This is a genomic window from Gordonia sp. 852002-50816_SCH5313054-c, from assembly GCF_001665925.1.
Classification (GTDB): Bacteria; Actinomycetota; Actinomycetes; order Mycobacteriales; family Mycobacteriaceae; genus Gordonia; species Gordonia jacobaea.
Window position 1 is genome coordinate 1 of the sequence record NZ_LZTE01000034.1, and the last position, 115,343, is coordinate 115,343.

Genomic DNA, 115,343 nt, shown 5'->3' on the forward strand with positions numbered 1-115,343 from the left:
CATGCCCGCCACCCAGGCCGAACGTGCTCAACACTTTTCACCACACCGCAAAAGCCGATCGGTGGATCGAGGCTAAGTGCGGAGTGTGTAAGAGCGCTCAGGATCGAGCGGTCTTCGTTACCCGCGGCTAGTTGATCAAGACTTCAGGAGTCGCATCGCCGCTGGTAAGCCGCAAGAACTCCAACTGGGCAAGCTCGGCGTCGTCGAGTGTCCGCAGTCGGATCTCCGACGTCGTGCTCGCTGTCGGCAGCGCGAAGATGCGGGTCTGCCGGTCCCAGCGGAACGAAGCCCTCCGGTCGTCGACGCGGATCCACGTGCCGGCGTCGTCGAGAACCTCGATCAGCCACCCCAGCTCGCCCGCCGAGTGCGGGGTGACGGTGTAGTGGTCGACGAGGGTCGGGGCGTCGAATGCCCAGCCGACCGCGTGGCCAGCCGGCAGGAGTAGAGGCGTCGTCGACGAATCGTCGTCGAAGACGGCGGTTGAGTCTGCTGGACCGCGGGCGCACGTCGGAGCGGCCTGCGGGCTCGTCAGGTCGCGGGGTGGTTGGGGAGCCGCGCCCTCTGGGGTTGTCGACGCCGGAACCGTCCCCGCGGCCCACGTCGTGGGCGCCGGGCCGAGCGCGATGGTGATGTGTGCACCCCGCATCAGTCGTTCCCGAGACACGGTGATGTGACTCCACGGCTGCCCGTCGATGGTCACCGACTCGATGTAGCGATTCGTCGACGACGCCGCGGGAGCGTCGACGGTGAGTGTGGCGCCGTTGTCCAACGTCCACCTGATCCAGGGGAACGTCGGCGCGGTGATCACGTATTCGCCCGAGCCGATCGACAGCGGATAGAGCCCCGTGACCGCCCAGAGGTACCACGCCGACATCTCGCCGTTGTCCTCGTCGCCCGGATATCCCTGCCCGATCTCCGATCCGAGAAACAGTCGCTGCGTGGCATCGCGAATCAGCGCCTGCGTCTTCGCGTGGGCGAAGCTGCCCGGCGTGGACGCGTGGGCGTACATGAACGGAATGTGGTGTGCGGGTTGGTTGGAGAGTGCGAGCATGCCCATGCGGGTGTCGCGAGCCTCTCGCATCTCGTGGATCACAACGGGATACGACCCGCGCATGTCGGCGCTGCCGGTCTCGGGAGTCGCGCAGAACTCGTCGAGCTTCTTCTCGAGTGCGGCTCGTCCTCCGTGCAGCGTCGCAAGTCCCTCGCCGTCGTGGGGTGCGGTGAATGCTGTTCCCCAGGCGTTGGTTTCGGTGTAGTCGATGCCCCATCTACGCGGGTCGAAGTCGCGGAGCGGGCGGAAGTCCCCACTGCGATCTCGCCCCCGGAAGAAGCCGGTCTCGGCGTCGAAGACGGTGGCGTACGACGCGGCTCGTGCGTCGAACCACAGCGCGTTGGTGCGGAACTCCTCACTCCGAGGATGAGATGGGAAGCGTTGTGCGAGTATGCGTGAGAAGGTTGCTATGGCTGCGTCGTTGATCGCGGCGTCGACCGTCCAGCTCATTCCCTCGGCCGTGTCGGTGTCGGTGAATCCCTGGAACAGTGAGCGCGACATACCCTTTCGGCCCACGCGGGGATTCGACGACGGGGTGGTCGCGTTGCGTAGGCAGGCGTCGTAGGCATTCTCTAGATCGAGTCCCGGCAGGTCGGCGAGCGCGGCGTCGGCGAATACCGCGTCGCTGCTCGTGCCGGTCATGATGTCGGCGGGCCCCGGCGCCGACCATCTGCTCGTCCAACCACTCCGTCGAAAGTGTTCGACGAAGCCGTCAACCAATTCGCCTGTCTCCGTTGGCCACACGAGGGTACGTAGTGGCCAGCTCGCACGATAGGAGTCCCAGAAGCCGTCGGTCACGCTGAGCTTGCCGTCGACAACGGGACGCGCCGTCCGCGTCGGTGCGTCGTCGACGGGCGGAACGAACGGGTCTGCATATGCCCACCGCGGACGCTCGGGGGTCCCGACGTTCTCATGGGCGATGGTGGGGTAGAGGTGAACTCGATGGAGACTGGAATATGCGGTGACGAGCTGGTCATCGCTCGCACCACGGATGTCGAGCCGACCGAGGACAGCGTCCCAAGCGGCGCGGCTTCGTGACCAGATCGCATCGAAACCGCCTCCCGCAAGCCAGATGTCGTAGTCGAGGTTGCGGGCTGCCTGATCGACACCGATGAACGACGTCCCGATGGCGAGCACCGCGCTTCGACGCTGCGCGACGTCGAGCGTGACCGCTCCGAGCACCGCGCTGCGTTCGTGGCGACCGGGTGCGTGGCGTGTTGCCGTGACGGGAACATCGACGCGTGCGGCGAAGTACATGCGTGGCACATCGACCAAACCGCCTGGGCCATCGACGAATCCGGTGATCACACCCCGTGAGGCGTCGGACAACACCAGCGATCCGCGCCCGTCGAGCTGATCGAAGATCAGTGACCCGACGTCGGAGGGAAAGCCAATCCGCAGCCACACCGACCAGGTGCCCGCGGTGAGTTCGGCGTCGACACCGCCGGCGGCAGAGCCGCCGCCGAGCGGCACGGCGTAGCGGTCCGGACGATCAGATTCGTGGTGGTGTGAGAACTCGAGCGCACGTTCGCCGCGATCGAGCGAGGGCTGGGAAAGTGCACTGGGAAAGAATTGGAGCACACCACGATCACCCATCCAGGGACTCGGGATGTGCGAGGTCGCGAAAGCGTTGAGGTGCGAACGATTCTCGGCGTCGTTGGCCTCGTGGTACGAGTACGGCCACCCTCGATTGCCCGCGTCGGTCATCGGCAGACCGAACACCGATCCGTGTGGGGGAGCGACCAGCGGTGCGCAGTTGCCGCGTGAGAAGCGGTCGCTGGAGTGCGTTCCGCGTGTGGTGCGTACGTGGTGAATACGCTCCGGGGGAGGCGCGCTGCACGGACGCAGGCACATCTCGTCGACAAAGCCCCTGAGCCGACGTTGCTTGTGACTCTTGGTGATTCGCGGGGGTGGAGCCAACCGGAGCGCCACCCCGACGATCCTCAGCCCCGCGCATCCGGTGAGTCGCACTCGTTTCAGAGTCCATTGATCCACCGCGATAGTCCGAGAAAGGTACTGACTGCGCGGATCGAGTTCGACGCCGTGCTGGTCGAGCACCGTCCTCTCGGAGAGTGTGTGGCCGTCGTCGAAGTGGAGATCGAGGGCTGCTGCCGTCGCAGCGTACGAGTCCCGCACGTCGTGCTCGTCAGGGTCGAAGACAGCATGGATGGCGTAGGTCAGCTCGTCGTCTTCTCCGACGACGCGCCCGACGAGATCGCAGCCGTCGAGCCCGGCAACCACCTCGGATTCGAGGCGCACAGTGAGGTCGTAGACCCACGGTTGCAGCGACGTCAGACCGACCAGCGGCCGTGCGTTGACAGGATGCGACGGACCAGGGCCGCGCCGTAGCGAGGTGGTCGGATTCTGCCTGCGCGCACCGAACCGCACAAGCGTTACCCTACGTGCACGACCACCTGCGGTTGCTGTGAGTCACCAAACCCGAGACCGACAGCAACCGCCGCCAATTGCGTTCGGCTATCAGCCAGCAGCCGGAATCGTGAAGGGCAGGCCGGGCACCGGTGTGATGGCGGGCTTCTTCGATGTGGTCGACGGTGTCGCGGTGCGACGTCGATCCTCACCGGCGGGCACGCGCGCTGACGTGGTCGGTGCGGCGGGCGCGAGCGCCTTCTCGTCGGCCGCCTTCTCGGTGCGCACGCCGTCCTTGGCGTCGCGCAACTTCTTGTTCTGCTCGGCTCCGAGACCGGCTCCTGTGGTGTCGTCCTCGCGCAGGCACATCGACCGGATCACGTTGTGGTAGTTGACGAGTCCGTACGTGATGGCTGCCGAACCGGCCGCGTTGAGCAGGCGGACCGGGGTGATCGGAAGACCCGTGATACCTGCAGCCCCAAGGCCCGCAGATTCCACCAGTCCGCCTGCCGTGCTGAACAAGTACAGCGACAGGTAGAGCGAGTAATACGCGGCGGTCATTCCCTTGGTCACGGTGAGGTCTGCGAGCGGTACCGTCGCCGCGAGGTTGTCGCCCTGGCCGATGTTGTGTCCGAGGCCCAACGCGATATCGAGGGGTGCGCCGCCGACGTAAGGGATGATCGTGCCGATGTAGGACGCGATCGATTCGGCCGTGTTGAAGTCCGCGGGATCGGCGGGGATCAGGTTGTGCGGAATCGGGGTCGAGCGCATCGTCGAAAGAATGCGTTTGGTCTCGTTACGAATGTTGCGCTTCTGCGCCTCGGTGGTGACCATCGTCTGCGCGTAGTCAGAGGTGCGAGTCACGATGCGCGACAACGGAAGTGAACCGACCGGAGCGCACGTCTTGTTGTCTGCGAGTGCGAGTTGATCGGCGATGTCCTGCACGATGGCCGGGATCGGGATGTTGTAACGCACGGTCTCGCTGGGCCGACCGGCGTCGTCCTTCTGCTCCTTCGTGACCCGCGCGACGCACTGGTTGATCATCGAGCTGGCGATCGCCTGGTAGGTGTACTGGGCACCGAGCGCGCTGGCGGAGACGCCGATCTGCAGGATGCTCCTCCAGGTGATGAAATCCGAGAGTGCCGACAGCTGGGTTCCCTCAAACGGACTGCCCTGGATCGGCGCGATCTGCGACAGCACCCGCGCCGGGGCCACGACGGTCGTGAACAAATACAGCCATGCCGTCTCCACGGCCTGCATCAGCGTAATGCGGCTGACCGGGATCGCATCGTTCTGCTTTCCGTCGCGAACCTTCAAGAGCTGCACCACGATCCACTGGGAGATCGGGGTGCGGTACTTGGTGGCCGGGTCGTCGGAGTCGGCGCCGAGGGCCAGTGGGTTGTCGGAGATCGCCAGCGTCGACACGTTCATCTGGTCCATGTCGCGATGTGCCTGTGCACGTGCGGCGTAGGCGTTCTGCTTCAGCTGAGGCGGAAGTGACGGGAGGATCGACTCGAAGAGCGAGTCGTAGACCACTGCAAGGGAGGTGAATTCAGCACTGACACAACTGGTTTCCTTGCCCAGGTTCTCCTTGGGCGTTGCCAGCAGTGATCGCTTCGACTTGCCGATCCGGTCGAGTCGCTCGTCGTAGGTCTCGGCGGGACGCGTTGTCGGCTTCGTCTTGATCTGTGCCGCTTGCGTTGCGACCTGCTGCTGATGCGCGGCCTGCGTTGCCACCACGGCGGCTGTGCCATTACCGGTAGCGCCGGCGGCAAACACCGAACACAACGTCGTGACTGCGGTGACGCGGACGAGCCATTTCGTCCCGGTTCTCGATCGTCCTACTGCCGCTGGGTGGTCCCGACCCCCGCCACGCACCATGAAGCACTCTCTTCTCATGTGTCACCGAAATGGTGTCCGCCGCCTGCTCACTCATCCACCGACGGTGCTAGCACATCGGCTCATTTCGTGAGGTTAGCATAACCTTAATGAATCTCTAAGGTCACTATCAGGTCTCGGCTGACACTCGGAAGGCTAGGGCACTTTACGGACTGCGTACAGACTTCTCGGCGAATTGATGTGAGTGTCGTCTGCCACGGTGGGAGCTGTGTGGTCTGCTGGACATTGCCCCACGAAGTATTGAAAGGTCGGTGACGCATGTCTGACGCCACGCCTGGGCGCCTTCCTCTCCACGACGCGTCGGTCGTCGACTCGATTGGAGCGGATTTGGGTGCGGCGCAGTACAACTCCGACGGAGTCGCCGCGCTTCTCGGTGACGAGGCCAACGCAGCCCTCGGCGGGGGAGTGTGGTGGCCTGCGCTGCGAGCTACCTCGTCAGCGCCCACCGAACACCGACCTCTCGCGACGCTGATCCGACTCTTCCTCCTCGGCTCCGACGAGCCGCGTGAGGCCGCTGAGCAGGCGTTTGCGTCGACGCCGCTGGATGCGCTCGCAGCGAACGGCGTCGTCGAGTTCGTCGACGACGAGCGCGTGCGGGCTGTCCTCGACATCCGACCGCACGCCGACGACGTCCGCGACTACCTCGTCGTCTCTGACCAAGACGCCGCGATGCGCTCGGGTCCGGTTGGGCACGATCACGTGCTCGGTATCGGCGGAGCGTCGATCTCGTTGGCGCGGGCGATCATTCGTGATCCGCTCGAGTCGGCATTGGACCTCGGTACCGGGTGCGGAATCCAGGCGCTGCACCTCGGAACGCACGTCGACCGGATCGTTGCGACAGACACCAACCCCCGAGCGCTGGCGCTGGCCGCCGCGACCGCGCGCCTCAACGGAATGTTTTGGGATCTGCGCGAGGGCAGCTTGTTCGAGCCCGTCGGCGACGAGCGCTTCGACCTGATCGTCTCCAATCCGCCGTTCGTCGTCGGAGCAGGGTCGCAGGACTACGAGTATCGCGACTCCGGTATGGAGGGCGACGCTCTGTGTGCGCGCCTGATCCGCGAGTTGCCCGCGCACCTGAAACCCGGAGGCACGGCGCAGTTGCTCGCCAACTGGATCGTCTACGAGGACGCCGACTGGCGTGATCGAGTGGGCTCGTGGATCGCGGAGACGGGACTCGACGGGTGGGTCGTGCAGCGTGAACTGGCCGATCCCGTCGATTACATCTCGCTGTGGTTGTCCGACGCGGGCGAAGAACCCGAGCAGATCGCCGCGCGGGGATCGGCCTGGCTCGACTGGTTCGAGCGCGAGCGCATTTCGGGAATCGGCATGGGAGTCATCACACTTCGGGATCGTCGCGGCGGACCCGACGGCCCGCCCGACGTCGTGATCGAGGAGATCACCGGCGCTGGTGAGGAGGTGACCGGTCCCGAAGCGAAGGCATTCTTGGACCGTCGTGACTATCTGCGGACAACCTCCGACGACACGCTGCTGGCCGCTCGGCTGAAAACCGCTCCGGTGTTTCTCGACGCGCAGTCACTTCCGAGCGACGAGGGGTGGCAGGAGATCGGTGCATCGGTACGCCGTCCCGGCGGGCCCGGCGCCGTGCTCGGCGTCGACGACGTCTCACGGGCATTGCTGGCAGGTTGCCGAGGCCAGGTGCCGCTCGGTGCTCTGATCGAACTTCTCGCCGACTTCCACGACGTCGACGCCGACGCGCTCGCACAAGCAGCACTGCCCGTGGTGCGCGAGGCAATCGGTCGGGGCATTCTCTACGAGGTTCGCTGAGCAAGCACCCCCCAGCGCTTCCCAGCCCGACCGGATTGTCCGACCCCGATCTGATGGGACCGGTCTGGACACCAGACGTTCACCGCATCGTCGCCGTGGCGTTGACATGAGCTGGTCATCTGAGTGAGTTCGCGACCGGCCCCGACGTCCATGGGGCGAAACTGCCTCGGGGAGGAAACACCTATGCGTCGGTTCGGAAGTCGCAGATTACTCACGGCCGCAGTCGTTCCCGTCATTGCTGCCGTCGGCCTGCTGGTACCCACGACCGCCACAGCGGCTCCCGCAGCATGTGCCTTCGCCCCGACTGCCGTCTCGGCGTCGAGTGGCTTCACCGCGGGCGAGAAGTCGGCGCCGTTCGCGACTGCGAAGCCAGCGGATCACATCGCGACCCTTGACGCGTTCTCGTCGTTGTCCCCGGTGATCAAGCAGCAGAATCTTCTCGAGGCCATCGCGGTGAACAACTCCGCGAGTCCCAAGGCTTCGGCGTATGCGGTCGACGACAACTACGCGATCGAGGGACCCGCGATCTTCAACGCTCTCGGCTCGAAGCTCTCGCCCGCGTTCTTCGACGCGCTCAAGGCGGGACAGCTTCCGAAGACGAGTGAGTTGCTACTCGGCGAGAAGGCCTTGGTCGGCGAGCGCGTCGGCACGTCGAAGGAGAAGAAGTACTTCGACTACAAGCGGCCGTTCGAGGTCGCGCCCACTCTCATCCGTCACTACAGCGATGGTCGCCCAGACCTCTACGAATCGGTGCGCGGCAGCGGGTCGTACCCGTCGGGACATACCACCTGGGGCTACACGCAGGCGTTTCTGATCGCGACGATGCTGCCCGAGGTCGGGCCGCAGGTCCTCGCCCGCGGCGCCGAGTACGGCTATCACCGCATCGTGCTCGGGGTGCACTACCCGCTCGACGTCATCGGCGGACGCATGCTTGCCGAGAACATCACCGCCGAGGTCATCGCCGACCCGAGTTTCGGACGGCTGCTGGCGCAGGCGCGCACCGAACTGCGGTCGGTACTCGCCGCGCGAGTCGGTGCACCGATCAGCCGCATCGTCGGCTGCCAGCAGCCCTACGTGTCGACCGACGCCGCGCTGACCAGCTACCGGCAGCGCTCGACCTTCTCGTTCCTGCCGACCGGACCCGCTGCGCCGCTTCAGGTTCCGGCCGGTGCAGAAAACCTGATCCGGGCTGCTCACCCAGGATGGTCGACGCAGCAACTGCGGGACCTGTTGGCGCGCACGGCGTTGCCCGGCGGATACCCGCTCGACAAGACCGGAGCGCACGGCGGTTGGCAACGACTCGACATCGCGCGTGCATGGGCGGCTCGCTGAGGCGGGCTGCACGACGCAAATCGGTCTGATCGCAGCGCAGAAAACTACACCCCTGGGGTCCCTCGCATGTACCGATACGTGCGAGTGACCCCAGGGACGTCACTTTCTGCGCGGCGCGGCCCCGACAGTCAACGGCTTCGGGAACTCAACCGGGTACACCGCCGGCGACGGGCTCGCGTTCCGGGGCTTCAATAGTCCCGTCGACCGGGGTGGCGCGGCTGCGCGTCGCGTCGTAGGCGATCGCGGGGAGTCGATGGAGCTTGTCGATCTCGGCGGCGCGTCGAAGCTCCGCCCACGCCCAGCACGCGCCGAAGACGAGCAGCGTGACGGCAATCGACGTGGTCTCGTCCCAGGGCCGGTGAGCGATGTGGATCGGAACGATGATCAGCGCGATCGCCTGGATGACGTACGAATCGAGGCTGCGTGCCCCGGTCATCACGAGAGGTCGCAACCAGTCGTGATGCCATACGCGCAGCAGCGCGCGGAACACCCCGTACACCGCGGGTACGACGACCCAGGCGCCCAACGCCCGCGCCGGCGCAAAGCTGACCTTGTCGGCGACGAGGGGTTCGAGATCGGCCAACGGTCCGGTGTCGATCACGTAGTGGAAGACCAACCACACGCCGACGGCCACGAGAACAAACGCGGGTAGGTATCTGTCGATGAAACGGGCGCCCTGCCAACGTCGCCAGTTCCAGCCGATCACCAGCGCAGGCACGAACATGATCTGCCACGCCGCCCAGTTCTCCGTCCGCGGAGACGCCATAGACTGGGTCAGAAAGAACCAGTCCGGCGAGTGGACCTGCGAGAGCACGTAGAGCGCAATCGATGCGCACAACACCGCGACCCACCATCCACGCATCAACAGGGGGACACGACATACGCCGACGCCATCAACACCATGTACAGCAACAAGATGTTGCCCCCGCTGGGCAGGTAATTCATGCTCAGCGCGAGTCGTAGACCCTCGCCCCACCCGTCGATCGGGAGCAGGAGAGTCAGCCACCGATGCCCGGCCATCGCCGCGGCTACGGCGACGAGCGCAATCGTCAACTGACATACATATAGGACGACGATCCGTTTGGTGAGCCGCTGGTAGCCGAACCACAGGCCGTGGCGTTCTATCCAGCGCTGATACACCAGTCCGAGGACGAATCCCGACAGCAGGACGAACGCAGACATTCCGTCGACATAGGGAAACGAGTGTGTGGGTTCGGCGATGCGCATCCCCAGTGCGAAGTGCGCCGTGATCATCGACCAGATGGCGACGCCGCGTGTGGCGTCGATGGCGAGATCACGAGTCATGGTTACTCGAGCGTAGAAGACCGCACCCCGCGTAGCCGTGCAGGGCCACGCGGGGTGCGGTGAGAACTTTGCTAGCGAACGATCACGTGTAGAGGTCGGCGATCGCCTTCTGGTGGGCAGAGTGGATGATGTTGCGCTTGAGCTTCATCGTCGGCGTGAGCTCGCCCGAATCGATCGTGAAATCGGTGTCGAGGATGCTGAACTTCTTGATCGCCTCAGCCTTGGAAACCTTCGCATTCGCTGCGTCGACGGCCTCGGCGATCTCCGCCCGCAACTTGTCGTTGGTGGCGAGCTCGGTCAACGGGGTATCGGCAGCGAGCCCGTTGCGCTCGAGCCAACCGGGAACGGCCTCGACATCGATCGTGATCAATGCGGCGATGAACGGCTTGTTGTCGCCGACGACGAGGCACTGACTGATCATCGGATGCGCGCGGATCGAGTCCTCGAGCTGGGCGGGGGAGACGTTCTTGCCGCCGGCGGTGACGATCAGTTCCTTCTTGCGGCCGGTGATGAAGAGGAAGCCATCCTCGAGGTGTCCGACGTCGCCCGTGTGGAACCATCCGTCGCGAATCGCATCAGCGGTGGCGTCGGGGTTGTGCCAGTACTCGGTGAAGACCACCGGACCCTTGACGAGAACTTCGCCATCCTCGTCGGCAATCGCGATGGTCACCCCGGGGATCGGCCGTCCGACAGAACCCACGCGCTGGTGTTCTTCGCTGTTCGCGGTGATCGCCGCTGTGGTTTCCGACAGCCCATAGCCCTCGTAGACCGGCACGCCTGCGCCACGGAAGAAGTGCCCGAGGCGCGCCCCGAGAGGTGCTCCGCCGGAGATCGCGCCGTCGCAGTTGCCGCCCAATGCGGCACGCAGCTTCTTGTAGACCAGGGCGTCGAACACCGCGTGCTTGAGCTTCAGCGCGATGCCGGGCCCGCCCTTTTCCAGCGCCTCGCTGTACTCGATGGCGGTGTCGGCGGCCTTGTCGAAGATCGATCCCTTGCCGCCGTCGTATGCCTTCTGCTTGGCCGAGTTGTAGACCTTCTCGAACACGCGCGGGACCGACAGCACGTAGTTCGGCTTGAAGGTGGCGAGATGTTCGACGAGGTGCGGGATATCGCTCGTGTGCCCCACGATGACGCCACTCTCCAGGCTCGCGACGGCGATGACGCGAGCGAAGACGTGTGCCAGTGGGAGGAAGAGCAGCGTCGAATTGCCCTCTTCGAGACCCGATCCGACAGCCGAGCGGGTTGCGGCGCACTCGGCGAGGAAGTTCGCGTGGGTGAGGACCACGCCCTTGGGGCGCCCGGTGGTGCCCGAGGTGTAGATCAGCGTCGCTGCGTCGGACGACACCGTATTGGCGTGTCGCGCGTCGAGTTCTGCGTCGGGTACATCTTTGCCGCGGTTGGTCAGCTCGTTCACCGCGCCGTCGTCGATGACGAGGGTTTCGCGAAGCGCGGGCAGTCCGTCGGTCACCTCGCGGAACTTGTCGCGGTGGTTGGCGTCCTCGACGACAAGCGCGACGGTTCCGGAGTCCTCGAGGAGGTACTGGACCTGATCGGGTGCAGAGGTCTCGTAGATCGCGACCGTTGTCCCGCCCGCACGCCAGATGGCGTAGTCCAGGAGCGACCACTCGTACCGAGTGGACGAACAGATCGCGACGCGGTCGCCCGGTGCGATCCCGGACGCGACGAGACCTTTCGCGACGGCGTCGACCTCGTCGGCGAACTGCTTTGCGGTCACCGTGATCCACTGGCCGGACGACTGTCGCCGGAACAGTGGGAGTGTCGGGCGTTCGTCGCGATAACGGAGCAGAGTGTCGACCAGCGTGGCCTTGTCTTCGACGGTCAGATCCGACGGAGTGGCGTACTGCTGCATGTAGGTGGCCCCCTGGGACGTGTTATCCGGCATTTCGGACATAGACATTACGGACATAGTCGAGGTAGGGCGGGATGCCGCTCGCTTATGTTGCCACAGAGGGTAGCAGGGAAAGTGGCGTCCATCACATTGGGGTGTGATCGACTCCGGTCTTGACCATGCCGCACGTGAATGCCGCTTTTGGCCCGCCCGCGGATTACAGTTGAGTCGATGAACGGGACACGCAGACCATGACCGACAGCCCGACCGCAGATACACCGTCGATCACATTCGACGACCTCGACATCGACGAGCGCGTACGCAACGCCATCGCCGATGTCGGTTACGAGACCCCGTCGCCCATCCAGGCGGCCACGATTCCACCGCTCATGGAGGGCCGCGACGTCGTCGGGCTCGCCCAGACCGGTACCGGCAAGACCGCCGCGTTCGCGATTCCGATCCTCTCGCGGATCGACCCGCAGGTTCGACGCCCGCAGGCGCTGATCCTCGCGCCGACCCGTGAGCTCGCACTCCAGGTGGCCGAAGCGTTCGGCAAGTACTCGGCACACATGCCCGACGTGCGCGTCCTGCCGATCTACGGCGGACAGAGCTACGGCGTCCAGCTCGCCGGTCTCAAACGCGGCGCGCAGGTGATCGTCGGTACACCGGGACGCGTCATCGACCACCTCGACAAGGGCACGCTCGACATCTCCCAGCTCGACTTCCTCGTGCTCGACGAAGCCGACGAGATGCTGACGATGGGGTTCGCCGAGGACGTCGAACGCATTCTCGCCGAGACTCCCGACGACAAGCAGGTGGCGTTGTTCTCGGCGACAATGCCGAGCGCGATCAGACGCCTCGCGCAGCGGTACCTGCACGATGCGCAGGAGATCACGGTCAAGGCCAAGACCGCGACCGCTCAGAACATCACGCAGCGCTACCTGCAGGTTTCTCACCAGCGCAAACTCGACGCCCTGACGCGCTTCCTCGAGGTCGAGACGTTCGACGCGATGATCGTCTTCGTTCGCACGAAGTCGGCAACCGAAGAGCTGGCCGAGAAGCTTCGCTCGCGGGGGTTCTCCGCGGTCGCGATCAACGGCGACATGGTGCAGGCCCAGCGCGAGCGGACGATCAACCAGCTCAAAGCCGGTGGCATCGACATTCTCGTCGCCACCGACGTGGCTGCCCGCGGACTCGACGTCGACCGGATCTCGCATGTGGTCAACTACGACATCCCGCACGACACCGAGTCGTACGTGCACCGCATCGGACGCACCGGGCGTGCCGGACGGTCGGGTAACGCTCTGCTGTTCGTCTCGCCGCGGGAGCGCCATCTGCTGCGCGCGATCGAGCGCGCAACACGTCAGCCGCTGACCGAGATCGATCTGCCATCTGTCGACGACGTCAACGCTCAGCGCGTCGCACGTTTCGCCGACTCCATCACCGAGAATCTCGCGTCGGAGAATCTCGACATGTTCCGACAGCTGATCGAGAACTACGCCCGCGACAACGACGTGGCGATGGCCGACATCGCGGCGGCGCTGGCGCTCGAGACTCGCGACGGTGGATTCCTGATGGCGCCCGACCCGCCGAAGGGCGAGCGTCCCGAGCGTCGGGAACGTGCGCCGCGGTCGGGTGGCGGCAACTTCGCCGCCTATCGGATCGCTGTCGGACGCAAACACAAGGTGTCTCCGGGCGCGATTGTGGGCGCGATCGCCAACGAGGGCGGACTGACCCGGGGTGATTTCGGCAACATCAGCATCCGCGACGACTTCTCGATAGTCGAGCTTCCTGAAGATCTCGACAGGGAGACATTGGAGCGCCTGCGGCACACGCGGATCGGCAAGAACCCGATCGACATCCGACGCGACCAGGGCCCGCCTCGCGCACGTGGCGGCAAACGTAATGGTCAGGGCGGTGGCAGCTTCAACCGCGACCGTCACGGCAAACGCGGTGACAGTTGGGGCAAGCGCGGCAACCCGCGCGTCGCCGGTCGTGGTCGGGGCTGACGGAATCGGGTAGCTGGTTCGCCCGTCCTCGCGCCGGCTTCGATCCTGTGACCAGGCTGTTGGTGCGAAGGTGGACAGATCGATATCTTTCCGTAACCTTTTGGGGGGAGAGCGGTACACCGACTCCCGACAAGCAAGTAGAAGTTCGAGTTCAGGAGTGAGTCACCAGTGTCAGTGGTGAGTGCGATTACCGCAGCAGAAGCCATCGATCACGTCGAGCACGGCGACGCAGTCGTCGTCGACGCCCGCCCGCAGGTCGTCCGTCATCAGGGCAGTGTCCCCGGCGCAGTCGTCGTCGACCCGAATGAGGTCACAACCCGACTCGCGCCCACGCCGACCGGTTCGTTCCCGCTGGTCAGCAACCGCGACACCGAGATCGCCGTCGTGTCGGTGCGTTCGCAGGCACCGCGCATCGCAGAGCAGATCGCCGACCTCGGATACACCAACGTGCACTACGTCGATGGCGGTTTCCCCGCCATTCGAGGCACCTCGGGCCGCTGAGCTGCACCGCCACAGTGCTCGTCGACACGACTGGCCCTCCGCGGCCTTGGTAGCGTTGATGAACTCTGGTATCGCGGCGGGAAGGCAGCAAGCGCATGATCAACGACACTCCTGATGAGCGTCGGGATCAGGTGTCGAGGCTGATCGGCTTTCTCCGTGGCCTGGTTCGGTCACGATCGGTCTCGGTCAGCACAGTCGATTCCCACCCCGCTGTCGTGTGGGTCGGCAGATCGACGCCCGTGCCCGTCCGCACCGGAGCTGCGCCGGGCCAGACCGTCGTCGAAGTATCTCCGGACGACGACGCGTATCCACAACTGTCGACGATTCTCGACGACCTCATCGCCGATCCCGAATCGCTCGAGATCGTCCTCGCCAACGGGCTGGTCACCGTCGTCGACCCGGAGAACGACGGTGAGCCGCTTGTTCGTGAACACCTGCTGACGCAGGACGTCGTCGCAGAACGCGACACCGATTCCGGGACCATCCGGATCTCGCTCGGTTCCGCGGGCGTGCCGATGATCCACGACACGCACCTGCTCGCCTCGATCGACGGCATAGACCTGTCGGACGCGGTCAAGCAGCGGGGCCGTGTAGCAGGCCTCACGAATGTCGCGAATTCTGCTGCGGGACAACTGATTTCCGCGTGGCGCGACAAAGTGGTCGTCGACGAAGATCACGTGTCGTTGACCATCGACCTCGCGCCGGCCATCGTTCTACGCAACCGCGGAACGGGGTCGGCGTTGCGCTTTTACGACGCGATGCTGGCGGCACTGCGCGAGCCGGGCACCGAGGTGCCGATCGGTCTGTCGCAATTGGTCGCGCCCATCGAGGCAGCGGATCGGCTGGCGGCGCTCAGCGGGCAGGGAGCAACACCCGCTACTGAGCTCGTCGCAGACGCTATGTTCCCGCTCGCGTCCAATGTCGAACAACGTGACGTGCTGGCCCAACTCGGGGTCGACAGTGGGGTTGTCGTCGAGGGGCCACCCGGTACCGGCAAGACCCAGACCATCGCGAACGTCCTCTCGGCACTTCTCGCGAAGGGCCAGCGCGTTCTGGTGACCAGCGAGAAGGTCAACGCGCTGCAGGTGCTGCGTGACATCCTTCCGCCGGAGCTACGCGAGTTGACCGTCTCGCTCGCCGACGTCAGCACCGACAGCTACGACGCCGTGGTCTCGGGCGTCGAGGCGATCGCCGACCGCAAGTCGAGTTTCTCCAGCGGTGTCGCCGACGCCGAGATCGACGACCTCGCCTACCGCCGCGCGCAGGCGATCGACCGGCGCGAGCGAGCGTTGCGCGGTCTGTGGGATCTGCGCTCGTCGGAGACCGAGGTGCACGAGTGGGTTGCGGGCGACTATCGCGGCACCGCGGCGTCGATCGTTCGCGCATGCAACGCCGACGCCGAGCGGTTCGACTGGCTTCCCGGGCCACTCGAAGGGGCGTTGCCGCCACTGGACAGCGGCGAATTCACCCGCCTACTCGAACTGCTTCGTCGTGTCGGCGCCGACTCCGGGCGCCTCGCCCAGCGACTGCCAGACCTCGACGACTACCTGCCCGACACGATGACGATGGACGCGATCTGCGAACGGATCGGACAGCGGCCCGCGGAGCCGATGGTCGGCAGCGGATCGTTGATGTCAATCCTGTCGGACGTGGCAAGCGACCGGTTGCTGCGCATCAAGGGGATCTGCGATCACCTCGCGGTAGCCTCCGGAGAGGTCGCGACGTTCCCGCCGCTGATCGTCGACATGGCCGACAGGCTCCTCGCCGGGCAGGAAGCGCACCTGTGGTCGCGCGTCACGGCTCTCTCGTCGGTCATCGCCGACGCCGCGCAGCGTGACCGGGCGATCGGCGCGCACGTCGTCGTCGTCGAGAATGCAAGGCCCGGTGACGGCGAACGGTTCGCGGCCGCTGCCACCTATCTACGTGAGGGTGGACGCTGGCGCGGCCGCCTGCTGCGGTCGGAACAGCAACGGGCAGTGGAGGATTCGGGCGTCATAGCCAGTGTCGACGGTCGTCCGGCCACCGATGCCGAAAGCTTGGAGCTCGTCGCTGATCACCTCGCGGTCCTCGACGCCGTGAGTCAGGTACATCGTGTGCTCGCGGATCTGCATGTCCCCGTCGACACCGCCGGTTCGCGATCAAAGCAGCTCAGCCAACTCGTGCGGCTCGACACGCAACTCGCCTGGGTATCGGATCTGCTGTCTGCACGCGACCAGCTGATTCGCGAGCTCGAGTACATCAGCCCCGGCGGTCCTCGCCCGCGCAGCGTCGCGGAGGTGTCGGAGGTTGCCCACCAGGGTGCGTTCATCGCTGCCGCCAACGACGCGAACCTCGCCGAGCAGGAACTGGCCGACCACGCCTATCGGTTGTCGACGGAAGTCGAGAGGGGACCGTCGCCTGAAGGTGATGCGCTTGTCGCCGCACTGGCCAACGCCGACGCGGAGGCGATCAGGTCGGCGCGACGCGCCTTCACCACGGCGCGTGATGAATTGAACGACCAAGCCGCGCTCGACCTGCTCGCGCTGCGGTTGCGCGGCAAGGCACCGGAGTTCTACGCGGCGCTGGCCGCAACTCCCGACGATCCCGCGTGGGACGCGCGCCTGCGTGACGTGGTCGGCGCCTGGGAGTGGCGTCGGGCACGGACCTGGGTCGCCGAACGCAGCGACCCCGACGCCGAGGCGCGCCTGGCTTCTGCGCTCGACGACGCCGATGCCGACATCGCACAGTTGACCACCAAGCTCGCCGCCGCACGCGCGTGGCGGGCATGTCTCGCGCGCACCACGGTCGCCCAGGTGCAGGCGTTGCAGTCCTACCGCGACCACATGATCAATCTGGGCAAGGGATCGGGCAAGCACGCCAACCGCTTCCGGACTGCTGCGCGCGAGGCGATGGAGCAGGCACAGTCGGCGGTTCCCGCGTGGATCATGTCGACCAGCCAGGTCGCCGACATGCTTCCGCCCGAACCGAATTCGTTCGACGTCGTGATCGTCGACGAGGCGAGCCAGGCCGACATCACCAGTTCCTTCCTGCTGTGGCTCGCGCCCCGTGTCATCGTCGTCGGCGACGACAAGCAGTGTGCTCCACGCGGACTCGCCGGGACCTCGCTCGACGACGCGTTCGCACGACTCGACGCCGAGCTTCCCGATCTGCCGCACTATCTCCGGGATGGTCTGACTCCGCGATCGAGCCTGTTCTCGTTGCTGCGCAGTCGATTCGGTCACCTCATCCGGTTGCGTGAGCATTTCCGTTCGATGCCGGAGATCATCGAGTACTCTTCGCGACAGTTCTACGGCGGGTCGCCACTCGTTCCGGTCCGACAGTTCGGTGCCGATCGGCTCGATCCCCTGCGGACCGTGCGTGTCGACGGTGCGGCAACCGGTCAGGGGCAATCGTTGGTGAACGAAGGGGAGGCCGCCGCGATCGTTGCGACGCTCCTCGATTGCCTCGCCGACCCCGCCTATGCCGAGCTCGATTTCGGCATCATCGCTCTGCAGGGAACCAAGCAGGTCGACGAGATCACACGTCTCCTACGCGAGGCTGTCGACGAGGAGACCTGGCGTGCACGCCGTATCCGGGTCGGGACGCCGCCCGACTTCCAGGGCGACGAACGACACGTGATGTTCCTGTCCATGGTGGTCTCCGACCCGACGTCACTGAGTGCTCTCACCCGCGCAGAATCGCAGCGTCGAATCAACGTCGCCGCATCGCGCGCGATGGATCAGATGTGGCTGTTCCACTCGGTCGGACTCGACGATCTGCGTCCCAATGACCTGCGCTACTCACTGCTCGGCTACATGCAGGCAAACCAGGGACCGACCATCGCGCCGATGCCGTCCGACGTCCCCGACGACGAGCGCGTCGAACCTTTCGACAGCCTCTTCGAGCAGCGTGTGTTCAATCGCCTCGCGGCACTCGGGTATCACGTGACGCCGAAAGTCCTTGTCAACAATCGGGTCATCGATCTCGTGGTCACGGGTTCGGAGGGCCGGATGGCCGTCGAATGCGACGGAGACGAGTTCACTTCGACCGGCGCCCAAGCGCGGTCGGACATGGAGCGTGAGCGTGAGTTGCGCCGCTGCGGTTGGGAATTCGCGCGAGTGCGCGAATCGGAGTTCGAGCTAGACCCCGACACCGCTCTCGCTGCGGTGATCCGGCTTCTCGACCGTCGTGGCGTCAAGCCGGGTTCGGTGTCGGCGACGGCCTCGCGTGAGGTCGCCGCGTGGGAGCCGATCGACCTGACCGGAGCGGAGTAGCAGCCCGTTATCGGCTGCGCCGCGCGGCACGAACGCGTTCGGCGATCTCGGGTAGACCCTGTGCGGCGGTGGTCCGAATGCTATGTGTGGCAACGGAACTCAGTCCCGACGGCTGCGGGTTGAGTTCGATGACCGGAATACCCCTTGCCGCTGCGCGCTCGGGGAGAGCCGCAGCGGGGTAGACGATCCCGCTGGTCCCGACCACGAGGACCGCGTCGGCGACGTCGAACACCTGCTCGGCGCGCGCCCAGGGCTCCGGGGGGATCGGCTCGCCGAACCACACGACGCCGGGGCGCACCAGCGACAGGCATATCGGGCACGACGGCGGCTCCATGGGATGCTCATCGGTGGCCGTCGCCGGATTGGCGTCTCTGCCCTCGTAGGGATGTCCGCAGCGTGAGCAGCGTGGTGCGAAGAGCGAGCCGTGTACATGGCTGACCACAGTGTTGCCCGCGCGCTCGTGCAGGTCGTCCACGTTCTGCGTCACCACCATGACCGACGGCGCGTCGTCGGACTCATCGGCACGTTCTGCCAATGCGCTCAATGCGAGGTGTCCGGCGTTCGGGGCAGCTCGGCTGACGAGGTGTGCGCGCCACTGGTACCAGCCCCAGACGAGTGCCGGATCGGCGTTCCACGCCTGCGGGGTTGCCAGTTGCTCGGCGTCGAAGTTCTCCCACAGTCCCGTCTGCGCGTCGCGGAAGGTGGGTACGCCGCTCTCCGCCGACATCCCGGCACCGGTGAACACGGTGATCCACTCGGCCCCGGCGAGGATGTCGATCGCGGCCTGGGGGATCTGCGCGCCAGGTGTGGTGAGAGCGTCGTCGGAGGTCATGCGGGTCCGATCTGTTCGAGGACCGCCGCACGCACGGTGGCCGCGGTGGCGTCGGGATTCTTGTCGCGGCGTACGAGCAGCGACCTCGCCATGCGGAGCTTGTCTCCGCGGTGTCGCGGGATCACATGGAGGTGGGTGTGAAAGACGGTCTGGAACGCTGCCTTTCCGTCGTTGACGACGAGGTTCACCCCATCGGCGGGCTCGTCGTCGCGTGTCAGTGGCGCCGTCCGGAGTGCTGCCGCGACGACCTGGCCCGCTCGCATCAGGGCGGCGCCGTCGTCGGGAACCAGATCTCCCAGTCCGCTCGAATGGATGCGGGGAACGAGCAGGGTGTGTCCGCGCGACATCGGTCTGATGTCGAGGAAGCCCACCACGGAGTCGTCCTCGTACACCTTTCGGGCCGGTGCGGAACCGTCGACGATCTTGCAGAACACGCAGTCGGTCATCCCTGCACCCTAACGACTTCGACGTCTTGGCTCGACATCGCTGAGGGCGTGCCATGTCGCAGCGGACGACACGCAGTGCGACAGGTCACATAACGATTATATAACGACGACCGGATGCCTTCGCTACGACTCGGGCGACCGGAGAAATGCGCCCCGAACTGGTCGGATGTGCACGCCGATCAATGGGCGCACGGGCCCGCATTTTGTTACCGGCGGGGCTACTCGCGGGTATACCTGGGGGTCGGAAACAACATGAGGAAGTCCTCACGTTTATGTGCCATCATGAGTGCCACGTTCATGTCGACGACGTTCCACGCTGAACTGTCAGTCGCCCGCCACAGCGTCAAAGGTGTTGCTGGGCAAGCATGTTCGTGAGAGACACGTGCGCGACCCGGCGATATCCCCCCGCCGCCGGGTCGTGCCACGTGGTGCTCTCGCACGAGAAACCAGACAACTCCTGCACCGCACATCAGCCGAGCCCCGATCCTCTAGGAGAGCCCGTGACCGTCGACCAATTCCGCCAAGGGCCCCACGGAAGCCGCAACACCGGAAGCCCTGCAGAATCCCTGATCGATAGGCTCTCAGCAGGTGAGAAGTACGCAATCAGCTTTGGTGGGCAGGGTGGTCCGTGGTTGTCGACGCTGGCCGAATTGGTCGTCGACGCCGATCTCGAACAGAAGCTGGCGGGTGCCGTCGCTGCCGCAGAGCGCATGCTCGCCCCCGTTGCCGAGTCGATCGAGATAGCTCGCCCCGACGGCTTCCACCCACTCGCATGGGTGCGTGCGACCGACGCGGGCGAACCGGTGCCGTCCGACGCCGAGCTCGCCGACTTCGCACTGAGCGGTCCCGGCGTGCTCCTCAGCCAGGTCGCCGCCGTCGAATCACTCAAGAAGCAGGGCCTCGATCCCGACGTGATCGCACCCGTCGCCGTCGTCGGACACTCACAGGGGTCACTGGCCGTCGACGCTATCCGGCACGGGGAGAGCGGCTGCGGACAATTGCTGGCGATCGCGCACCTCGTGGCGGCCGCCGGCACTCTTGTTGCTCGACGTCGCGGGCTGGCGAGCAGTCCGGACGGCTCACCGATGCTGTCGATCACCAATGTTGCTCCCGCGCGCATCGACGAGATCCTGACGACCTACCGAGCTGGACTGCCCGAAGCCGAACTCGTCACGGCGCCCGTGATCGCCATCCGCAACAGCCGACGTTCGGTCGTGCTGTCCGGTGCGCCCCGACATCTCGCGGCGTTCGCGGCCGAATGCGAGCGCATCGTCGCCGCGGAGGCCGATGACCGCAAGCGCAAGATCACCGGCGGCGCGCCGTTCGCCCCCGTCTTCGACGAGCTCCCCGTCAGCGTCGCATTCCACCACCCCGGCATGGCACCGGCGGTCGACCTGGTGCGTGAGTGGGCGCAGACGTGCGGGATCGACGCCGACCTCGCTGCCGGGCACGCCGAATCGATCCTTGTCGCGCCCGTCGACTGGGTCGCACAGATCGACGCCGTGATCGCCGACGGCGCCGCGTGGATTCTCGATTTCGGTCCCAGCGATCTCGCAACTCGGCTCACCGCGCCGCTCGTTCGCGGACAGGGCGTCGGCCTGGTGGCGACGGCGCTTCGCGGAGGCCAGCGAAATCTGTTCAGCCCCGGCGGGATTCCCGAGGTCGCGCGCCGTTGGTCCGACTTCGCCCCCACACTGGCCGAACTCGCCGACGGTCGTCGTGTCGTGCAGACGGCGTTCACCCGACTGACCGGGCGCTCTCCGATGCTGCTTGCGGGCATGACCCCGACCACCGTCGACCCCGCGATCGTCGCTGCCGCGGCCAACGCGGGTCACTGGGCAGAGCTCGCCGGCGGCGGTCAGGTCACCGAGGAGATCTTCGCCCGCAACATCGCCACGCTCACCGACCTTCTCGAGCCGGGCCGCGAAGCGCAGTTCAATGCGCTGTTCCTCGATCCGTATCTGTGGAAGCTGCAGCTCGGCGGCAAGCGTCTCGTGCAGAAGGCACGGGCGCAGGGCGCGCCGATCGACGGCGTGATCGTGTCGGCGGGTATCCCAGAGCTCGAGGACGCAGTGGCACTCGTCGACGAATTCGTCGACGCGGGACTGCGTTTCGTCGCATTCAAGCCAGGCACCGTCGAGCAGATCCGTTCGGTGATCCGCATTGCGGCCGAGGTGCCGCACCACCCGGTCATCGTGCAGATCGAAGGCGGGCGCGCCGGTGGCCACCATTCGTGGGAAGACCTCGACGACCTTCTGCTCTCCACATACGCCGAGCTGCGCGTGCGCGACAACGTCGTCATCTGCGTCGGTGGCGGCATCGGCACCCCCGAGCGCGCCAGCGAGTACCTGACCGGCGAATGGGCAACCAGGCACGGGTATCCCACCATGCCGCTCGACGGGATCCTGATCGGTACCGCGGCCATGGCGACCGCCGAGGCGACCACCGCGCCGGAGGTCAAGCAGCTACTCGTCGACACCGAGGGGGTCGACGAGTGGATCGGCGCAGGCCGGGCCGCGAACGGAATGGCCTCGGGCCGAAGCCAACTCGGCGCCGACATCCATGAGGTCGACAACGCCGCGTCGCGCTGCGGTCGACTGCTCGACGAGGTGGCGGGCGACGCCGAGGCGGTGGCCGAGCGTCGCGACGAGATCGTGGCCGCGATGGCGCCGACAGCGAAACCCTACTTCGGCGACCTCGACACCATGACCTACCGCGAATGGCTCGATCGCTATGCGACGCTGGCCGTCGGGGATGGCCGCACCGATCAGTACCCGTGGGCCGACATCACCTGGCAGCAGCGATTCGTGGAGATGCTGCAGCGTGCCGAGGCGCGCATGCACCCGAAGGATTCGGGCCCGGTCCCCACGATGTTCGCCGACATCTCGACCACCGACGATCCGCACGCGGCGATCGACGCGCTCGGCGGTGTCTACCCCGAGATCGAGACCGACATCCTGCATCCCGCGGACGTCGCCTTCTTCCTCGGCCTGTGCCGGACCCCGGGCAAGCCGGTCAACTTCGTGCCCGTCGTCGACAAAGACGTTCGACGGTGGTGGCGCAGCGACTCGCTGTGGCAGGCCCACGATGCACGCTACGGCGCGGACGCCGTCTGCATCATCCCCGGACCGGTCGCGGTCTCGGGTATCACCCGTGTCGATGAGCCGGTGGGCGAGCTGCTCGATCGATTCGAGGCCAAGGTCGTCGACGATCTCGCCACCGCGGGCGCCGACCCCGACCTGATCACCGCCCGCAAGCAGGCTCCGGTGCGGGACGCGGGCATCCTCGGTGCCGTGCTCTGGGCCGACGACGTCTCGTGGGCCGGCCGCATCGTGCCGAGTCCGGTTGCGCTGCTTGGCGATCGGGAGTCGTGGGAGGTCTCCTCGGAGCGTCGAGCCGAGCACGCGGCAACAGGCGCAGTGCTCGAGCACGTGGGCGAGGACAGCTTCGAGCTGATCGTGCCGATTTCGGGATCGTCTGTGCGCATTCCGCTCCGTGTCGATCGGAGCATCGCCGACGGCGGCAGCCCTCGCATCGAGCGCGACGACGCAGCAGGTGCCATGCGCGAGATCCTCACCGTCGCAGCCGGCGGACGCCTCACCGACGTCGTCGACGGCGTCGCGGTCACCACCATCGGATGGTCGGCAGACGGGGTCGCCGACCACGCCGTCGTCACCGCCAACACGCTGCCTGCTCACCTCCACGCCGTCACACCGGCGCAGCCGTTCGGCTTCGCGGTGCCCGACACGCTCGTCGGAGCCTGCTGGCCAAGTGTTTTCGCGACGATCGGTGCTGCGACGACCGACGACGGCATTCCCGTCGTCGAGGGCCTGCTCGACCTCGTCCATCTCGACCACACCATCGAGACCGTCGGTTCCATCCCCGACCACGACACCGAACTCACCGTCGTCGCCCGCGCGGGCGAGGTCCGGGACACGACGGTGGGACGCGTCATCGACGTCGCCGTCGAGGTGTCGGGACCGGACGGTGAGATCGCCCGTATGACAGAGCGTTTCGCCATTCGTGGCCGCATCGGTGATGCCGAGCTCGACGACCCGCAGCGCGCCGGGGGAGCGCTTACCGACGAGGCCGCGGCCACCCGGAAGCCGCTGCGCACCGCGACGATCACCGCACCGACACGCATGAGTGCGTTCGCTGCCGTCTCAGGCGACCGCAATCCGATCCACACCGATACAAGCGCGGCAAAGCTCGCAGGACTCGGTGAGCCCATCGTGCACGGCATGTGGCTGTCGGCGGCGGCTCAGCACGTCGTCACCGCGGCCGACTCGCGCAACCGCATCCCGTCGCCGCGCCCGATCGTCGGGTGGACGGCTCGCTACCTCGGGATGGTTCGTACCGGCGATGCGGTGTCGGTCCGCGTCGACCGCGTCGGTCTCGATCGCGGCCGCGAGGTCGTCGAGGTGACCTGCAAGGTCGGCGACACCCTGGTGATGAGTGCCACGGGACTTCTCGCGGCTCCGCGCACCGTCTACGCCTTCCCGGGGCAGGGCATCCAGAGCAAGGGCATGGGACTCGACGCCCGGTCGCGTTCGAAGGCGGCCCGGGCGATCTGGGATCGCGCGGACAAGCACACGCGCGCGGCTCTCGGGTTCTCGATCCTCGCGGTCGTACGCGACAACCCCACCACGCTCATCGCCAACGGCACCACCTACAACCACCCCGACGGCGTGCTGTACCTGACGCAGTTCACCCAGGTCGCCATGGCGACCCTCGGCGTCGCGCAGATCGCGGAGCTCAAGGAAGCAGGCGGATTCGTCGACGGTGCCATCACCTGTGGACACTCGGTCGGCGAGTACAACGCCCTCGCGGCATGCGCCGGAGTGCTCCCGCTCGAAGCCGTCCTCGAGGTGGTGTTCCAGCGCGGCGAGGCCATGCACCACCTGGTACCGCGAGATGACCTGGGGCGCAGCGACTATCGCATGGCGGCCATCCGCCCGAGCCAGTTCGGCCTCGCCGACGCCGACGTCGAGTCGTTCGTCGCAGAGGTCGGAGAGTCGATCGGCGAGTTCCTCGAGGTGGTCAACCTGAACCTTCTCGGCTCGCAGTACGCGATCGCGGGCACGGTCCGCGGTCTCGAACACCTCGAAGACGAGATCGAGCGTCGTCGAACCGAATTCGGCGGCAAGCGATCGTTCATCCTCGTTCCCGGCATCGATGTGCCGTTCCATTCGACGGTGCTGCGCGCCGGTGTGCCCGAGTTCCGCGGCAAGCTCGACGAACTGCTGCCCGCACAGATCGATCCCGACATCCTCGTCGGGCGCTACATCCCGAATCTCGTGCCGCGGTTGTTCACGCTCGACCGTGCATTCGTCGAAGAGATCGCGGCACTGGTGCCGTCCGATCCGCTCGACGCCGTCCTCGCCGACTGGGACACCCACGCGGCCGACCCGGCGGGCTTGGCGCGCATCGTTCTCATCGAGCTACTCGCCTGGCAGTTCGCCAGTCCTGTGCGCTGGATCGAAACCCAGGACCTCCTCTTCGGCGCAGCCGAGCGCGGCGGGCTGGGCATCCAACGGTTCGTCGAGATCGGCCTCAAGGGTGCGCCGACGCTCGCAGGCCTGGCGACCAACACTCTCAAGCTCGACGACTACAGCTCGGCGACAACCGAAGTGGTGAACGTCGAGCGCGATTCCGACGTCATCCTCGCCAAGGATGCCGGCCCCGAGCTCGACGATGAACCCGTCGACGACGCGGCTGCGCAAGACACCGGTGCCTCGCACGACGCTGCGGCGAGCACGCCCGCTCCCGCGGCGGCAGCGCCTGCTGCTCCGAGCGCGCCCGCAGGCGCTCCGCGGCCCGACGACGTCTCCTTCGGGCCGTCGGACGCGGTTCGTGCGGTCGTGGCGCTGTGGACCAAGATCCGCCCCGAGCAGATCGGTTCGGCCGACACCATCGAGGCGTTGTGCGATGGCGTCTCGTCGCGGCGTAACCAGCTCCTGCTCGACATCGGTGGCGAGCTCGGACTCGGCGCGATCGACGGAGCCGCGGAAGCCGACATGGTCGCGCTCGCCGCGACGGTGGACAGCCTCGCGCGTGGTTACCGCCCGTTGGGGGCGGTCCTCACCGACGCGGTGTCCGATCAGATCCGCAAGGTCCTCGGCCCCGTCGGAAAGCGGCAGGCCTACATCGCCGATCGGGTGACCGGCGTGTGGCAACTCGGTCCCGGCTGGGGACTGCACACCACCGTGGCACTCGCCCTCGGTACCCGCGACGGAGCCAGTGTGCGCGGAGGCGACCTCGGCGATCTGCTCGACGGACCACTCGCCAACACCGACGCGCTCGACGCTCTCGTCGACCGCGCCGTGACCGCGGTGGGTGCGTCGCGCGGTATCGCTGTCGCCAAGCCCGCGGCCGACACCGGCGGTGGCGCGACGGTCGACGCGGCAGCACTCGGTGAGTTCACCGAGCAGCTCACCGGACGCAGTGGCGCGCTTGCCTCTGCCGCGTACACGGTGCTGGCCAAACTCGGACTCACCGAGGACGACGCCGCGCCCGAGATCGCGGAGAACGTCGACGCGCACCTGGCCGAGCGGGTCAGTGCCGAACTCGGCTCCGACTGGGCGCGCACCGTCGCGCCGGCGTTCGACGCGGAGAAGATCGTCCTCGTCGACGACCGATGGGCCACCAGTCGCGAGGATCTGGTCCGCATCTGGCTGACCTCAGACGCCGATCTCGCCGACCGCCACGACACGATCGTCGAGTCCTTCGCGGGTGCGGGACAGACTGTCGCACAACATGCCACGTGGTGGCAGGGCAAGGCTCTCGCCGCAGGCGAGGCGACCCGCGCGCAGATCTTCGGCGCCATCGCCGCCGCGGCACAGGCGCCGGACGCGGGTGAATGGTCCGACGAGATCGCCGTGGTGACCGGCGCGGGTAAGGGATCGATCGCCGCAGGTGTGATCGGCCGACTGCTTGCGGGCGGAGCGACGGTCATCGCCACGACGTCGAAGCTCGACTCCGGCAAGCTCGCCTTCTACAAGAAGCTCTACCGGGAGAACGCGCGTCACGACGCGGCGCTATGGGTCGCACCGACCAACATGGCGTCGTACACCGACGTCGACGATCTCATCGAATGGATCGGCAGCGAACAGACCGAGAACGTCGGCGGCACAACGGCTGTCATCAAGCCTGCGATGAAGCCGACGCTGCTCTTCCCGTTCGCGGCACCCCGTGTCGCCGGCGACCTCACCGACGCAGGGGCGCGCGCAGAGCTCGAGATGAAGGTCCTCCTCTGGTCGGTGGAGCGGCTCATCGCGGGGCTGTGTGAGATCGGCGCCGATCATGACATCGCGGCCCGACTGCACGTCGTGCTTCCCGGATCGCCCAACCGCGGGATGTTCGGTGGCGACGGTGCTTACGGCGAGTCCAAGGCCGCACTCGATGCACTGGTCACCCGCTGGGGAGCCGAGGAATCGTGGGGTGCACGAACGACTCTCGCGCACGCACTCATCGGGTGGGTGCGCGGCACCGGGCTGATGGGCCACAACGACGGCATGGTCGCGGCCGTGGAGGCCGCGGGCGTACGGACGTGGAGCACCGACGAAATGGCGGCACAGCTCCTCGGACTGTGCACGCCGCAGCAGCGAGTCGCTGCCCGGGACGAGGCGATTCTCGCCGACTTCACCGGCGGCCTCGACCCGTCGATCGATCTCAAAGCGCTCGCCACGGACCAGGACGACGCCGGCGAGGTCGAGGCGGAGGCCGACGAACTCGACGACGCCACGGTCGCTGCGCTACCCGCGCCGGCCCGCGCCGCGAAGTCGATGGCGCCCGCATGGCCGTCGATCGATGCGCGCCCCGAGGATCTCGTGGTGATCGTCGGCGCCGGAGAGCTCGGACCCTACGGTTCGTCGCGCACCCGGTTCGAGATGGAGGTCGACGAAAAGCTCAGCGCGGCAGGCGTGTTGGAGCTTGCCTGGAACACCGGTCTGATCGTCTGGGACGACGCACCCAAGCCGGGCTGGTACGACACCGAGACCGGCGATCCGGTCGATGAGGCCGACATCGCAGAGCGCTACCACGACGCGGTCGTCGAGCGCTGCGGCATTCGGCGCTACGGCGACGAAGGTGCGATGGTCGACAACACCTCGCCGCTGCTCACGTCGATCTTCCTCGACGAGGACCTGAGCTTCACCGTCAGCTCCGAGGAGCAGGCACGGGCATTTGCGGCCGCCGATCCGGACAAGACCAGGATCGCTCCGATCTCCGACACCGGAGACTGGCGGGTTACTCGTCTGGCCGGCACCGAGATTCGCGTGCCCCGCAAGTTCGAGCTGAGCCGGACCGTCGGAGGCCAGATCCCGACCGGGTTCGACCCGACCCGCTGGGGTGTCACGCCCGACATGGTGGAATCGATCGATCGTGTTGCGCTGTGGAATCTCGTCGCGACCGTCGACGCCTTCCTGTCATCGGGATTCACTCCGTCGGAACTGATGCGGTGGGTTCATCCGGGACTCGTCGCGAACACCCAGGGAACCGGTATGGGTGGCATGACGTCGATGCGTGAGCTGTACGTCAACACGCTGCTCGGCGAGGCGAAAGCCAACGACATCCTCCAGGAGGCGTTGCCGAACATCGTTGCCGCACACGTCGTTCAGTCGTATGTGGGCAGTTACGGTGCGATGATCCACCCGGTCGCTGCCTGTGCGACGGCCGCGGTGTCGGTCGAGGAGGGCGTCGACAAGATCCGTCTCGGCAAGGCAATGTTCGCGGTGGCGGGCGGATTCGACGATCTCGGTATCGAAGGCATCGTCGGATTCGGTGACATGTCGGCGACCGCGGAATCGGCGAAGATGGCCGCACGCGGAATCGACGAGCGCCGGTACTCGCGTGCCAATGACAGGCGACGCGGAGGATTCGTCGAATCTGCCGGTGGCGGAACCATTCTGCTCGCTCGCGGCGACGTCGCGGCACAGCTCGGACTGCCGGTTCTCGGTGTCGTCGCCTGGGCGCAGAGCTTCGGCGACGGAGTGCACACGTCGATTCCCGCACCGGGACTCGGAGCGCTGGGAGCCGCACGTGGGGCGCTCGCCTCGCCGTTGGCCAACGCGCTGGGTGCACTCGGCGTGAGCGCCGACGACGTCGCGGTGGTGTCCAAGCACGACACCTCGACGCGTGCAAACGATCCCAACGAGTCAGAGCTGCACGAGCGACTCGCCGACGCGATCGGCAGGACGCCCGGTGCGCCGCTGTTCGTCGTGTCGCAGAAGTCGCTCACCGGCCACGCGAAGGGTGGCGCGGCGGCATTCCAGCTCATCGGGCTCTGCCAGGTGCTGCGCGACGGCGTGATCCCACCCAACCGCAGCCTCGACTGTGTCGATGAGCAGATGCGCGACTACCCCCACCTCGTGTGGGCGCGTGAGCCGCTAGCACTCGGTGATCGGTTCCCGCTCAAGGCGGGTCTGCTCACCAGCCTCGGCTTCGGTCACGTCTCGGGTCTCATCGCCATCGCCCATCCGGAAGCCTTTGTCGCAACACTGGATTCGGATCAGGCGCAGGGCTATCGCGATCGGGCCGCACGCCGCGAACGTGACGGTGCACAGCGGCGGCTGGTCGCGATGTGCGGCGGCGAGCCTGCGTACCGTCGTCCGTCGGGTCGACGTCTCGACAGCACGCTCGACGAGCACGATGCCGAAGCCGGGCTGCTGCTCGATCCGGGTGCACGCCTCACGACGGATGGCGCCTACGGCGTCGCGGCCGATGGGCGCTGACGCGATGGCCGTACTCGGGGTGGGGATCGACGTCGTGTCGATCCCGGAGTTCGGAGACCAACTCGAACAGGTCGGCACGAACTTCGTCGAGAGATTCACGGTGGGCGAAAGACGTGACGCGGCAACGGGTACGGGTGAGGACGCCCGTCACCTCGCGGCACGGTGGGCGGCGAAGGAGGCGGTGGTCAAGGCGTGGTCGGTGAGCAGATTCTCGCGCTCGCCGTTGCTGCCCTTGATCCGGCACAGCGATATCGAGGTCGTCACCGACACGTGGGGCCGTCCGGCGATCAGGTTGTCGGGGGAGATCGCCGAACACCTCCGTGAGACGACCGTGCACATTTCGCTCACGCACGACGGGAACACCGCTGCCGCGGTGGCGATCCTGGAGGGGAGCTGACCGGTCGGTGTGCAATCCGTGTGCGGTGCAACGGATTCAGCTACCGGTCGACTCCTCGAGCAGGAGGTAGCCCGCGAGCATGCGCTTGAGTTCGTCGACTGTTGCGTCGTGATCGTGGCCGTCCTGCACCGAGAAACTCAACAGCGAGTACGCGGTGTGGACGAGAACCTGAGCCATCATCTCCCGGCGGCGTCCCTGCGAGGGGATCAGCGGGGCAAGAAGGCGAGCCACCTGCTCGGCGAGTACGCGCTCGTTGAGTGTCGCCGTCGCGCGGGTCGCAGGAGTCGACTGGACAGCGAGCCAGACCGCGCGGCGCGACGGATCGTCGCGCCAGAGCGTCGCGAGATGGTCGAGGAACTTCTCGAGCAGGTTCGGCCATTCGAGCGAGGGCACCTCCGACGCGAAGGCGGCGAGCTCCTCACGGACGCCGACCGTGTCCTGTCGGTCGAGTTCGCAGACGATGACGTACTTGTTGGCGAAGTACTGATAGAGGGTTCCGATGGGAACTCCCGCGCGAACGGCGATCTCCTCACAGGTGAGCGATTCGAAACCCACCTCGGTCAGCAGATCGCGCGCCGTCGCGAGCATCGCGGAGAACTTTCGTTTGCTGCGCTCCTGCGTCGGGCGTTTGCGCGGCACCAGGGGTTCGGTACTCATCGGTTCGATCAACTCGGTTCGATCAGCGCCTGTGGGTCACACCGACAGGTCGCGCCTGAGCTTGGCAACGTGCCCGGTGGCACGCACGTTGTACTGCGCGAGCTCGATGGTCCCGTGGTCGACGAGGAACGTCGACCTGATCACGCCCGTCACGGTTTTGCCGTACAGCTTCTTCTCGCCGAATGCTCCCCATTCGGTCATCACCGACTTGTCCGGATCGGACAGCAGGGGATACGTCAGACCCTCGGCGTCGGCGAACTTGGCGAGCTTCTCCGGCTTGTCGGGGGAGATGCCGACGACGGCGATACCTTGTCCGTCCAGTTCAGCGAGGTTGTCGCGGAAGTCGCACGCCTGCTTGGTGCAGCCAGGCGTCGACGCCGCGGGGTAGAAGTAGACGATGACCTTGGTATCGGCGTAGTCGGAGAGCGATACCGATTCGCCGTGGGCGTCGGTGAGTGTGAAGCCGGGCGCGGTGTCGCCGACGGCAAGACGGGATGTGCCAGACATGGTCGTCAGGCTAACCGATAGGGCAGGTCGACCGGGTGATCGACCCTCAGCCGGGCAAACCGGGCACCTCCTCGACTCGCTCGTGCAGGACGAGGCTCGCCACGTCGCGATGACGTATTCTCGACATGTCGTTTGCTCTGTCGACGCGCGCGAGCCTGCCGTGGCCGCTCGTCGACGGCGTTCTGGCGGAAAGACGCGGATCGGTGAGTCCGCATGTGTAGTGAAAAAGTCTGGGAGGACAACTGTGGCCGGCGACACCGACCGTATCGAACAGGACATCGTGCAGGCGCGCGAAGACCTGGCCAACACACTTGACGAACTCGCGGTTCGGGTGAGTCCCGAAAGGCTTGCCGACTCCGCGAAGACCAAGGTGATCGCCTTCGTCAACAAGCCGGCGGTCAAGATCTCACTCGCGGTTGCCGGGGCAGTCGTCTTGGTTGTCGTCGTCCGCAAGGTGATCGCGTGACGCGTGCTCGTCGCTTCAAGGCTTCAACTTCTTTGAGTACTTCAGAAACTTCTTTCGTTGGTCCGAGTGGGCAGAAGTCGTCCCGTTCGCGCGTGCGCCGTGTGGGTGCGCTCGCGGCGGCCGGTTTGGTTGTTGTCAGTGCGGCGGCGTGCTCTCAGTCGCCGGAGTATTCCGACACCGTCACCAATGCGCCTGCGCTGCAGTCGTTTGCGCAGCCGACGATCTCGGTGACCGGATGGCGTGACCGTCCGATGTCCGACCATGCGGTCGGTGTCATGCCTGGCGCCCCTGTGAAGGTCGCGGCGCAGAACGGCAGTCTCACGTCCGTCGTCGTGTCGGGGCCTGATGGTCCGGTCGCGGGCAAGGTGTCGCCCGACGGCGGTACCTGGGTGTCGAGTCAGCCACTCGACTTCGGTGGCGATTACACGCTGACCGCTGCGGCAAAGGGCGTCGAGGGCGATGGTGCCCGCAAGATCAGCTTCACGACGGCTTCCGCGGACTCGCTGGCATCGGCGTCGTCGGTGGTCGAGGATAACGAGACGGTCGGTGTCGGCCAGACGGTTGCGATCAACTTCGACACCCCTGTCGCCAACAAACTCAACGCGCAGCGCGCGATCACGGTGACCGCCGACCCGCCGGTCGAGGGTGCCTTCTACTGGCTCAACGACAGCATGGTGCGTTGGCGCCCCGAACATTTCTGGAAGCCGGGCACCAAGGTGCACGTCGCGGCCAACCTCAAGGGCATCGACCTCGGTGGCGGGGTATACGGCAGCAATAACCTCGAGACCAACTTCAAGGTGGGGCGCAGTTTTGTCGCGGTCGCCGACGACAAGACCAAGAACATCACCGTCTCGATCGACGGCAAGGTCGTCAAGACGATGCCGACCTCGCTGGGCAAGGATTCGACGCCGACCAACAACGGCATCTACATGGTCGCCGAGCGTGAGCCGAGCGTGATCATGGACTCCTCGACGTATGGGGTGCCGGTGAGCTCGCCCGGTGGCTATCGGGAGACCGTGTATGACGCGACTCGAATCTCGTTCAGCGGCATCTATGTTCACTCCGCGCCGTGGTCACTTGGCGACCAAGGCGTCGACGACGTGAGCAACGGATGCCTCAACGTGAGCCCCGCCAACGCGGAGTGGTTCTTGAACAACGCACTCCGAGGCGACATCGTCATCGCGAAGAACACCGTCGGCGAGCCGTTGCCTGGCGACGACGGCCTCGGTGACTGGAACGTTCCGTGGGATGTGTGGAAGAAGGGCAACGCATGAGTTCCCGTGCGGGAGAGGCCAAAAAGGGCTTGTGAACAGGCGATTTCACTTCTGAGGCAGTGACCCTGTAAGGTTCTTTCTCGCACGGCCAAGCGCCATTAGCTCAATTGGCAGAGCAGCTGACTCTTAATCAGCGGGTTCGGGGTTCGAGTCCCTGATGGCGCACAGCGAACGCCCCTCACCGTTTCAACGGTGAGGGGCGTCTTTCTTTGTCGGCCCATCACCGTCGATAGCCGATCACCGATTGCCTGGCCTCCGACGCTAGCGCCGGATGGCGACGGTGATTGCCACGACACCGAGGGCGCCGAGCGCTGCGAGTCCCGCGCCCATGGTCATCGCCCCTGCGGCGCCCGGGCCACCGACGACAACCAACACCCCGACCAGTGCGGACGAGATCGCATTGGCGATGAGTTCTGCGGTGCCGACCCCGGCGGCGGCCTTCGACCCCTCGACCGGATCATCTGTGCTGCGCATCGCCGCGACGCTCAGGTGCGGGAAGGCGAGTCCGACACCCGCTCCGGCAAGCAGGAGCCCCACCACCCAGATGACGGCGATCCATCCCGCGTTCGCGTGCAGAGTCGCGGCGAACAGTGTCAGGCCGATGGTCATGAACACCGGGCCGAGGACCATGAGTCGCCTTCGGGTCCGTTCGCTGTCAACACTCGCGCTGAACAACTGCACGACACTCCAACCAATCGACACGGTGGCGCCGAAGATTCCGGCGACGAGGGGCGACATCCCCGCGAGTTCCTGCCCGAACTTGGGGAGAAAGATCTCCGCCATGGCCGCGGCACTGAGAATGCCGAGGACGATGTAGAACCACTTCAACGGATTACCGCGCTGATAGGTGATGTGCGGCAACACCGGAGACGACGCGCGGCGATCCACCATGACGAAGGCACCCACGAGTGCCACACCGGAGACGAGTGCGACGACGGTGGGTCCGCCGACAGGCACGACCGCAGCGATACTGAATGCTGTCGCAGCCAGGACGAGCACCGTCAGCGATGGCACCGGAACCCGGCCGAAGTCGTCGGATTCCGCACTGCGCCTGGGCAACCCGCGCACCGAGAGCACACCCAGGATGATCGCGACGACGGCGAGTAGCCAGAATGCTCCCCGCCAGAAGTTGATTTGGGCGAAGACGCCGCCGATGGTCGGTCCGAGGAGTGTGCCGAGCCCCCACATCGCCGAGACCAATCCCGTGGCGCGTGTCCAGAGATGTTCGGGGAGTGCATCGCGGATCACGGCGTAGCCGAGCCCGGCGAGGAGTCCGCCTCCGAGCCCTTGCAGCACCCGTGAGGCGAGGAGGAGTTCCATGTTCGGTGTGAGCGCGGCGCCGATCGAGCCTGCTGCGAACAGCAGGAACGCGATCAGGTAGGCGCGTGCTGCGCCCCATGATGCGAGCGAACGAGCGACCAGCATCGACGCCAGTACCGATGCCACCATGAATGTCGTTGTCACCCATGCGAAGTAACGATCTCCGCCGATGTCGTCGACCGTCGACGGGAGGAGTGCGGCGGTCACGAAGGTGTTCATCGCGTAGACCGCGATACCACCGGCCAGGACGAGCGAGGCGGTGATGTGTTCGGCGCCGAACAGTTCGCGCCAGCTTCCGGATTGTGTGCCTGCGGATGCGTTGTCTCTGGAATCCCCAGGTGTTCTCGTATCTTCGGTCGTCATGTCGGCTACGCTAGAACCTGAACTAAAGTTGAGGTCAAGCGTGAACGAGATCAAACCAACCCCGACCGATCTGCTCACCGTCGGCGACGTTGCCCGGCGCACGGGAGTCGCGGTATCGGCTCTGCATTTCTACGAGCGCGAGGGGTTGATCTCCTCGACACGCACCTCCGGAGGCCAACGACGATTCGCTCGGCACGTGATCCGGCGTGTGTCGGTGATCCAGGTGGCCAAGCGCATGGGTATCCCGCTCGCCGAGGTGGCCGAGGTCTTCTCCGAGCTGCCGCAGGATCGCATGCCGTCGAAAACCGATTGGCGACGCATCGGGGAGCGGTGGCGCGGCCGGCTCGAAGCTCGACGCAAAGAGATCGAGCGCATGGAAGAAGAACTCGTGGAGTGCATCGGATGCGGGTGTGTGTCCTTGCGGAGTTGCCGGGTACTCAACCCCGACGACGAACTCGGCGTCGACGGTTCGGGCCCGCGGCTGCTACCGGCGATCGATCCTGAAGACGACTGAGCCATGTCGGGCGACTCGGGCATTCGGTAGATCTCGTACACTGGTGGCGCGCCGTCGCGCACAGTCATTTGATCCATGTCTGCGGTTCCACACAACGGGACCGCAGATCGTTTGAACATCGGGCAGGAGTCACATGGGGAGCGGTCGTATCCAGCGACGCGGGTTGTTGATCGTTGGAATGGTGGTTGCCGTGGCTGCGCTGCTGAGCTCCTGCTCGCAGACGGCGAAATACTCCGAGAACGTGCAGAGTTCAGCACTTTTCGGCGATCTCCTCATGCCCGGCGTCGAGATCACCGAGTGGGCCGACCGGCCTCTGATCGATCAGGCGGTCGGCATTCAGCCCGGCGCGCCGATCACCGTTCAGGCCAGCGAGGGCGCACTGACCAACGTGCGCATCGACAAGGCCGACGGCACGCCGTTGCGCGGAAGCCTCAGTGAGGACGCGACGCGTTGGACGAGTGCCGAGCCCCTCGGTTACGCGCGCAACTACACCGTGCAGGCAGACGCCAAGGGCATCGGCGGCACGAGCACCAAGCGCGTCTCGTTCACCACGCGAGCGCCTGCCAATCTGACACAGGCGTACCTGACCCCGTCCAACGGCGAGACCGTCGGTGTCGGCCAACCGGTCGCGGTGAAGTTCGACGAGCCCATTGCCGATCGCAAGGCAGCGCAGCGCGCGATCACGATCACCACTAACCCCCAGGTTGAGGGCGCCTTCTACTGGATCAGCGATACCGAGGTCCGCTGGCGGCCGAAAGAGTATTGGAAGCCGGGAACCAAGGTTTCCGTCGCGGTGAACACCTATGGCATCGACCTGGGTGATGGCGTCTTCGGGCAGGAGAACCTCAAGTCGAGCTTCACCGTCGGTCGTTCGATGGTGGTGACCGCAGATGACCGCACCAAGCAGGTTGTCTTCAATCGCGACGGCAAGGACATCCGCAGCATGCCGACGTCGATGGGCAAGCCGGGTACCGAGACCGACAATGGTGTGTACCTCGTGTCCGACAAGCACGACAACATGATCATGGACTCCTCGACCTATGGCGTTCCCGTCGGTTCCGCCGACGGTTACCGCACCCCGGTCGACTACGCGACCCGTATGTCGTACAGCGGCATCTTCTTCCACTCCGCACCGTGGTCGGTGTGGGCGCAGGGCAATACCAACACGAGCCACGGGTGCCTCAACCTGAGTCCCGACAACGCGCTGTGGGTCATGCAGAACACGCTGCGCGGCGACCCGGTGATCGTCAAGAACACCGCGGGCGGGACGCTCTCGGGCACCGACGGACTCGGCGACTGGAACGTCCCGTGGGCTGTCTGGTCGAAGGGCAACGCCTAGCACCTACCGTGACACCAGTCACTGTTACGATCGGCGGTGACATAGTTTGCCGACGATCGAGGTGTACAGCATGGCCGAGCGCTCCCCGTGGGAAACCGACGACCTGACAGCGGTGCGCGATCTTGCTCGCAGCTTCTGCGAGAAGGAGATCAAGCCGAATATCGAGAAGTTCATCGAGCAGCACCACGTCGACCGTGAGCTGTGGAACAAGGCCGGTGACCTCGGCCTGCTGTGCATGTCGATTCCCGAGGAGTACGGCGGAGGCGGTGGAACGTTCGCCCACGAGGCGGTGCTGATCGAGGAGCAGGCGCGCATCGCGGACTCGTCGTGGGGCGCGAGCCTTCACAACGGGATCATCGCCCATTACCTCCTCGCCTACGGGTCGGAGGAGCAGAAGCGCACCTGGCTCCCGAAGATGGCGTCGGGCGAGGTCGTCGGGGCCATCGCCATGACCGAGCCGGGCACCGGATCGGACCTGCAGGCCGTGAAGACCAAGGCGATCCGCGAGGGTGACGAGTACGTCATCGACGGCTCGAAGACCTTCATCACCAATGGCGGCCAGGCCGACCTCATCATCGTCGTCGCCAAGACCGACGTGAGTGAGGGTGCCAAGGGAATCTCGCTCGTCCTCGTCGAGGCTGATCGTCCCGGGTTCAGGCGTGGTCGTGTGCTCGACAAGGTCGGGCAGCGCGGGCAGGACACCTCGGAGCTCTTCTTCGACGGTGTTCGCGTGCCGACGTCGAACCTGCTCGGCACCGAAGAGGGGCAGGGCTTCATTCAGCTCATGCAGCAGCTCCCGCAGGAGCGTCTGATCATCGCCGTCGCGTCGACCGCCGGAATGGAGGTCGCGCTCGAGCACACGCTGGCGTACACCAAGGACCGCACCGCATTCGGCCGACCCATCTTCGGTTTCCAGAACACCAAGTTCAAGCTCGCAGAGGTTGCCACCGAGGCGCGTATCGCCCGCGTGTTCACCGACGATTGCATCATCAAGCACCTCGACGGCAAGCTCGACATCCCGACTGTCGCGATGGCCAAGTGGTGGACCAGTGAGCGGGCGATGGCGGTGGCCGACGAATGTCTGCAACTCTTCGGTGGCTACGGGTACATGAACGAATACCCGATCGCGCGCATGTGGGCCGATCAGCGGGTGCAGAAGATCTACGCGGGCACCAACGAGATCATGAAGGAGATCATCTCGCGCAGCCTCTGAGGCCGAGTGGTTGGCGGTTCAGTCGGCGAACGCTGCGAGCATCGCCAGTTTCTCGTAATCGGACGAGCCCGGCACCGCGGTGTAGACCAATAGTGCTTGAGCGGTGCTCGGATCGAACAGCATCTGGCACTGCACCTCGATGACGCCGAGCGAACCGTGCACGATTCGCTTGTCGGTGTCGGTCAGCGTGACGCCGACATCGTGCCGGTGCCACAGCTCCGCGAACTCGGTGCTCTCGGCGAGTAGTGCGTCGGCGACTTCTGCTGCACGCGAGTGTGGTCCGAGCCGCGTGACCGCCTCCCGCAGTCTGGCCGTGTGCGCCCGCGCATGCAGGGCGTGATCCTCGGGGAGAAAACGCGCACGGGTGTCGGCGTCGGTGAACCATCGATAGGCAAACGATCGGCTCAACCCGGTGAAGACACTGTCGTCACCGACGAGCGCGGCAGCCAGCGGGGTCTGTACGAGAGTCTCTCCGGCACTGTTGACGACCATGGCCGGAGTGTCGGTGAGGCGGTCGATGATGCGCAGCATCCCGGGGGAGATGTGATCATCCCGGCTGAGGTGGTCGGGCGCGTTGTGTCCTGCCAACCGGAACAGGTGGTCGCGTTCGGCGAGGGACAGGTGCAGTGCCCGCGCGATGGCCGTGACCATCTGGTCCGACGGCTGCGGCCCACGTTGCTGTTCGAGTCGCGTGTAGTAGTCGACGGACATTCCTGCGAGCGCCGCGACCTCCTCGCGCCTGAGCCCCTGTGTCCTGCGGCGTTGTCCGACGCCGAGGCCGACGTCGGCGGGTTGCAACGACTCCCTGCGCCGACGGAGGAACTCGGCGAGGCCCGCTCGATCGACGGTGCTCACCTTGCTCGCTTCGAGGGCATCGGCTTGTCAGTCATCTCTCCAGGGTGACCGATCGGACGGAGGTGAACCAGGGATCGTCGGTCCCCGGATATCGGGTGCCTTGTCGGCGTCGTACGAGAGGAGTGAACTCGGAGTCAGAACCGAGGAACGGCGCACGGCCGGACCACACGGCAACGAGGAGACGACATGAAGACAAGCGGCAACACCATTTTCATCGCGGGCGCGACGTCGGGCATTGGACTTGGTCTCGCGCTGAGGCTGAAGGAGGCGGGCAACACGGTCATCATCGGCGGGCGTCGTAAGGAACTTCTCGACCAGATCGTCGCCGAGCACCCCGGGATCGAGGCGGTCCGCATCGACACCACCGACACCGACGACGTCACTCGCGCGGCCGCGGAGGTGACTCGACGTTTCCCGGAACTGAACGTGGTCGTCGCGATGTCGGGGATCATGCGGGCCGAGGACCTCACGACTCCCGACTTTCTGGAGACCGCGGCTCTGGAGGTCGACACAAACATTCTGGGACCGCTACGTCTGGTCGCGGCCTTCACCGATTCGCTGGCCGGTAAGGACGGGGCGACGTTCATCACGGTGTCGTCGGGTCTGGCGTTCACGCCGATGGTCGGCACCCCCACCTACAGCGCCACGAAGGCGGCCATCCACTCGCTATCGGAGAGCCTTCGGATTCAATTGGCGGACAAGGGTATCGCTGTCCTCGAACTGGTCCCGCCGGCCGTGCAGACAGACCTCATGCCCGGACAGGCCGACGCCGAGTGGGCCATGCCACTCGACGAGTTCCTCACCGAGGTGATGACACTGCTGCCCACCTCGGAGCGCGAGATACTGGTCGAGCGGGTCAAGCCGCTGCGGTTCTCCGAGGTGTCGGGTGAGCACGACCAACTTGTGACGATGCTGGCCCACCTCGGTTGATGATGGCCGCACCCGGGTTGGCCGAGGTCACTTGCGATCTTTGATGATCTTCTTTACCTCGTCGGCGTCGATGTTCTTGGCTATGAGCTTGCCGCTCTTGGACTTTCGCACTGAGTACGTGTCCTTTTTCTTGCCCGGCGCAACGTGGAGCCCCGACTTCTTCGCGGCCTTGTTCAGATCTTCCAGCACGGGTGCAGATCGTAGAGCATGAAAGTGAACACCGCGCTACGACGCTGCGCCCACCGCTCCCGCGGTCTCAGCTGCCGTGTGCGAGGTGTCCTTGGCTGAGGCATCGGGGTCTGCGGTTGCGTCGGGCACCGAGGTCGTGTGAGGCGTCGCCGCAGGGGCCGCTTCGTTGTTGCCGACCGCGCTCGCGGACTCAGATTGCGTGACTTGCGTTGTCTGCGAAGGCGCGTCGGAAACGGATTTCGAGGTGCTGGTCGTCGCGGGTTGCGTCGTCGGCGTCGTTGCGAGGGAGTAGGTGGTCGGGGCGGTCGCGGCGAGTGGGGCCGGCGCCGTCAGAAGCGCCGTCGGGCGCTGCGACGTCGCGAGCTTGCTCGAGACGGTGACAGAGTTGCTGCTCCTCGACGACGAGGTGGGCGATCCCTCGGGTAGTGGAAACACCGGTGTGGTCTGCGGAGTGAATCCGCTCCGGTCGTACCCGGCGTCGACGATCTTCTTGAGCGCGGGATTGAGCTGGTCTGCCAGAGCGTTCAAGCCCAGCATGCGCAGGGGTTGAAGGAGGGGGAGATTGTCGGTCGGCACGAGCACGTAGGTTGTGTCGTCGACCGTCTTCACCAGGTTGCGGGGATCGTTGATGTCGACGCCGGTGTAGTCGGTGTGAATCAGCAAATAGCCCGCGAATGCGTTTGCGACGGCCAGAGCGTTGAACGGATTGGTGGGGAAGTCGGACTCCAGGTCGTACTCGCGACTCACATCGATGACCCGATACCCGGTCTTACTGGGAGTCGAGGCCCCGCCGGTCGCCCGCGAAAATCCGCCGCTCGCACGTTGCGGATTTCCGAACACAACGAACGTGAGATCGTCGCGGCTGGGAGCATCCGCGTCGTGCGCGTGCGCGGCCACCCACATCGTGACGATGTATCCGGCCTGCGAGTAGGCCATCACGATCTTCTTGCCCGACGTCGAGGCGATCGCCTTCTGCAGGTTGACGGCTCCCTGCTGGAGCGCCACCGAACCGATCGACGCGGACGGGTATTCGACGGCCTTACACACATTCGGAGATCGGCAGAGGTCTCCGCGTAGTTCCTGGCTCATCGGGGTACTGACCACCAGCTGATTGCCTGCGACGGTCAGAACAGTCGCGGCAGAACCGTTCGGCGCTGTCGCGACAGCCGCTATCGTCGCGCTCAGAATTGCCGTTGCCGCCAGCCGATGTCGCATGCGCGCTCTCGATTCGTTGTGCGACGCGCCCGATGCCGCATCGCTGAGCGGAAACGGCCGACGAGGTGGGCCGATCTTCCTGGATCGAGACTTTAGAACGCCAAAGCGCAACGCGCCACCAGAGCGCGGAGATTACTTCGAGTCCATGGGGGCGCCGGGTGAGTGCTCGGAGCGCAGGGCGTCCATGAGATGCGTCCACGCCATCGGAGGCTCGTATGCGAGTTCAGCGACCACGTCGACCTTGTCCGGATCGGCCGGGCAGTGAGCCGCACCCCACTGCGCCATGGTGGCGACGACCGGGACGAGGTCGATGCCCTTGTCCGTCAGCGTGTACCGGGCCTTCTGTCGGTGCGTGGGATCGTCCTCGCGGGTGAGAATTCCAGCCGTCGTGAGTCGGTCGAGCCGGTCGGCCAGGATGCTGCTGGTGATGTGCTCTTCCGAGCCGCGGAGAAGTTCTCGGAAGTGCCTACGGTCGGCAAAGATGATGTCGCGCAGCACAAGTAAGGTCCAGCGGTCTCCCAGAATCTCGACAGCGAGGTTGATCGGGCATCGGGAACGATCTGTGGTGGCCATGCTTCACTCCTGTCCTTCTCCGTAGCGGACGACTTCACGGGCGATGAGGTCGACGACGTCGTCGGGCCTCGACAGCATGGGCCAGTGCCCGCTCACGAGATGCTCGACCCGCCATGCCTTCGGGACACCCGTTTCCGTCGCACGGCTTGCGGTCGAGATGTCCTCAGGCGACAGGGTGAAGTATGTCGTGGGCTGGTCCGAACTGGCGGTATGCAGCCGCGCGGGGTCGGTGACGGTGTGGCCCGGGTGCAGCGTGAATCGCTCGGCAAGTAACGTCCGGTCGGCATTGGTGAGGTCCCGTTCGTGTTCGAGCATGTGTGGCTCGGGTGGCAACCATACATCTCCCGCATCGACGATTGCCTGGCGCTCGTCCTCTCGTGCCGACGCAGAGTCTCCCCACCCGTCGAGCAGGGAACGTCCATCCTCGGGCATGAACCCTCCGAAGTGAACGAGTCCGACGACCTGAGCACCCACACGGTCGGCAACCTGAGCGGTGACCATTGACGAATATGAATGACCGACGAGCACAACGGGATTCGTGCGACGAGTGACAAGCGCGGCGACCTGATCGACGTGGTCTTCGAGATGGACAGCGGCGATGGCCGGCCGGGGCAGGTTGGTCTCGAGGCCGCGAAGGGTCACCGCCTCGGCTTCAATTCCTCTGCGGCACAACTCGTTTGCTGTTGGCTCCCACACCCAGGCTCCGGTCCATGCGCCTGGCACCAAGATCACGGTGGGTTGACTGTTCATCGTTGACACCTTTCTCTAAACTGCTCGTGTTTCGCGATCAGTTAAAGGCTATGGCAACTGATCGTGAAACACAACCAGTTGGCGAGGGGTCCGATCGCGGCGAAGGTTCCACGCATAGGGCAGTCAGGTGTGGGCATCCCGGTGGGGCCGGTCAGAAGGGTCAGAACCAGACGATCAAAAGCAGCGCGACGCCGAGGCCGAGGTCGAGCATGAAGCAGGCCTCGGCAAGTGAACGCGGCACAACCTTGTTTCGGACGAAGTAGACCACGTCCCAGCCCGAGTGGCCGATGGCGCCGAGTGCTGCCAGATACAGGGCGGCGACGGGATTCACCACCATGGCGGTGAGCGCGAGTGCGCTGAATCCTCCGAACGCCAGGGTTTGTGCCGTGAGTTCACGGCGGTCGATGTTGCCGCCGCGGAGGAAGCCGAAGGCGGCGAAACCGGCGCCCATGACCAGCAGGGTCGCGGTGGGGTCGAGTCCGGTGAGGCGTGCGAGGACGACGGCGATGCTTGCCACCGCGACCACGACCCAACCGCTGTGTTGACGGCCGATGGCACTCGCGGCCAGGTAGCACGTGGAGGCGATGACGATGATCATCGCGGTCACGTGGGAGTCTGCTCCGGTCGTGACGTTGAAAAACAGAGCGGCCAGACCGAGGAGTGAAGGCCAGCGCCCCAGGACATGGCGCCCTATGCTCCCGTTCTGGCCTGCGTTGTGGTGGCTGTGATTCTCGAGATGAGTTTGCGTGTTCATACTCGAAAGTCTCGGCCCGGCTCGTGCCCGGCCAACCCGTGAATCGGTCACGAATTTTCCGCGGAATTCCCGGGGCGGCACAGCCGAATCGAGATCGTGTTCGCGCTCACGGCGCAAAATCCACCCACCCGTTCTCGCGGGCTATTCGGTAGGCGCTGGATCGATTGTCGACGCCGAGTTTTCGATTGATGGTCGCGAGATAGTTCCGCACGGTGCCGGTGGAGAGAAAAAGCTCTCGGGCGACATCGCGGACGGCGCGGTCTTCTTGCGCGGCCGCGAGGACCTGGGTCTCACGTGCCGTCAGCGGTGATGGTCGCATGGTCAACGCGTCTGCGGCGAGTACCGGGTCGACGTAGCGTTGCCCCGCGTGGACTCGCCTGACGACATCCGCGAGGGCGGTGGCGGGCGCTCCCTTGGCCAGGAAGCCTCGTGCGCCGGAGGCAAGGGCGGTACGCAGAGCATTGGGGTGCCCGTGGCCAGTGAGTATCACCCCGGCGCACTGCGGGAGTACCCGCTGCAGCTCTCCGATGACCCCGAGGCCATCCGATTTCGGCATCTGTAGATCGACAACGGCGACTTCGGGCGTATGGAGCACAGCACGTTCGACCGCCTCCCTGCCATCGCGTGCGATGGCGACCACGCGCAGGTCGGCCTCCCGCTCGAGTAGACCCACCAGCGCCTCCCGGATCAGCTCATCGTCCTCGGCGAGGAGGACCCGGATTGACTCGTTCACGGCGCATTCCCGCTGTCGCGGGGCGATGCCAGGCTCAGCTCGAAGCGGTTCTCTCCGATGGGACCTGCGACCAGACTCGCGCCCATGACTGCGCATCGCGCCGACAGCGCGGCGAGGCCGGTTCCGCCGCCTGCGCTCGTCTGTGACGTTTTTCCTCCCGCCCCATCGTTGACTATCCGCATGGTCACCATGGAGGTCGTGGCGGAAATCAGAATCGACGCGGTACGAGCGTCGCTGTGGCGCAACAGATTTGTGACGGCCTCGCGAACGACCATCGCCAGAAGGTTGGTGATGGGTGGCGGGATGAGGTCTGGCTTCTCGACGTCGATCGTCGTGTCGATTCCGGCCGAGTCGAGCACGAGCCGTGCGGACCGAAGTTGAGTCGGGAGATCGATGGCGGATTCTCCATGGATCGCGCGTCGTGCTTCGTGAAGCGTTCCGTTCGCGAGTTCACGGATGCTCTCGCTTTCCGCAGCTGCTCGGTCGGGATCTTGCCGGGCGAGATCGGCTGCGAGCTCGGCCTTGAGCGCGATGACTGTCAGACGCCGCCCGAGCACGTCGTGCAACTCGCGGCCCACGCGTAACCGCTCCTGTGCGGCTGCGAGTTCGGTGTGGGCCTCCCGACCATCTTGAGCTGCCAGCCACAGGCGGTGAATCCAGACCAGGACATGACATGTCGCCCACGCGGCCAGGGCACAGCCGAGAGCCGTGAGAAGGCTCGGGATCGGCGACCCGTCGAAGATTTCGCCGCCGAGTGCCGCGGCGCTGCCGAGTATCACCGCCGCGATCACGCCACAGTGCCAGGTGAGCAGCGCACAGGCGGCGATGGCGAACCCGGCGAGCCATATCCAGGGCGTTTCACCCGTCTCCGTCCACAGGTGAGTCGGCGTCCACAGCGCTGAGCAGACGATGATCAGCAGCGTCGTCTTCTGAATACCTGCGGCGAGCACGGGTGCGGGTTCGACCGCGTTGCGCAGAACGGTCAACAGAGCAAACCCGTACAGGATGAGTCCAGCGCCGTATGCCACGGCGAGCGGTGCCGTCGGGGGCGCGGTGGACGACATCGCCATCATCGGGGCCCACCCGAAACTGGTCATCAAGAAGCCGAGGACGATCCAGCGCGGACTTCGCCACGGCGGCAGGACGTCGATGAGTCGGGACATGATCGTCAGTCCGCTGGTGGGGCAAATGCGGGTTGAAGGATGGCATTGATGAAATGAGCCGCGTCCGAGGGATCAAGCCTGCCGGCGGTGATCTCATCGGCGGCGGCGTTGATGACGACGTGGGTGGTGGTCAGTAGCCAGCTCACCGGCAGGTCATCCCGGAACCTGCCTTCTCGCTGCCCTCTTTCCAGCAGGTTGCGCATGCGTGCTTCAACCGTCTCGTGCAGCTCGCGGATTCGAGCAGCAGGCAGTTCCTTCTGGGCGGCGGCGAGGAGACCACGGGCCTGATCGACGAGTGTCCAACTGGATTCGACGAGGCGGCCGAGGGCCTCGGCGGGATCATCGTCGAGCGGCACTTCGGAGAGCACGTCGTCGCCTCGCTTCAGACTCTCGACCACGGCCGCCTCGATGAGCTCCGCGCGGGTCTTGAAGTGCCCATAGAGGGTCATCCGGCCGACGCCGGCTTCGGCTGCGATGTCCGCGATGGAAGCGTCGGGATTCTTACGTAGAGCGATGGGAGTGGCCATTAAGATCGCGCCGCGGTTGCGTTGGGCATCGGCGCGTTGGTTGCTGGGACGGCCTTCCCTGCTCATCGCAGCACCGGTGTGGTCCGTCGCGCTCACGTAGACCAACTCCTATCTCGTACGGGGAGATACGGGTTAGCATAGCCGGATACTCGTACACGGGTGCTTGATTTGGTCTCTGGCACGGCCGGCGTCCAGATCCGCCGAAGTCGCAGAAACGAAAAACGAGGTCCAAACCCGGACAGGGATTTCCCTGTCGCAGGTCTGAACCTCGTTCTTTTGGGGTGAGCGACGGGACTCGAACCCGCGACAGCCAGGATCACAACCTGGTGCTCTACCAACTGAACTACGCTCACCATCGGCATCGGAAACCCAGGAAGAACACTGGGTCCCAGAGCCAAGGTCATACTCTAGCGGTTCGGACGCTCCGAACTCCAATCGGTTGACTGACCTGTGCGTTCAGGCCGGTCCGAGGTCTTTGACGATCGTCGCGAGGGTATCGACGTCGGGGCCTGGGTCGGGGACGAAGGCCGCAGCGCGGTAATACCGGAGTTCGCGGATGGACTCGCGGATGTCGGCGAGGGCACGGTGCGCGAGGCCCTTCTCGGGCTGATTGAAGTAGATGCGCGGGTACCAGCGTCGAGTGAGTTCTTTGATCGAGCTGACGTCGACCATGCGGTAGTGCAGGTAGGCGTCGAGTTCCGGCATGTCCCGAGCGATGAAGCCCCGGTCGGTCGCGATGGAGTTGCCTGCAAGGGGGACTGCGCCCGCCGTCGTCACGTGCGCGCGGATGTAGTCGAGGACCATTGCCTCGGCCTCCGGGACGGTGATGGTCGAGCGTCGGACTTCTTCGGTCAGCCCCGAGTCGGCGTGCATTTTGGTCACGACGTCAGGCATCGACTCGAGGTCGGCGTCGTCGGCGTGGATGACCACGTCGACGCCGTCGCCCAGAATGTTGAGCTCACTATCGGTGACGAGGGCGGCGATCTCGATCAGTTTGTCCTTCTCGAGATCGAGGCCGGTCATTTCGCAATCGATCCACACCAGTTTGTCCTGCACGCATCAACCTTAGCGGGCGGCGTTCCACGGCTATTGTTTGCTGTAGTGCACCGACTGCCAGTGCTTCGACCGATGTCGTGCTCAGTCAATCAACCGCCGGAAGGACATGTTCGTGACCGATCCCACCCAGGCCGCCCAGACGATCGCGCAGGGCTACCAGTTCGATTCGACTGCGCTTGAACTCGGCACGGTATCGGTCGACGGCCAGGTCGATTCGACAGCCAAGGTTCGTATCCCGCTGGCGATGATGAACCGTCACGGGTTGGTGGCCGGGGCGACGGGCACGGGTAAAACCAAGACTTTGCAGCTCATCGCAGAACAGTTGTCGGCCAACGGCGTTCCGGTTGTGATGGCCGACATCAAGGGCGACCTGTCGGGGCTGAGCCGACCGGGGGTGTCCAACGACAGGATCACCTCACGGGCGTCACAGACCGGCGACGACTGGTCGCCGACGGCGTACCCGGTCGAGTTCGTGTCACTCGGATCGCAGGGGATCGGGGTGCCGATACGCGCGACCATCACTGCCTTCGGGCCGATTCTGCTCAGCAAGGTGTTGGGACTCAACGAAACTCAGGAGTCGACGCTGGGCCTGATCTTCCACTGGGCCGACAAGAACGGGCTGGCCCTGCTCGACCTCAAAGACATCCGGTCGGTGATCGCCTACCTGACCAGCGACGAGGGTAAGCCAGAACTCAAGGCGATCGGCGGCGTCTCCACGCAGACCGCGGGAGTCATTCTGCGTGCACTGACGAATCTCGAAGCGGCAGGCGGCGATACGTTCTTCGGTGAGCCCGAGCTCAATCCGAAGGACCTGCTGCGGCTCGCGCCGGACGGCCGCGGCATCATCACACTGTTCGAGCTGGGAGACCAAGCCGCCAACCCGGTGCTGTTCTCCACGTTCCTCATGTGGATCCTGGCCGACCTGTTCGAGTTCCTGCCCGAGGTGGGCGACGTCGACAAGCCCAAGCTCGTCTTCATCTTCGACGAGTCGCATCTGCTGTTCAACGACGCGTCGAAAGCCTTTATCGGCCAGGTGGTGCAGACGGTCAAGTTGATCCGGTCCAAGGGTGTCGGTGTGTTCTTCTGTTCGCAGTTGCCGACCGACATTCCCAACGATGTGCTGTCCCAATTGGGCGCGCGAGTCCAGCACGCGCTGCGCGCATTCACCCCCGACGATCAGAAGGCACTCAGCAAGACGGTCAAGACCTATCCGGTATCGGACGTCTACAAGCTCGATCAGGCACTGACGTCTCTGGGGACCGGCGAGGCGATCGTGACCGTGCTGTCGGAGAAGGGTGCCCCGACGCCGGTCGCGTGGACGGTCATTCGTGCGCCCCGGTCGTCGATGGAAGCTGTTGCGGCAGAAGAGATCACGGCAGCGGCGAAGGCGAGCCCGCTCTATCAGACCTACGGCACGGCGGTCGACAACGAGTCGGCATACGAGAAGCTTGCCGCGAAGATGCTCTCGCCGGGCGAGTCACCCGACGCCCCGGCACCGACTCCGCCCGCACAGGCACCTGCGCCGACGCCGGCACCTGTGCCCGCTCCCGCGCCCGAAGAGCCAGGCATGATCACCGAAATCCTGACGAGCCAGCCGATGCAGAGCTTCCTACGTAACGCTGCCAGCCAGGCCGGCCGCGAGTTCAGCCGAGCCATCTTCGGTACCGGGCGTCGTCGACGCTGAGGACGCCCGGCACCGCCTGAGCGTCACTCCTTCAGTTCGACCGTCACCGCATTGCCCGGCCCGGACGCGATGGGATTGAGCAACGGCGTGAGTGCGCCGCAGCCTGCCAGCGGTGGGATGGTCAGATCGCCCTTGAGGGTGAGGGGTGCGAAGAAGTCGGTGCCCTCCTCCTCGGAGAAGGGGATTTGGCCGGTCAGCACCAGTTCAGCAGGGGTGCTCGTCGTACACGGAGCCCCGACGAGATTGAACTCCTTGATCCCGAGCGGTTCGATCCGCTGGATCTGAATGTCGAGCTTCTGAGTGACCTTGACGTCCATCGGTCCCTGGCCCGTCGGCGTGGCGTTTCCGGTCGCTGGTCCGTCGGGGATCATCTTGATCTGCAGCGTCGCGATGCGTAGGTCGGCCAGTCTCCATGCGGCACGTGTCTGTGCCGGCTCGATCTTGGATTCCAGTGTGAACGGTGGCATCGACTCGGCTTTCGTCCGCTCCGTGGTTGTGAAGACCACGTCGACGCCCAGATTCTTGAGGTGAGTGGTCACCGTCGTGTGCTTGTGGTTGATGTAGAGCGAAGGGGCCGCCTCCACGTGTGCGGAAGTGGCGAAAACGGCTGCGGCAGTTGCAGATAGCGTTGCGGCCGTGATGACTGTCCGACGTAGACGGATGAAGCGACGCATGAGACCTCCTGAGAACAAGTCAGCACCTACCTATGAGTAAGTTCTCAGAAACTAGCACTGTGTGATTTGGCTAACTATCAGATTCTCGAATTGTCCCGGTAAGGGCGGAGCCGGTCATCGCAAGTCGAATCACAGCATCGATGACACGGGCCAGTCGTCGGGATACCGATCGGCAACCTCATCGGCGTCGCGGAAGAGTCGTTTGCGAGCCTTGGCGGTCAGGCGATCGCCGAACACCATGCCGCACGTGTGGTCGGTCTCGTGCTGTAGACAGCGGCCGAGTATCCCGCCCGCTGTCACGGTGACCGGTTGGCCGAATTGGTCGACGCCTCGACACGTCGCGACCTTCGGACGGGCGAGATCCTCATGGGCACCCGGCAGCGAGAGACATCCCTCGCCCAGCGTCGCGAGTTCCCTGTCGCGGCCCTCGGGGAGTTCGAGCTCGGGATTGCAGATCACGCCCGTACGTCGCCTGCCTGTCTCGTCGCCGCAGTCGTAGACGAATACGGCGAGGTCAACGCCGATCTGGGCCGCGGCAAGACCCGCACCCGGTGCCGCGGTATTGGTGGCGAACATGTCGGCGATCAGATGCTGGAGATCGTCGTCGAAGTCGGTCACCGAACGGGCAGGCGTATGCAGGACAGGGTCGCCCCACCGCACGATCGGGCGCGGCGTGCCGATGCGGAGCAGCTCTTCGAGTGGCATCGGGGTTCCTAGGACTCGGGTCCGAGTCGCTTGTAGAACGTGCCGACGATGGGAGCGACGAGCGCTCGCGGACTGTATCCGCCCGCGACCGACATTGCCTTCGACAGGGTACCGGGCACAACGCGCATCTTGTTGTGCTCCAACGCATCCAGGCTCATCTTGGCGACCTCCGCGCTGTCGTGCCACAGAAAGCCGGGCACCATCTTGTCGACGATCGACGCGTCCTCGGGGTCCGGTGTCTGAGTACGAACAGGTCCTGGCGCGAGCAGGGTGACGTGGACACCCGAACCGCCGACTTCGCCACGCAGCGACTCGCTGAAAGTGTTCACGAAGGCTTTCGACGCCGCGTAGGTGGCGTTGTTGGGGATCGGCATGTTGCCAGCTGCCGAGCCGACCATGAGGATGCCGCCCGAGCCGCGAGCAACCATCTGGGGGAGCACCGCGAGGGTCAGGTCATGCACGGCGTTGACGTTGAGCCGGACCTGGGCGCGCTCGTAGTCGGCGTCGAGCTCGGCGACCGGACCGAAGGTGGCGATGCCCGCGTTGTTGCAGAGCACCGAGACCTCACGCTGGGCGAGTTCTGCGGAGAGGATCTCGACGGCAGTCGGATCCGATAGGTCGCTCGGTCGTACCTCGACCTGCACGTCGTGTTGCGTGCGCAGCTCGACTGCGAGCTCTTCGAGGATGTCCCCGCGACGCGCCACGACGATCAGTGAGTGCCCGCGCCTGGCGAGTTCGCGGGCGAGTTCCATTCCGATTCCGGAGGACGCGCCGGTGACGACGGCGCGTGCGGACACGACGGGAGACGCAATGGGCATGGCGGTCATGGTAGCGCCGCCGGCGTGGCTCGATCGCGAACCGGTCGCGTGGCTGTGCGCCGGTCAGCTCGCCGAGAGTCGGAACACCCTGATCTCGCGATCGGTGCGATCGCGGTAGACCGAGTACACGTCGGTGACGTCGCTCTCGAAGAGGCGGTAGATCCGTTCGCGCTCGGGGCCGTCGAGAAGCGTCGCGACGGCGTCGACCTCGACGCCGGCTGTATTGACCGTGCAGGCGGGGTTGGCGAGGAGGTTGGCCGTCCAGGCGGGATGGCGTTCCTGGCCGAAATTGGACCCGACGACGAAGATGTCGTCGCCCTCGCGGGCGTAGAGCAGCGGCGATGTCCGCGACAGTCCGGACTTTGCGCCGGTGGTTGTCAACAGCAGCGTGGGGGCCCCGATCGGCCCCAGTACGGTGAACCGACCCTTCGAGGCATGCAGGACACGCCGGTCGACACCGGCCGATCGACGCACCACCCACGAGCCGACGCTCGTCTTCGCGAGAGCGGTCATCGGGCCGCGCAGCGGACTCGACGTCGAGCCCCAGCGCCGCTCGGCAAACGGAGACGCCATGCCACTCCTTCGATCGACGGACGTGCGACCCACACAGCTTCTCAGTTTTGCGGCTGCACGTACGTCGAATCGGTCTGGGTGTCGATCGATTGGTAGCGGTTTACTCGATACCCGCTGCGACCTCCGTGCCCTGACGGATCGCGCGCTTGGCGTCGAGCTCGGCGGCCAGGTCGGCGCCACCGATGACGTGCGTTCGGATGCCCGCCACGGTCAGCGGGTCGACGAGGTCGCGGACGGACTCCTGTCCCGCGCAGATGACCACGTTGTCGACCTCGAGGAGGCGCGTCTCACGGACCGAGCCGTCGTCGTCGTGAAAACTCAGGTGGAGTCCGGCGTCGTCGATCTTGTCGTAGGTTGCACCCGAGATCTGTTCGACACCTTTCATTTTCACACTCGCCCGATGTACCCACCCGGTGGTCTTGCCGAGTGTCTTGCCCTGCTTGCCGCGCTTGCGTTGCACCAGGAAGACCTCGCGCGTTGCGGGTAGCGGTCGGGGCGTGGTGAGGAAGCCGGGAACGTCGAGGTCTTCGCTGACGCCCCATTCCTGTTCCCATTCCTTCAGGTTCAGGGAGGGCGAGTCGTCGACGGTGAGGAATTCGGTGATGTCGAAACCGATGCCGCCCGCGCCGATCACCGCGACACGCTTGCCGATCTCGCGGTGGCCGAGCACTGCCTCGGCGTACGACATGACCATCGGGTGATCGACACCGGGGATGTCGGGGATGCGTGGGGTGACGCCGGTGGCGACGATCACCTCGTCGAAACCCTCGGCGATGATGTGCTCGGCGTCGACGCGCTGTTCGAGATGAACGCGGACGTTGTTGAGCTCGAGCTGCCGGGTGTAGTAGCGCAGCGTCTCGGCGAACTCCTCTTTACCGGGAATCCGTGCGGCGATGGAGAATTGGCCGCCGATCGTCGAGCCGGCCTCGAAGAGCTCGACCCGGTGGCCGCGTTGTGCGGCGGTCACCGCGGCCGACAGTCCGGCCGGTCCGGCGCCGATGACCGCGACCTTGCGTGCCCGACGTGTCGCGCCGAGGGTCAGCGTGGTCTCACGTCCGGCACGCGGATTGAGCAGGCACGACACCTTCTTCCCGACGAACGCGTGGTCGAGGCACGCCTGGTTGCAGCCGATGCACGTGTTGATCTCGTCGGCGCGACCGGTCATGGCCTTCACCGGGAACTCGGGATCGGACAGGAGCGGGCGAGCCATCGACACCGCGTCGACGCGGCCGCGGTCGAGGATCTCCTCCGCCACCTCCGGGGTGTTGATGCGGTTGCTCGCGATCAGCGGGATCGAGACCTCGTCGCGGAGTCGCTCGGTGAACTTGACGAACGCCGCGCGCGGCACCGAGGTGACGATGGTCGGCACGCCGGCTTCGTGCCATCCGATGTCGGTGTTGATCGCGTCGACGCCGAGCGCCTCGGCCTTGCGTGCCATGAGGGCGATCTCGTCCCAGGTCTGTCCGCCCTTGACGAAGTCGGCGATCGACTGCCGAAGGATGACCGGGAAGTCGCGGGGGACGCGGCGTCGGATCTCGGTGATCACTTCCACCAGAAAGCGTTGCCGGTTCTCGGTGGAGCCGCCCCACTTGTCGGTGCGGTCGTTGGTGTGCGGGCACAAGAACTGGTTGACCAGGTAGCCCTCGCCGCCCATGATCTCGACGGCGTCGTAACCAGCCTGACGCGCGAGCTTCGCGGCCTGTCCGTACGAGCGGATCACGTGCCGGATGACCGACTCGGGCATCGGCAGGTTCTTGAACGGGTGGATGGGCGAATTCTCGCTTCCCGGAGCAACTTTGAGTGGCGTGTAGCCATAACGGCCCGCCTGGAGGAGTTGCATGGCAATCTTTCCGCCCGCGTCGTGCACCGCGCGGGTGACGCGCTGATGCCGTTTGGCGTCGAGCACGTTGGTCATCTTGCCCGCGAAAGGCAGGAGCTGGCCGGTGCGACTGACCGCGAAGCCGCCCGTGATGATCAGGCCGGCACCGCCGCGTGCGCGCTCGGCGTAGTACGCGCCCAGCTTGTCGGTGTCCCACACGCGGTCTTCGAGACCGGTGTGCATCGACCCCATGACGATGCGATTGCGCAACGTCATCCCACCGACGGTGAGGGGCTCGAACAGACGCGGATAATACGGATTCGGTTGGCTCGAGCTGGTATTCGCGGATGGGGCTGACATCTGCGTTCTCCTGGGTCGTCGGGGGTGGGGTGGGTTGGTGATCAGGACTCGTTGCCGACGGATGGCGTCGACGCGGTGGCTGTTCGACGCTGCTCGGCGTCGAGCGCGGCGATGACTTCGTCGCACCAACCGACAAAGCCTTCTTCGATGCGTACGCCGCCGCGGAGTACCAGGTACTGATGGAGGCGACGGCCGGTCAGTGCCTGCGGATCGGGGTAGTCGTCCTTCTCGAACGACTGGTAAAGGTGCAGTCGCGCAAGGTGTTCGGCGCGGTGCCTGCGGAGTTCGTCGATGACGTCGGTGAGGTCGGCGTGCTCTGCTGCTCGGATCTTGAGTCCGAGGTCGTCGCGGAGTTGTCGCATGGGCGTCGGCGACGAAACCCACTCGCGCAGTGCCTGACGGCCCGCGTCGGAGAGTGTGTAGACCTTCTTGTCCGGTCTGCCCTCCTGGGCGACGGGTTCGAAGCTCACCATGCCCTCGGCGTGGAGCTTGCCCAGTGTGCGATAGATCTGCTGGTGCGTCGCCGACCAGAAGTAGCCGATCGACCGGTCGAATTGCCTGCCGATCTCGTAGCCGGTGCCCGGGCGTTCGGAGAGCGACACCATGATCGCGTGTTCGAGTGCCACGACTCGACCGTACCAATGCACCTACGCACTATGCAATAGTGTGCATAGGGTTGTTGTTGCATAGCCGGCCGGGTGTATCTCCCGCATACATACAGGTCGGATGCGTGTGCACTATCGCGTCACGCTGGTGCGTTCTCCGGTTCCATCCACCGGCTCAGGTCGTACAGATGCCCGTCACGGAGTTCGACGATGCGGTCGGCGATCGCGGTGACCCGAGTGTCGTGCGTGATGAGCAGCGTGGTGCGGCCGTCAGCGAGCCGCCGGAGGGGGTCGAGGATCCGGCTCGTGGTCGCGGCGTCGAGACCCGACGTCGGTTCGTCGAGGATGAGCGCGGGGGTATTGCGGAGCATCGCACGGGCGATCGCGATACGTTGCCGCTGACCACCGGAGAGCGTGAGGCCGCCGTCGTCGAGCCGGGCGTCGTAGCCCTCGGGAAGCCTGCGGATGAACTCGTCGGCGTCGGCGGCGACCGCGGCGGCGATGATCTCTTCTCGCGTCGCGTCCGGCCGCCCGTAGGCGATGTTGTCGGAGATGTTGGCGCCCTTGATGATCGGCTGCTGCGGAAGCAGCGTGATGTGATCGCGAATCCAAGCGCCGGTCAGGTCGTCGTAGTCGACGTCGCCAATGCTCAGGTGCCCGGAGTCGGGATGTTCGAAGCGGCACAGCAGCGACGCCAGCGTCGACTTTCCGACGCCGCTCGGTCCGATCAGTGCGGTGATGGTGCCCGGCGCGAGGTCGAGGTCCACGGCGTCGAGGACCGTCTGGTGCTCGCGCGCGAGTGTGACGTCGCGCAGCGCGATACCGACCGGCGTCGTCGGACGTAGTGGAGATCGGACCGACGTGCGGGCCGTGGGGGTTTCGACGCGTTCGACGGGCGCGACGTCGAGGACCTCGGCAACACGCTCGGCGCTGATCACCGCCGATGCGATGGCGATCCGGATGTCGGCGAGCTCCTGCATCTTGGGATAGAGCATCCCGAGGTAGCCGGTGAGGGCGAGTAGGCCGCCGACGCTGAGCTGGCCCTGACGGACCTGCCAGACGCCCACGATCGCGATGGCCAGCGTGACCACGACCTGCCCGAAGCTCAAGATGCCGCCGAGTCCGGCCTCGACGCGCGTCTGCGCCAGGCGGGCGCTCATCCAGGTGACTCCGTGCCGGTGGAGTCGAGCGTGTTCACGTCCCTGCTGGTTGTAGGCGACGGCCGTCTCGTGGCCGAGGAGTGCGGTTTCGACGGAGTCGGCGATGTCGCTGTTGGCGCCGCGTTCGTCGCGGGTGACGCGTTCTTGCCGACGCGCGAAGAACGCCGAGAGACCCCATAGCGCCGGGACCGCAGCCAGAGCGACGAGCGCGACCTGCCAGCTCATGATGAGCGCCGCGACGACCAACCCGATGGTGTGGGCCAGCGCGATCACGAACTGCATCACTCCCGTCCCGATCAGGTACTCGACTGCTTCGAGATCGCCGGTGTGTCGGGTGACGAGGTTGCCAAGGCCCAGTCGGCGGTGCTGCACAGGATGAAGGCGTTGCACATGGTCGAAGAGCTGATCGCGGAGCCGTAGCACCACCCGCTCGGAGATGCCAACGGACACGACCTGACCGAAATAGTCTCCGCCGCAGGAGATTGCAGTGATGAGGAGCCAGATGAGCGCAAGGCGCGCGAATGTGGTGACGCTGTTGGAGTCGAGCGCGCCGTCGATGACGTCTGCGAGCACGAAGACGGCAACCACCTCGCATGCCGCGGCGATGCCGAGCAGAGTTCCCGCGAGTGCGAATCGTCTGGCCTCGCCTCGTACTGCGGGAGAGAAACGTCGAAAAGCTTGTCGCGCGTTCATCGAACGTCCTTCTGTATCGGTAGGCATGGGAATCGGTAGGCACGGGAATCGGCGGGCACGGGAGTCAGCGGGCATGAGACCAGGAGCCGACGCGGGCGTCGGTGACACGCCTGGCGGCGTCGGACGTCCGTGTCGGCTCCAGTAGGGCCGGAAGGTCAGTAGACCCAGCGCCAGTCCCAGCGGTGTGCGCGCGGATTCCAGAAGCGCTGCCGACGACGGCGACGCGGCGGCTGCGGGGCAGGGGCCTGTCGCGGGCCGTTGTTGTTCTGCTGCGACCCGTTATTGATAGGCATGGGATCTCCTTCGTGACTTCCTGCCGGCGGCGTTGCCGACGAGGAGAACACTATGGAGCTCCGCTGACCGCGCCCTGCGGCGACGCTGGGAGGCGGCTGTCAACGCAAAGGTGCTGTCCGACAGTGGGTTACCGGTCTGATCGGTGCCCGGTCAGGTGCGGTCGCCGGTCCCGGTATGCCGGTAAACCCGGCGTCGCGCTCTGTGATCGCGCAGACTGATTCTCGTGCGTAACGACGAAACTCGTGATGGCGGTGGCGATAGCGGAAGGGGCGACGGCGACAATGGTGGAGGGAGCGAGCGCGGGAGCTCCGGCGCCACCACGACGTCGCGACGACTGGCCGACCACATGGGATGGACGCGCGTCGATGTCGACGACGTGGTCTCACCGGGGGAGCGGCTGTCGTGGCCGAAGACGGTGAGTATCGGCCTGCAGCATGTCGTCGCGATGTTCGGTTCGACGTTCCTCGTCCCGGTGCTCACCGGATTCCCGCCCGCCACAACACTGTTGTTCTCGGGCATCGGTACCGCACTGTTCCTGATCATCACGGGCAACCGGTTGCCGAGCTATCTCGGCTCGAGCTTCGCGATCATCGCGCCGGTACTCGCGGCCACGGCGTCGAATGGGCAATCGTCGGCACTCGGCGGGATCGTCGTGGTGGGTGCGCTGCTGGCGTTGATCGGCGTCATTGTGCACTTCGCGGGTGTCCGGTGGATCGACCTCGTGATGCCGCCGATCGTCACCGGAACGATCGTGGCGTTGATCGGCCTCAACCTTGCGCCGTCGGCAAAGGCGAACTTCGAGAAGCAGCCCGTGACCGCGACGATCGTCCTGGTGCTGCTGGTGTTGTCGATCGCGTTGTTGCGTGGACTGCTCGGACGACTCGCCATCGTGTTGAGCGTGGTGATCGGCTATGTGGTGGCGTTGATCCGCGACGAGGTGGACACAAGCGCCATCCACACCGCGAGTTGGATCGGCCTGCCCGAGTTCCACACTCCGACGTTCCACCTCTCGGTGATCCCGACGTTCTTACCCGTGGTCCTCGTGCTGGTGGTCGAGAACATCGGGCACGTGAAGTCCGTCGCGATGATGACCGGAGCGAACTTCGACGACCGGATGGGCAGGGCGTTGTTCGCCGACGGACTGTCGACGATGATCGCCGGCTCGGGCGGAGGGTCGGCGACCACGACATATGCCGAGAACATCGGTGTCATGGCCGCGACCAAGGTGTATTCGACTGCGGCGTACTGGGTCGCCGCTGCCGCGGCGATCATCTTGGGACTGTGTCCGAAGATCGGTGCCGTGATCGCGTCGGTTCCCTCCGGAGTCCTCGGAGGCATCACCACTGCGCTCTATGGCCTTGTCGCCATCATCGGTGTGCACATCTGGGTGACCAACCGCGTCGACTTCTCCCGACCGATCAACCAGTTCAGCGCCGCGATTCCGCTGATCATCGCCATCGCAGACTTCAGTTGGACCATCGGCGACGTGAGCTTCGGCGGCATCGCGATCGGCGCGGTGTGCGCGCTGCTCATCTATCACACCATTCACCTCATCGGCGGGTGGCGAGGAACTGCGGGAGCGCGCGGCGCCTAGTCGAAAAGGTGTTGTCCGCCTGGATGATTCACACGCCGAACGGCGCGGCGTAGTGCATGACTCCGGTCGGAAGTGGCTTGCCCTCGTCGAGTGTCATCGCCATGACGGCCTCGTCGGGGGCGTCGAACGGCACGGTGATCCCGTGGGTCGATGCGCATTCGAACCCGAATCGCGGGTAGTAGTCGGCGTGCCCGAGCACGACGACATGTGGTTCGCCCATCTGCCGTGCGGCCTCGAGAAGTGCACGGTTGACTGCGCTGCCCGCGCCGCGGTTCTGGAACTGCGGAAGCACCGACACCGGCCCCAATCCCAGGACCGGAGAGTCGTCGACGTAGCCGCGGGTCGCGACGCCGTGCCCCACGACGCGTCCCGACTCGTCGGTGACGACAATCGACAGTCCGTCGATCCACGCGGGGTCACGCCGAAGGCCGTCGAGGATCTCGGCTTCCTCCGCGGTGGGAAACGCGGCGAGGGTGATCTCGTGGACGGTCGACACGTCGGCCGGGGTTTCGGTACGGGTGTGCCATTTGGTGGCGGGGCTCTGCTCAGACATCAGTCGACGACGCTATCAGCGTTGCGTCGCGGTGCAATTGAATTTCGTGCCGACGGGCAGCGTTGTCGATACCGACATCGGTGCCATGGCAAGCTCGTCGGATGAGTACGACAAATGGTGCAGGCACTCTGCCTCCGATTCAGATCGAATGGACCGCGCGGCAAGGCGACGCCCGTCGCGCCACATTGACGTCGCTCGCAACACCTCGCCTCTGGGCGCGCACTGTCGGTATCGCCGCGGTTTTCGCGACGATCTTTGCGGCGGTGTGTATCGCGACTGGTAGTGGGTGGTCCTTGGGCCTGCTGATCGGTGTGAGCGTGTTCCTCGTGTGCTCGGTGGCGTGGATCGGCGCTGCGCTGATCGCTGCCTACTTCCAGAACCGCAGGATGCTCGCCCCAGGAGCCAAGTGGGGAGCAGGCGCCGACGATGAGTTTCTGCGCGTCGACTCACCGGCGTCGACGGTGTTGTTGCGGCGCGACAGCATTCGATCGGTGACGCCAGTCGGCGGGCAACTCGTGATGCTGAAGGCGTCGCCAAAGACCGTCAGGTTGTTGCCGGCAGCGCTGTTCGCGCAACCGGTGTGGACTCTCGAATCTCGCTGATGGCCGTGCCCGACGACAGTCATGTAATGCCCCTGTGGGAGGCGTCCGCTGTCGCCCGGCATGACGTCTCTCGTCTCCTCGGCGCCTTCGGCGTCTGTCGCTTTCTACCGACGGTGTCAGGTGAATGGCGTGTTTGCCGACTCATCGAGGTCAGTAGCGATTCCTGCTGACGTTGCCCCAAGCGGCCAACTCATCTGCCATGTCAGCTTGCATTGAGGTCCTTAGCCGCATGCCGCTCCACGTCGTGTCATGATCCATGATGTCCCAGGGTTCAGGGCTACGGAAACCGGCCGGTCTGCTCACGGGTGGACTCCAACGCTGCGCGCCGCGAACAGATTGGCCGCTAATTGGCGGGTGGGTACCTCCCCTCCGTGTCTGATCCCGTTGAGGTGTTGTTGATCTTGCTCGAAAGAGCCAGCTGTTGCTCAGAGTTGCGTCACCTCTTAACCCTCACCGGTCAGTATTCCGCCTGTCGGTAACAGTGGGCATCATTTCCCTCAGGGGGTACGCGTGGAGTAGCGAGGGTCGTGTGGCCATTCACGCGGTACCGAGTGATGTGCCCCGTCGGCGCCAATCCACCTTGTGATCCGGTGATCCCTACGGATATCTGTGATGTCATCGAACAGATCGCGCAACTTCTGTCTGGCCTGCTCGTTTGTCAGTTCTTTCGCTTGTGCGAACGCGTGGTCGTAGTTTGGAAGGTCGTCGTCGAGGCCGTGTGCTGCCTGCTTAACCATGAACAGCTCACGCTCACGGGTCTGCTGCACGAATAGGTGACAGTTTCAGTCACGCGGCCTGACTGGCCGGTGTGGTCATGATGGCTTCGTATTCGATCGGGGTCAACCGCCCGAGAGCGGACTGGCGACGGCGGCGATGATAGGTCCGTTCGATCCAGGTGACGATCGCGATCCGTAGCTCTTCTCGGGTGTCCCAGCGGCGGCGATCCAGCACGTTCTTCTGCAGCAGGCTAAAGAAGCTCTCCATGGCCGCGTTGTCGCCGGCCGCCCCCACTCTGCCCATCGACCCGACCATCTCGTGTCGATTCAGTGCGTGGACGAATCTCCTTGACCTGAACTGAGATCCGCGGTCGCTGTGGACTATGCAGCCGGAAACATCGCCGCGTCGGGTCACCGCACTATGCAGCGCCTGCGTGGCCAATCGGGACTTCATCCGGGAGTCGATCGAGTAACCCACGATCCGGTTGGAGAACAGGTCTTTGATTGCGCACAGGTAGAGTTTGCCCTCGCTGGTGCGGTGCTCGGTAATATCGCTGAGCCACACTTGGTTTGGCTTCTCGGCGGTAAAGTCGCGGTCGACGAGATCGTCGTGAACCGGCGGCCCCACTTTGCCGTTCTTGCCGCGCTTCTTACCGAACACGCTCCACAATCGATTCTGCGAGCAGATCCGCCAGGCAGTCCGCTCGGCCATCGGTTCGCCGGCGTCGCGGGCCTCCTCGACCAGGTAGCGGTACCCGAATTCCGGGTCATCTTTGTGGGCGTTGAACAGGGCGTTAACGCGGTAGGCCTCGACGAGGTCGGCGTCGGTCACAGGGGTGGCCAGCCAGCGGTAATACGGCTGGCGGGCGAGCTTGAGTACCCGGCACGTCACCGCGACGGGGATTCCGTCAGCGGCGAGCTCATTCACGAGCGGGTAGAGCCTTTTCCCGGCAGATTGGCCTGCGACAGATACGCCGCGGCACGACGCAAGACTTCGTTCTCCTGCTCGAGTAACCGGATCCGTTTGCGGGCGTCGCGCAGTTCATCGGATTCGGTCGAGCTCACACCTGGTCGATGGCCACCGTCGATGTCAGCGCGGCGCATCCACTTGTGCAGCGTCATCGGGTGCACTCCGAAATCCTTGGCGACCTGCTCGATCGTGACTCCCTCATCACGATCACGAGCCACCCGGACCACGTCGTCACGGAACTCCTGGGGGTACGGCTTGGGCACAGCTACATCCTTCCCGACCGCCCGCAGGCAAGCCAGATCAGATGTCACCTATTCGTGCAGCAGACCCGGACGCGTTGCTGTGGGCTTCGCTCCAAGCGGTGATGGCGTCTGGGCTGGAAGCTAAGCGCTTGTACTTAGCCCGCGTGGTAGCAAAGGCCATCCGCTCGGATGAGCCTGTGGACGAGGCGCAACTAATCGTGCGTGTCCTCGATGAGTTGGATGGGCCCGAGGTCCGCGCATTGGCACGGCTAGAAGCGGCACACGACCGAGACTTGCTGAGAGGTTTGGACGGTAGTGAGAGTGCTGTCGCTGAGGAACTGCGGCTGCATGTGAACCCGCCGATTGAACCGTCCTGGGTCGGATGGAGACCTAGTTTAGGCCACCTCCGCTTCGGAGGCGACGGTCTCACGGTAGCGCGTCTCGTACTCGACCGGCGGGCAGTAGCCGATTGCCGAGTGCAACCGTTCGGTGTTGTACCAATGCACCCATGCGGCGGTTTCGCGTTCGACCTCGGCTCGTCCGGTCCAGGATCGCTGGCGGTCGATGAGTTCGCTCTTGTACAACCCGATCGTCGATTCCATCAACGCATTGTCCAGGGCATCGCCAACTGAGCCGATCGAGCCGGCCAGGCCGGAGTCGCGTAGCGCCTCGGTGAAGGCGAACGAGGTGTATTGGGCGAGTTCAACCGGTCGATGCAACACCGGGCTACTGCAGGGAGCGTAGCTGCTCGGCGAAGACCTCGGCCGGGGTTCGCCAGCCGAGGACCTTGCGTGGCCTGTTGTTGATCGCCAGAGCGACGGCCTCGAGGTCCTCGGCGGACCACCGGGACAGATCGGTTCCCTTCGGGAAATACTGGCGCAGCAGGCCGTTCGTGTTCTCGTTCGTCGGTCGTTGCCAGGGCGAGTGCGGGTCGGCGAAGAACACTCTCGTGCCGGTCTCGAGAGCGAACCGGGCATGACCGGACAGCTCCTTTCCGCGGTCCCAGGTCAAGGTCTTGCGGAGCTGCTCGGGAAGCGTGGTCATCGATGTCGTCAGCGCGGCGTTCATCGCGACGGCGCCGTAGCCACCGAGGGACGGACCGTTCTTCACAGGCGGCCTCTCGCCCCACCCCTCCAATCGAGGCAGGTGCACCAGGATCGTGGAGCGGCTGCTGCGCTCGACGAGCGTGCCGATCGCGGACCGGCCGGTCCCGATGATCAAGTCGCCTTCCCAATGCCCTGGGACAGCACGGTCTTCGGCTTCGGCGGGGCGTTCGCTGATCACCACGTCCGCGGTGACATGTCCCTGCGGCTTGTTCTGCGATCGGCTATGGGGCACCCGCAGTGCCCGGCCGGTGCGCAGGCATGTGACCAACTCCCGTTTCAGGGCGCCTCGACCTTCGATGTACAACGATTGGTAGATCGCCTCGTGACTGATGCGCATGGACTCATCCTCCGGGAAATCAACTTTCAGCCGGTGCGAGATCTGCTGCGGGCTCCATGCCGTCGCCCACCGTCGGTCCTGCCGATGCGGCTTGTTCAGTCCTTTCCACGCGGGCGTGTCGGGGCCTGCGACGGCGGTGCCGTCGGGCCGGCGGACGGCCCCGGAGAGCCGCTCCTGCACATACTCACGCAACCTGTCGTTGTCTACCAGCTTCGCCGTTTTCGGGCGTTTCGCGGCTTGCTGCGCTTTCCACTGCGCCACTCCGGCTCGGTAGACCTGCGTGCCGCTGCGGGTCGCCGCGTTGCGGCGCAGCTCGCGTGAGGTCGTCCCCGGGTCGCGTCCGATCCGACGGGCGATCTCCCGCACGCCGACATCCTGGGCGCGCAACAGTGCGATCTCCTCACGCTCGGTGAACGACAGGTAGCGGCCCGTGGGCTCGTCCAGGCTGATCGGCGGCATGCCGCCAGCGTGACGGAACCACCGGGACCCGACCGGCCACGACACGCCGACGGCCTCCGCGGCGTCGGCAGTCGTCGCTCCTGAGGCGATCCGCCGCCAGAAATCGCGCTGCACCGCACGCGAGGGTTCCGGTCTCCCCGGTGACCGCATCGACGGGCGCAACGCCCGATCCGCCGCCCACTGCCGGCGGGCACCCACCGGCGCCTGGCGTGTCTGCTTGTTGCTGCGTCCCATCGCACACCTCCGTCATCGAGGTGTTGCGACGACCGATTGAATCCACCTTGACTTCCCGCATCGCTGTGATGAATCAAACCTGTTGCAGTAAAGGAGAAGTCGGTCCTTCTTCGGGTGAACAGGGCCTGCTCGAGAGCGCTGGTCACCAGCGGTGTCGTCTTGCTCGTCATCACCCGCCAACCCAGGATCCGTCGCGAGTACACATCGACCAGAAACGCTGTGTAGACGAATCCCGACAGCGTCCAGCAGTAGGTGAAATCCGCCACCCACCACTGGTCCGGACGCGACGGCAGCGACCACTGCCGATCCACTAAATCAGGATGGCGCGGCGCGCGATCATCACGCTGGGTTGTGCTTGTGCGGTGCTTGCCGCGCACGACTCCGCTGATGCCGCAGATCTCCATCAGCCGGCCTACCTGATCGCGGCCCATCACCCGGCCCTCACGGCGCATCGTGTGCCACAGTTTACGAACGCCGTACACGCCGCGATTACGCTGAAACGCCTGGTAGACGGTATGAGCGTCGTACGCCTCGGCCATTTGTGTTGCCGAGACCGGACCCGCGTGTTTGCGGGCGTAGTAGGTGGATGGGGCGATCTGCACGCCGTGCTCGGTCAGCACTCGGCAGATCGGGGCGACCCCAAACCGGCCCTTGTGAGCGTCGATGTAGTCGACGATCACCGCAGTCGGCGGTCGACCTCCGCCGCTGCGAAAAACGCCGACGCGGTCTTCAAAATCTCGTTTGCCCTGCGTAATTCGGCGTTCTCCTTGCGAAGCGCAGCCAGTTCGGCGTCCTGTTCGCTCACCGTCGTCGTTCCCCGTGTGGTGACAATCGGCTTATCCTTCTCGATCCAGTTGCGCAACGTTGCCTGGTTGATGTCGAGCAGCGCGCCTACATGCTCGCGGGCGGCGAGTTTCGCGCCGCCGTGCTCGGCGAGGTGGTCGTGATACATCCTCACAGCCCGCTCGCGGGTCTCTGGATCGAACTTCCTTGGTGCAGCCATACCGGCATTCTCCTGGTGAGATCACGGTCTCCACCAGACCCAGGACGGTTCAGATTGAGGCGTCACTGATCAGGTCCGGTGTTGTCGAGACTGGCGTCGTCCTCGGCAAGGGTTCCGGTGTCTCCGGTGTGAACGAGTTCGGCAGGGTGCTGCTGCGCGGACTGCGGGAGTCAGGGCGGTTCGAGTCTGAAGGGTGATCGCCTGCTAAGCCCCATGCGGAAACGACGTACCACGCCTCAAATCACGTCATGCCAGAACAAACCGCAACGAATCCGCTCGGCGGGCGGCAACTAGCTGGAACTACTTCCTCGAATCGCGGCGAGACTGACGTGAGGCCAGAGGTAGTGCATGAGAGGTAATTGGGTTGGTCATAGCGTCCTGCTGGCAATCCTCGCAGCGCCGGTGCGCGAGGACTGCCGCTCACGAAAACTGTTGTTGTGAACGGTCCCTGGTGCCCCCGGCAGGACTCGAACCTGCGACCTAGGGATTAGAAGGCCCTTGCTCTATCCACCTGAGCTACGGAGGCGAAACCGACACGCAGAGTGTACGGCAGGGGGCCGGGTGTCTTGACGGTGCCCGTATCCACAGGCGGGGTCCTGTCCACAGCTTGGTCTCGCGCCCGCTGTCGGGGGCTTGTTCTGCGGAATGCTCACGGGCAGCCATCTCAGCCCGAGTTGCGAACTCGGTGTCTGCACTCCGATGGCACCTCACGGCAGGAGCGGAGCAATGTACGAAACCTATTCGACGATCGTGGGGCGAGTGATCTCCGACCCCCGGCGCAACCGCATGGCAAACGGCGATGAGGTGATCTCGTTCCGCATGGCCAGCAACACGCGTCGACGGGATCGCGCAACGGGGGAGTGGATCGACGGGAACAGTCTGTTCCTGACCGTCTCATGTTGGCGGCGGCTGGTGGCGGGCGTCGCGTCCGCGGTCGAGAAGGGTCGGCCCGTGATCGTGCACGGGGCGATACACACGAACACCTACACGACGAGCGACGGCGAATCCCGCACGGAGTTGGAGATGATCGCCGACTCCGTCGGCCTCGATCTCGCACGCTGCGTCGTCGAGTATCGCGGTCGTGCCGACGCGACGCCCCGGCCCGCGGATACACAAGCGGCAGGCGTCGACGCCCCGGCCGACGCCACAGGCGCTGCGGCGTGACCGACCTCCCGCCACGGTGAACGCCGGAGGGGTGTGTTCACCGTGGCGGGACCCGTCATGCGGCAATAACGTCTGCGGCGCAACGGAATCCGAGGTGTGACGTGGCCGAGTCGTCGGATTGCGGAGAACGGGCGGCGGGTCGGTAGCGTCGGCAGTACTGCGGTGAGCACAGGTGCGAGCCGCCCTTCGTGACACGCGTGACCTGTGGAGATGTGGTGGGCGCCAAGAGGTCCGGTCGGCCGTCGGGGGAGACGGTCGCAAGATCGGGCGGGACGTGGCGCGGGTTGAACACGTCCGACGTGCGCTCCCACACGTTGCCGATCATGTCGAGAAGTCCGAAGCCGTTGGGCGGATAACTCCCGATCCTCGACGTTCCGCTCCAGCCGTCGCTCGCGTAGGGGAAGTCGCCGATCCACGTGTTGGCGAGAATCTCGCCCTCGGGATGCAACTCGTCGCCCCACGCGTACTCGTGTCCGTCGAGTCCGCCCCGCGCGGCGTACTCCCACTCGGCCTCGGTGGGGAGCCGACGCCCCGCCCACGCGGCGTAGGCCACAGCGTCGGCGTAGGCGATCTGGGTGACGGGGTGGTCGTCGTGCCCGACGATGTCGGTCGCGGGTCCGAGCGGGTGACGCCACGACGCTCCCGGCTGCCATCGCCACCACGCTCGCCAGTCGGTGAGGTCGACGGGGCCGGCCGTCGGTGTGAAGACAAGGGCACCCGGAACGAGCATCGCTGGGTCGGAGCCGGGGAAATCGACGGGGTCGATGTCGCTCTCGGCAACGGTCACGTACCCGGTGTCGCTGACGAACGCCGCGTACTGCGCATTGGTCACCGGATGCCGTTCGATCGCGAAAGCGCCGACGCGACGCTCATGTGCGGGACGTTCCTCGGGGTAGAAGCGATCCGAACCCATACAGAAGACGCCGCCGGTGAGCTCGACAAGCTCGGTCAGCGGCGCAGAGGCGGTCACCCTCTCGATGGTGCCAGTGATCGTGTTCGCACGTCTGCGGCGATCGCGGCGCCGTGTTCGCGGGCGGGCGGGTCCGACTCGATCACGGCCATGTGGGAGAGTGTCGCGCCACGTCGATAGAGTGGTACGCGACGTTGCGCCGAGAGCCTGCCGTGTCGCCGGAGGGCGATACCCCGCATGCACTCTCCGGTATCGGAGCTCGAGCGCAGATGACCACAAAACCGCAGGTGAGGACATTACGTGGCTGGCGAGTTTATTTACACGATGAAGAAGGTGCGCAAGGCGCACGGTGACAAGGTCATTCTCGACGACGTCACCATGTCCTTCTACCCGGGCGCCAAGATCGGCGTCGTCGGTCCCAACGGTGCCGGTAAGTCGTCGATCCTCAAGATCATGGCGGGAATCGACCAGCCGTCGAACGGCGAGGCATTCCTCGACCCGGAGGCCACCGTCGGCATTCTGTTGCAGGAGCCGCCCCTCAACGAGGAGAAGACGGTCAAGCAGAACGTCGAGGAGGGGATGGGCGAGATCAAGCAGAAGCTCGACCGCTTCAACGAGATCGCCGAACTGCTCGCCACCGACTACTCCGACGAACTCATGGAGGAGATGGGCAAGCTCCAGGAAGACCTCGACAACGCCGACGCCTGGGACCTCGACTCGCAGATCGACCAGGCCATGGACGCACTGCGCTGCCCGCCCGGCGATTCCCCTGTCACCCACCTCTCGGGTGGTGAGCGCCGTCGCGTCGCGTTGTGCAAGCTGCTGCTGTCCAAGCCCGACCTGCTGCTGCTCGATGAGCCGACCAACCACCTCGACGCCGAGAGCGTGCTGTGGCTCGAGCAGTTCCTGGCGTCGTACCCCGGCGCAGTCCTCGCGGTGACGCACGATCGCTACTTCCTCGACCATGTGGCCGAATGGATCTGTGAGGTCGACCGCGGCAAGCTGCACCCGTACGAGGGCAACTACTCCACCTACCTGGAGAAGAAGGCCGAGCGTCTCGAGGTCCAGGGCAAGAAGGACCAGAAGCTGCAGAAGCGGCTCAAGGAAGAGCTCGCTTGGGTCCGTTCGGGCGCCAAGGCCCGTCAGACGAAGAACAAGGCCCGCCTCTCGCGGTACGAGGAGATGGCAGCGGAGGCCGAGAAGACGCGCAAGCTCGACTTCGAGGAGATCCAGATCCCGACGCCGCCGCGTCTGGGTGACGTGGTGGTCGAGGTCGCCAACCTCGACAAGGGCTTCGACGGTCGCGTGCTGATCAAGGATCTGTCGTTCACGTTGCCGCGCAACGGAATCGTCGGTGTCATCGGACCCAACGGTGTGGGTAAGACGACGCTGTTCAAGACCATCGTCGGACTCGAGGAGCCCGACTCCGGCTCGGTGAAGGTCGGCGATACGGTCAAGCTCAGCTACGTCGACCAGAACCGCGCCAACATCGACCCGAAGAAGAACGTGTGGGAGGTCGTCTCCGACGGCAACGACTACATCGAGGTCGGCCAGAACGAGATGCCCTCGCGTGCGTACGTCAGCGCCTTCGGCTTCAAGGGTCCCGATCAGCAGAAGCGGGCAGAGGTGCTCTCCGGTGGTGAGCGCAACCGCCTCAACCTGGCGTTGACGCTCAAAGAGGGCGGCAACCTGATCCTGCTCGACGAGCCGACCAACGACCTCGACGTCGAAACCCTCGGCTCGCTCGAGAACGCCCTGGAGTCGTTCCCGGGATGTGCCGTGGTGATCAGCCACGACCGGTGGTTCCTCGACCGGACCTGTACCCACATTCTGGCGTGGGAGGGCAATGTCGAAGAGGGACAATGGTTCTGGTTCGAAGGCAACTTCGAGGCGTATGAGGCGAACAAGGTCGACCGGCTCGGACCCGACGCCGCGCGTCCGCACCGGGTTACTCACCGGAAACTCACTCGCGACTGAATCGCGTCACTACCATCGCGGTAGGGCTCGAATCGGAGATCATCTCCCAATCTCCTTGAAGTGAAGGTGAGTGCGTTGTCTCAAGAGAGTGCTCTGTTGCCTGCGGCGGTCAGCTGCTATCTCAACGCGAGCAACCCTCCGGGCGACGCGCACCACCCGACGACGGGTTCGGGCGGTGGTCTCACCGACGCGACCGACCTCGACGCGATCGACGATGCCGATCTGAACCGCGTTCGTCGACACGTCGGGTTGGCGTCGACGCGATCAGCGGGGCAGTGCCTGGTCGACGTGAGCTCGGGACCGTCGGGAACCGAGATCGTCGTCGTCAACGACGACATGCCACTGCTGGTCGAAGCGGTGCTGACCGTCATCGAGGCGCACGGACTGACCGTCAGCCGCATCGACCATCCGGTGATGGCGGTGGCGCGCGACGAGGCAGGCACGCTCAGCGACATCGGCGCCGGACCAGACCGCTCAACGGAGTCGTGGATCTACGTGGTCGCGATGTCGGCGAAGGGTGAGGTCGACACCGAGGCCTTGCGTACCGAACTCGTCGACGTCATCGCCCGTGTGGCCGACGTGGACCGCGACGCGGTGGATATGCGCGGCCGCCTGTCGACCTGCGGTGCCGACTGCGCCGTCGCCCCGACCACCGCGCAATCGGGCATAGCCGCCGTCGACCGGTACGAGTATTCACGCCTTCTCGACTGGTTCGCGGGCAACCACTTCGTGCCACTCGGCTACCGCAGGGTGGGCATCGACGGCGCGGTCTCCGACGGCCGGGGTCTGTGGCGGGGCGACTCACTCCTCGACCTCACCCAGGCGCGCGACTTCGGGGTGCTCACGCAGCCGCCGCTATTGCCGCGTGTCTCGCGGGTCTATCTCGAAACCGGCGTGCAGCGGTCGAACTATCCGATCCTGATCCAGATTCCCGAGTTCGACGCCGCCGGAACGCATGTGGGAGAACACCGATTCCTCGGCACCTTCACCTCGTCCGGCCTGCACCAGACGATCCTCGACGTCCCCGTGCTGCGCGGCAAAGTGCACGAGGTGATCCGCCGCGCCGGCGTCGACGAGGATTCGTTTGCCGGTCAGTCGATGATCGAACTGCTGCAGAACTACCCGCTGGTGGAGATGTTCGCGTCGTCGGATGCCGAGTTGAGCCGTCGGATCGGCGAGATGTTCGACGCCGTCGCCACCCGAACCCTGCGCGCGTTCGTCCGCGTGAACCCGCAGGGCAGTACCGCCACCGCGCTCATCTATCTACCTCGCGACAGGTACAACACGCAGAACCGCCTGGCGCTGCAGAACGTCGTCTCAGAACAATTGCATGGCACTGCGCTCGAGTACTCGGCACGTGTCAGCGAGATGCCCCTCGCGCAACTACAGGTGATGGTCCGCGTCGACGAATCCGACGCCGCGCGACGCGGCACCTTCGACATCGGGACGCCCGAACAGAGCGCCATCCAACACGAACTGGCACAGTCAATCCGGACGTGGGACGAGCGGTTCCGCGAAGCGGCGGGCGGACTCGACGCGGCGTCGGCCAGGCTTCCCGTCGGCGGCGTCGACGCCCTGTTTCGGTTGCTTCCTGCGCTGCCCGAGGATTACAAGGACCAGCGCGAGCCGTCGGACGCACTCGCCGACCTCATCCGTGTCGCCGATCTCGACGCCGGCGACATCGCCGTGGCGCTGGCGCAGACCGGCAGCGAGCCCGGGGCGCTGTGGAAGTTCACGCTGTATTTGTGCGGCGGCGCAGCCACCTTGACCGACGTGCTGCCGGTGCTCCACAGCCTCGGCCTCGACGTCGTCGACGAGCATCCGTACCGCCTCGTGCGGCCTGACGGGCAGGTCTGCCACGTCTACGAATTCAGTGTCGCGTTGGCCGACGGGATGTCGGTGGATCTCGACTCCGCCGACGACCTCGACGGGCGGTTCACCGATGCCTTCGTGCAGATCTGGCGGCAACGCGCAGAGGTCGACGCCTACAACGAGCTGATCATCAGGTGCGGCCTCGACTGGCGTTCCGCGGCGATGCTTCGTGCGTACGGTCGGTACCTGCGCCAGTGCGGCTTCTCGTACAGCAACACCCTGGTTGCGCACACCCTCGGCGAGTACCGCGATGTCACGCGGGGACTGGTCGAGCTGTTCGAGGCGTCGTTCGACCCCGACCACGCCGACGAACAGCAGCGCGACCGTGCGGCAGCTGCGCTCAGCGACGACATCGGCAAGGTCCTCGGACTCGAAGCCGACCGCATCGTCTCGGCGTTCTCGGCCGTCATCGGGGCGACGTCGCGCACCAACTTCTACGTCCGCGACGACGACGCCGACCGACCGGTGATGTCGTTCAAGTTGCGGCCCAGGGAGATTCCGCAAACGCCCGAGCCGCGGCCACTGCACGAGATCTTCGTGTACTCGCCGCGCGTCGAAGGGGTGCACCTGCGTTTCGGTGCCGTTGCCCGCGGCGGACTGCGCTGGTCGGATCGACGCGAGGATTTCCGCACCGAGATCCTGGGTCTGGTCAAGGCGCAGGCCGTCAAGAACGCGGTGATCGTGCCCGTCGGCGCCAAGGGCGGATTCGTCGTCAAGCGGCCGCCCGCACCGACCGGTGACGCCGCCGCGGACCGTGACGCCACGCGCGCCGAAGGTATTGCGCAGTATCGAGATTTCATCTCCGGCCTGCTCGACGTCACAGACAACCTCGACCAGCACACCGGTGCGGTCATCCCCGCGAGGTCGGTGGTGCGTCGAGACGGTGACGACACGTATCTCGTCGTCGCTGCGGACAAGGGCACGGCGTCGTTCTCCGATATCGCCAATGATGTTGCAGCGCAGTATGATTTCTGGCTCGGGGATGCTTTTGCCTCGGGTGGTTCGGCGGGCTACGACCACAAGGCGATGGGCATCACCGCGCGAGGCGCATGGGAATCGGTCAAGCGTCACTTCCGTGAGATGGGCGTCGATACCCAGTCGCAGGACTTCACCGTCGCCGGTATCGGCGACATGAGCGGCGACGTGTTCGGCAACGGCATGCTGTTGTCGCAGCACATCCGTCTCGTCGCGGCGTTCGACCACCGGCACGTGTTCGTCGATCCGAATCCGGACGCCTCGTCGTCGTATACCGAACGCGCACGGCTCTTCTCGTTGCCGCGCTCGTCGTGGGCCGATTACGACACCTCGCTCATCAGCGAGGGTGGCGGGGTCTGGTCGCGAGAGACCAAGTCGATTCCGATCAGTGAACAGATGCGCACGGCACTCGGGCTCGACGTTGGTGTCGACGCGTTGTCGCCTCCGGAACTGATTCACGCGATCCTGCTGGCGCCAGTGGACCTGCTGTGGAACGGCGGCATCGGCACCTACATCAAGTCGTCATCCGAATCCGACGCGCAGGTGGGGGACAAGGCCAACGATGCGATCCGTGTCGACGGAGATCAGTTGCGCGCCAAGGTCGTCGGCGAAGGCGGCAACCTCGGCGTGACCGAACGCGGTCGGATCGAGTTCGACCTCGCTGGCGGGCGCATCAACACCGATGCGATGGACAACTCGGCGGGCGTCGATTGTTCCGACCACGAGGTCAACATCAAGATCCTGCTCGACTCCGCGGTCTCAACCGGCCAACTCGTGGCTGCCGACCGTGATCCGCTGCTGGAGTCGATGACCGACGAGGTCGCCGATCTGGTGTTGGCCGACAACGTGTCGCAGAACTCCGAGCTCGGTTTCTGTCGCGCGTACTCGCTCGAGCGCGTCGATGTGCATGCCCGCCTGCTCCACGAGATCGCCTCGCGCGGCGTCGATTTGGCTCTTGAGGCGCTGCCGACACCGCAGCAGTTGATCAAGCGGCTGCATTCGGATGTGCACCGCGGGCTCACCTCGCCCGAACTCGCGACGCTGATGTCGCACGTGAAGTTGATCGCCAAGGACGACCTCCTGGGGGGTGACCTGCCCGAGAACGATGTGTTCGAGGGTCTGCTCGCCGAGTACTTCCCGCTTCCGCTGCGCGAACGTTTCGCAGACGGCATCCGTGCGCACCGACTGCATCGCGAGATCGTCACCACCGTCCTCGTCAACGAAGTCGTCGACAGGGCGGGCATCACGCACCTGTTCCGGCTCGGAGAATCGACGGGCTCGACGACCGAGGAGGCCGTGCGGGCGTACGTGGTTGCCGACCGGGTCTTCGGACTCTCGGATCTCTTCGCGCGCATCCTGCATGCCGACGCTCCGGTGGAAGCCATCGACGAGATGATGCTCTACGAGCGGCGACTGCTGTTCCGGGCGTCGAGATGGCTGCTGGCGTTTCGCCCGCAACCGCTCGCGATGGCGGCGGAGATCACCCGCTACGCCGAGCAGGTGGCTGAACTGACCGCACTGATCGACAGTTGGTTCGGCGCGCAGTCGGCCGCCGACGTCGAGCGGCGCGTCGAGCACTACCGCGAGCTCGGTGTCGAGACCGACCTCGCCCACGACGTCGCGATCAGTCTTCATCGGTTCTGCCTACTCGACATCGTCGACGCCGCCGAGATCGCCGACCGCGATCCCGTCGAGGTCGGCGAGCTGTACTTCGCGATCATGGAGCATTTCGGACTCGAGGAACTGCTCACCGCGGTCTCGACGCTCGAGTACGGTGACCGCTGGCATGCGTTGGCGCGCTTGGCTCTTCGCGACGACATGCACGGCGCGCTGCGTGCCCTCACGCTCACGATCCTGCAGAGCAGCGAACCCGACGAGAGCGCGGCCGAGAAGATCTCCGAGTGGGAGTCGTCGCACTCGTCGCGGCTGTCTCGGGTGCGCTCGATGCTCGCCGATATCGAGCAGGGTCCAGAACTCGACCTCGCGACGCTGTCGGTTGCGGCGCGGCAGTTGCGCAGCCTCATCAGGTGACGAACCTCGTCAGTTGACGACGATCGGCCCTCTCACGGGGAGGTGTCGCGAACGAAAGGACAGTCGTGCTCTACGAGGACGAGGGAGTCAGGACCGACGCCGGTTACGTGGTCAAGGTTCCCGTCCGCTGGTCGGACATGGATGTGTTCGCGCACATCAACCACGCGCGCATGGTGACACTCATCGAAGAGGCTCGGATTCCCTGGCTCTTCTACGACGGGCGACCCACAGCCGACCTGCGTCGCGGCTGTGTCGTCGCGGACCTGCACGTCAAGTATCGCCAACAGGTGCGCCACGACGAGGGGCCGATCGTCGTGACCATGTTCGTCGAGAAGGTGCGCGCCGTCGACTTCGTCGTCGGATACGAGGTGCGTCCAGACGCCGCGTCGCCGACCGACAAACCCGCCGTCACCGCGACCACCCAACTCGTCGCATTCGACGTCGACGCACAGCGGCTGCGGCGACTGACCCCGGACGAGCGTGAGTACCTGGAGAGTTTTCGCCGCACCTCGGACGACAGCGCGTGACCGCGTTACCCGAGCGGTTCGTCGTCGCTGCCGGCCCCGACGACCGCAGGGACGCACTGGCCTTCCTGACGCGCGCCATGCGACTCGACGAGGCCGCGGTGATCAGAGTGGTGCAACGGTCTGACGGGCTACTCGCGTTCTGGGCACATACCGGGTTCGACGTCCTGGTCACCCGGTCGATCTTCGGCAGTGCTGCGCCGTCGGACATCGTCGTCGACGCGGACACACTGCGGGGCCGGTTGAGCGACGGTACGGCGGGTGTGCCGGTGGAGCCGGGGATGTCACTCGACTCCGCGTGGCGTGGTGCGCTACCGCTGCGCAGCGGCTACCGGCATCTCGACGACGTCCCAGCGCGGACCGTTGTCGAGTTGACGCGCGAGGGAGCACGCCTCGCACGCGAAGAGGGCAGCAACTTCGGGCCTGCGACGGGCCTGCTTGATCAAGGCGTACTCGACGTCTCGTCGGCCGACGGGGCACTGAATGCCACGGTCTCGCTGCGCTCGTTGTTCGCGCTCACCGCAATGGGTTTCGTGCGCGACGCCGACGGCCACGAGGTCACCGAGACATCACCGATCGACGCCATCGGCGCCACCGAACCTGTGCGCGTGCGCATTTCGGCAGCGTGGATTCGGATCGACGCGCGCTACGGTTCGGTGTACCAGCGCAGGCACCGCGACCTCGATGTCACGGTTGTCTGAGCTGTTCTCAGACGAGCCATGCGGCGGCGTTGGGTGCCAGCATGCCGTCGACGAGGGGTGCGCTCGTGAGGATGAGTTCTCCCGGCGGTAGCCCGACCGGTTCGCTGGTGGTGTTCAGCGCGCACACCAGGTGTCCCTCGGAGCGTCGGAATGCCAGGCACCCCGTCGGGGCGCCGTACCACTCGATGTCATCGCCTGCGAATTCTTCACGCTCATAACGCAATTCGATGGCCGTGCGGTACAGCGACAGCGTCGAGTTCATGTCCTCGAGCTCGGCTTCGACGGTGAACTCCGCCCACGACTCTGGAATCGGAAGCCACGTCTGCGGATTCGTCGAGAAACCGAACGGCGGCTCGGAGCCCTCCCACGGCAGCGGTACCCGTGATGCGTCCCGCCCGCGTTCGGTGTGTTCGGAGCGTTCCCAGACCGGGTCCTGCAGCGCGTCGTCGGGCAGGTCGGCGTTGGGGAGGCCGAGTTCTGCGCCGTTGTAGATGAATATCGAACCGGGAAGCGCGAACTCGACGAGCGCCATCGCCCGTGCCCGCGCAGTGCCCAGCTCGATGTCGGCATGGGGCGCCGGCTCGGCTTCCGGTGTCTCGGCTTCGGGTGTCTCGGCTTCTGGTGTCTCGCTGTCAGAAGTGTCGCTGTCCGGTGTTTCGCCGTCGGCAGTCTCGCTGTCGGGGATCGCACCGGCCAGACCGTAGCGGGTCACCTCTCGGTCGACGTCGTGATTCGACAGCGTCCAGGTCGGTGTTCCGCCGACGCTGTGCACGGCGTCGAGGGAGTTCTCGATCGCATCTCGGATGGCGGCTGCGTCGAAAGGTGCCTTGGCGAGTCTGAAGTTGAAACCCAGATGCAGTTCGTCCGGGCGCAGGTACTCCGCGAATCGCTCGTTGTCGTCGACCCAGATCTCGCCGACGTTCGCAGCGCCGGGGTAGTCGTCGATGACCGCGCGGATCTTTCGGTGGATGTCGTGGACCGCGTAGTTGTTGAACCTCGGGTCGTCGTCTCGGTTGACCAGGAGTCCCGCGGCCTCGACGTCCATGTCGGGAAGGTCGGCGGGTTTGGCCATGCCGTGTGCGACGTCGATGCGGAAGCCGTCGACCCCGCGGTCGAGCCAGAAGCGCAGTGTCTTCTCGAGGTCGTCGAAGACCTCGGGGTTCTCCCAGTTCAAGTCGGGCTGCTCGCGCGCGAAGATGTGGAGGTACCACTGCCCGGGCGTGCCGTCGGGCTCGGTGACACGGTCCCACGCGGGTCCGCCGAAGATGCTGACCCAGTTGTTCGGCGGCTCGTCGCCGTTCTCGCCCCGCCCGTCACGGAAGATGTACCGCGCACGTTCGGGACTGCCCGGTCCGGCCGCCAGTGCGTCGATGAACCATTGGTGCTGGTCGCTGGTGTGGTTGGGGACGAGGTCCATGGTCACGCGGATCTCGCGGTCGTGCGCCTCGACGATCAGTTCGTCGAACGTCGCCAGATCGCCGAAGAGCGGATCGATATCGCGCGGGTCCGAGACGTCGTAACCGTGGTCGGCCATGGGGGAGCGCATGATCGGGCTCAACCACAGCGCGTCGATGCCGAGCAGTTCGAGGTAGCCGAGCTTGTCGATGACACCGGCGAGGTCGCCGACGCCGTCGCCGTCGAGATCGGAGAACGACCGCGGATAGATCTGGTAGAAGATCGCCGAACGCCACCAGGTGTCGTCGGCAGGGTCGAGCTGGGTCGCTACCGCTGCGACTCCTTCTGCCTCAAGGACCCTGTCGGTCTCAATGACGCCGTCAGCCTCGATGACGTCCTGGTCGTCGGCGCCGAGTGCGTCGTCGTTGAGGTCGTCGGGTGTCTCGTCGCTCACCGCGACAATTCTGCCCTACCTGTGTTTTCCCGTAGAAGACCAGGTGACATCGGCGCGTCGTGTCCGATCTGTCGGATTGACGCTGACCAGATCAGAAGGGTGAATTGACCATCGACTGTGCGGCCATCTCCATGTAGTCGACGAGCGCCTGGCGGTGGGGCGGGTCGAGGGTGTCGTCGTCGATCGATGCGATGGCGGTGTGCATGCAGCGCAGCCAGGCGTCGCGCTCGATCGGGCCGATGGTGAACGGCTGATGGCGCATGCGCAGTCGGGGGTGGCCTCGTTCCTCGGAGTAGGTTCGCGGGCCTCCCCAGTACTGCTCGAGGAACATGCGGAGTCGACGCTCGGCAGGTCCGAGGTCTTCTTCGGGGTACATCGGCCGGAGGATCTCGTCGGCGGCGACCTCTCGATAGAAGACGCTGGTCAGCTTCTCGAAGGTCTCGTGGCCACCGACCTCGTCGTAGAACGAACGATGGACCTGGGTGTTCGCCGGCTGGCCGCCGGCAGGGATGTTGCCGCTCACCCGACCTATTGTCCCCACCGTGCGCTGTGGTCTCAACATTGCCGCGAGAAGGCGCCCGCGACAGCGCTCCGGACGCGTCTACGACAGACCGTAGGGGTCGGTGCCCGAACGGCTGTGGTGTGGGCTAAATTGATCACACGACCTGTGCGGCGTGAACGTGTCATCGCGCGCTCACCGGCCGTGCGGCAAGAGGGTTTACCGATCGGAAGGGTCTCATGGACAACTGGATCGCCTATATCGGAGTGCCTGTCACGGTCCTGGTGGTTATCTTCGCCCTGGCGTGCGTGGTCTCGATGGCATTCTCGAATGGCGTCAAGTATCCCAAGCAGCAGGAATACACGCTCGACCAGAAGTGGGACCGCGGACCGCTGCTCTTCTCCGCAACGGAGATCGAATCGATTGCGTTGCCGCGTCACGCGGAACCGAATGATGTGGATGGAGGCTCGGCCAGTGCCAAGTGGTGAGATTTCGCAGACGACAGGTTCCGAAGCATCGCATGAGGTCGTCGCGGCCTCCGCGCTGCCCGTCGGCACGGTCATCACGAACAGCGGGCGCGTCTCGTCCACCCGCTTTCCCGGTCAGACCGCGACGACCCCTCCCTTCTCCCGCGACGAACTGATCGCACTCGACGACGCGATCCACGCCGCGACCGAAAAGGCGCTGGTCCGCTTCTCCGTCTACATCGGAGAACTCGGAACCGATCCGGTCGCCGATGCGCGCAACGTGCTGCTCAAGGCAGCTCCCGAGCCCGCATACGGCACACTGCTCGCGGTGTCGCCCAACACGCATGACGTCGTGGTGGTGTCGGGCAGCGAGGTTGCCGACCGCATCAATGATCGCGTCGCCGATCTTGGCGTGACCGCCGCCATCGGCAGCTTCCGTCAGAACGAGCTCATCGACGGACTCGTCTCCGCGCTGCACGTGATGGCGACGGCAGCAGCACCCATCTGAAGCTGCGACACCGAAGAACTTCGGCAGCTGGACAAGAACCAAAGAGAATGGCCCGGGAGCAACTCCCGGGCCATTCTCTTGTGTTGTCGCTGCTGTGTCGGTGCCTACTGTGCGACCAGGTCTCTGGTGACCGGTGCCTTCTCTGTCGACACCTTCTCAGCCGGCGCGGCGGTGGTCGAGTCTTCATTCTTCGCATCGGGTCGTGTGGGGGAGCTTCCCAGATGGTCGTCGACCATGTCGTTCTCGTCGAACGGTGCGCGGCCGGAGAGGACGTCGTCGACCCGATTCTTGTCGATGGTCCCCGTCCACGATCCGACGAGGATTGTCGCGACCGCGTTGCCCGAGAAGTTGGTGACGGCGCGAGCCTCGGACATGAAGCGGTCGATGCCCACGATCAGTCCGACTCCGTTCAGCATGGCCGGCTGGTGGGCCTGCAGGCCGCCGGCCAGAGTTGCCAGCCCGGCGCCGCTGACGCCTGCGGCGCCCTTCGACGCGATGATCATGAAGACCAGCAGGCTGATCTGCGCTCCGATCGACAGCGGTGCACCCATTGCATCTGCGATGAAGATCGACGCCATCGTCAGGTAGATCGCTGTGCCGTCGAGGTTGAACGAGTAGCCGGTCGGAACGACGACGCCGACCGTTGACTTCTCGACGCCGAGGTGTTCCATCTTGGCGATCAGGCGGGGTAGCGCCGACTCGGAGGACGAGGTGGCGAAGATCAGCAGGTACTCGCGGGCCAGGTAGCGGACGAGTCGGAAGATGGACACGCCTGCGACCGACCGCAGGATCACGCCGAGGACGCCGAACACGAACACCAGGCACGTCAGGTAGAAGGCGATCATCAGGATCAACAGCTGCCCGACCGCGGCCCAGCCGGTCTGCCCGACGACGTTGGCGATCGCGCCGAACGCGCCGATCGGGGCGAGCCACAGGATCATGCTGAGGATCTTGAACACGAGCTTCTGGATGTAGGCGACGGCGGCGAGGATCGGCTCCCCGCTCGAACCCATGGCCTGCAGGGCGAAGCCGACGAGAAGCGCGACGAACAGCGCCTGCAAGACGTTGCCCGAGGTGAGCGCAGAGAGGAGCGAATCGGGGATGATCCCCTCGACGAACGCCATCAGTCCGCCGGATTCGTGGGCCTTCTCGGCCAATGCCGAACCCTTGTCCGCGGTCGCCGTGATGTTGAGGCCGTCGCCGGGCTTGATCAGATTTCCGACGACGAGTCCTATCGCGAGTGCGATGGTCGACATCACGAGGAAGTAGACGAAGGCGAGTCCGCCGACCTTGCCGACGGTCGCGGCCTTTCGGACCGAACCGATGCCCAGCACGATGGTGCAGAAGATGACCGGCGCGATCATCATTTTGATGAGGCTGACGAACATGGTGCCGAGTACCCCGAGGTCTTTGCCGACACCGGGAGCGATGAGGCCGACCGCCACACCTCCGACAACGGCAATGATGACCGCCACGTACAGCCAATGCGTCTTGTCACGCTTCTTGGGCGGCGTTGTCGCGATCTCGTCGGTCGCCAACGCGCCGTCTGGGTGTCGTCGTCTCAGATTCATCGTGCTGTCCTTCCTGTGATGCAGGTCGACGTCTTCGAAGCGCACCCGCTGTGGAAGATTGTTGGTCAGAACCGTGATGTGGGTCACCATTGAGTTCATTTCGTTCAGGCGATCACCGTGGTGAACTCGATGGCGATTGACGTAGGGGGCGGTCGCCATAGGGGCGGTCGCGGAAGGGATGGTGCGGACATGCTGCGGTGGCGTCCCCGGACACTCGCCGGTCAGGCTGTGGCGTTGCAGCTGGCCGTCGTCGTGGTGATCGTGGTGGCTGCGGCGGCACTCGCCCTGCTCGATGCCCGGCTCGACGGAGTGCGTGCCGCGCGTGAGCAGGTCACCTCCGTAGCGGTGAGCATCGCTGATGCCCCTTCGACGGCCCGCGCGCTGGCTTCTCCCGACCCGACCGCGAGCCTGCAGCCGGTCACCGAGGAGATCCGTTAGGTCACCGGCCTCTCGTTCATCACCATCATGAACACCAACGGTGTGCGCTACACCCATACAAGGCCTGCGCTCATCGGGCAGCGGTATCTGGGTTCGACCAGCCAGGCGCTGCGGGGCGAGGTCTACACCGAGACCTACACCGGGACGCTGGGGCCGTCGATTCGTTCGATCGCGCCTGTGCGCAACGACCAGGGCGTGATCGTCGGGATGGTTGCCGTCGGGATCACGCAGTCCACGCTCACCGACGAGTGGCTGGACCAACTGCCGTTGATCGCGTCGATCGGGCTGGTGGCCATCGTCGCCGCTCTCGGCGGACTCTGGCTCATCCGACGGCGGCTGTTGCGGCTCACCGGTGGTCTGGCCCCGGGAGAACTACGCGTCATGTACGACCATCACGACGCGGTGCTCCATTCGGTCAAGGAGGGGCTTGTGGTGATCGACGACGGCGAGATCGCGCTGTGCAATGACGAGGCACGTCGGTTGTTGGCCGGCGAGAGTGGCGGCGACGTCGGTGAACTCGACGACATGCCCGAATTCCTGCTCGGCACAGAACCTCTCACCGACGTGCTGTATGTCGATCAGGGCCGGGTGCTGGTGGTCAATCGAGCTCCGGTGTCGACGCGGCCCGGATCGACCGTCGTCACGATCCGAGATCGAACCGAATTATCGGCTGCCATAGGCGAATTGGATTCGCTCTCGCGTTTCGCCGAGGCACTCGGTCGCAGGCGCATGAGTCGGCCAATCGGCTGCACACCATGGTCGCGCTCATCGAAACCGGCCACGCGGAACGCGCCGCCGACCTGGCGACCGCGGATCTTGCTCTGTCGCAACGGTTGGTCGATCGCGTCTCGGACACGATCAGCGATCCCACCCTCAGCGCGCTGCTGCTCGGGAAGTCGGCACAGGCAGCAGAACGAGGAATCTCCATGACGTTGACGGAGGAGTCGGCTCTCGACTCGGTCGATGCCTCCCCGCTGACCACCGACGAGATGATCACCATCGTCGGAAACCTGATCGACAATGCGTTGGATGCCTGCGATCCACATGACCCGTGGGTGGAGGTCACCGTGGCCTCGACCGACGGATCACTACAGATCGTCGTTGCCGACAGCGGTCCGGGGATGACCGACGACGAGTTCCAAAGGGCTTGCAGTAGAGGATATTCGACGAAACCCGGCGGCGATGCACAGGGCAGAGGGCTTGGCCTTGCCCTGGTGAGCTACATCGTCAACCGACATCGCGGCACCGTGCGATCCGAGCACACGTACGGTTCGGTAGTCACTGTCGAGATCCCGAGCGGAGAATAGTCGTGGTGATACGCGTGATGATCGTCGACGACGAGCCGCTGCTCGTACAAGCGCATCGCGACTACCTCGCCCGGATCGGCGGATTCGAAGTGGTCGCGACGGCGGGCACCGCGCAGGACGCGCACCGTGCGGCGGCCGCGGCCGTGGCGGCGGGTGCGCCTGTCGAACTCGTGCTGCTCGATCTCGGACTGCCCGACGCGAGCGGAATCGACCTCGCGTCAGCGCTGTCCGGGCTGCGGCCCGATCCCGACATCATCGCCATCACGGCGGCACGCGACCTGCCCACAGTCCGACGAGCAGTGGCGCACGGCGCGCTGCTCTATCTGCTCAAACCGTTCTCGTACGCGGCTTTCGCCGAGAAGATCGAGCACTACCTGCGCTACCGCGACACTGTCGCGGGCGACGGCGACGCGGTCAGCCAGCGAGACGTTGACCGTGCGCTTGCCGCGTTGCGCACCGCCGATCCTCGGCGCGGCGCACCCAAGGGCATGGCGCCCGACACCACCGACGCTGTCGGCAGGGCGGTCCGCGATGCGCCCGACGGCCTGACCGCATCGGAAGTCGCTGCGCAAGTGGGCAGTTCGCGAGTCACCGCGTGGCGGTATCTGGAGCGGCTCGCCGACGCCGGCACGGTGCGCAGGGTCACCGAGTACGGCGGGGCGGGCCGCCCCCAGATTCGCTACACCTGGACGAGGTGATCGGTCACTCGGTATGAACTGTCACTCGGCGTCGAAACCTCGTGCGCGAAGCGAGCGCTCGACACCGGCGCGACCCTCGATGATCAGCCGCTTGAGTGCGGCCGGGTGATCGTTGGCGAGGAACTCGTCGGCCTTCGCCAGCGCCTCGGGTGTGATCTCCCACGACGGATACAGGCCGTTCACGACGGTCTGCGCCACCTCGCTCGATCGACGGCTCCACACCTCCGGAACCGCGGCGAAGTACTTGTCGACGTACTGCGACAACAACTCCGCCTGACCCGGACGATCGAAACCTGCCACGACCGCTCGCGTGTAGATGTTCGAGAGCGTGTCGTCGTCGATCGCCTGCGACCACGCGTCGGCCTTCGCCTCGGCAAGCGGACGCGCGGCACGCGCGGTGGCGGCCTGCCGGGTACCCGCAGAGGTGTTGTCGCGCTTGGCCTCGGCGTCGATGACGGGTGTATTCGAGGGGTCGCTGTCGATGGCTCCCGCGGTCGCCAGCGCGAGCACCAGCTTCCACCGCAGGTCGGTGTCGATCGTCAGGCCCGCCAGACCGTGGTCGGCGGGGTCGTCGCCGTCGAGGAGTGCCCGCACCACGGCGATCTGCTCGTCGAACAGTCGTCCCGCGAGTAGGGTGTTGATGAATGCGAGCTGATGGTCGGAACCCGACTCTGCCGCCCGGGCGAGTTCGAGGAGTCGGGAGCTGAAACCCGGCCAGCCGACGGTCGTGGCCCATCCCGGGTCGGCGTACGACTCGATCGCGGTGGTCGCCTGCAGCAGAACACGCTGCACCACACCGATTTCGGTCTCGGCGGCGATGCCGTGCTCGACGAGGGCGACGAAATCGCGCGCCTTCATCTCGGCCTGGCGGGTCATCTCCCAGGCGGCCGACCACACCAGCGTGCGTGGCATCGAGTCGGTGATGTCGCCGATGCGTGCGGTGGCGGTCTCGAGCGATTCGGGGTCGAGGCGCACCGACGCGTACGTGAGGTCGTCGTCGTTGAGCAGGATCAGTTTTCCGCGCGGGACGCCGACGAGATCGGCGACCTCGGTGACCGAGCCCTCGACGTCGAGTTCGACGCTCTGGACGCGTTCGAGAGCTCCGGATGCGTTGTCGTCGTAGATGCCGACGCGCATACGGTGCACGCGTGTCTCGCCCGCGCCGGGAGCTGCGCCGTCCTGAATGATGGCGAAGCGGGTGAACGCGCCCGAGTCGTCGACCTCGAAGTCGGGGCGGATGACGTTGATGCCGGTGGTCTTGAGCCACTGGCTACCCCAGTCGGAGAGATCGCGACCCGACGACTTCTCCAGCGCGGCAAGCAGATCCGAGAACGTCGCATTGCCGAACTTGTGCGCGGTGAAGTAGTCGCGCAGACCCGCGAGGAAGTCGTCGACTCCCACATAGGCGACCAACTGCTTGAGCACGGATGCGCCCTTGGCATAGGTGATGCCGTCGAAGTTGACCTCGACGGCGGCGATGTCGGGGATGTCGGCGGCAACGGGATGCGTCGAGGGCAACTGATCCTGGCGATAGGCCCACGACTTCTCGACGTTGGCGAACGTCGTCCACGCGCTGGTGTACTCGGTTGCCTCCGACTGGCACAGCACAGATGCGAACGTGGCGAAGGATTCATTGAGCCACAGATCATCCCACCACTTCATGGTGACCAGGTCGCCGAACCACATGTGTGCCATCTCGTGCAGGACGGTCTCGGCGCGCCGCTCGTAGTTGTAGTTGGTCACGCGCGACCGGAAGACGTAATCCTCGAGGAACGTGACTGCGCCCGCGTTCTCCATTGCGCCTGCGTTGAACTCGGGCACGAAGAGCTGGTCGTACTTGCCGAAGGCGTAGGGGATGCCGAAGTTCTTGTGGTAGAAGGAGAATCCCTGCTTGGTCTCGGTGAAGAGACGCTCCTCGTCCATGAACTCCGCGAGGGAGGCCCTGCAGTAGATCCCCAGCGGGATCGAACCGTGGTCGTCGGTGTAGGTGTCTGTCCACTCCGCGTACGGCCCCGCGATCAACGCGACGAGGTAGGTGCTCATGACCGGTGTTTCGGCGAAGCGGTGCACTCCGCCGTCGATCGACTCGGTCAGCGCGTTCGAGATGACCTTCCAGTCCTCGGGCGCGGTCACGGTGATCGTGTAGGTCGCCTTGAGGTCGGGCTGGTCGAAGCAGGCGAACATCCGCTTGGCGTCGGCGGTCTCGAACTGCGAGTAGAGATAGACGGAATCGTCTGTGGGATCGACGAAACGGTGCAGCCCCTCACCGGTGTGGGAGTAGGCGCAGTCGGCGACGACGACGAGCTCGTTGTCTGCGGCGAGATCGGGGAGCGTGAGTCCCACCGATTCGTCGAAGCCGCTGACGTCGAGTTCTTTTCCGTTGAGCGTGGCCGAGATGAGCGTCGGCGCGACGAGGTCGATGAAGGTCTGCGAGCCGGGTGTCGCGGTGAAGGTGACGGTGCTCGTCGAGCGGAAAGTCTTCTCTCCGGGCTTGCCGCTGCCGTCGGTGAGGTCGAGTTCTACGTCGTAGTGGGATACGTCGATGGTGGTGGCACGTTCTCGCGCCTGGTCTCGGGTCAGATTCGGGGCAGTCACAATCGCCAGCTTAGCCGCGTAACGTCGGCGTGGAATCGTTGCGGATGGTCGTTGGTTGAAAGTGCTGCTGGTGCAAAGACCTGATGGTTCTTCAACGAGCTGTTGGGTGTGAACGACCGATACGCGTTGGCCATGTCGAAGGGAATGTGTGCAGATGTCGCAAAAGGATCGTATTGATTTCTGGTTCGACCCGCTGTGTCCGTGGTGCTGGATCACCTCGCGGTGGATTCTCGAGGTGGAGAAGGTGCGCGACGTCGACGTGAACTTCCACCTGATGAGTCTCGCCGTCCTCAACGAGGGCCGCGACATCCCCGACGACTACCGCGAAGCGCTCAAGAACGCCTGGCGCCCCGTGCGCGTGATAGCTGCGGCAGTTGCGGCGAAGGGCGACGACGTCCTGGCGCCGATCTACACGGCCATGGGCACCCGAATCCACAACCAGGGCAACAAGGATTTCGACGTCGTGATCGCCGAGACGCTCGATGAACTGGGCCTCGATCCCAAGCTCGCGAAGGCGGCGGACTCCACCGAGTACGACGACTGGATTCGCACCAGCCACCACGAGGGCATGGACAAGGTCGGCGACGACGTCGGGACGCCGACCATCCACGTCAACGGGGTCGCGTTCTTCGGCCCTGTTCTGTCCCGGATTCCGCGCGGTGAGACCGCGGGCACCGTCTGGGATGGCGCCGTCGCACTCGCGTCGTATCCGCACTTCTTCGAGCTCAAGCGCAGCCGCGACGAGGATCCGCAGTTCGACTGACCTAGAACTTGGGTGGAGCCTCGAGTCCGTTCGGCAGCGACCCCGCAGCCACGGCGGCGGGGTGCGGCGGTGGCGTGACGGGGACCGCGTTGCCGCTTCCGACGCCTCGCACGATGGTCTTCGGGCGGAACAGGATCGCGCCCGCGCGCGTGCGATCACGCAGCGCTGCCGCGCGCCACGTGAGAACAGGGTGCGACGCAAGCAGATTTACGAGGAAGATGAAGAAACCCTTCTCGTGTGTTGCCCTGTCGGCCAATTGGTCGAAGTCGACGGCGCGCAGCATGTACTTGCCCGCCGAGAGCACGCCCATTGCCCGCGGTGCACCGTCGGGCTGCGTGTAGTAGCCGAAGTTGTCGGCCGAGTACTCCTGGGCCCTCGACAGCAGCGAGCCGAGTATGGGGATCTGCATGCCGATGCTCGTCGCGAGTTGTCGCCAGTACGACGTGTGCCCCGCGGCGATATGACCGACCTCGTGGCCGATGATGAATCGCAGCGCCTCGGGATCTCGAGCCCTGCCGCCGATCTCGAAGAGATCGGAGTAGACGACGACGTAGCGTCGAAAACCGTGGCCCGACGCGAACGCGTTGATCTGCCCGTTGCCGAGTACGACGTAGGCGTCGGGCACGTACTCGAGTCCGTAGCGGGCCGCCGCTTCGACGACCATCCGGTATCCCTCGACGAACTGCGTCGGCGTCATCTGAACGCCATTGGCGCGGGGAGTGGCATACGTGATGCCTCGAATGAGGAACAGCAGCAATGGCAGCGCGAGTGCCAGCAGCGCGAACTGATTGAACACACCGAACATCACCAGCACCACGACGGTCACGTAGCCGATCAGCGACAGCAGGATCAGCACGACGAGCGTCGGGATCTCCCACGGATGCAGTCGCGGCTTTGCCGCGTACTTCGCAGGCGTCAGCCACCGTCGGTTGGGGTCATAGTGGGATGTCGTCGGCGCCGGATCAGCAAGTCCTGGCACATTCGGAATAGGCGATGAGTCGTCCACGGCCTTCAATCTATAGTGGTCGCTATGCGCGTATACGTCGGTGGCGACCATGCCGGATTCGAACTCAAGGCCAAGATCTCTGAACACCTCAAGGCAAACGGGCACGAAGTGATCGATTCCGGCGCTCATGTGTACGACGCGCAGGACGACTACCCCGCATTCTGCATCGCCACCGCCCAGAAGACCGTCGACGATCCGGGCAGCCTCGGCATCGTGCTCGGAGGCAGCGGCAATGGCGAGCAGATCGCCGCGAACAAGGTCAAGGGTGCGCGGTGTGCGCTCGCCTGGAACGTCGAGATCGCCCAACTCGCCCGCCAGCACAACAACGCCCAGCTCATCGGTATCGGTGGCCGCATGCACACCACCGAGGAGGCGTTGGCGATCGTCGACGCCTTCGTCGACACCCCGTTCTCCGAGGAGCCGCGTCATCGGCGTCGAATCGACATCCTCAGCGAATACGAGGAGACCGGCGTCGCGCCGGCGCTGCCCGAGTCCTGATCGTCGAGAACCCTCGCTGACACCGATGACCGGTCGGAGTGATGACCGGCATACGGCGTTGACAGTTAGCGGAGGGCGCCGTGCCTGAAGGCCATACCCTTCACCGCATCGCGCGGCGTCAACGAAAACTGTTCGACGGTCAGCGCGTCGCGGTCAGTTCGCCACAGGGTCGGTTCGCCGAGGGAGCCGGTGTCGTCGACGGAATGGTCTTCGCCGACGCTCAAGCGTGGGGCAAGCACCTCGTGCAGCGCTACCGCGATGGTCGACGTGACCAACTACTGCACGTCCACCTCGGGCTCTACGGCGCGTTCACCGAGTTGCCTGTCCCGATGGGTGAGCCGGTCGGGCAGGTGCGGATGCGGCTCGTCGGAGAGTCGACCGGCGTCGACCTCCGTGGCCCCACCGCGTGCGAGCTGTACACGCCCGCAGACCTCGACGCACTCGTCGCGCGGCTCGGCCCCGACCCGCTACGGTCCGACGCCGACCCGTCGCGGGCGTTCGCGGCCATCGCGCGGTCGCGTCGACCGATCGGCGCGCTCCTGATGGATCAAAAGGTCATTGCGGGAGTGGGCAACGTGTATCGCGCAGAAGTGTTGTTCCGCAACGGAATCGACCCGATGAGGCCGGGTACGTCGATCACCGCGGATGAGTTCGATGCCCTCTGGAGCGACTTGGTGGCGCTGATGAAGGTCGGGGTCCGCCGCGGGCGAATCCACGTGATACGTCCCGAGGACGATCACGGCGCCCCGTCGTACGCCACCAACCGCCCGCGCACCTACGTGTACCGGCGCGCGGGAGAGAAGTGCAGGATCTGCGGAACGCCGATCGCGCACAGCGAACTGGGAGGTCGAAACCTGTTCTGGTGTCCGGTCTGCCAGTCGTGACCGGCTGGTCGGCAGTGACTCGAGGCACAACGGATGTCGGGCAGAAGAGCCGGAGGACAAGACAGAACCCGCAGTCAGTGACTACGGGCTCAGGATGTGTGACTCAGTGAGTGCGCTGCTCGGCGCGCTGCGCCATGATCAACAGTTCGTCGCGCTGCGAATCGGCGGCTACCCGGTTGATCCGGTCGTAGAGCCTGCGACGGTCAGAGGAATTGTGGAGCTGTGCACGGAATCGTGCGAAAGACATCGGAATTGCTGCTTTCTTCGTATCGGGCGTCTTGTTCGGTGGTGCAGTCGGTTGTTCGACCGTCGAGATGGTCGCTTCACGGACTGCCCTATCCAGTGTTCGCGTTAATTCTGTGTAAATCAACCTGATCTGACGTGATCTGCACGACTCTGACCTGCGGTCTCACAGAGAAAGTTCAGTGTCGTTGGGCGCTGTTCTCATCGGCGACGCCGACGATGGAACACATGGAGTGCACAGATCCCACGCAGGCGGCAGACGCACGTGATCTGACCGGGTATGACGCAGCGGCCCCGGCGTCCACGGGCGATCGCATCACGGTCCTCGCGGTCGGGGGAACCGGTGAGTCGTACCAAGGGGATTCGCGAACAGCGGTTACCGGGATGCTCGCCGCCGTCACCGATGATCTCGACGCCCGTTTCATGCCCCGGTGGGTGGGCTACCCGGCAAGCTACGGGCCTGCGAACGGTCGAGACGGCATGAGTTACGCAGACAGTGTGGCCGAGGGTGTCCTGGCGCTGCGTCACCAGCTGGAGCAGACCAGCGGAGTCGTGATGATCGTCGGCTATTCGCAGGGCGCCGTCGTCGTCCGACGCTGTGTGCACGAACTGCAACTCGACGGTGATCCGGCACTGAATCGTGTTCTGGGGCTTGGTTTCGTCGCCGATCCGCACCAACCGCCCGGCGTGGTCACCGGTTGTTCCGGATGGGGCGTCGCGGGGGAGGGGCCGCGGTTGCCGGATCAGATTCCCGCGTGGTGGGTCGGCGCACCTACCGACATGATCTGCAACGCAGAACCCGATTCGCTGATCCGCGACATCGCCGATCTGACGCCAACGCTCGAGTTCCATCGACCGGTCCGATGGATTCTCGACATGCTCGCGATCCTGCGGGACAACGCTTTTCAGAATGCCGCGCGTACGTCACTTCGACCTACCCAGTGGAGCCGGGACGTTCGCCGCGTTCGGGCCGCATGGCACGCGGTGCGTCGATACCTCCCAGCTCTCATCGTGTGGCACAGCCTTGTGATCACCAACCGCGACGGTGGCAGGCACACCGCGTACAGCCGGGAGCCGTATCGGCGCCTCGTCACAGATCCGGAGACGACGGGCTGCCAGGAGTTGGCCCGGTGGTTGCAGGTCGGTGCAACCTTTGCCCCGGTCTGCGCCTCGAGTCGTGCGAACCCGGTCGCTGAGCGACACTGATCACAGACCCGCGACGGGTCGTCAGGCGTCAAACGAGCGAAAGACGGACCCCGTGGATCATTTCGACATCGTTGTCATCGGTTCTGGACCGGCCGGGCAGAAAGCGGCCATCGCCGCGGCGAAGCTCGGTAAGCGGGCAGCAATTGTGGAGCGGCGCAACATGGTTGGCGGCGTCTGCATCAACACCGGCACGATTCCATCAAAGACGCTTCGCGAGGCGGTCCTGTATTTGACCGGCCTCAACCAACGCGAAATGTACGGCGAATCGTATCGATTGAAATCGGATATAACGGTCACGGATCTTTCGGCGCGCACCATGCACGTTGTTGGGAAAGAAATCGATGTCATTCAGAGCCAGCTCGCTCGCAATGGTGTGACCATGCTGCTCGGCAGTGCGTACTTCACGAGTCCTCACGAAATAGCGGTCGAGGACGCCACCGGCGATCTCAAACACGTGAGCGCCGACAAGTTCGTCATCGCCGTCGGTACGCGGCCCGCGCGCCCTCCCTCGGTGGACTTCGACGGCACCACCGTGGTCGACTCCGACCAGATCCTGGCACTCGATCGGGTTCCGCGATCGATGGTCGTCGTCGGAGCGGGTGTCATCGGCATCGAGTACGCGTCGATGTTCGCGGCCCTGGGCACCAAGGTCACCGTGATCGAGCAACGGCCCACCATGCTCGACTTCTGCGACCGTGAGATCGTCGAAGCGCTGCAGTACCAACTGCGCGAGCGAGGCGTGACCTTCCGGTTCGGGGAGCAGGTACAGATCGTCGAGACGCATCCATCCGGAACGCTGACGATCCTGGCGTCGGGCAAGAAGATCCCCGCGGACACCGTGCTCTACTCCGCAGGCCGTCAGGGTGTTTCCGACGAATTGAGGGTGGAGGCAGCGGGCCTGACCGCGGATAAACGCGGCAGGCTCACCGTCGACTCCGACTTTCGGACCGCGGTCGACCACATCTACGCGGTTGGCGACATCATCGGGTTCCCCGCGTTGGCTGCGACGTCGATGGAGCAGGGCAGACGCGCGACGTATCACGCGTTCGACGAGCCGGTCGGTGCTACGGACGACAACCTGCAGCCGATCGGGATCTACGCCATCCCGGAGATCAGCTTTGTCGGTCAGACCGAAGACCAGCTGACGGCAGCGAATGTGCCGTTCGAAGTGGGCGTCGCGCGGTATCGCGAACTCGCACGAGGGGCCATCATGGGCGACTCCTACGGACTGCTCAAGTTGCTCGTGCACGCCGAGGAGCGAACGCTTCTCGGCGTGCACGCATTCGGTAGCAATGCCGCCGAACTCGTCCATATCGGCCAGACGGTGATGGGTCTCGGCGGCAAGATCGACTACCTCGTCGATGCCGTCTTCAATTACCCGACCCTGGCCGAGGGCTACAAGGTTGCCGCGCTCGATGCGTCGAACAAGATGCGCGCGATTGCGCAGGTGCGGGCCGAGGGTAATCGGATGGACCTCGACGTCGGGACTGTCGACGCGGGAACCCTCGTCTGAGGTCTAGGCAACACGAAAGAGGCTCCCGGTCGTCGACCGGGAGCCTCTTTCGTGTCTTGAATGATTCAGATAGGCAGATCAGTTGCCGTCGTACTGGCCGCCGACGGTTCCGCGGACCACGATCGGGGTGCCCTGCGGGATGGTGTCGTAGACCCACTTGCCGTTCTCGGTGCTGATGTTGATGCAACCGTGGCTGACGTTGCTGTTGCCCTGCTGTGCAACCGACCAGGGTGCGGCGTGGATGAAGATGCCGTCGCCCGACATGCGGGTCGCCCAGTTGACGTCGGTGCGGTAGCCCTCGGGTGAGTCGACCGGAACGCCGTAGGTCGAGGAGTCCATCACGATGTGCTGGTACTTCTCACGGGTGTGGTAGACGCCGTTCGGGGTCGGATGCGCGTTGGATCCCATGGAGATCGGCATCTTCTTGACGAACTTGCCGTCCTTCCACCAGTAGATGGTGTGGTCACCATCGGTTGCCAGCGCGATCCAACCGGTCGAGGTCTTCACGTTGGGGATCGCGGGGAAGTTAGGAGTCTCCTGCGTGGTCGTAGGAGGAGGCGTGGTGGTCTTGGGAGCCGGCGCAGGAGTCGACGGCTTGGGCGGAGTCGGCAGTCCCGGAATGTTGTCGGGGATCTCGACAGGCAGAAGGCCCGGCACGACGGTGACTGGCGTGGCCTGGGCGAGGCCCGGTGCGGCCAGTGCAACGGCGATGACGCCGATGACCGCTGCAAGGAGTCCACGGACGACGCTCTTCCGGCGACGATGGGACGACGTTGTGTTCAACACGGGAGTTCGCAAACCTTCGCTCTCGGGACAGTACGGGCGCACCCCCCCGAGGCGCCGCGACCATCGTTACACAACCGTTGTCTTTCCTTCAAAGGCAAACGCATGCGACGCCCCATTGAGGTGTCGGATCGGTGCTTCGCGAACGTAAAAGGGGAGGTCGGTGGATAGGCCGCCGCACTATGTGACACCCATCACATTTTTCCGAATCGTCAACCCGAAGGTCTCGAAAAGGCTGCGGCGCCGCGCATTACGCCGGCTGGCTCTGGGTGTCCGGGTGCTCGGTCTTGAGATGCAGCGCGGGCTCTGAGCACCCCTCGTTGCGGCAGACGAGCATGGCGTCGACGCGGGGCGTGCCGCTCTCGGACGTCGTCACGTCGCGGCGGTAGAACAGCGGTGCGCCGCAGGTAGAGCACTTGCGCGGGGTCTTGGAGTAACTGGAGGACATGCTGCAAGGTTACACCTGAATGTGGCGTGGATCACACTCGTCGGTGGTGGTGTGTCGCAGGTGCTAGTCGAAGAAGGCGACGGAACTCGAGATCGACGTAAAAGAAAAAGGCCAGAGGGAAAACCCTCTGACCTCGTCTGAGCGGGTGACGGGAATCGAACCCGCGTAGCTAGTTTGGAAGACTAGGGCTCTACCATTGAGCTACACCCGCGTGCTGTCGCTGTGCGGCAGCGCATGTGACTGTACCCAATGAGTGCGTCGGATTCGAAATCGCCTGGACGTCCAGGTGTCACGCGGGAGGTCCCGGGGGCCGAGTGGCTCCGTATTCACAAGTCCGCGGCTCGTCACACGCACGTCGTCGAGGACCGGATTCGGTTACTAAACTGGGGCCACGTACTATCTTCTGTTGGCCCTGCTCGTCAGGGAATCGATGGGTCCGCGCAGGGGCCATCGGGGCCGCGGTGAGGTGTATCGAGGCCACCGGGATGTGGCGCAGCTTGGTAGCGCATCCGCTTTGGGAGCGGAGGGTCGCAGGTTCGAATCCTGTCATCCCGACAGATCAGCACGTACGCACGTACACATAAGGAGCATTGAGGCGTGAAGAGCACCGTCGAGCAACTGAGCCCGACCCGAGTGAAGCTCAATGTCGAAGTACCGTTCGAGGAACTCTCGGGCGACTTCGACCGGGCATACCGTTCGCTGGCACAGCAGATCCGTATCCCGGGCTTCCGTCCGGGAAAGGCGCCGGCCAAGCTGATCGAAGCTCGAGTCGGTCGCGACTCGATCCTCGCTCAGGTCGTCAACGACGCACTGCCGGGCAAGTACTCGGAGGCCGTGGCCGAGACCGAGACCAAGGCCATCGGCCAGCCCGAGATCGATCTGTCCGAGCTGAAGTACGGCGAGAGCATCAGCTTCACCGCTGAGGTCGACGTTCGCCCGGAGATCGAGCTTCCCGACTACTCGACGCTGTCCGTCGAGGTCGACGCCGTCGCCGACGACGAGGACGCGGTCAACGAGCAGCTCGAAGGGCTGCGCGGCCGGTTCGGCACGCTCAAGGGAGTCGACCGCGCCGTCGAGAATGGCGACCACGTCTCGATCGACCTGTCGGCGACCGTCGACGGCGAGAACGTCGAAGACGCGTCGACCGAGGGGCTGTCACACGAGGTCGGTTCGGGTCAGTTGATCGACGGACTCGACGAGGCGCTCGTCGGTCTGAAGTCCGGCGAGTCGAAGACCTTCACCACCAAGCTCGTCGCGGGAGATCATGCAGGCGCCGACGCCGAGGTCACCGTCACGGTGAACTCGGTCAAGGAGCGCGAGCTGCCCGAACTCGACGACGAGTTCGCCCAGATGGCGTCCGAGTTCGACACCGTCGATGAGCTGCGCGAGTCGATCGTCGAGCGCGTTGAGCAGTCGAAGCGGTTCGACCAGGCCAACGCTGTTCGTGACGCCGTGCTCGACAAGCTTCTCGAGACCGTCGAGATCCCGCTGCCGGAGAACGTCGTGCAGGCCGAGGTCGACGGACAGCTCGAGCAGGTGCTGCACAGCATCGGCCATGATGACGCGATCTTCGAGCAGTTGCTCGAGGCGCAGGGCACCACGCGTGAGGAGTTCGAGAAGAACGCTCGCGAGTCGGCCGAGAAGTCGGTCCGCACGCAGCTCCTCCTCGACGCCATCGCCGAGCAGCAGGAGACCGAGGTCAGCCAGGACGAGCTGACCCAGCAGATCCTGTTCCAGGCGCAGCGTTACGGGATGGCTCCGCAGGAGTTCATCCAGCAGCTCACCCAGGCAAACCAGGTCGGCGCCGTCTACGCCGACGTTCGCCGCGGTAAGGCGCTCGCCGGCATCGTCGACGAGGTCACCGTGACCGATTCCGACGGCAACACCGTCGACACCGCAGAGTTCTTCGGCGGCGGCACCGATGCCGACGACGCTGCTGACGAATCGGCCGCTGACGAGTCGGATACGGACAAGAAGGATTCCGACGCCTGACTTTTCCACAGCAGGACGTGACAGCCGGATACTGGGCCATGCCCGTGTCCGGCTGTTCTGCTCTCAGCGAATAGGGGCGTCATGGGCGGTGTCGGGCACCGTCGATTGACTACTGTCGGTGAGGACGATCCCGAATAAGCGAGATCGACAGGGCATGCCATCGACAGGCCGCGCCCCGTCATCAATGCACTCGAGATCAACAAGCACACGGGCCCCGGGTCAGCCGGGGCGCGGATCGAGACAGACCACAAACGACAGACAAGGTGGGAACCGTGAGCAAGCCGACCATTTACACACCCTCGATGAGTTCAGGGGTCGCCGGGCTGAACCTGAGCGACTCGGTGTTCGAGCGGCTGCTGCGTGAGCGAATCATCTTCCTGGGTACTCAGGTCGACGATGACATCGCCAACAGGCTGTGCGCGCAGATTCTGCTGCTCGCCGCCGAGGACCCCACGCGAGACATCCACATGTACATCAACTCGCCCGGTGGCTCGGTGACCGCGGGCATGGCGATCTTCGACACGATGGAACTCGCCGAGTGCGACATCGCCACCTACGCGATGGGCCTCGCGGCCTCGATGGGTCAGTTCCTGCTCACCGCCGGCGCCAAGGGAAAGCGCTACGCCCTTCCGCACGCGCGCATCATGATGCACCAGCCGTCCGCAGGTATCGGTGGTACGGCGGCCGACATCGCGATTCAGGCCGAGCAGTTCGCCACGACCAAGAAGCAGATGAACGAGCTGAACGCCGAGCACACCGGTCAGACGGTGGAGCAGATCGAGGCAGACGCCGATCGCGACAAGTGGTTCACCGCGGGGGCGGCCAAGGACTACGGCCTCGTCGACCACGTGATTTCGCGCGCCAGCCAGGCGTCGTAGATCTCAAGCGATCAACCACAGTCGAGTTCACCCGTCACCTCACACTTCACGGAGCAGACCATGACCAACATGTACGACTCGCTGCCGGCCGACGTCGCCGCAGGGATTCCCGCTTCGGCCCTCGCGCTGAAGAACATCGAAATGCGCTACATCCTCCCGCAGTTCATCGAGCACACCCCCAACGGGCAGCGCCAGTACGACCCGTACGCGAAGCTGTTCGAAGAGCGCATCGTGTTCGTCGGAACGCCGATCGATCAGACCGTCGCGAACGACGTCATGGCGCAGTTGCTGGTTCTCGAATCGCAGGACCCCGACCGCGACATCACCATGTACATCAACTCGCCGGGCGGCAGCGTGCCGGACATGCTCGCGATCTACGACACGATGCAGTACGTCCACTGCGACATCGTGACCGTCTGCCTCGGAGAGGCTGCGTCGGCCGCGGCGATTCTGCTCGCGGGCGGTAGCCCCGGTAAGCGTGCGGCGTTGCCGAATGCGACCATCCTGATCCACCAGCCCCGGACGGGTGGAGCGTTCCAGGGCCAGGTGTCAGACCTCGAGATCCAGGCCGCCGAGATCGAGCGCATCCGCAACCGTCTCGACGAGATCCTTGCCGGCCACACCGGTCAGTCCAAGGAGAAGATCCGCAAGGACACCGACCGCGACAACATCCTCACCGCCGATCAGGCGAAGGAATACGGCATCGTGGACGAGGTGTTCGAGTACCGCAAGAAGTCGATGAAGAAGTAGCGACACGCCCCTCGGGGTTCCCCGATAACGGTGCGGCACAGGGTGCATGCTTGAGTGCCGCACCGTTGGGGGCGACGACTCGGCGGATCGGCGGATTTCGATCGCGACATTTGCTCTTATCGGTCGAAGTTATGTCGACACGCGGGTACCGTCGTGATATCGGGCGATCCTGACTAGCGATGGTCCGCATCCGACTGCCCCAAGTACGAGGTCTGCGACGACAGTCAAGGTTCCACCCCGCAACGATCCAGACGACAGCGATCCAAACGACATCGATCCAGACCACAACGATCAGGCCGACACGATTCATACGACGACACGGCAGCACGGCAAGCAAGGGAAGTAGGTACGGCGCGAGATGGCACGAATCGGAGACGGTGGCGATCTGCTGAAGTGCTCGTTTTGTGGGAAGAGCCAGAAGCAGGTCAAGAAGCTCATTGCCGGCCCCGGCGTGTACATCTGCGACGAGTGCATCGACCTGTGCAACGAGATCATCGAGGAGGAGCTCGCCGAGAACGGCGACGTGAAGCTCGACGAACTGCCCAAGCCCGCAGAGATCCGCGACTTCCTCGAGAACTACGTCATCGGCCAGGACACTGCCAAGCGCACGCTCGCGGTGGCTGTGTACAACCACTACAAGCGCATCCAGGCGGGGGAGAAGAAGGACTCGCGGACCGGCGAGGTCGTCGAACTCGCGAAGTCCAACATCCTGATGCTCGGGCCCACCGGGTGCGGTAAGACCTACCTCGCCCAGACGCTCGCCAAGATGCTCAACGTGCCGTTCGCCATCGCCGATGCCACCGCGCTCACCGAGGCCGGTTACGTCGGTGAAGACGTCGAGAACATTCTTCTCAAGCTGATCCAGGCCGCCGATTACGACGTCAAGCGCGCCGAAACCGGCATCATCTACATCGACGAGGTCGACAAGATCGCCCGTAAGAGCGAGAACCCGTCGATCACTCGTGACGTCTCCGGCGAAGGTGTGCAGCAGGCACTTCTCAAGATTCTCGAGGGCACGCAGGCATCGGTGCCGCCGCAGGGCGGACGCAAGCATCCGCACCAAGAGTTCATCCAGATCGACACGACCAACGTGTTGTTCATCGTCGCGGGTGCGTTCGCCGGACTCGAGAAGATCATTTCCGAGCGAATCGGCAAGCGCGGCATCGGTTTTGGCAACGAGGTTGCGAGCAGGGCCGAGGTCGACACGAGCGATCATTTCGCCGAGGTCATGCCGGAGGATCTGATCAAATTCGGTCTGATCCCGGAGTTCATCGGACGTCTGCCGATGATCGCGTCGGTGACCAACCTCGACAAGGAATCTCTCGTCTCGATCCTGTCGGAGCCGAAGAACGCGCTGGTGAAGCAGTACACCAAACTCTTCGACATGGACGACGTCGAGCTGGAGTTCACGCAGGATGCGTTGGAGGCCGTCGCCGACCAGGCAATCCATCGCGGCACCGGTGCACGCGGGCTCCGCGCCATCATGGAAGAAGTCCTGCTTCCGGTCATGTACGACATCCCGAGTCGCGACGACGTCGAGAAGGTTGTCGTGACCGCTGAGACGGTCAACGACAACGTCCTGCCGACGATCGTGCCGCGGTCCGACACGTCGGCCGAGCGTCGCGACAAGAGCGCCTGACACCGCACCGAACCCTCTGACACGCGGGCTCCGTCACACAAGACGGGGCCCGCGTTTTGTCGTCTTGGGGACGGTGACGCCGGGGGTGGTACAGACTGGTCAGATGACACTCACCGAAGACCAGATCGCGGGAATCGTATTGGCGGGTGGCCGTTCACGCCGCATGGGCAGCGATAAGGCGGCACTCGATTGGAACGGCGAACCCATGCTCGCGGGTGTCGTACGCGTGATCTCGCAACGGTGCGAACCGGTGTTCGTCGTGGCCCCGGAGGACTCGGCGGCCTATCGGTTGCTGCACGGTACCGGCGGCCCGGAAGCGGTGTGGGTGACCGACGAACAGCCCGGCGCCGGTCCGTTGGCGGGCCTCGCCGTCGGACTGGCTGCCGCTCGCGAAGCCGGCCGTTCGCACGCATTCGTGTCGGCGACCGACATGCCGCTCATCGAGCCGGGCCTCATCGACGAACTGAGCCAGGCGGTGACCGACTCCGCGGGTGCTGTCGTCGCCCACGACGCCGAACGCGACCATCCCATGGCCGCTATCTACCGCACCGACGCTGCCGACGCCATCGGCCAACTCGTCGCAACGGGGGAGCGTCGAATGACAGCGGCTCTCGACGCCCTGGCGACCTATCGGGTCACCGTCTCGGACCCCCTGTGGCTGACCAATGTGAACTCTCCGGAAGATGTCCACCGAGTGCGGGTTTCAGCCGACGCCGCGCGCGCCGAAGCGATCGGCTGAGGCGCGCCTGCGAGGCCGCATGAGTAGACAGTCGGAGACGGTGTGAAGAGCGACGACGGCGTTCCCTAAGATTGAAGGGTGACCGACTCGACGCCTGCACTGCCGAAATCCTGGGACCCCGCCGACCACGAGTCGAAGCTCTACCAGGGCTGGGTTGATGCCGGGTATTTCACGCCGGATGCTTCCAGTGACAAGCCCGCGTACTCCATCGTCATCCCGCCGCCCAACGTCAACGGGTCGCTGCACATGGGGCACGCCTACGAGCACGTCCTGATGGACGCCTTGACCCGCCGCGCACGCATGCAGGGCTTCGAGACGCTGTGGCTGCCCGGCATGGACCACGCCGCCATTGCGATGCAGACCATGGTCGAGCGCAAACTCGCTGCCGAGGGACTCACCCGCGACGATCTCGGTCGCGATGCCTTCATCGAGCGGGTCTGGCAGGAGAAGGCCGAGATCAGCGGCAACATCGGTGAGCAGATGCGCCGACTCGGCGACGGCGTCGACTGGACCCGTGAACGCTTCACCATGGACGAGGGCCTGTCCCGGGCAGTCCAGACCGTGTTCAAGAAGATGTACGACGACGGGCTGATCTATCAGGCCGAGCGTCTCGTCAACTGGTCGCCGGTGCTCAAGACCGCGGTCAGCGACATCGAGGTCAGCTACGCCGACGTCGAGGGCGAGCTCGTCAGCTTCCGCTACGGGTCGCTCGACGACTCCGAGCCTCACATCGTCGTTGCGACGACTCGAATGGAGACGATGCTCGGCGACACGGCGATCGCTGTGCATCCCGACGACGAACGGTATGCCGCCCTCGTAGGAACCGAACTCGAGCATCCGTTCCTCGACCGCAAGATCCCGGTCATCGCCGACGACTATGTCGACCCCGAATTCGGTACGGGCGCAGTCAAGATCACTCCCGCGCACGACCCGAACGACTTCGCGGTCGGTGCCCGACATGATCTGCCGATGCCGACGATCATGGACGAAGAAGCTCGCATCGCTGATACAGGAACGCAATTCGACGGTATGGACCGCTTCGAGGCGCGCGTCAAGATCCGTGAGGCGCTCGCCGCGCAGGGCCGCATCGTGAAGGAGGTCCGGCCGTACCTGCACAGCGTCGGTCATTCCGAGCGGACCGGCGAGCCGATCGAGCCACGGCTGTCGATGCAGTGGTGGGTTGCGGTCGAGTCGCTGGCGAAGGCCGCGGGCGATGCCGTGCGTGACGGATCGACGGTCATCCATCCGAAGTCGATGGAGCCGCGCTGGTTTGCCTGGGTCGACGACATGCACGACTGGTGCATCTCGCGCCAGCTCTGGTGGGGTCACCGCATCCCGATCTGGTACGGCCCCGACGGTGAGGTCGTCTGCGTCGGACCGGACGAGCAGGCGCCCGAGGGCTATGTGCAGGAAACCGACGTGCTCGACACGTGGTTCTCGTCGGGATTGTGGCCGTTCTCGACGCTCGGCTGGCCGGACGACACCCCTGATTTCGAGAAGTTCTATCCCAACTCGGTGCTCGTCACCGGCTACGACATCCTGTTCTTCTGGGTCGCCCGAATGATGATGTTCGGTACCTACGTCGGCAAGGATTTCGACGCCGACAAGAAGGTGCCGTTCCACAACCTGTTCCTGCACGGACTCGTGCGCGACGAGCACGGCCGCAAGATGTCGAAGTCACGCGGCAACGGCATCGATCCCCTCGACTGGGTCGACCGTTTCGGCGCCGACGCGCTGCGGTTCACGCTTGCCCGTAGCGCGAATCCCGGATCGGACATCTCTGTCGGCGAGGACCACGCACAGTCGTCGCGCAACTTCGCGACCAAGCTGTACAACGCCACCAAGTTCGCCCTGATGAACGGTGCGCAGGTGCCTGCGGACGGCGAGCTACCCGACGCCGCCGACCTGACCGTCGCCGACCGCTGGATTCTCGGGCGCCTCGACGAGGTACTCGCCGAGGTCGACGCCGGATTCGACTCGTACGAGTTCTCCAAGGCATGCGAGGCGCTGTATCACTTCGCGTGGGACGAGGTCTGCGACTGGTACCTCGAGCTCGCGAAAGTGCAGTTCGCACAGGATGATCCGCAGCGCTCGCGGTCGACGGCCCTGGTGCTCGGCGCTGTCCTCGACCCGCTGCTGCGCGCGTTGTCGCCGGTCATGCCATTCGTCACCGAGATGTTGTGGAAGACGTTGACCGGTGGAGAGTCCGTGGTGATCGCGTCGTGGCCGACGCGGTCGGGGCGTCCGGCCGACGCCGCTGCGGCAACCGAAGTCGACGACCTCCAGCGACTGATCACCGAGGTTCGACGCTTCCGCAGCGACCAGGGACTCCGACCGGGGCAACGGGTCGCGGCCGAGATCGACGGCCTCGATGCCGCGGGACTGTCCGACGTGCGGCCCTACCTCGACTCACTCGCCCGTCTCGACGGCGCAGGCGACGACTTCTCCGCGACCGCCACGGTCGACGTCCGGCTGTCGTCGGCGACGGTCACCGTCCGGATCGACACCTCCGGCACGGTCGATATCGAGGCCGAACGCAAACGTGCGGCCAAAGACCTCGCCGCCGCTGAGAAAGAACTCGCACAGACGACGGCCAAGCTCGGAAACGAGCAGTTCCTCGCGAAAGCTCCCGACAACGTCGTCGCCAAGATCCGGGAACGGCAGCAGGTCGCGACCGAAGAAGTCGAGCGGCTCGGGGCGAAACTGGCATCGCTGGGCGGGTCATGAGTTCGCGCGACGGCCGGCCGGGCCGGGGAGACGACGACTACTCCCCAGACACGGACGCCTCAGACACGGACGCCTCAGACAGGGAATCCTCAGACAGGGACTACCTGGAAGATGACGGGGAGCCGATCTTCACGTCGGCAGACTTCGCCGGCTACGAGGACGGCGACGTCGAGCCCGATCCGATGAATCTCGGTTCGCTCCTCGGCGACGACCTCGACGACACCCCGATCATCGTCGTCGACAGTCCGTCGGATCTCGCCGAGCTCGCCGAGTTGGAGAACGAACTCGACACGCGGTGGCCGGAAACGCGGATCGAGCCGTCGCTGACCCGTATCGCGGCGTTGATGGATCTGCTGGGGTCACCCCAGCACGCCTATCCCGCGATCCACATCGCCGGCACAAACGGCAAGACGTCGGTCACTCGGATGATCGACTCGCTCATGGTCGCGCTGCATCGTCGATCCGGTCGGTACACCAGTCCGCACCTGCAGCGGGTCACCGAGCGGATCGCCGTCGACGGCCGCCCGATCTCGGCGCGCGACTTCATCGACACCTACCGCGACATCGAGCCGTACGTCACGATGGTCGACGATTCGTCGACGGCCGCCGACGGTCCGCGCATGAGCAAGTTCGAGGTGCTCACCGCCATCGCGTTCGCGTACTTTGCCGAGGCGCCGGTCGACGTCGCCGTGGTCGAGACGGGGATGGGTGGGCGCTGGGACGCGACGAACGTCGTCGACGCGACGGTCGCCGTCATCACCGCGATCGCGATGGATCACGCCGACTACCTCGGCGATTCTCTTGCGGCGATCGCGGGGGAGAAGGCCGGGATCATCAAACCCGCCAAGGATGACCTGGTGGTGACCGATCCGGTGACCGTGATCGCACCGCAGCAGCCGGAGGTGATGGACGTGCTGTTGCGCGAGGCCGTCGCGCAAGACACTGTCGTCGCACGGCAGAACTCCGAGTTCGCGGTCATCGAATCCGTCACGGCCGTCGGTGGGCAACTCCTGCGTCTGCAGGGCCTCGGCGGTGTCTACGACGAGGTCTTCCTGCCGCTGCACGGCGAGCATCAGGCGGCGAACGCGTCGATCGCGCTGGCCGCCGTCGAAGCATTCTTCGGTGCGGGACCCGGCCGCCAACTCGACATCGACGCCGTGCGCGCGGGCTTCGCGGCAGTCAGCAGTCCCGGCCGGCTCGAACGTGTTCGCAGCGCGCCGACCGTCTTCGTCGACGCCGCGCACAACCCACACGGAGCACACGCGCTCGCGCACGCACTCACCGAGGAGTTCGACTTCCGACGTCTCGTCGGCGTCATCGGGATGCTCGGCGACAAGGATGCCGCGGGGTTCCTCACCGAACTCGAGCCGGTACTCGACGCGGTGGTCGTCACCAACAACGGCTCGCCGCGGGCCGTCGACGCCGAGACACTCGCCGAGACCGCGCGTGAGGTCTTCGGCGAGGAGCGGGTGCACGTCGAACCCTTCCTGCCCGACGCCGTCGAAGCAGCGATCGGACTCGCCGAGGAGTCCGACGGCGAACCGGTGTCGGGCGCCGGAGTGGTCATCACCGGGTCGGTGGTGACGGCAGGCGCCGGACGAACGCTGTTCGGGAAGGAGCCCGCATGAGCGAATCGGGCAGCAACACACCGGAATCCGCGGCCACGCCCAAGTTCACCGCACCGACGAACGACCCGTGGAAGGGCCTGCGTGGCGTGATGGCGGGCACCATGGTGCTCGAGGTCATCGTCATGATCCTGACGTTCCCGATCGTTGCGCGGGTGGGCAACGGCCTGACCTGGGTGTCGGGGACGTATCTCGGTGTGGTGACGCTGTTGATGGTGCTCGCAGTCGGAATGCAGAAGCGACCACAAGCGCTCAACATCAACCTGGCACTGCAGGTTCTCGTGATCATCGGCGGTGTCTTCCATTGGTCGATCGCGGTGATCGGCGTGATCTTCGGTTGCGTCTGGCTCTATATCCGCTACATCAAGGGCGACGTGCAGCGTCGAATCGACCGCGGTCTGCTCTACGGCCAGGAGCCGATCGAGAACTGAAGCGCCCCGCCGCAATTGTCCGATTAGCGCGCGGCACAACGGATTTCGCTACTGTGGCGTCCCGGGAGACAAGAACTTGTCGACACTGAGGGAGCGCTTTTCGTGACTGACCTGACCTACCCGCAAGCGGCGATTCTCGGGCTTCTGCAGGGCGTCACCGAACTGTTTCCGGTGTCGAGCCTCGGGCATTCGATCCTCGTCCCCGCCTGGCTCGGTGGAGACTGGGCGAAACTGGTCACGGAGTCGAAGAGTTCGGGACACACGCCATTTCTCGCCTTCGTCGTCGCGCTGCACGTCGCAACCGCACTGGCCCTGATCCTGTTCTACTGGCGCGATTGGGTGCGCATTGTCGCTGGATTCATCCGATCGATCCGCCACCGAAGCGTCGACGACGACAGTGATGCCCGCCTCGCCTGGTTGCTCATCGCGGGCACGATTCCGGTCGGTGTCGTGGGATTGATCGCAGAGAAGCCGCTGCGCGTGTTGTTCGCGACCCCGCTGGCGGCGGCGATCCTGCTGTTCCTCAACGGTCTCGTGCTTCTCACCACCGAGCTTTTGCGCAGGCGTCGCAATCGAATCGGGCGGCACGCCGTGGCCCGGCAGGCGCCTGCCCGGTCGGTCACCTCGCTGTCGATGAAGGAAGGCACGGCGATCGGGTCGGCTCAGATACTCGCGCTGTTCCCGGGGATCTCGCGCTCGGGCTCGACGATTTCGGCCGGCCTCCTGCGGGGCCTCGATCATGAGGACGCGGCGCACTTCGCATTCCTGCTCGCCACGCCCGTCATCCTCGCCGCCGGGGTGCTCAAGATCCCCGAACTCTTCGGACCCGACGGTCAGGGCATCGGGGGACAGGTACTCGTCGGATCGGTATGTGCGTTCGTCGCCGCCTTCGCGGCCGTCGCGTTTCTTGCGAAGTACTTCCACACGCGGACGCTGTATCCGTTCGTGGTCTACTGCCTCGTGGCGGGCGCGATCAGCATCGTGCACTTCGCCTGAGCAGCGTCGACCCGGTGCTGGTACCGATACAGCCAGAAATGTGATGTATGCATCTTTGCATTCTGCGTGTGCTCTGTGACAATGACGAGGCGCAAGCGCCGGGGACAATGACGAGGCGCAAGCGCCGGGGACAATGACGAGGCGCAAGCGCCGGGGACAATGACGAGGCGCAAGCGCCGGGGACAATGACGAGGCGCAAGCGCCGGGGACAATGACGAGGCGCAAGCGCCGGGGACAATGACGAGGCGCAAGCGCCGGGGACAATGACGAGGCGCAAGCGCCGGGGACAATGACGAGGCGCAAGCGCCGGGGGCAGTCGACGTTCCCTGAAACAACCATGGTTATCCAACGACGCCTCCTAGCCGCTGGCGACGAGGAGTCCCGCACGACGTCGGACACGTCATCACACCGAGAGGAGTCGCGTGACCTTTAGCGCACCGACCACCCGTATCAACCACACCGCAGCGAAGACCTCGCGAAACTTGCGGCTCGCCGCGGCGACAGCAGCCTCGATGGCGCTGGTACCCCTGGGTGTGATCAGCGCGCCGGAGGCAGTGGCCGCTCCCGAAAAGACGACGCCCCAGTCCGTCGCTCCCCAATCGGCGACACCGCAGTCGGTGGCGCCCTCCGACCTTGCGCTCCCGACGCCGGGACCGCCGATGCCTGTTCCCGGTGAGGCGTTCGGCTACATCGCGACGCATGACCTCACCAAGCGCATGGACTCGATGAACCTGCCGCAGGCCGTCGCAGCACTGCCGGTGCCGGATTCCTATCGGCCAGCGAACCTTGCCTTCGCAGGCCAGTTCGACAGGGCGGTGACCGCCGCACTCGCCTCGCCGGGCGGATGCGTCCAGGTGATCATCAACTCGCACACCAGCGCGGGCAATCTCTTTGACTACGGCTTCTTCCCGATCGAGCCCAAATACTGCCCCTGACCGACAAGTAGTGCCCCATCGGAATTGAATATGGTGGGATTCGAATTACGAGGTCGGAGTGGAGTGTGGGCGTCGGGTCGCTACAGTGTGCTCGTGACTGAACGGACTCTGGTACTCATCAAGCCCGACGGCGTTTCGCGTTCGCTCGTCGGCGACATCCTCGCCCGCATCGAGCGCAAAGGCCTGACCTTCGCGGCACTCGAGCTCAAAAACGTCAGCGACGACCTCGCGGCCAAGCACTACGCGGAGCATGAGGGCAAGCCCTTCTACCCGTCGTTGGTCGAGTTCATCACGTCGGGTCCGCTGGTCGCCGCCGTGCTGGAGGGGCCGCGAGCTGTCGCCGCATTCCGCCAGATCGCGGGCGGAACCGACCCCGTGGAGAAGGCCGTGCCAGGTACGATTCGCGGCGACTACGCGCTGAGCACTCAGTACAACCTGGTCCACGGATCGGACTCGCCGGAATCGGCCGAGCGTGAGATCGCGCTCTGGTTTCCCGCGCTGACCGACTGAGAAAGACCCCGCGTATTCCAGCGCGCGTCGGCGGTTGTCAAGCCGCTGACGCGCGCTTTATCGCATAGTTTGCGGGATACGTCGCACCGTGTGGGATACTTGCTTGGTTATCGCGAACACACTCTGCTCGTGATGACGACGATGGCGTTCGGCGTCGGACACCGCAGTGGAGATTGTTGCCAGTGGCAGCGATCCGCACAGCACACGTTCGGCAGATCGCTTTCCCCATCGACGTCGGGAACAGACCCGACGGGGCGGTTCAGACCGCCACGCGTGGCGTGGAAGGCATGACGGACCTCATCACCCAGCAAGAGCGCAACCTGCGGACTCCGGACAACGGAACACCAGGAGCGCGGAGACCATATAACACCGGTCCGCACAGGACCGGGACACACGAGAGACCCCCGCGTGGCCGCCGACATTGTCGCGCCCGGGGGTTCAAGGAGACATCAGTGACCGACAACGGGTCGCCGATCGACGCGAACGCTGCGTCAGGCTCGGCGGAGGATTTTCCCAGCAAGCTTCGGGTGCACGCGCTGGCGCGCACGCTCGGCCTCACGAGTAGGCAGGTGCTCGCGCACCTCGCGGAACTGGGCTGGCCCAGCCGAAGTGCTCAATCGAGCGTCGAGCGCAGCATGGCTCAGGCCGTCGCCGACCGTGTACGCAACGACGTCGAGGTCGACGACACCGCCGTACCCGTCGACGAGGCGGCGCCCGCCACCGAGGAGCAGGCCAAGGCAACTCAACCGACAGAGCCTGCCGAAGTGTCTGACCAGGGTGAACCTGCGGGCGTGACCGAGGCCGTCGACGCTGCACCAGCACCCGATGCACCAGCATCCGACGCACCCGAAGCTGAGGTGCCAGGAGCCGAGTTGCCAGGAGTGGCGGCGTCGCAGCCGTCCGCCCCCGCAGAGGTCGCCGACGTCGAGCAGAGCGCAGAGTCGCATGCGTCGCACACGCATTCGCTCTTCTCCGCGATCGAGACCGAGAAGCCGCAGGTCGCGGCGCCTGCCGAGGAGATTGCCGCCAGCCCGCTCTTCCTTCCCCCGCAGCCGGCCGCCGCGTCTGACGCGCCCAGCGGTCGTCACCGCAAGAGCGGCGAGGACGCCACGGCCGACTCTTCGTCGGATGACTCGCAGCGTCGCGCCAACAGCGGTCGACCCACGTCCGAGCCTTCGACGTCTGGTCGTTCGACGCCGAACGCGGCCGACGAGAGTGCCGAGGACTCCGCAGACCCGACCGATAACGAAGGCGCCGACAACGAAGGCGCCGACAACGACAGCTCCGGCGATGACGGCGGCCGCAATCGTCGACGTCGTCGTGGCAGACGTGGTCGTGGCCGCGGTCGCGGCGACCAGAACGAGCGTGACCAGAACGAGGACACCGACTCGTCGGACGATTCCGACCAGTCTGATTCTGATCGGTCCGATGCCGATCTTTCCGACTCCGATCACTCCGACTCCGATCATCCCGATTCTCAGTCGGACAACGATCGACCCGCGGGCAAGAAGCGGAAGAAGTCCGGCAAGGGCAAGCCAGCAGAGGGCAAGAACGCAGCCGGCAACAGCGGTGAGGGCGAGAGTCAGGCTGACGGGCGCGGGCAGGGCCAGGGCTCGGCAGACGATTCCAACGCCGCGGACGATTCCGCCGACAAGGGCGACAATCAGGCCGACGGCAACGCCGACGACTCGGATGATGCCGAATCCGGAGACGGATCGTCGACCAAGCGCCGCAGGCGCCGTCGTCGCCGTAAGGGTGGAGCAGAATCCGACGACTCATCGTCGCCCGACGATCCGCCGAACACCGTCGTCCACGAGCGGGAGCCGCGCAGCAAGCGTGCCCGCGACGAGGTGCAGGGGATTTCGGGGTCGACGCGCCTCGAGGCCAAGCGCCAGCGACGTCGCGACGGTCGGGACGCGGGGCGTCGTCGACCACCGATTCTGAGCGAGTCGGAGTTCCTCGCGCGTCGCGAGGCAGTCGACCGCGTGATGGTCGTGCGTGAGCGCAGCGCCAACGTTCGACTCTCGCAGTCCGACGAGCATGATCACGTCACTCCCGTCGAGGACTACACGCAGGTCGCCGTGCTCGAAGACGGTGTGCTCGTCGAGCACTTCGTCACCACGGAGACGTCGTCGTCGATGGTCGGGAACATCTACATCGGGCGCGTGCAGAACGTGCTGCCCGGCATGGAAGCCGCGTTCGTCGACATCGGTCGCGGTCGCAACGGCGTGCTCTACGCGGGTGAGGTCAACTGGGACGCTGCCGGACTCGACGGCGGGTCACGCAAGATCGAACAGGCCCTTAAGCCCGGCGATCCGGTGCTCGTGCAGGTCAGCAAGGACCCGGTCGGGCACAAGGGCGCTCGACTGACCACGCAGATCTCGCTGGCCGGTCGCTACCTGGTCTACGTGCCGGGTGGAACGTCGACCGGTATCAGCCGCAAGCTTCCCGACGTCGAGCGCAAGCGGCTCAAGCAGATCCTCGCCAAGCTGGTCCCCGACGATGCGGGTGTCATCATCCGTACCGCGTCGGAGGGTGTGAGCGCCGACGACCTCGCCGCCGACATCGAGCGACTCGAGAAGCAGTGGAAGTCGATCGACGAGGCGTTCGGCAAGGCCAACAAGGGGTCTGTGTCGCCGCGCGCGCTCTACGAGGAGCCGGACCTGCTGGTCCGCGTGGTCCGCGACCTGTTCAACGAGGACTTCAAGAAGCTCGTCGTCGAAGGCGACAAGGCGTGGAATCTCGTCGAGGGATACGTCAGTTCGGTTGCGCCCGACCTCATGGATCGGGTGGAGCGCTTCGAGCGTCCGCGCGCCGACGCGCCCGACTCCTTCGTCGTGCACCGTATCGACGAGCAACTCGCCAAGGCGCTCGACCGCAAGGTGTGGCTGCCGTCTGGCGGCACGCTGATCATCGAGCACACCGAGGCGATGACCGTCGTCGACGTCAATACGGGCAAGTTCACCGGCTCCGGGGGCAACCTCGAGGAGACGGTGACCCGCAACAACCTCGAGGCAGCCGAAGAGATCGTGCGGCAGATGCGTCTGCGCGATATCGGCGGCATGATCATCGTCGACTTCATCGACATGGTGCTCGAATCCAACCGCGACCTGGTGCTGCGTCGACTCACGGAGGCGTTGTCGCGTGATCGCACGCGCCACCAGGTGTCCGAGGTGACATCGCTCGGCCTCGTGCAGATGACACGTAAGCGCCTCGGTACCGGCCTGCTCGAAGCTTTCTCGACGACCTGCACGACGTGCGGCGGCCGCGGGATCATCGTGCATTCGAGTCCTGTCGAGGTGACGTCCGACGACGGCGCAAAGTCGGAGAACACCGGCTCGAAGCGCTCGCGACGCAACAAGAAGAAGGCGGAACCGGCCGAGCAGAAGCCCGCTCACAACCCGGCGGAGCACCCGATGTTCCGCGCGATGGCGGCCCACACGCACGACGAGGACGGCGAGGTCATCGACGTCGAGGCAGTCGTTGTCGATGACGAGTCGTCGTCGAATGGCTCGGCAGACGCACAGTCGACGGGTCAGGACGCACAGTCGGCGGGTCAGGACGCCCAGTCGACCGGACAGGACGCACAGACGACCGGACAGGACGCACAGTCGACCGGAGAGAGTGCACAGCCGGCAGGACAGGACGCACAGTCGACCAACGGGGCAGAGGCGCCGAAGCGTCGACGCCGTGCGGTTCGTCGGGCGGCGTCGCCGACCGGAGCGGCCGAGCCGGTGGTGCTCGCAGACGATGCGCCCACGAGTGCGCCGTTGACCACGTTCGGCCCGGTCTCGTCGTCGCCGACCACCGTTGCGGTGCGACGTCGACCACGTAGGCGCACGGCCGGACGTCCCGCTGGACCGCCTGTGGAGGACTGACCACCACGTCGGCAGGCCCGGCATGATATGGCGAGTTTGACCCAGCGGCGACCGGTCCCGTAATCTTGATTGGTCGCCTTCCGCGGAGGGTTCGAGCTGTGCCGGTCATGCGATGAGCACTGCTGACGAGACCCGCGGACAGGCCCTCTGGTGTGATCCGTGAGCATCCCGGGCAGCAATGCCCGATGCCGTGCGGCCCGCACCGGGACGCACACACCCACAACGCTCGTGCGCGACGTACGCGCAGCGAGCCCGATGATGAGTAAGAGGACAGCTTCGATGGCAACGTACGCGATCGTCAAGACCGGCGGTAAGCAGTACAAGGTCGCTGAGGGCGACATTGTGAAGGTCGAGAAGATCGACAGCGAGCCCGGCAGCAGCGTGAGCCTGCCCGTGGCGCTTGTCGTCGACGGCTCGACCCTGACCACCGATGCGGACAAGCTCGCCAAGATCTCGGTCACCGGCGAGGTGGTCGAGCACGTCAAGGGCCCCAAGATCCGCATCCACAAGTTCAAGAACAAGACCGGCTACCACAAGCGCCAGGGTCACCGTCAGAAGCTGACGGTCCTCAAGGTCACCGGTATCAAGTAATTTCCGGGGCCAAGCCCCTGATCCCCAACTGCAACACACTCAGGTAGCCAGGAGGACGAGAAAATGGCACACAAGAAGGGCGCGTCCAGTTCGCGCAACGGTCGCGATTCCAACGCGCAGCGCCTCGGCGTGAAGCGCTTCGGTGGCCAGCAGGTCAGCGCAGGCGAGATCCTGATCCGCCAGCGCGGCACCAAGTTCCACCCGGGCGTCAACGTCGGTCGCGGTGGCGACGACACCCTGTTCGCTCTCGAGTCGGGCGCGGTGCAGTTCGGCACCAAGCGCGGCCGCAAAACCGTGAACATCGTTCCGGAGACCGCACAGGCCTGACCTAGCGGTTTTCGAGCACAGCTCTCAACGACAGGGCGGGCCAGTGGCATATGCACCCGGCCCGCCCTGTTGTATTTCTACAACGAGAAGATCAGGTTCGACGGCCCGACAGCGCGACCCGCGCTTTCGGCCCACGAACGAGAAAGGACGTCATGTCGCGGTTCGTCGACCGGGTGACGATTCACGTCGCTGCGGGCAATGGTGGCCACGGCTGTTCGTCGGTGCATCGGGAGAAGTTCAAGCCGCTCGGCGGCCCAGACGGTGGCAACGGGGGCAACGGCGGCTCCGTGACGCTCGTCGTCGACCCGCAGGTGCACACGCTGCTCGATTTCCACTTCCGGCCGCACGCCAAGGCGGGTAACGGGACTCCCGGCATGGGCGATCACCGTAGCGGCGCCAATGGCGATGATCTGATCCTCCACGTGCCGGACGGCACCGTCGTGCTCGACGAAAACGGGACGATCCTTGCCGACCTGGTCGGGGAGGGGACGACGTTCGACGCCGCTTCGGGCGGACGAGGCGGACTCGGCAACGCGGCGCTGGCATCCAAGGCGCGTAAGGCGCCGGGCTTCGCGCTCCTCGGTGAGGAGGGGCAGCACCGCGATCTCGTTCTCGAACTGAAGTCCGTCGCCGACGTCGGACTCGTTGGTTTCCCGTCGGCGGGCAAGTCGTCGCTGGTGTCGGTGCTCTCGGCGGCCAAGCCGAAGATCGCCGACTACCCGTTCACCACACTGCAGCCCAACCTCGGCGTCGTGCAGACCGCCGGCGGTGTGTTCACCATCGCCGACGTCCCGGGGCTGATTCCCGGCGCATCGAGTGGCCGAGGGCTCGGGCTGGAATTCCTACGGCATCTCGAACGCTGCGCGGTGCTCGCGCACGTCGTCGACCTCGCCACGCTGGAACCGGGCCGTGATCCGATCTCCGATATCGACGCGCTCGAAGCCGAGCTCGCGGCGTACGAACCTGCGCTGCACACCGATCACGGCCTCGGCGACCTCGCCGAGCGCCCGCGCGTGGTGATCCTGAACAAGACCGACGTGCCCGAGGCCAACGAACTGGCCGACCTCGTCGAACCCGAACTCGCAGAACGCGGTTGGCCCGTATTCCGGATCTCCGCGGTCGCGCATCAGGGGCTCAAGGAACTGACCGACGCGCTCGCCGCGATGGTCGACGAGTACCGCGAGGCGCATCCGAAGCCCGTCGCACGCCGCGCCGTGATCCGTCCGAAGGCCATCGACGACAGTGGTTTCACAGTCGTCGCCGATCCCGCGACGCCCGGTGGTTTCATCGTGCGGGGTACGCGGCCGGAGCGGTGGATCGCGCAGACACAGTTCGACAACGACGAGGCAGTCGGCTACCTCGCCGACCGTCTCAACCGTCTCGGCGTCGAGGACGAACTGGTCCGTCTCGGTGCGGAGCCGGGCGCGCCGGTCACCATCGGCGACGTCAGCTTCGATTGGGAGCCGACGACCCCGATGGGCGACGATGTGCCGATCACGGGGCGCGGCACCGACATTCGGCTTGATCGGTCGGAGCGTGTCGGCGCTGCCGAGCGTAAGGAAGCGCGACGTCTGCGTCGTGGGCTGCAAGATGAGACCGACGGTGAGTGACGTCCGCGAATCGATCGCTGCGGCTCGCAGCATCGTCGTGAAGATCGGATCGTCAGCGATCACCGACCTCGACAGCGGTCTCGACCGTGACCGGCTCGACAAACTCACCGATGCGCTCGAAGCGCGGATGCGAGCGGGCTCGGACGTCATCGTGGTGTCGTCGGGCGCCATCGGCGCGGGCATTGCGCCCCTCGGCTTGAAGAAGCGACCGACCGACCTCGCCACCAAACAGGCCGCGGCAAGCGTCGGCCAGTTGGCGTTGGCGCACGCGTGGGGCACGTCGTTTCACCGCTACGGCCGGACGGTCGGTCAGGTGCTGCTGACTGCCGACGACATCTCCAACCGCGCCCATCATGCAAACGCGCAGCGGACGCTCAACCGCCTGCGCACGCTGCACGCCGTCGCCGTCGTCAACGAGAACGACACGGTGGCCACCAACGAGATTCGCTTCGGAGACAACGACCGTCTGGCCGCGCTCGTAGCGCACCTCGCAGGCGCCGATGCCCTCATGTTGCTCTCCGACGTCGACGGACTCTACGACGGCGATCCGCGCAAGGTCGGACCCAACGGTGAGCGTGCGCGCTTCATCGACGAGGTCAACGGACCCGAGGATCTCGACGGTGTGATCGCAGGCTCCGGTGGCACGCTGGGCACCGGCGGCATGGCGTCGAAGCTGGCCGCGGCGCGGCTGTCGGCCGACGCGGGCGTTCCGGTCCTGCTGGCCGCCGCCGCTGACGCCGACCGCGCGCTCGGCGACGGATCGGTCGGCACAGTGTTCGCGGCGAGGCCGGAACGCTTGTCCGCCAGGCGTTTCTGGGTCAGGCACGCCGCGGACGCGCGCGGACAGATCGTGCTCGACGACGGCGCCGTCGCGGCTGTCGCACGCAAGCGACGTTCGCTGCTCGGTGCGGGGGTCGTCGGGGTGCGCGGGCGCTTCTACGACGGCGATGTCGTCGAATTGGTCGACACCGCAGGCACTGTGCGCGCACGCGGCGTCAGCAGCTATGACTCCGACGACGTCGCCCGGATGGTCGGCCGGTCGACGTCGGAACTACCGAATGAGCTGCACCGCCCCGTGATTCACGCCGACGACCTGGTTGCCGTCTGAGCTGATCAGGCAGTCGGGTCTATCCGGCCATCAGGCCGCCAGCGGGGTGAGTTCGGCCAGCACCTCGGCGCAGTAGTGATCGATCTTGAGGTCGGCGATGTCGTCGGCGCGCGTGACGCCGCGGTTGATCACCACGAGAGGTTTACCGGTGCGGTGTGCGTGCCGGGCGAATCGTAACCCCGACATCACGGTGAGCGACGAGCCGATGACGATCATCGCGTCGGCATCGTCGACCGCCGAAAATGCTTGTTGCACGGAGGTTTTCGACGCATTCTCGCCGAAATAGACGATGTCCGGCTTGAGGGTTCCACCGCACGTCGAGCAGTCGGCAACGACGAAATCGCTCGTGTCGTCGAGTGTCACGTCGGCGTCCGGTGCCACCTCGATCGCGCCGCGGCCGGAGACGCGATCGACGAATCCCGGATTGAGCGATTCAAGGGTGTCGGCGAGGCGTCGACGAGAGATGGTCTCGCCGCAGTCGAGGCAGCGCACACGCCCATAGCAGCCGTGCAGTTCGATCACCCCGCGTGTACCCGCCTTGGTGTGCAGCATGTCGACGTTCTGCGTGATGACCGTCGTCAGTGTGCCGCGACGTTGGAGGTCGGTGAGCGCGCGATGCGACGCGTTGGGCCGCGCGGCGTCCATATGGCGCCAGCCCAGATGGTTGCGCGCCCAATAGTGGCGTCGGAAGTCGGGTGACGACAGGAACATCTCCAGCGTCATCGGCGTCCGGACCGGCGCGCCCGGGCTGCGGTAATCGGGGATGCCCGAGTCCGTGGAGATCCCCGCGCCGGTCAGCGCGACGACGCGTCGGCCGTCGAGCAGTCGGCGCATCTGGTCGACGCGGGCGTCGAGGTCGTCGTCGAGAGGTGTCGGTTCGGCCGGCGTCCAGCCGATCTGTAACCGAGTGCGCATACATCCAGGCTAGCGCCGTTTCGCCGACCGGCGGTGCCAGACGAGGCTCCGGAAGGCACAGGCCGGACGGCACAGACGCCTGCGGGCCCCGGCCTCCCGGTGGGGGAGTGCGGGGCCCGCAGGCAAAGTGTTGCTCGCGCGATCAGGCGTTCGCGTGCTTGCCGTTCGGTTGCTCCGGGACGGTGACGAGCGGGTAGATGCCGTTCTCGTCATGCACCTCGGTGCCGACCACTGGAGGGTTGAACACGCAGAGCATGCGCATCTGCGTCTCGGCGGTCACTGTGTGGCGCTCGTGTCCGTTGAGCAGGTACATCGACCCGGCGGCCAGGGGATAGGTCTGCCCGGTCTCGCGATCGAGCAGGGTTCCCTCGCCCTCCACCAGCCACACCGCTTCGATGTGGTTGGCGTAGTGGAACTCGTTGACGCTGCCGGCGTTGATGGTGGTCTCGTGGAACGAGAACCCGACGCCGTCGCCGCCGAGGACGATGCGCTTGGACACCCAGTTGCCCTTGGGGTCGGCGACCTCACGCTCGGTGCCGGTGATTTCGTTGGTGGTACGTACGATCATGCGATCACCTCCTCCACGGAATCGACGAGAATGCCGAGTCCGCGGTCAAGTTCTTCAGTGGAAATGGTAAGTGGCGGAAGAAGTTTCACAACCTCATCCGACGGTCCCGACGTCTCGGCGAGCAGTCCGGACCCGAAGGCCCGCGCACATGCCTTGGCCGCGAGCGTCGGCTCCTCGAAGACGAGGCCGCGCACCATGCCGCGTCCTCGCGTCGACAAGCCTTCGTGGCGTTCCGACAGCGTCGAGAAGACTTCGTCGATCTGGCGTCCCTTGCGGTGGACGTCGCGAGTGAGCTGGTCGTCGGACCAGAACTCGTTGATGGCCTTGGTGGCCGTGATGAACGCGGGGTTGTTGCCGCGGAACGTGCCGTTGTGCTCACCGGGCGCCCAGACGTCGAGGTCCCGACGAATCAGCACGAGCGCCATCGGCAGGCCGTAACCGCTGATCGACTTCGACATGGTGACGATGTCGGGCTTGATACCTGCCTCCTCAAACGAGAAGAACTCACCCGTACGCCCGCAGCCCATCTGGACGTCGTCGACGATGAGCAGGATGTCGCGGCGCTTGCACAACTCGGCGAGCCCACGCAGCCACTCGGCGCGCGCGACGTTGACGCCGCCCTCACCCTGGACCGTCTCGACGATGACGGCGGCCGGGGTGTTCAAGCCACTGCCGGAGTCCTCGAGCACACGCTCGAACCAACTGAAGTCCTCGACGGTGCCGTTGAGGTAGTTGTCGAACGGCATCGGCGTGGCGTGCACCAGCGGGATGCCCGCGCCCGCGCGCTTCATGGAGTTGCCGGTCACCGAGAGCGATCCCAGCGTCATGCCGTGAAAAGCATTGGTGAAGCTGACGATCGACTCGCGGCCGGTGACCTTGCGAGCCAGCTTAAGTGCCGACTCGACGGCGTTGGTGCCGGTCGGTCCGGGGAACTGGACCTTGTAGTCGAGGTCACGGGGCGCCAGGATCTTGTCGTGGAACGTCTCCAGGAACTGCTCCTTGGCGACGGTCGCCATGTCGAGCCCGTGGGTGATGCCGTCCGCCGAGATGTACTCGAGGAGAGCCTCTTTCAGGACCGGATGGTTGTGACCGTAGTTCAAGGCGCCTGCGCCCGCGAAGAAGTCGAGGTATTCGCGGCCTTCGGTGTCGGTGATCCACGAGCCACGTGCGCGACCGAACACGGTCGGCCAGTTGCGGCAGTAGCTGCGGACCTCGGACTCGTTCTGGGTGAAGACCGAGTCGTCGATAGTAGTGTCGAGAAGTTGCATCGTGCATCCTCCAATGTGGGAAAACTCTGTGCCACAGTCACTTCGGAGCGAAGCCCTCGAGAAGTGCTGTGGGGACGCGTATGTACGCGTTCACTTCGCGGCGCGCCACTGTTCGACGCGTGCGGGTTGTGTTCGGGCGCAACGGCTCTCCGTCGCGGATCTCCTCGCCGAAGACTGTTCGTCGCAAAGCCGGCGCTGCCTGCTACCAGCGAGAACGTGCCGGCGGGAAACACTCCGACCGGTGAAAGAACCCCGCGCAAGAAGTACTAGGGCTCGCCGACCTTCGGCTCGAGCATGTAGAGATCCTCCGGCTGGTGCGCATCCGGGAAATCGTCGACGGCGAACAGGTCGCGTCGAACGAAGTCCAAGCCGCGATCTCGTGCGACCGACGCGAAAAGACGTTGGGACGCAACGTTGTCGGGACTGATGGTGGTGTGCATGGCCACCACCGAACTGCGCCGGACACGATCGAACAACTGGTGCAGCATCTTTGCTGCGATTCCGTGGCCGCGGAAATCGTCGTCGACGGCGACCTGCCAGACCATGAGGGTCGACGGGTCAGCCGGGCGTCGATAGCCGGTGACGAAACCTACTGCGCGGCCGTCGACTTCGGCGACGATCGAGGTGTCGGCGTAGTCGTGGCACCACAGCACATAGGCGTAGCTCGAGTTGACGTCGAGAACCTGTGAATCCGAGGCAATTTCCCAGAGTCTGGTTCCGTCGGACACCGTCGGCGTCCGATAGTCGATCGTCAGGACAGTTGATGGGGCCGTTCTCGTTGAGGAGGGGCTCATAACGTTCCTGACGTTAACAATGTGTGTCGGCGAAGTCATGCTGCTGCCGGAATCGGACACCGAAACCCCGGCGTCGGCGCTGTTCAACACCCGATTGTGATAGGGGTCACGTTTGTGTGATTTGTCGGTGTCGGACGGCTGAGACCCGGCGTTCTCGTCGGGCGGGTATCGCGAGCAGAATACGAACAATGACGAGGATCATCGCAGGCGCTCTCGGTGGGCGACGGCTGACCGTGCCCGACGACGGCACCCGCCCGACCTCCGACAGGGTGCGCG

At 65.3% G+C, this 115,343-nt stretch carries 88 protein-coding genes, 5 tRNA genes, 4 pseudogenes and 1 other annotated feature (1 of these 98 running past the window's edge); of the genes and pseudogenes, 49 read left to right on the forward strand and 48 right to left on the reverse strand.

Annotated elements, in window-relative coordinates; all coding sequences use genetic code 11:
• Positions 1–127: 127 nt before the first annotated feature.
• Together A5788_RS06060 and A5788_RS06065 are read right to left on the reverse strand one after the other, a co-directional pair.
• Entirely contained in the window at positions 128–3,439 is a 3,312-nt protein-coding gene (locus tag A5788_RS06060) for a GH92 family glycosyl hydrolase (RefSeq protein WP_064869732.1), read from the reverse strand.
• Between the two features lie 90 nt (positions 3,440–3,529).
• On the reverse strand, positions 3,530–5,155 hold the full coding sequence (locus tag A5788_RS06065) for a hypothetical protein (protein WP_231894177.1): 1,626 nt from the start codon (positions 5,153–5,155) through the stop codon (positions 3,530–3,532).
• Between the two features lie 420 nt (positions 5,156–5,575).
• Between A5788_RS06065 and A5788_RS06070 the strand changes: the two genes are divergently transcribed.
• Together A5788_RS06070 and A5788_RS06075 are read left to right on the forward strand one after the other, a co-directional pair.
• On the forward strand, positions 5,576–7,102 hold the full coding sequence (locus tag A5788_RS06070; RefSeq protein WP_064869736.1) for a DUF7782 domain-containing protein: 1,527 nt from the start codon (positions 5,576–5,578) through the stop codon (positions 7,100–7,102).
• A 183-nt stretch (positions 7,103–7,285) separates the two neighbouring features.
• Complete coding sequence (locus A5788_RS06075; RefSeq protein ID WP_064869738.1) at positions 7,286–8,434, forward strand: acid phosphatase; 1,149 nt, start codon at positions 7,286–7,288, stop codon at positions 8,432–8,434.
• Positions 8,435–8,579: 145 nt separating this feature from the next.
• Here the strand turns inward: A5788_RS06075 and opgC are convergent.
• Positions 8,580–9,739, reverse strand: a pseudogene (gene opgC, locus A5788_RS06080) (OpgC domain-containing protein).
• A gap of 82 nt (positions 9,740–9,821) precedes the next feature.
• Positions 9,822–11,609, reverse strand: coding sequence for an AMP-dependent synthetase/ligase (locus A5788_RS06085; protein ID WP_064869908.1), 1,788 nt, complete (start codon positions 11,607–11,609; stop codon positions 9,822–9,824).
• Between the two features lie 230 nt (positions 11,610–11,839).
• Between A5788_RS06085 and A5788_RS06090 the strand changes: the two genes are divergently transcribed.
• The 3 genes from A5788_RS06090 (at position 11,840) to A5788_RS06100 (ending at position 18,351) form a co-directional block, all read left to right on the forward strand.
• Complete coding sequence (locus A5788_RS06090; protein WP_064869740.1) at positions 11,840–13,597, forward strand: DEAD/DEAH box helicase; 1,758 nt, start codon at positions 11,840–11,842, stop codon at positions 13,595–13,597.
• A gap of 168 nt (positions 13,598–13,765) precedes the next feature.
• Positions 13,766–14,098: a rhodanese-like domain-containing protein gene (locus tag A5788_RS06095; protein ID WP_049700903.1), complete on the forward strand. Its 333-nt coding sequence runs from the start codon at positions 13,766–13,768 to the stop codon at positions 14,096–14,098.
• Between the two features lie 95 nt (positions 14,099–14,193).
• The gene (locus A5788_RS06100; protein WP_064869742.1) at positions 14,194–18,351 is read left to right on the forward strand and encodes an AAA domain-containing protein; all 4,158 of its coding nucleotides are present in this window, start codon (positions 14,194–14,196) and stop codon (positions 18,349–18,351) included.
• A gap of 7 nt (positions 18,352–18,358) precedes the next feature.
• Here A5788_RS06100 and A5788_RS06105 read toward each other — a convergent pair whose 3' ends face one another.
• Together A5788_RS06105 and A5788_RS06110 are read right to left on the reverse strand one after the other, a co-directional pair.
• Positions 18,359–19,183, reverse strand: a complete 825-nt coding sequence (locus A5788_RS06105; RefSeq protein ID WP_064869744.1) for an SIR2 family NAD-dependent protein deacylase — start codon at positions 19,181–19,183, stop codon at positions 18,359–18,361.
• Positions 19,180–19,629, reverse strand: a complete 450-nt coding sequence (locus tag A5788_RS06110; protein WP_064869746.1) for an HIT family protein — start codon at positions 19,627–19,629, stop codon at positions 19,180–19,182. Before A5788_RS06110 ends, A5788_RS06105 begins: the two co-directional genes overlap by 4 nt.
• 500 nt (positions 19,630–20,129) lie before the next feature.
• Here A5788_RS06110 and A5788_RS06115 point away from each other — a divergent pair, with 500 nt between their 5' ends.
• Entirely contained in the window at positions 20,130–29,360 is a 9,231-nt protein-coding gene (locus A5788_RS06115; protein ID WP_064869748.1) for a type I polyketide synthase, read from the forward strand.
• Between the two features lie 4 nt (positions 29,361–29,364).
• Complete coding sequence (gene acpS / locus A5788_RS06120; protein WP_049700952.1) at positions 29,365–29,757, forward strand: holo-ACP synthase AcpS; 393 nt, start codon at positions 29,365–29,367, stop codon at positions 29,755–29,757.
• A gap of 36 nt (positions 29,758–29,793) precedes the next feature.
• Here the strand turns inward: acpS and A5788_RS06125 are convergent, their stop codons facing one another.
• Together A5788_RS06125 and bcp are read right to left on the reverse strand one after the other, a co-directional pair.
• Complete coding sequence (locus A5788_RS06125) at positions 29,794–30,414, reverse strand: TetR family transcriptional regulator (RefSeq protein ID WP_049700951.1); 621 nt, start codon at positions 30,412–30,414, stop codon at positions 29,794–29,796.
• A 36-nt stretch (positions 30,415–30,450) separates the two neighbouring features.
• The gene (gene bcp / locus A5788_RS06130; RefSeq protein ID WP_064869750.1) at positions 30,451–30,921 is read right to left on the reverse strand and encodes a thioredoxin-dependent thiol peroxidase; all 471 of its coding nucleotides are present in this window, start codon (positions 30,919–30,921) and stop codon (positions 30,451–30,453) included.
• 244 nt (positions 30,922–31,165) lie between these two features.
• Here bcp and A5788_RS06135 point away from each other — a divergent pair, with 244 nt between their 5' ends.
• From A5788_RS06135 to A5788_RS06145, 3 genes are all read left to right on the forward strand, one after another.
• The gene (locus A5788_RS06135) at positions 31,166–31,387 is read left to right on the forward strand and encodes a DUF3618 domain-containing protein (RefSeq protein ID WP_064869752.1); all 222 of its coding nucleotides are present in this window, start codon (positions 31,166–31,168) and stop codon (positions 31,385–31,387) included.
• 92 nt (positions 31,388–31,479) lie between these two features.
• Positions 31,480–32,661 carry a L,D-transpeptidase gene (locus tag A5788_RS06140; RefSeq protein WP_064869754.1) on the forward strand — a complete coding sequence of 394 codons (1,182 nt, stop codon included), beginning with the start codon at positions 31,480–31,482 and terminating at the stop codon, positions 32,659–32,661.
• A 92-nt stretch (positions 32,662–32,753) separates the two neighbouring features.
• Positions 32,754–32,826 (forward strand) — tRNA-Lys (locus tag A5788_RS06145).
• 96 nt (positions 32,827–32,922) lie between these two features.
• On the opposite strand, the gene A5788_RS06150 is transcribed toward A5788_RS06145, so the two are convergent.
• Positions 32,923–34,344: an MFS transporter gene (locus A5788_RS06150; RefSeq protein WP_064869756.1), complete on the reverse strand. Its 1,422-nt coding sequence runs from the start codon at positions 34,342–34,344 to the stop codon at positions 32,923–32,925.
• 40 nt (positions 34,345–34,384) lie between these two features.
• Between A5788_RS06150 and soxR the strand changes: the two genes are divergently transcribed.
• From soxR to A5788_RS06165, 3 genes are all read left to right on the forward strand, one after another.
• Complete coding sequence (soxR, locus tag A5788_RS06155; protein ID WP_082937943.1) at positions 34,385–34,858, forward strand: redox-sensitive transcriptional activator SoxR; 474 nt, start codon at positions 34,385–34,387, stop codon at positions 34,856–34,858.
• 133 nt (positions 34,859–34,991) lie between these two features.
• On the forward strand, positions 34,992–36,197 hold the full coding sequence (locus A5788_RS06160) for a L,D-transpeptidase (protein ID WP_064869758.1): 1,206 nt from the start codon (positions 34,992–34,994) through the stop codon (positions 36,195–36,197).
• A gap of 70 nt (positions 36,198–36,267) precedes the next feature.
• Positions 36,268–37,410 carry an acyl-CoA dehydrogenase family protein gene (locus A5788_RS06165; protein WP_064869760.1) on the forward strand — a complete coding sequence of 381 codons (1,143 nt, stop codon included), beginning with the start codon at positions 36,268–36,270 and terminating at the stop codon, positions 37,408–37,410.
• Between the two features lie 18 nt (positions 37,411–37,428).
• Here the strand turns inward: A5788_RS06165 and A5788_RS06170 are convergent, their stop codons facing one another.
• Positions 37,429–38,265, reverse strand: a complete 837-nt coding sequence (locus tag A5788_RS06170) for a helix-turn-helix transcriptional regulator (RefSeq protein ID WP_064869762.1) — start codon at positions 38,263–38,265, stop codon at positions 37,429–37,431.
• Between the two features lie 186 nt (positions 38,266–38,451).
• Here A5788_RS06170 and A5788_RS06175 point away from each other — a divergent pair, with 186 nt between their 5' ends.
• Entirely contained in the window at positions 38,452–39,195 is a 744-nt protein-coding gene (locus A5788_RS06175) for an SDR family oxidoreductase (protein WP_064869764.1), read from the forward strand.
• 27 nt (positions 39,196–39,222) lie between these two features.
• Here the strand turns inward: A5788_RS06175 and A5788_RS24035 are convergent, their stop codons facing one another.
• From A5788_RS24035 to orn, 10 genes are all read right to left on the reverse strand, one after another.
• Complete coding sequence (locus A5788_RS24035) at positions 39,223–39,384, reverse strand: hypothetical protein (RefSeq protein WP_197494508.1); 162 nt, start codon at positions 39,382–39,384, stop codon at positions 39,223–39,225.
• Between the two features lie 36 nt (positions 39,385–39,420).
• Complete coding sequence (locus A5788_RS06180) at positions 39,421–40,599, reverse strand: PE-PPE domain-containing protein (protein WP_064869766.1); 1,179 nt, start codon at positions 40,597–40,599, stop codon at positions 39,421–39,423.
• 132 nt (positions 40,600–40,731) lie between these two features.
• Entirely contained in the window at positions 40,732–41,172 is a 441-nt protein-coding gene (locus A5788_RS06185; RefSeq protein ID WP_064869768.1) for a winged helix-turn-helix transcriptional regulator, read from the reverse strand.
• A gap of 3 nt (positions 41,173–41,175) precedes the next feature.
• Positions 41,176–41,922: an alpha/beta hydrolase gene (locus A5788_RS06190; protein ID WP_082937944.1), complete on the reverse strand. Its 747-nt coding sequence runs from the start codon at positions 41,920–41,922 to the stop codon at positions 41,176–41,178.
• 160 nt (positions 41,923–42,082) lie between these two features.
• The gene (locus A5788_RS06195; protein ID WP_064869772.1) at positions 42,083–42,676 is read right to left on the reverse strand and encodes a hypothetical protein; all 594 of its coding nucleotides are present in this window, start codon (positions 42,674–42,676) and stop codon (positions 42,083–42,085) included.
• A gap of 106 nt (positions 42,677–42,782) precedes the next feature.
• Entirely contained in the window at positions 42,783–43,409 is a 627-nt protein-coding gene (locus tag A5788_RS06200; RefSeq protein ID WP_064869774.1) for a response regulator transcription factor, read from the reverse strand.
• Positions 43,406–44,572, reverse strand: a complete 1,167-nt coding sequence (locus tag A5788_RS06205) for a sensor histidine kinase (RefSeq protein WP_064869776.1) — start codon at positions 44,570–44,572, stop codon at positions 43,406–43,408. The genes A5788_RS06200 and A5788_RS06205 overlap by 4 nt, the downstream gene beginning before the upstream one ends.
• Before the next feature lie 5 nt (positions 44,573–44,577).
• Positions 44,578–45,195 (reverse strand): TetR/AcrR family transcriptional regulator, encoded by a 618-nt coding sequence (locus A5788_RS06210; protein WP_231894178.1) that lies wholly within the window; start codon positions 45,193–45,195, stop codon positions 44,578–44,580.
• A 181-nt stretch (positions 45,196–45,376) separates the two neighbouring features.
• A tRNA-His gene (locus tag A5788_RS06215) sits at positions 45,377–45,452 on the reverse strand.
• A 103-nt stretch (positions 45,453–45,555) separates the two neighbouring features.
• Positions 45,556–46,155, reverse strand: a complete 600-nt coding sequence (gene orn, locus A5788_RS06220) for an oligoribonuclease (RefSeq protein ID WP_049700886.1) — start codon at positions 46,153–46,155, stop codon at positions 45,556–45,558.
• A 112-nt stretch (positions 46,156–46,267) separates the two neighbouring features.
• Between orn and A5788_RS06225 the strand changes: the two genes are divergently transcribed.
• The gene (locus A5788_RS06225) at positions 46,268–47,839 is read left to right on the forward strand and encodes a helicase HerA-like domain-containing protein (protein ID WP_064869910.1); all 1,572 of its coding nucleotides are present in this window, start codon (positions 46,268–46,270) and stop codon (positions 47,837–47,839) included.
• A gap of 23 nt (positions 47,840–47,862) precedes the next feature.
• Here the strand turns inward: A5788_RS06225 and A5788_RS06230 are convergent, their stop codons facing one another.
• From A5788_RS06230 to A5788_RS24040, 8 genes are all read right to left on the reverse strand, one after another.
• On the reverse strand, positions 47,863–48,513 hold the full coding sequence (locus tag A5788_RS06230) for a hypothetical protein (RefSeq protein ID WP_156525454.1): 651 nt from the start codon (positions 48,511–48,513) through the stop codon (positions 47,863–47,865).
• A 129-nt stretch (positions 48,514–48,642) separates the two neighbouring features.
• On the reverse strand, positions 48,643–49,218 hold the full coding sequence (gene def, locus A5788_RS06235) for a peptide deformylase (protein ID WP_064869780.1): 576 nt from the start codon (positions 49,216–49,218) through the stop codon (positions 48,643–48,645).
• An 8-nt stretch (positions 49,219–49,226) separates the two neighbouring features.
• Positions 49,227–50,045, reverse strand: a complete 819-nt coding sequence (gene cmrA, locus A5788_RS06240; protein WP_387316088.1) for a mycolate reductase — start codon at positions 50,043–50,045, stop codon at positions 49,227–49,229.
• Positions 50,046–50,099: 54 nt separating this feature from the next.
• Positions 50,100–50,609 (reverse strand): nitroreductase/quinone reductase family protein, encoded by a 510-nt coding sequence (locus A5788_RS06245; RefSeq protein ID WP_005207782.1) that lies wholly within the window; start codon positions 50,607–50,609, stop codon positions 50,100–50,102.
• A 100-nt stretch (positions 50,610–50,709) separates the two neighbouring features.
• The gene (locus tag A5788_RS06250; protein ID WP_064869782.1) at positions 50,710–52,788 is read right to left on the reverse strand and encodes an NADPH-dependent 2,4-dienoyl-CoA reductase; all 2,079 of its coding nucleotides are present in this window, start codon (positions 52,786–52,788) and stop codon (positions 50,710–50,712) included.
• A 41-nt stretch (positions 52,789–52,829) separates the two neighbouring features.
• On the reverse strand, positions 52,830–53,414 hold the full coding sequence (locus tag A5788_RS06255; RefSeq protein WP_064869784.1) for a PadR family transcriptional regulator: 585 nt from the start codon (positions 53,412–53,414) through the stop codon (positions 52,830–52,832).
• A gap of 119 nt (positions 53,415–53,533) precedes the next feature.
• The gene (locus A5788_RS06260) at positions 53,534–55,246 is read right to left on the reverse strand and encodes an ABC transporter ATP-binding protein (RefSeq protein WP_064869786.1); all 1,713 of its coding nucleotides are present in this window, start codon (positions 55,244–55,246) and stop codon (positions 53,534–53,536) included.
• A gap of 155 nt (positions 55,247–55,401) precedes the next feature.
• Positions 55,402–55,539, reverse strand: a complete 138-nt coding sequence (locus A5788_RS24040) for a hypothetical protein (RefSeq protein WP_197494509.1) — start codon at positions 55,537–55,539, stop codon at positions 55,402–55,404.
• A gap of 347 nt (positions 55,540–55,886) precedes the next feature.
• On the opposite strand from A5788_RS24040, the gene A5788_RS06265 reads away from it, so the two are divergent.
• Positions 55,887–57,134 (forward strand): uracil-xanthine permease family protein, encoded by a 1,248-nt coding sequence (locus tag A5788_RS06265; protein WP_064869788.1) that lies wholly within the window; start codon positions 55,887–55,889, stop codon positions 57,132–57,134.
• A gap of 28 nt (positions 57,135–57,162) precedes the next feature.
• On the opposite strand, the gene A5788_RS06270 is transcribed toward A5788_RS06265, so the two are convergent.
• The gene (locus A5788_RS06270) at positions 57,163–57,687 is read right to left on the reverse strand and encodes a GNAT family N-acetyltransferase (protein ID WP_064869790.1); all 525 of its coding nucleotides are present in this window, start codon (positions 57,685–57,687) and stop codon (positions 57,163–57,165) included.
• 101 nt (positions 57,688–57,788) lie between these two features.
• Here A5788_RS06270 and A5788_RS06275 point away from each other — a divergent pair, with 101 nt between their 5' ends.
• Complete coding sequence (locus A5788_RS06275; RefSeq protein ID WP_064869792.1) at positions 57,789–58,289, forward strand: hypothetical protein; 501 nt, start codon at positions 57,789–57,791, stop codon at positions 58,287–58,289.
• Between the two features lie 786 nt (positions 58,290–59,075).
• On the opposite strand, the gene A5788_RS06285 is transcribed toward A5788_RS06275, so the two are convergent.
• The 5 genes and pseudogenes from A5788_RS06285 to A5788_RS06310 form a co-directional block, all read right to left on the reverse strand.
• Positions 59,076–60,238 (reverse strand): IS3 family transposase gene (locus tag A5788_RS06285; protein ID WP_156525455.1). Its coding sequence is split into 2 segments (ribosomal slippage): positions 59,076–59,951 and positions 59,954–60,238, totalling 1,161 coding nucleotides; the frame shifts between segments, so codons are not numbered across the junction.
• A gap of 374 nt (positions 60,239–60,612) precedes the next feature.
• Positions 60,613–60,966: pseudogene (locus tag A5788_RS06295) on the reverse strand (transposase); the annotation flags it as partial.
• Positions 60,944–62,269, reverse strand: a complete 1,326-nt coding sequence (locus A5788_RS06300; RefSeq protein ID WP_442902885.1) for an IS30 family transposase — start codon at positions 62,267–62,269, stop codon at positions 60,944–60,946. The pseudogene A5788_RS06295 and the gene A5788_RS06300, both read right to left, overlap by 23 nt.
• Before the next feature lie 131 nt (positions 62,270–62,400).
• A pseudogene (locus A5788_RS23445) lies at positions 62,401–63,356 on the reverse strand (IS3 family transposase); the annotation flags it as partial.
• Positions 62,941–63,072: a sequence feature (AL1L pseudoknot), on the reverse strand. It overlaps the preceding pseudogene by 132 nt.
• 449 nt (positions 63,357–63,805) lie before the next feature.
• Positions 63,806–63,882 (reverse strand) — tRNA-Arg (locus A5788_RS06310).
• Between the two features lie 200 nt (positions 63,883–64,082).
• On the opposite strand from A5788_RS06310, the gene ssb reads away from it, so the two are divergent.
• Positions 64,083–64,520, forward strand: coding sequence for a single-stranded DNA-binding protein (gene ssb, locus A5788_RS06315; protein ID WP_064869806.1), 438 nt, complete (start codon positions 64,083–64,085; stop codon positions 64,518–64,520).
• Between the two features lie 55 nt (positions 64,521–64,575).
• On the opposite strand, the gene A5788_RS06320 is transcribed toward ssb, so the two are convergent.
• Entirely contained in the window at positions 64,576–65,433 is an 858-nt protein-coding gene (locus tag A5788_RS06320) for a formylglycine-generating enzyme family protein (RefSeq protein ID WP_231894186.1), read from the reverse strand.
• Positions 65,434–65,730: 297 nt separating this feature from the next.
• Here A5788_RS06320 and ettA point away from each other — a divergent pair, with 297 nt between their 5' ends.
• The 4 genes from ettA (at position 65,731) to A5788_RS06340 (ending at position 73,510) form a co-directional block, all read left to right on the forward strand.
• A complete protein-coding gene (gene ettA / locus A5788_RS06325; RefSeq protein ID WP_269449443.1) occupies positions 65,731–67,407 on the forward strand; it encodes an energy-dependent translational throttle protein EttA in 1,677 nt (558 codons plus the stop codon).
• A gap of 66 nt (positions 67,408–67,473) precedes the next feature.
• Positions 67,474–72,285, forward strand: coding sequence for an NAD-glutamate dehydrogenase (locus A5788_RS06330; RefSeq protein WP_064869911.1), 4,812 nt, complete (start codon positions 67,474–67,476; stop codon positions 72,283–72,285).
• A 65-nt stretch (positions 72,286–72,350) separates the two neighbouring features.
• Positions 72,351–72,812 (forward strand): acyl-CoA thioesterase, encoded by a 462-nt coding sequence (locus A5788_RS06335; RefSeq protein ID WP_005207764.1) that lies wholly within the window; start codon positions 72,351–72,353, stop codon positions 72,810–72,812.
• Entirely contained in the window at positions 72,809–73,510 is a 702-nt protein-coding gene (locus tag A5788_RS06340; protein WP_064864767.1) for a hypothetical protein, read from the forward strand. Before A5788_RS06335 ends, A5788_RS06340 begins: the two co-directional genes overlap by 4 nt.
• 7 nt (positions 73,511–73,517) lie before the next feature.
• Here the strand turns inward: A5788_RS06340 and A5788_RS06345 are convergent, their stop codons facing one another.
• Both A5788_RS06345 and A5788_RS06350 read right to left on the reverse strand, forming a co-directional pair.
• A complete protein-coding gene (locus A5788_RS06345) occupies positions 73,518–75,368 on the reverse strand; it encodes a glycoside hydrolase family 13 protein (protein ID WP_039856532.1) in 1,851 nt (616 codons plus the stop codon).
• A gap of 82 nt (positions 75,369–75,450) precedes the next feature.
• Positions 75,451–75,891, reverse strand: coding sequence for a globin (locus A5788_RS06350; protein WP_049697035.1), 441 nt, complete (start codon positions 75,889–75,891; stop codon positions 75,451–75,453).
• A 206-nt stretch (positions 75,892–76,097) separates the two neighbouring features.
• Between A5788_RS06350 and ctaJ the strand changes: the two genes are divergently transcribed.
• Both ctaJ and A5788_RS06360 read left to right on the forward strand, forming a co-directional pair.
• A complete protein-coding gene (gene ctaJ, locus A5788_RS06355) occupies positions 76,098–76,346 on the forward strand; it encodes an aa3-type cytochrome oxidase subunit CtaJ (protein ID WP_005207760.1) in 249 nt (82 codons plus the stop codon).
• On the forward strand, positions 76,333–76,833 hold the full coding sequence (locus A5788_RS06360) for a DUF5130 family protein (protein WP_005207759.1): 501 nt from the start codon (positions 76,333–76,335) through the stop codon (positions 76,831–76,833). Before ctaJ ends, A5788_RS06360 begins: the two co-directional genes overlap by 14 nt.
• 104 nt (positions 76,834–76,937) lie before the next feature.
• On the opposite strand, the gene A5788_RS06365 is transcribed toward A5788_RS06360, so the two are convergent.
• Complete coding sequence (locus tag A5788_RS06365) at positions 76,938–78,404, reverse strand: cation:dicarboxylate symporter family transporter (protein WP_039856546.1); 1,467 nt, start codon at positions 78,402–78,404, stop codon at positions 76,938–76,940.
• 189 nt (positions 78,405–78,593) lie between these two features.
• Between A5788_RS06365 and A5788_RS06370 the strand changes: the two are divergent.
• Positions 78,594–80,149 (forward strand): annotated as a pseudogene (locus tag A5788_RS06370) (sensor histidine kinase).
• Positions 80,150–80,154: 5 nt separating this feature from the next.
• Positions 80,155–80,847 carry a response regulator gene (locus tag A5788_RS06375; RefSeq protein WP_039856545.1) on the forward strand — a complete coding sequence of 231 codons (693 nt, stop codon included), beginning with the start codon at positions 80,155–80,157 and terminating at the stop codon, positions 80,845–80,847.
• Between the two features lie 21 nt (positions 80,848–80,868).
• Here A5788_RS06375 and pepN read toward each other — a convergent pair whose 3' ends face one another.
• Positions 80,869–83,442, reverse strand: a complete 2,574-nt coding sequence (pepN, locus tag A5788_RS06380; RefSeq protein WP_005207753.1) for an aminopeptidase N — start codon at positions 83,440–83,442, stop codon at positions 80,869–80,871.
• Positions 83,443–83,596: 154 nt separating this feature from the next.
• Between pepN and A5788_RS06385 the strand changes: the two genes are divergently transcribed.
• Positions 83,597–84,205 carry a mycothiol-dependent nitroreductase Rv2466c family protein gene (locus tag A5788_RS06385; RefSeq protein ID WP_039856530.1) on the forward strand — a complete coding sequence of 203 codons (609 nt, stop codon included), beginning with the start codon at positions 83,597–83,599 and terminating at the stop codon, positions 84,203–84,205.
• Between the two features lies 1 nt (position 84,206).
• On the opposite strand, the gene A5788_RS06390 is transcribed toward A5788_RS06385, so the two are convergent.
• Complete coding sequence (locus tag A5788_RS06390; RefSeq protein WP_005207751.1) at positions 84,207–85,262, reverse strand: M48 family metallopeptidase; 1,056 nt, start codon at positions 85,260–85,262, stop codon at positions 84,207–84,209.
• On the opposite strand from A5788_RS06390, the gene A5788_RS06395 reads away from it, so the two are divergent.
• Together A5788_RS06395 and A5788_RS06400 are read left to right on the forward strand one after the other, a co-directional pair.
• Positions 85,236–85,709 (forward strand): ribose-5-phosphate isomerase, encoded by a 474-nt coding sequence (locus A5788_RS06395; protein WP_005207750.1) that lies wholly within the window; start codon positions 85,236–85,238, stop codon positions 85,707–85,709. The genes A5788_RS06390 and A5788_RS06395 overlap by 27 nt on opposite strands.
• Positions 85,710–85,789: 80 nt before the next feature.
• Positions 85,790–86,593, forward strand: coding sequence for an Fpg/Nei family DNA glycosylase (locus tag A5788_RS06400; protein WP_005207749.1), 804 nt, complete (start codon positions 85,790–85,792; stop codon positions 86,591–86,593).
• 103 nt (positions 86,594–86,696) lie between these two features.
• Here A5788_RS06400 and A5788_RS24045 read toward each other — a convergent pair whose 3' ends face one another.
• The gene (locus A5788_RS24045; protein WP_168431298.1) at positions 86,697–86,840 is read right to left on the reverse strand and encodes a hypothetical protein; all 144 of its coding nucleotides are present in this window, start codon (positions 86,838–86,840) and stop codon (positions 86,697–86,699) included.
• Between the two features lie 224 nt (positions 86,841–87,064).
• On the opposite strand from A5788_RS24045, the gene A5788_RS06405 reads away from it, so the two are divergent.
• Both A5788_RS06405 and sthA read left to right on the forward strand, forming a co-directional pair.
• Positions 87,065–88,042: a PE-PPE domain-containing protein gene (locus tag A5788_RS06405; protein ID WP_005207748.1), complete on the forward strand. Its 978-nt coding sequence runs from the start codon at positions 87,065–87,067 to the stop codon at positions 88,040–88,042.
• A gap of 52 nt (positions 88,043–88,094) precedes the next feature.
• Positions 88,095–89,555 (forward strand): Si-specific NAD(P)(+) transhydrogenase, encoded by a 1,461-nt coding sequence (gene sthA, locus A5788_RS06410; protein WP_064864779.1) that lies wholly within the window; start codon positions 88,095–88,097, stop codon positions 89,553–89,555.
• 78 nt (positions 89,556–89,633) lie between these two features.
• Here sthA and A5788_RS06415 read toward each other — a convergent pair whose 3' ends face one another.
• The 3 genes from A5788_RS06415 to A5788_RS06425 form a co-directional block, all read right to left on the reverse strand.
• Positions 89,634–90,341, reverse strand: coding sequence for a L,D-transpeptidase (locus tag A5788_RS06415; protein ID WP_064869810.1), 708 nt, complete (start codon positions 90,339–90,341; stop codon positions 89,634–89,636).
• A gap of 247 nt (positions 90,342–90,588) precedes the next feature.
• Positions 90,589–90,786 (reverse strand): hypothetical protein, encoded by a 198-nt coding sequence (locus A5788_RS06420; RefSeq protein ID WP_064869812.1) that lies wholly within the window; start codon positions 90,784–90,786, stop codon positions 90,589–90,591.
• 140 nt (positions 90,787–90,926) lie between these two features.
• Positions 90,927–90,997, reverse strand: a tRNA-Gly gene (locus A5788_RS06425).
• Between the two features lie 270 nt (positions 90,998–91,267).
• Between A5788_RS06425 and A5788_RS06430 the strand changes: the two genes are divergently transcribed.
• The 17 genes from A5788_RS06430 (at position 91,268) to proB (ending at position 111,522) form a co-directional block, all read left to right on the forward strand.
• A tRNA-Pro gene (locus A5788_RS06430) sits at positions 91,268–91,341 on the forward strand.
• Between the two features lie 42 nt (positions 91,342–91,383).
• On the forward strand, positions 91,384–92,778 hold the full coding sequence (gene tig / locus A5788_RS06435; RefSeq protein WP_049697047.1) for a trigger factor: 1,395 nt from the start codon (positions 91,384–91,386) through the stop codon (positions 92,776–92,778).
• A 272-nt stretch (positions 92,779–93,050) separates the two neighbouring features.
• Positions 93,051–93,656 (forward strand): ATP-dependent Clp protease proteolytic subunit, encoded by a 606-nt coding sequence (locus A5788_RS06440; RefSeq protein WP_049697448.1) that lies wholly within the window; start codon positions 93,051–93,053, stop codon positions 93,654–93,656.
• 60 nt (positions 93,657–93,716) lie between these two features.
• The gene (locus A5788_RS06445; RefSeq protein ID WP_005207743.1) at positions 93,717–94,406 is read left to right on the forward strand and encodes an ATP-dependent Clp protease proteolytic subunit; all 690 of its coding nucleotides are present in this window, start codon (positions 93,717–93,719) and stop codon (positions 94,404–94,406) included.
• Between the two features lie 358 nt (positions 94,407–94,764).
• Positions 94,765–96,045, forward strand: a complete 1,281-nt coding sequence (gene clpX / locus A5788_RS06450; protein ID WP_049697048.1) for an ATP-dependent Clp protease ATP-binding subunit ClpX — start codon at positions 94,765–94,767, stop codon at positions 96,043–96,045.
• Between the two features lie 103 nt (positions 96,046–96,148).
• Positions 96,149–96,784 (forward strand): molybdenum cofactor guanylyltransferase, encoded by a 636-nt coding sequence (gene mobA / locus A5788_RS06455; RefSeq protein ID WP_064864789.1) that lies wholly within the window; start codon positions 96,149–96,151, stop codon positions 96,782–96,784.
• A gap of 78 nt (positions 96,785–96,862) precedes the next feature.
• The gene (locus A5788_RS06460) at positions 96,863–99,511 is read left to right on the forward strand and encodes a valine--tRNA ligase (protein WP_064869814.1); all 2,649 of its coding nucleotides are present in this window, start codon (positions 96,863–96,865) and stop codon (positions 99,509–99,511) included.
• Between the two features lie 182 nt (positions 99,512–99,693).
• Positions 99,694–101,139 (forward strand): bifunctional tetrahydrofolate synthase/dihydrofolate synthase, encoded by a 1,446-nt coding sequence (folC, locus tag A5788_RS06465; protein ID WP_174273037.1) that lies wholly within the window; start codon positions 99,694–99,696, stop codon positions 101,137–101,139.
• Entirely contained in the window at positions 101,136–101,567 is a 432-nt protein-coding gene (locus A5788_RS06470; RefSeq protein WP_005205062.1) for a DUF4233 domain-containing protein, read from the forward strand. The genes folC and A5788_RS06470 overlap by 4 nt, the downstream gene beginning before the upstream one ends.
• 102 nt (positions 101,568–101,669) lie before the next feature.
• The gene (locus tag A5788_RS06475; protein WP_005205060.1) at positions 101,670–102,563 is read left to right on the forward strand and encodes an undecaprenyl-diphosphate phosphatase; all 894 of its coding nucleotides are present in this window, start codon (positions 101,670–101,672) and stop codon (positions 102,561–102,563) included.
• 422 nt (positions 102,564–102,985) lie between these two features.
• Positions 102,986–103,498 (forward strand): hypothetical protein, encoded by a 513-nt coding sequence (locus A5788_RS06480; RefSeq protein ID WP_005205059.1) that lies wholly within the window; start codon positions 102,986–102,988, stop codon positions 103,496–103,498.
• A gap of 93 nt (positions 103,499–103,591) precedes the next feature.
• Positions 103,592–104,008: a nucleoside-diphosphate kinase gene (gene ndk, locus A5788_RS06485; protein ID WP_039855220.1), complete on the forward strand. Its 417-nt coding sequence runs from the start codon at positions 103,592–103,594 to the stop codon at positions 104,006–104,008.
• A 452-nt stretch (positions 104,009–104,460) separates the two neighbouring features.
• Positions 104,461–107,886, forward strand: coding sequence for a translation initiation factor IF-2 N-terminal domain-containing protein (locus A5788_RS06490; RefSeq protein ID WP_064869816.1), 3,426 nt, complete (start codon positions 104,461–104,463; stop codon positions 107,884–107,886).
• Between the two features lie 279 nt (positions 107,887–108,165).
• On the forward strand, positions 108,166–108,477 hold the full coding sequence (rplU, locus tag A5788_RS06495) for a 50S ribosomal protein L21 (RefSeq protein WP_005176586.1): 312 nt from the start codon (positions 108,166–108,168) through the stop codon (positions 108,475–108,477).
• Between the two features lie 63 nt (positions 108,478–108,540).
• Positions 108,541–108,804 (forward strand): 50S ribosomal protein L27, encoded by a 264-nt coding sequence (gene rpmA / locus A5788_RS06500; protein WP_005205054.1) that lies wholly within the window; start codon positions 108,541–108,543, stop codon positions 108,802–108,804.
• 152 nt (positions 108,805–108,956) lie between these two features.
• Positions 108,957–110,414 (forward strand): GTPase ObgE, encoded by a 1,458-nt coding sequence (obgE, locus tag A5788_RS06505; RefSeq protein WP_064869818.1) that lies wholly within the window; start codon positions 108,957–108,959, stop codon positions 110,412–110,414.
• The gene (proB, locus tag A5788_RS06510; protein WP_064869820.1) at positions 110,407–111,522 is read left to right on the forward strand and encodes a glutamate 5-kinase; all 1,116 of its coding nucleotides are present in this window, start codon (positions 110,407–110,409) and stop codon (positions 111,520–111,522) included. Before obgE ends, proB begins: the two co-directional genes overlap by 8 nt.
• 30 nt (positions 111,523–111,552) lie before the next feature.
• Here proB and A5788_RS06515 read toward each other — a convergent pair whose 3' ends face one another.
• From A5788_RS06515 to ectA, 4 genes are all read right to left on the reverse strand, one after another.
• The gene (locus A5788_RS06515) at positions 111,553–112,437 is read right to left on the reverse strand and encodes a Sir2 family NAD-dependent protein deacetylase (protein ID WP_064869822.1); all 885 of its coding nucleotides are present in this window, start codon (positions 112,435–112,437) and stop codon (positions 111,553–111,555) included.
• A 142-nt stretch (positions 112,438–112,579) separates the two neighbouring features.
• Positions 112,580–113,005 carry an ectoine synthase gene (locus A5788_RS06520; RefSeq protein WP_049697058.1) on the reverse strand — a complete coding sequence of 142 codons (426 nt, stop codon included), beginning with the start codon at positions 113,003–113,005 and terminating at the stop codon, positions 112,580–112,582.
• A complete protein-coding gene (ectB, locus tag A5788_RS06525) occupies positions 113,002–114,273 on the reverse strand; it encodes a diaminobutyrate--2-oxoglutarate transaminase (RefSeq protein WP_064869824.1) in 1,272 nt (423 codons plus the stop codon). Before ectB ends, A5788_RS06520 begins: the two co-directional genes overlap by 4 nt.
• A gap of 266 nt (positions 114,274–114,539) precedes the next feature.
• Positions 114,540–115,067, reverse strand: a complete 528-nt coding sequence (gene ectA, locus A5788_RS06530; protein ID WP_064869826.1) for a diaminobutyrate acetyltransferase — start codon at positions 115,065–115,067, stop codon at positions 114,540–114,542.
• 188 nt (positions 115,068–115,255) lie between these two features.
• On the opposite strand from ectA, the gene rsmD reads away from it, so the two are divergent.
• On the forward strand, positions 115,256–115,343 hold the beginning of the coding sequence (gene rsmD, locus A5788_RS06535) for a 16S rRNA (guanine(966)-N(2))-methyltransferase RsmD (protein WP_064869828.1). Its footprint extends 476 nt past the window's final position; 88 of the gene's 564 nt are visible here — the first part of the coding sequence; its start codon is at positions 115,256–115,258; its stop codon lies beyond the right edge, outside the window.

Coding starts and splice junctions, on each gene's coding strand:
- A5788_RS06070 (WP_064869736.1), top strand. CDS start 5,576: ATGTCTGACGCCACGCCTGGGCGCCTTCCTCTCCACGACGCGTCGGTC.
- A5788_RS06075 (WP_064869738.1), top strand. CDS start 7,286: ATGCGTCGGTTCGGAAGTCGCAGATTACTCACGGCCGCAGTCGTTCCC.
- A5788_RS06085 (WP_064869908.1), bottom strand. CDS start 11,609: ATGCAGCAGTACGCCACTCCGTCGGATCTGACCGTCGAAGACAAGGCC.
- A5788_RS06090 (WP_064869740.1), top strand. CDS start 11,840: ATGACCGACAGCCCGACCGCAGATACACCGTCGATCACATTCGACGAC.
- A5788_RS06100 (WP_064869742.1), top strand. CDS start 14,194: ATGATCAACGACACTCCTGATGAGCGTCGGGATCAGGTGTCGAGGCTG.
- A5788_RS06105 (WP_064869744.1), bottom strand. CDS start 19,183: ATGACCTCCGACGACGCTCTCACCACACCTGGCGCGCAGATCCCCCAG.
- A5788_RS06110 (WP_064869746.1), bottom strand. CDS start 19,629: ATGACCGACTGCGTGTTCTGCAAGATCGTCGACGGTTCCGCACCGGCC.
- acpS (WP_049700952.1), top strand. CDS start 29,365: ATGGCCGTACTCGGGGTGGGGATCGACGTCGTGTCGATCCCGGAGTTC.
- A5788_RS06125 (WP_049700951.1), bottom strand. CDS start 30,414: ATGAGTACCGAACCCCTGGTGCCGCGCAAACGCCCGACGCAGGAGCGC.
- bcp (WP_064869750.1), bottom strand. CDS start 30,921: ATGTCTGGCACATCCCGTCTTGCCGTCGGCGACACCGCGCCCGGCTTC.
- A5788_RS06150 (WP_064869756.1), bottom strand. CDS start 34,344: ATGACGACCGAAGATACGAGAACACCTGGGGATTCCAGAGACAACGCA.
- A5788_RS06160 (WP_064869758.1), top strand. CDS start 34,992: ATGGGGAGCGGTCGTATCCAGCGACGCGGGTTGTTGATCGTTGGAATG.
- A5788_RS06165 (WP_064869760.1), top strand. CDS start 36,268: ATGGCCGAGCGCTCCCCGTGGGAAACCGACGACCTGACAGCGGTGCGC.
- A5788_RS06175 (WP_064869764.1), top strand. CDS start 38,452: ATGAAGACAAGCGGCAACACCATTTTCATCGCGGGCGCGACGTCGGGC.
- A5788_RS06180 (WP_064869766.1), bottom strand. CDS start 40,599: ATGCGACATCGGCTGGCGGCAACGGCAATTCTGAGCGCGACGATAGCG.
- A5788_RS06185 (WP_064869768.1), bottom strand. CDS start 41,172: ATGGCCACCACAGATCGTTCCCGATGCCCGATCAACCTCGCTGTCGAG.
- A5788_RS06190 (WP_082937944.1), bottom strand. CDS start 41,922: ATGAACAGTCAACCCACCGTGATCTTGGTGCCAGGCGCATGGACCGGA.
- A5788_RS06195 (WP_064869772.1), bottom strand. CDS start 42,676: ATGAACACGCAAACTCATCTCGAGAATCACAGCCACCACAACGCAGGC.
- A5788_RS06205 (WP_064869776.1), bottom strand. CDS start 44,572: ATGTCCCGACTCATCGACGTCCTGCCGCCGTGGCGAAGTCCGCGCTGG.
- A5788_RS06230 (WP_156525454.1), bottom strand. CDS start 48,513: ATGCGTCGCTTCATCCGTCTACGTCGGACAGTCATCACGGCCGCAACG.
- def (WP_064869780.1), bottom strand. CDS start 49,218: ATGCCACTCGAAGAGCTGCTCCGCATCGGCACGCCGCGCCCGATCGTG.
- cmrA (WP_387316088.1), bottom strand. CDS start 50,045: ATGACCGCCATGCCCATTGCGTCTCCCGTCGTGTCCGCACGCGCCGTC.
- A5788_RS06245 (WP_005207782.1), bottom strand. CDS start 50,609: ATGGCGTCTCCGTTTGCCGAGCGGCGCTGGGGCTCGACGTCGAGTCCG.
- A5788_RS06250 (WP_064869782.1), bottom strand. CDS start 52,788: ATGTCAGCCCCATCCGCGAATACCAGCTCGAGCCAACCGAATCCGTAT.
- A5788_RS06260 (WP_064869786.1), bottom strand. CDS start 55,246: ATGAACGCGCGACAAGCTTTTCGACGTTTCTCTCCCGCAGTACGAGGC.
- A5788_RS24040 (WP_197494509.1), bottom strand. CDS start 55,539: ATGCCTATCAATAACGGGTCGCAGCAGAACAACAACGGCCCGCGACAG.
- A5788_RS06265 (WP_064869788.1), top strand. CDS start 55,887: ATGGGATGGACGCGCGTCGATGTCGACGACGTGGTCTCACCGGGGGAG.
- A5788_RS06270 (WP_064869790.1), bottom strand. CDS start 57,687: ATGTCTGAGCAGAGCCCCGCCACCAAATGGCACACCCGTACCGAAACC.
- A5788_RS06275 (WP_064869792.1), top strand. CDS start 57,789: ATGAGTACGACAAATGGTGCAGGCACTCTGCCTCCGATTCAGATCGAA.
- A5788_RS06300 (WP_442902885.1), bottom strand. CDS start 62,269: ATGCGGTCACCGGGGAGACCGGAACCCTCGCGTGCGGTGCAGCGCGAT.
- ssb (WP_064869806.1), top strand. CDS start 64,083: ATGTACGAAACCTATTCGACGATCGTGGGGCGAGTGATCTCCGACCCC.
- A5788_RS06320 (WP_231894186.1), bottom strand. CDS start 65,433: ATGGGTTCGGATCGCTTCTACCCCGAGGAACGTCCCGCACATGAGCGT.
- ctaJ (WP_005207760.1), top strand. CDS start 76,098: ATGGACAACTGGATCGCCTATATCGGAGTGCCTGTCACGGTCCTGGTG.
- A5788_RS06365 (WP_039856546.1), bottom strand. CDS start 78,404: ATGAATCTGAGACGACGACACCCAGACGGCGCGTTGGCGACCGACGAG.
- A5788_RS06385 (WP_039856530.1), top strand. CDS start 83,597: ATGTCGCAAAAGGATCGTATTGATTTCTGGTTCGACCCGCTGTGTCCG.
- A5788_RS06395 (WP_005207750.1), top strand. CDS start 85,236: ATGCGCGTATACGTCGGTGGCGACCATGCCGGATTCGAACTCAAGGCC.
- A5788_RS06390 (WP_005207751.1), bottom strand. CDS start 85,262: ATGGTCGCCACCGACGTATACGCGCATAGCGACCACTATAGATTGAAG.
- A5788_RS24045 (WP_168431298.1), bottom strand. CDS start 86,840: ATGTCTTTCGCACGATTCCGTGCACAGCTCCACAATTCCTCTGACCGT.
- A5788_RS06405 (WP_005207748.1), top strand. CDS start 87,065: ATGGAGTGCACAGATCCCACGCAGGCGGCAGACGCACGTGATCTGACC.
- A5788_RS06420 (WP_064869812.1), bottom strand. CDS start 90,786: ATGTCCTCCAGTTACTCCAAGACCCCGCGCAAGTGCTCTACCTGCGGC.
- A5788_RS06445 (WP_005207743.1), top strand. CDS start 93,717: ATGACCAACATGTACGACTCGCTGCCGGCCGACGTCGCCGCAGGGATT.
- clpX (WP_049697048.1), top strand. CDS start 94,765: ATGGCACGAATCGGAGACGGTGGCGATCTGCTGAAGTGCTCGTTTTGT.
- mobA (WP_064864789.1), top strand. CDS start 96,149: ATGACACTCACCGAAGACCAGATCGCGGGAATCGTATTGGCGGGTGGC.
- folC (WP_174273037.1), top strand. CDS start 99,694: ATGAATCTCGGTTCGCTCCTCGGCGACGACCTCGACGACACCCCGATC.
- A5788_RS06470 (WP_005205062.1), top strand. CDS start 101,136: ATGAGCGAATCGGGCAGCAACACACCGGAATCCGCGGCCACGCCCAAG.
- rplU (WP_005176586.1), top strand. CDS start 108,166: ATGGCAACGTACGCGATCGTCAAGACCGGCGGTAAGCAGTACAAGGTC.
- rpmA (WP_005205054.1), top strand. CDS start 108,541: ATGGCACACAAGAAGGGCGCGTCCAGTTCGCGCAACGGTCGCGATTCC.
- obgE (WP_064869818.1), top strand. CDS start 108,957: ATGTCGCGGTTCGTCGACCGGGTGACGATTCACGTCGCTGCGGGCAAT.
- A5788_RS06515 (WP_064869822.1), bottom strand. CDS start 112,437: ATGCGCACTCGGTTACAGATCGGCTGGACGCCGGCCGAACCGACACCT.
- A5788_RS06520 (WP_049697058.1), bottom strand. CDS start 113,005: ATGATCGTACGTACCACCAACGAAATCACCGGCACCGAGCGTGAGGTC.
- ectB (WP_064869824.1), bottom strand. CDS start 114,273: ATGCAACTTCTCGACACTACTATCGACGACTCGGTCTTCACCCAGAAC.
- ectA (WP_064869826.1), bottom strand. CDS start 115,067: ATGAGCCCCTCCTCAACGAGAACGGCCCCATCAACTGTCCTGACGATC.